This window comes from Nocardia sp. NPDC050630, from assembly GCF_044457245.1.
Lineage (GTDB): Bacteria > Actinomycetota > Actinomycetes > Mycobacteriales > Mycobacteriaceae > Nocardia.
In genome coordinates this window covers 401,723-515,413 of record NZ_JBITGN010000001.1, presented here as the reverse complement: position 1 = coordinate 515,413, position 113,691 = coordinate 401,723, and the positions used below count along the sequence as shown (strand labels likewise).

Annotated in this window: 110 protein-coding genes, 1 tRNA gene and 2 pseudogenes (2 of these 113 only partly in view); 58 read left to right on the top strand and 55 right to left on the bottom strand. The window is 65.6% G+C overall.

The features are described from left to right. From ACIBG0_RS02200 to ACIBG0_RS02185, 4 genes are all read left to right on the top strand, one after another. Positions 1 to 145, top strand: partial view of a peroxiredoxin gene (locus tag ACIBG0_RS02200; RefSeq protein WP_062989062.1) — the 3' end only. Its footprint begins 443 nt before the window's first position; only the last 145 of its 588 coding nucleotides appear in the window; the start codon falls outside the window, past its left edge; it ends in the stop codon at positions 143 to 145. Between the two features lie 50 nt (positions 146 to 195). Then, on the top strand, positions 196 to 735 hold the full coding sequence (locus tag ACIBG0_RS02195; protein ID WP_397028436.1) for a carboxymuconolactone decarboxylase family protein: 540 nt from the start codon (positions 196 to 198) through the stop codon (positions 733 to 735). A gap of 129 nt (positions 736 to 864) precedes the next feature. Beyond that, positions 865 to 4,146, top strand: a complete 3,282-nt coding sequence (locus ACIBG0_RS02190; RefSeq protein WP_397028434.1) for a DUF4132 domain-containing protein — start codon at positions 865 to 867, stop codon at positions 4,144 to 4,146. A 101-nt stretch (positions 4,147 to 4,247) separates the two neighbouring features. Further along, positions 4,248 to 4,949, top strand: coding sequence for a PhzF family phenazine biosynthesis protein (locus tag ACIBG0_RS02185; RefSeq protein ID WP_397028432.1), 702 nt, complete (start codon positions 4,248 to 4,250; stop codon positions 4,947 to 4,949). A 257-nt stretch (positions 4,950 to 5,206) separates the two neighbouring features. Here ACIBG0_RS02185 and ACIBG0_RS02180 read toward each other — a convergent pair whose 3' ends face one another. Together ACIBG0_RS02180 and ACIBG0_RS02175 are read right to left on the bottom strand one after the other, a co-directional pair. Beyond that, positions 5,207 to 5,896, bottom strand: a complete 690-nt coding sequence (locus ACIBG0_RS02180; RefSeq protein WP_397028430.1) for a DUF5134 domain-containing protein — start codon at positions 5,894 to 5,896, stop codon at positions 5,207 to 5,209. 125 nt (positions 5,897 to 6,021) lie between these two features. After that, positions 6,022 to 7,665: an acyl-CoA synthetase gene (locus ACIBG0_RS02175; RefSeq protein ID WP_397028428.1), complete on the bottom strand. Its 1,644-nt coding sequence runs from the start codon at positions 7,663 to 7,665 to the stop codon at positions 6,022 to 6,024. 444 nt (positions 7,666 to 8,109) lie between these two features. Here ACIBG0_RS02175 and ACIBG0_RS02170 point away from each other — a divergent pair, with 444 nt between their 5' ends. Beyond that, positions 8,110 to 8,619 carry a GNAT family N-acetyltransferase gene (locus tag ACIBG0_RS02170; protein ID WP_397028427.1) on the top strand — a complete coding sequence of 170 codons (510 nt, stop codon included), beginning with the start codon at positions 8,110 to 8,112 and terminating at the stop codon, positions 8,617 to 8,619. Positions 8,620 to 8,922: 303 nt separating this feature from the next. Here ACIBG0_RS02170 and ACIBG0_RS02165 read toward each other — a convergent pair whose 3' ends face one another. The 3 genes from ACIBG0_RS02165 to ACIBG0_RS02155 are packed head-to-tail and all read right to left on the bottom strand — an operon-like array spanning position 8,923 to position 11,499. Continuing rightward, positions 8,923 to 9,909: a hypothetical protein gene (locus ACIBG0_RS02165; protein ID WP_397028426.1), complete on the bottom strand. Its 987-nt coding sequence runs from the start codon at positions 9,907 to 9,909 to the stop codon at positions 8,923 to 8,925. After that, on the bottom strand, positions 9,896 to 11,179 hold the full coding sequence (locus ACIBG0_RS02160) for a hypothetical protein (RefSeq protein ID WP_397028424.1): 1,284 nt from the start codon (positions 11,177 to 11,179) through the stop codon (positions 9,896 to 9,898). Before ACIBG0_RS02160 ends, ACIBG0_RS02165 begins: the two co-directional genes overlap by 14 nt. Beyond that, complete coding sequence (locus ACIBG0_RS02155) at positions 11,176 to 11,499, bottom strand: hypothetical protein (protein ID WP_397028422.1); 324 nt, start codon at positions 11,497 to 11,499, stop codon at positions 11,176 to 11,178. The genes ACIBG0_RS02160 and ACIBG0_RS02155 overlap by 4 nt, the downstream gene beginning before the upstream one ends. 325 nt (positions 11,500 to 11,824) lie before the next feature. Between ACIBG0_RS02155 and ACIBG0_RS02150 the strand changes: the two genes are divergently transcribed. Continuing rightward, positions 11,825 to 12,301 (top strand): L,D-transpeptidase, encoded by a 477-nt coding sequence (locus ACIBG0_RS02150; RefSeq protein ID WP_397028420.1) that lies wholly within the window; start codon positions 11,825 to 11,827, stop codon positions 12,299 to 12,301. Positions 12,302 to 12,368: 67 nt separating this feature from the next. Here the strand turns inward: ACIBG0_RS02150 and ACIBG0_RS02145 are convergent, their stop codons facing one another. Then, the gene (locus ACIBG0_RS02145; RefSeq protein ID WP_397028418.1) at positions 12,369 to 13,964 is read right to left on the bottom strand and encodes an MDR family MFS transporter; all 1,596 of its coding nucleotides are present in this window, start codon (positions 13,962 to 13,964) and stop codon (positions 12,369 to 12,371) included. Further along, positions 13,961 to 14,593 (bottom strand): TetR/AcrR family transcriptional regulator, encoded by a 633-nt coding sequence (locus ACIBG0_RS02140; protein WP_397028417.1) that lies wholly within the window; start codon positions 14,591 to 14,593, stop codon positions 13,961 to 13,963. The genes ACIBG0_RS02145 and ACIBG0_RS02140 overlap by 4 nt, the downstream gene beginning before the upstream one ends. A 251-nt stretch (positions 14,594 to 14,844) precedes the next feature. Between ACIBG0_RS02140 and ACIBG0_RS02135 the strand changes: the two genes are divergently transcribed. Further along, positions 14,845 to 15,549, top strand: a complete 705-nt coding sequence (locus ACIBG0_RS02135) for a class I SAM-dependent methyltransferase (protein WP_397028416.1) — start codon at positions 14,845 to 14,847, stop codon at positions 15,547 to 15,549. A 71-nt stretch (positions 15,550 to 15,620) separates the two neighbouring features. On the opposite strand, the gene ACIBG0_RS02130 is transcribed toward ACIBG0_RS02135, so the two are convergent. After that, complete coding sequence (locus ACIBG0_RS02130; RefSeq protein ID WP_397028414.1) at positions 15,621 to 16,844, bottom strand: aspartate aminotransferase family protein; 1,224 nt, start codon at positions 16,842 to 16,844, stop codon at positions 15,621 to 15,623. Positions 16,845 to 16,871: 27 nt separating this feature from the next. Continuing rightward, positions 16,872 to 17,075: pseudogene (locus tag ACIBG0_RS02125) on the bottom strand (hypothetical protein); the annotation flags it as partial. Positions 17,076 to 17,403: 328 nt separating this feature from the next. Between ACIBG0_RS02125 and hrpA the strand changes: the two are divergent. Then, entirely contained in the window at positions 17,404 to 21,636 is a 4,233-nt protein-coding gene (gene hrpA, locus ACIBG0_RS02120; protein WP_397028413.1) for an ATP-dependent RNA helicase HrpA, read from the top strand. Between the two features lie 267 nt (positions 21,637 to 21,903). Then, on the top strand, positions 21,904 to 22,152 hold the full coding sequence (locus tag ACIBG0_RS02115; protein ID WP_397028411.1) for a hypothetical protein: 249 nt from the start codon (positions 21,904 to 21,906) through the stop codon (positions 22,150 to 22,152). Between the two features lie 8 nt (positions 22,153 to 22,160). On the opposite strand, the gene nrdR is transcribed toward ACIBG0_RS02115, so the two are convergent. From nrdR to ACIBG0_RS02100, 3 genes are all read right to left on the bottom strand, one after another. Continuing rightward, positions 22,161 to 22,637: a transcriptional regulator NrdR gene (gene nrdR / locus ACIBG0_RS02110; RefSeq protein ID WP_397028410.1), complete on the bottom strand. Its 477-nt coding sequence runs from the start codon at positions 22,635 to 22,637 to the stop codon at positions 22,161 to 22,163. Between the two features lie 175 nt (positions 22,638 to 22,812). Continuing rightward, positions 22,813 to 24,066 (bottom strand): hypothetical protein, encoded by a 1,254-nt coding sequence (locus ACIBG0_RS02105; protein WP_397028409.1) that lies wholly within the window; start codon positions 24,064 to 24,066, stop codon positions 22,813 to 22,815. A 151-nt stretch (positions 24,067 to 24,217) separates the two neighbouring features. Continuing rightward, positions 24,218 to 24,658 (bottom strand): hypothetical protein, encoded by a 441-nt coding sequence (locus ACIBG0_RS02100; RefSeq protein WP_397028407.1) that lies wholly within the window; start codon positions 24,656 to 24,658, stop codon positions 24,218 to 24,220. 225 nt (positions 24,659 to 24,883) lie between these two features. Here ACIBG0_RS02100 and lexA point away from each other — a divergent pair, with 225 nt between their 5' ends. After that, a complete protein-coding gene (gene lexA, locus ACIBG0_RS02095; protein WP_397028405.1) occupies positions 24,884 to 25,597 on the top strand; it encodes a transcriptional repressor LexA in 714 nt (237 codons plus the stop codon). A 27-nt stretch (positions 25,598 to 25,624) separates the two neighbouring features. Here the strand turns inward: lexA and ACIBG0_RS02090 are convergent, their stop codons facing one another. Beyond that, positions 25,625 to 27,277: a carboxylesterase/lipase family protein gene (locus tag ACIBG0_RS02090; RefSeq protein ID WP_397028403.1), complete on the bottom strand. Its 1,653-nt coding sequence runs from the start codon at positions 27,275 to 27,277 to the stop codon at positions 25,625 to 25,627. Positions 27,278 to 27,400: 123 nt separating this feature from the next. Here ACIBG0_RS02090 and ACIBG0_RS02085 point away from each other — a divergent pair, with 123 nt between their 5' ends. The 5 genes from ACIBG0_RS02085 to ACIBG0_RS02065 are packed head-to-tail and all read left to right on the top strand — an operon-like array spanning position 27,401 to position 32,678. After that, positions 27,401 to 28,744, top strand: coding sequence for a cytochrome P450 (locus ACIBG0_RS02085; protein ID WP_397028401.1), 1,344 nt, complete (start codon positions 27,401 to 27,403; stop codon positions 28,742 to 28,744). Next, positions 28,741 to 29,640 carry an alpha/beta fold hydrolase gene (locus tag ACIBG0_RS02080; protein ID WP_397028399.1) on the top strand — a complete coding sequence of 300 codons (900 nt, stop codon included), beginning with the start codon at positions 28,741 to 28,743 and terminating at the stop codon, positions 29,638 to 29,640. Before ACIBG0_RS02085 ends, ACIBG0_RS02080 begins: the two co-directional genes overlap by 4 nt. Next, complete coding sequence (locus tag ACIBG0_RS02075; protein ID WP_397028397.1) at positions 29,624 to 30,481, top strand: SDR family NAD(P)-dependent oxidoreductase; 858 nt, start codon at positions 29,624 to 29,626, stop codon at positions 30,479 to 30,481. The genes ACIBG0_RS02080 and ACIBG0_RS02075 overlap by 17 nt, the downstream gene beginning before the upstream one ends. After that, positions 30,478 to 32,013, top strand: coding sequence for a flavin-containing monooxygenase (locus ACIBG0_RS02070; RefSeq protein WP_397028396.1), 1,536 nt, complete (start codon positions 30,478 to 30,480; stop codon positions 32,011 to 32,013). The genes ACIBG0_RS02075 and ACIBG0_RS02070 overlap by 4 nt, the downstream gene beginning before the upstream one ends. Positions 32,014 to 32,048: 35 nt before the next feature. Beyond that, positions 32,049 to 32,678 carry a TetR/AcrR family transcriptional regulator gene (locus ACIBG0_RS02065; RefSeq protein ID WP_397028394.1) on the top strand — a complete coding sequence of 210 codons (630 nt, stop codon included), beginning with the start codon at positions 32,049 to 32,051 and terminating at the stop codon, positions 32,676 to 32,678. On the opposite strand, the gene ACIBG0_RS02060 is transcribed toward ACIBG0_RS02065, so the two are convergent. Then, on the bottom strand, positions 32,675 to 33,340 hold the full coding sequence (locus tag ACIBG0_RS02060; RefSeq protein ID WP_397028392.1) for a class I SAM-dependent methyltransferase: 666 nt from the start codon (positions 33,338 to 33,340) through the stop codon (positions 32,675 to 32,677). The genes ACIBG0_RS02065 and ACIBG0_RS02060 overlap by 4 nt on opposite strands. Positions 33,341 to 33,470: 130 nt before the next feature. Then, positions 33,471 to 35,006: an aldehyde dehydrogenase family protein gene (locus ACIBG0_RS02055; protein ID WP_397028390.1), complete on the bottom strand. Its 1,536-nt coding sequence runs from the start codon at positions 35,004 to 35,006 to the stop codon at positions 33,471 to 33,473. Between the two features lie 152 nt (positions 35,007 to 35,158). On the opposite strand from ACIBG0_RS02055, the gene ACIBG0_RS02050 reads away from it, so the two are divergent. Further along, positions 35,159 to 36,187: an AraC family transcriptional regulator gene (locus tag ACIBG0_RS02050; protein ID WP_397028388.1), complete on the top strand. Its 1,029-nt coding sequence runs from the start codon at positions 35,159 to 35,161 to the stop codon at positions 36,185 to 36,187. Positions 36,188 to 36,233: 46 nt separating this feature from the next. Here the strand turns inward: ACIBG0_RS02050 and ACIBG0_RS02045 are convergent, their stop codons facing one another. From ACIBG0_RS02045 to ACIBG0_RS02030, 4 genes are all read right to left on the bottom strand, one after another. After that, complete coding sequence (locus tag ACIBG0_RS02045; RefSeq protein ID WP_397028387.1) at positions 36,234 to 37,013, bottom strand: MerR family transcriptional regulator; 780 nt, start codon at positions 37,011 to 37,013, stop codon at positions 36,234 to 36,236. 23 nt (positions 37,014 to 37,036) lie between these two features. Continuing rightward, entirely contained in the window at positions 37,037 to 37,543 is a 507-nt protein-coding gene (locus tag ACIBG0_RS02040; RefSeq protein WP_397028385.1) for a VOC family protein, read from the bottom strand. An 83-nt stretch (positions 37,544 to 37,626) separates the two neighbouring features. Next, positions 37,627 to 38,295 (bottom strand): TetR/AcrR family transcriptional regulator, encoded by a 669-nt coding sequence (locus ACIBG0_RS02035; RefSeq protein WP_397028383.1) that lies wholly within the window; start codon positions 38,293 to 38,295, stop codon positions 37,627 to 37,629. 2 nt (positions 38,296 to 38,297) lie between these two features. Further along, positions 38,298 to 38,903, bottom strand: coding sequence for a helix-turn-helix domain-containing protein (locus ACIBG0_RS02030; protein ID WP_397028381.1), 606 nt, complete (start codon positions 38,901 to 38,903; stop codon positions 38,298 to 38,300). 421 nt (positions 38,904 to 39,324) lie between these two features. Here ACIBG0_RS02030 and ACIBG0_RS02025 point away from each other — a divergent pair, with 421 nt between their 5' ends. Continuing rightward, the gene (locus ACIBG0_RS02025; protein ID WP_397028379.1) at positions 39,325 to 39,951 is read left to right on the top strand and encodes a histone deacetylase; all 627 of its coding nucleotides are present in this window, start codon (positions 39,325 to 39,327) and stop codon (positions 39,949 to 39,951) included. A 355-nt stretch (positions 39,952 to 40,306) separates the two neighbouring features. After that, entirely contained in the window at positions 40,307 to 41,110 is an 804-nt protein-coding gene (locus ACIBG0_RS02020) for a response regulator (RefSeq protein ID WP_397028377.1), read from the top strand. Between the two features lie 48 nt (positions 41,111 to 41,158). Here ACIBG0_RS02020 and ACIBG0_RS02015 read toward each other — a convergent pair whose 3' ends face one another. From ACIBG0_RS02015 to ACIBG0_RS01980, 8 genes are all read right to left on the bottom strand, one after another. Beyond that, the gene (locus ACIBG0_RS02015; RefSeq protein WP_397028375.1) at positions 41,159 to 42,085 is read right to left on the bottom strand and encodes an alpha/beta fold hydrolase; all 927 of its coding nucleotides are present in this window, start codon (positions 42,083 to 42,085) and stop codon (positions 41,159 to 41,161) included. Between the two features lie 142 nt (positions 42,086 to 42,227). Continuing rightward, the gene (locus ACIBG0_RS02010) at positions 42,228 to 43,373 is read right to left on the bottom strand and encodes an acyl-CoA dehydrogenase family protein (RefSeq protein WP_397028373.1); all 1,146 of its coding nucleotides are present in this window, start codon (positions 43,371 to 43,373) and stop codon (positions 42,228 to 42,230) included. 442 nt (positions 43,374 to 43,815) lie between these two features. Then, positions 43,816 to 44,715, bottom strand: coding sequence for a lysophospholipid acyltransferase family protein (locus tag ACIBG0_RS02005; protein WP_397028371.1), 900 nt, complete (start codon positions 44,713 to 44,715; stop codon positions 43,816 to 43,818). 286 nt (positions 44,716 to 45,001) lie between these two features. Further along, complete coding sequence (gene hflX / locus ACIBG0_RS02000; RefSeq protein WP_397030156.1) at positions 45,002 to 46,465, bottom strand: GTPase HflX; 1,464 nt, start codon at positions 46,463 to 46,465, stop codon at positions 45,002 to 45,004. 215 nt (positions 46,466 to 46,680) lie between these two features. Next, complete coding sequence (gene dapF / locus ACIBG0_RS01995; RefSeq protein WP_397030154.1) at positions 46,681 to 47,568, bottom strand: diaminopimelate epimerase; 888 nt, start codon at positions 47,566 to 47,568, stop codon at positions 46,681 to 46,683. A 27-nt stretch (positions 47,569 to 47,595) separates the two neighbouring features. After that, the gene (locus tag ACIBG0_RS01990; RefSeq protein ID WP_397028369.1) at positions 47,596 to 48,441 is read right to left on the bottom strand and encodes a TrmH family RNA methyltransferase; all 846 of its coding nucleotides are present in this window, start codon (positions 48,439 to 48,441) and stop codon (positions 47,596 to 47,598) included. After that, a complete protein-coding gene (gene miaA / locus ACIBG0_RS01985) occupies positions 48,438 to 49,355 on the bottom strand; it encodes a tRNA (adenosine(37)-N6)-dimethylallyltransferase MiaA (protein ID WP_397028367.1) in 918 nt (305 codons plus the stop codon). Before miaA ends, ACIBG0_RS01990 begins: the two co-directional genes overlap by 4 nt. Continuing rightward, a complete protein-coding gene (locus ACIBG0_RS01980) occupies positions 49,349 to 50,179 on the bottom strand; it encodes a class III extradiol dioxygenase subunit B-like domain-containing protein (protein ID WP_397028365.1) in 831 nt (276 codons plus the stop codon). The genes miaA and ACIBG0_RS01980 overlap by 7 nt, the downstream gene beginning before the upstream one ends. Before the next feature lie 219 nt (positions 50,180 to 50,398). Here ACIBG0_RS01980 and ACIBG0_RS01975 point away from each other — a divergent pair, with 219 nt between their 5' ends. After that, on the top strand, positions 50,399 to 51,829 hold the full coding sequence (locus ACIBG0_RS01975; RefSeq protein ID WP_397028363.1) for a DUF349 domain-containing protein: 1,431 nt from the start codon (positions 50,399 to 50,401) through the stop codon (positions 51,827 to 51,829). 70 nt (positions 51,830 to 51,899) lie between these two features. Here the strand turns inward: ACIBG0_RS01975 and ACIBG0_RS01970 are convergent, their stop codons facing one another. From ACIBG0_RS01970 to ACIBG0_RS01960, 3 genes are read right to left on the bottom strand one after another with little or no spacing between them, the layout of a single operon-like run. Beyond that, positions 51,900 to 53,000: an enolase C-terminal domain-like protein gene (locus tag ACIBG0_RS01970; protein WP_397028361.1), complete on the bottom strand. Its 1,101-nt coding sequence runs from the start codon at positions 52,998 to 53,000 to the stop codon at positions 51,900 to 51,902. Further along, positions 52,997 to 53,350, bottom strand: a complete 354-nt coding sequence (locus ACIBG0_RS01965; RefSeq protein ID WP_397028359.1) for a hypothetical protein — start codon at positions 53,348 to 53,350, stop codon at positions 52,997 to 52,999. Before ACIBG0_RS01965 ends, ACIBG0_RS01970 begins: the two co-directional genes overlap by 4 nt. 25 nt (positions 53,351 to 53,375) lie before the next feature. Continuing rightward, entirely contained in the window at positions 53,376 to 53,861 is a 486-nt protein-coding gene (locus ACIBG0_RS01960) for an SPW repeat protein (RefSeq protein ID WP_397028358.1), read from the bottom strand. 108 nt (positions 53,862 to 53,969) lie between these two features. On the opposite strand from ACIBG0_RS01960, the gene ACIBG0_RS01955 reads away from it, so the two are divergent. Beyond that, positions 53,970 to 54,437, top strand: a complete 468-nt coding sequence (locus ACIBG0_RS01955; RefSeq protein ID WP_397028357.1) for a MarR family winged helix-turn-helix transcriptional regulator — start codon at positions 53,970 to 53,972, stop codon at positions 54,435 to 54,437. A gap of 237 nt (positions 54,438 to 54,674) precedes the next feature. On the opposite strand, the gene ACIBG0_RS01950 is transcribed toward ACIBG0_RS01955, so the two are convergent. Then, positions 54,675 to 55,298, bottom strand: coding sequence for a hypothetical protein (locus ACIBG0_RS01950; RefSeq protein ID WP_397028355.1), 624 nt, complete (start codon positions 55,296 to 55,298; stop codon positions 54,675 to 54,677). A 275-nt stretch (positions 55,299 to 55,573) separates the two neighbouring features. Further along, the gene (miaB, locus tag ACIBG0_RS01945; RefSeq protein ID WP_397028353.1) at positions 55,574 to 57,130 is read right to left on the bottom strand and encodes a tRNA (N6-isopentenyl adenosine(37)-C2)-methylthiotransferase MiaB; all 1,557 of its coding nucleotides are present in this window, start codon (positions 57,128 to 57,130) and stop codon (positions 55,574 to 55,576) included. Between the two features lie 263 nt (positions 57,131 to 57,393). Here miaB and gluA point away from each other — a divergent pair, with 263 nt between their 5' ends. From gluA to ACIBG0_RS01925, 4 genes are all read left to right on the top strand, one after another. Beyond that, positions 57,394 to 58,122, top strand: a complete 729-nt coding sequence (gene gluA, locus ACIBG0_RS01940) for a glutamate ABC transporter ATP-binding protein GluA (protein WP_364352041.1) — start codon at positions 57,394 to 57,396, stop codon at positions 58,120 to 58,122. 64 nt (positions 58,123 to 58,186) lie between these two features. Next, positions 58,187 to 59,020, top strand: coding sequence for a glutamate ABC transporter substrate-binding protein (locus tag ACIBG0_RS01935; RefSeq protein WP_397028351.1), 834 nt, complete (start codon positions 58,187 to 58,189; stop codon positions 59,018 to 59,020). Between the two features lie 121 nt (positions 59,021 to 59,141). Further along, complete coding sequence (locus tag ACIBG0_RS01930) at positions 59,142 to 59,816, top strand: amino acid ABC transporter permease (protein WP_062985899.1); 675 nt, start codon at positions 59,142 to 59,144, stop codon at positions 59,814 to 59,816. Beyond that, entirely contained in the window at positions 59,813 to 60,706 is an 894-nt protein-coding gene (locus ACIBG0_RS01925) for an amino acid ABC transporter permease (protein ID WP_397028348.1), read from the top strand. The genes ACIBG0_RS01930 and ACIBG0_RS01925 overlap by 4 nt, the downstream gene beginning before the upstream one ends. 204 nt (positions 60,707 to 60,910) lie before the next feature. Here the strand turns inward: ACIBG0_RS01925 and ACIBG0_RS01920 are convergent, their stop codons facing one another. Next, positions 60,911 to 61,861, bottom strand: coding sequence for a LysR family transcriptional regulator (locus ACIBG0_RS01920; protein ID WP_397028347.1), 951 nt, complete (start codon positions 61,859 to 61,861; stop codon positions 60,911 to 60,913). Between the two features lie 96 nt (positions 61,862 to 61,957). Here ACIBG0_RS01920 and ACIBG0_RS01915 point away from each other — a divergent pair, with 96 nt between their 5' ends. Continuing rightward, a complete protein-coding gene (locus tag ACIBG0_RS01915) occupies positions 61,958 to 62,848 on the top strand; it encodes an NAD(P)H-binding protein (protein WP_397028346.1) in 891 nt (296 codons plus the stop codon). 95 nt (positions 62,849 to 62,943) lie between these two features. On the opposite strand, the gene recX is transcribed toward ACIBG0_RS01915, so the two are convergent. The 3 genes from recX to ACIBG0_RS01900 form a co-directional block, all read right to left on the bottom strand. Continuing rightward, positions 62,944 to 63,534: a recombination regulator RecX gene (recX, locus tag ACIBG0_RS01910; protein WP_397028344.1), complete on the bottom strand. Its 591-nt coding sequence runs from the start codon at positions 63,532 to 63,534 to the stop codon at positions 62,944 to 62,946. 790 nt (positions 63,535 to 64,324) lie between these two features. After that, positions 64,325 to 65,371 carry a recombinase RecA gene (gene recA, locus ACIBG0_RS01905; RefSeq protein WP_397028342.1) on the bottom strand — a complete coding sequence of 349 codons (1,047 nt, stop codon included), beginning with the start codon at positions 65,369 to 65,371 and terminating at the stop codon, positions 64,325 to 64,327. A gap of 207 nt (positions 65,372 to 65,578) precedes the next feature. Next, positions 65,579 to 66,601: an Lrp/AsnC family transcriptional regulator gene (locus ACIBG0_RS01900; RefSeq protein WP_397028340.1), complete on the bottom strand. Its 1,023-nt coding sequence runs from the start codon at positions 66,599 to 66,601 to the stop codon at positions 65,579 to 65,581. A gap of 96 nt (positions 66,602 to 66,697) precedes the next feature. Here ACIBG0_RS01900 and ACIBG0_RS01895 point away from each other — a divergent pair, with 96 nt between their 5' ends. Continuing rightward, positions 66,698 to 68,104 (top strand): MFS transporter, encoded by a 1,407-nt coding sequence (locus ACIBG0_RS01895; protein WP_397028338.1) that lies wholly within the window; start codon positions 66,698 to 66,700, stop codon positions 68,102 to 68,104. Positions 68,105 to 68,182: 78 nt separating this feature from the next. Here ACIBG0_RS01895 and ACIBG0_RS01890 read toward each other — a convergent pair whose 3' ends face one another. From ACIBG0_RS01890 to ACIBG0_RS01880, 3 genes are read right to left on the bottom strand one after another with little or no spacing between them, the layout of a single operon-like run. Further along, positions 68,183 to 68,632: a nuclear transport factor 2 family protein gene (locus ACIBG0_RS01890; protein ID WP_397028337.1), complete on the bottom strand. Its 450-nt coding sequence runs from the start codon at positions 68,630 to 68,632 to the stop codon at positions 68,183 to 68,185. Between the two features lie 25 nt (positions 68,633 to 68,657). Continuing rightward, positions 68,658 to 69,545, bottom strand: coding sequence for a pyridoxamine 5'-phosphate oxidase family protein (locus ACIBG0_RS01885; protein WP_397028335.1), 888 nt, complete (start codon positions 69,543 to 69,545; stop codon positions 68,658 to 68,660). A gap of 34 nt (positions 69,546 to 69,579) precedes the next feature. Continuing rightward, a complete protein-coding gene (locus ACIBG0_RS01880) occupies positions 69,580 to 70,041 on the bottom strand; it encodes a VOC family protein (RefSeq protein WP_397028334.1) in 462 nt (153 codons plus the stop codon). Between the two features lie 152 nt (positions 70,042 to 70,193). Here ACIBG0_RS01880 and ACIBG0_RS01875 point away from each other — a divergent pair, with 152 nt between their 5' ends. Continuing rightward, positions 70,194 to 70,709 (top strand): CGNR zinc finger domain-containing protein, encoded by a 516-nt coding sequence (locus ACIBG0_RS01875; RefSeq protein WP_397028333.1) that lies wholly within the window; start codon positions 70,194 to 70,196, stop codon positions 70,707 to 70,709. Positions 70,710 to 70,711: 2 nt separating this feature from the next. Here ACIBG0_RS01875 and ACIBG0_RS01870 read toward each other — a convergent pair whose 3' ends face one another. From ACIBG0_RS01870 to ACIBG0_RS01860, 3 genes are all read right to left on the bottom strand, one after another. Continuing rightward, positions 70,712 to 71,908, bottom strand: coding sequence for a phosphotransferase (locus tag ACIBG0_RS01870; RefSeq protein WP_397028331.1), 1,197 nt, complete (start codon positions 71,906 to 71,908; stop codon positions 70,712 to 70,714). A gap of 73 nt (positions 71,909 to 71,981) precedes the next feature. Then, positions 71,982 to 72,176 carry a DUF3046 domain-containing protein gene (locus ACIBG0_RS01865; RefSeq protein ID WP_397028330.1) on the bottom strand — a complete coding sequence of 65 codons (195 nt, stop codon included), beginning with the start codon at positions 72,174 to 72,176 and terminating at the stop codon, positions 71,982 to 71,984. An 82-nt stretch (positions 72,177 to 72,258) separates the two neighbouring features. Then, on the bottom strand, positions 72,259 to 73,419 hold the full coding sequence (locus ACIBG0_RS01860; protein ID WP_397028328.1) for a glycosyltransferase: 1,161 nt from the start codon (positions 73,417 to 73,419) through the stop codon (positions 72,259 to 72,261). A 349-nt stretch (positions 73,420 to 73,768) separates the two neighbouring features. Here ACIBG0_RS01860 and ACIBG0_RS01855 point away from each other — a divergent pair. The 7 genes and pseudogenes from ACIBG0_RS01855 to ACIBG0_RS01825 form a co-directional block, all read left to right on the top strand. Beyond that, positions 73,769 to 73,853: transfer RNA gene (locus ACIBG0_RS01855), tRNA-Leu, on the top strand. Between the two features lie 606 nt (positions 73,854 to 74,459). Next, positions 74,460 to 75,950: a wax ester/triacylglycerol synthase family O-acyltransferase gene (locus ACIBG0_RS01850; RefSeq protein WP_397028327.1), complete on the top strand. Its 1,491-nt coding sequence runs from the start codon at positions 74,460 to 74,462 to the stop codon at positions 75,948 to 75,950. 124 nt (positions 75,951 to 76,074) lie between these two features. Then, a complete protein-coding gene (locus tag ACIBG0_RS01845) occupies positions 76,075 to 76,467 on the top strand; it encodes an SDR family NAD(P)-dependent oxidoreductase (protein ID WP_397028325.1) in 393 nt (130 codons plus the stop codon). Positions 76,468 to 76,627: 160 nt separating this feature from the next. After that, positions 76,628 to 76,873 (top strand): hypothetical protein, encoded by a 246-nt coding sequence (locus tag ACIBG0_RS01840; protein ID WP_397028324.1) that lies wholly within the window; start codon positions 76,628 to 76,630, stop codon positions 76,871 to 76,873. Between the two features lie 86 nt (positions 76,874 to 76,959). Continuing rightward, positions 76,960 to 77,553, top strand: coding sequence for a TetR/AcrR family transcriptional regulator (locus ACIBG0_RS01835; protein ID WP_397028322.1), 594 nt, complete (start codon positions 76,960 to 76,962; stop codon positions 77,551 to 77,553). A gap of 697 nt (positions 77,554 to 78,250) precedes the next feature. Further along, positions 78,251 to 79,600, top strand: a complete 1,350-nt coding sequence (locus ACIBG0_RS01830) for a cytochrome P450 (protein WP_397028320.1) — start codon at positions 78,251 to 78,253, stop codon at positions 79,598 to 79,600. A gap of 49 nt (positions 79,601 to 79,649) precedes the next feature. Beyond that, a pseudogene (locus ACIBG0_RS01825) lies at positions 79,650 to 80,189 on the top strand (steroid C27-monooxygenase); the annotation flags it as partial. 150 nt (positions 80,190 to 80,339) lie between these two features. Here ACIBG0_RS01825 and ACIBG0_RS01820 read toward each other — a convergent pair. Next, positions 80,340 to 80,984 carry a TetR/AcrR family transcriptional regulator gene (locus ACIBG0_RS01820; protein ID WP_397028318.1) on the bottom strand — a complete coding sequence of 215 codons (645 nt, stop codon included), beginning with the start codon at positions 80,982 to 80,984 and terminating at the stop codon, positions 80,340 to 80,342. 88 nt (positions 80,985 to 81,072) lie between these two features. Between ACIBG0_RS01820 and ACIBG0_RS01815 the strand changes: the two genes are divergently transcribed. From ACIBG0_RS01815 to ACIBG0_RS01800, 4 genes are all read left to right on the top strand, one after another. Further along, on the top strand, positions 81,073 to 81,786 hold the full coding sequence (locus ACIBG0_RS01815) for an SDR family oxidoreductase (protein WP_397028317.1): 714 nt from the start codon (positions 81,073 to 81,075) through the stop codon (positions 81,784 to 81,786). 80 nt (positions 81,787 to 81,866) lie between these two features. After that, a complete protein-coding gene (locus ACIBG0_RS01810) occupies positions 81,867 to 82,679 on the top strand; it encodes an oxidoreductase (protein WP_397028315.1) in 813 nt (270 codons plus the stop codon). A gap of 32 nt (positions 82,680 to 82,711) precedes the next feature. Next, entirely contained in the window at positions 82,712 to 83,563 is an 852-nt protein-coding gene (locus tag ACIBG0_RS01805; protein ID WP_397028313.1) for an alpha/beta hydrolase, read from the top strand. Positions 83,564 to 83,652: 89 nt separating this feature from the next. Next, positions 83,653 to 84,144 (top strand): TetR family transcriptional regulator C-terminal domain-containing protein, encoded by a 492-nt coding sequence (locus ACIBG0_RS01800; protein ID WP_397028311.1) that lies wholly within the window; start codon positions 83,653 to 83,655, stop codon positions 84,142 to 84,144. A gap of 738 nt (positions 84,145 to 84,882) precedes the next feature. Here ACIBG0_RS01800 and ACIBG0_RS01795 read toward each other — a convergent pair. Then, entirely contained in the window at positions 84,883 to 85,299 is a 417-nt protein-coding gene (locus tag ACIBG0_RS01795) for a hypothetical protein (protein ID WP_397028309.1), read from the bottom strand. A gap of 934 nt (positions 85,300 to 86,233) precedes the next feature. After that, complete coding sequence (locus ACIBG0_RS01790) at positions 86,234 to 87,532, bottom strand: YbfB/YjiJ family MFS transporter (protein ID WP_397028308.1); 1,299 nt, start codon at positions 87,530 to 87,532, stop codon at positions 86,234 to 86,236. A 316-nt stretch (positions 87,533 to 87,848) separates the two neighbouring features. On the opposite strand from ACIBG0_RS01790, the gene ACIBG0_RS01785 reads away from it, so the two are divergent. The 17 genes from ACIBG0_RS01785 to ACIBG0_RS01705 all read left to right on the top strand — a co-directional run bounded on the left by ACIBG0_RS01785 (position 87,849) and on the right by ACIBG0_RS01705 (position 103,043). Further along, positions 87,849 to 88,223, top strand: coding sequence for a hydrogenase maturation nickel metallochaperone HypA (locus ACIBG0_RS01785; RefSeq protein WP_397028307.1), 375 nt, complete (start codon positions 87,849 to 87,851; stop codon positions 88,221 to 88,223). After that, positions 88,181 to 88,975 (top strand): hydrogenase nickel incorporation protein HypB, encoded by a 795-nt coding sequence (gene hypB / locus ACIBG0_RS01780; protein ID WP_397028305.1) that lies wholly within the window; start codon positions 88,181 to 88,183, stop codon positions 88,973 to 88,975. Before ACIBG0_RS01785 ends, hypB begins: the two co-directional genes overlap by 43 nt. Positions 88,976 to 89,088: 113 nt before the next feature. Next, a complete protein-coding gene (locus tag ACIBG0_RS01775) occupies positions 89,089 to 90,144 on the top strand; it encodes a hydrogenase expression protein HypE (protein ID WP_397028303.1) in 1,056 nt (351 codons plus the stop codon). Between the two features lie 12 nt (positions 90,145 to 90,156). Then, positions 90,157 to 91,953: a nickel-dependent hydrogenase large subunit gene (locus ACIBG0_RS01770; protein WP_397028302.1), complete on the top strand. Its 1,797-nt coding sequence runs from the start codon at positions 90,157 to 90,159 to the stop codon at positions 91,951 to 91,953. Between the two features lie 29 nt (positions 91,954 to 91,982). Then, a complete protein-coding gene (locus tag ACIBG0_RS01765) occupies positions 91,983 to 92,891 on the top strand; it encodes a NifU family protein (protein WP_397028300.1) in 909 nt (302 codons plus the stop codon). Beyond that, on the top strand, positions 92,888 to 93,517 hold the full coding sequence (locus ACIBG0_RS01760) for a DUF5947 family protein (protein WP_397028298.1): 630 nt from the start codon (positions 92,888 to 92,890) through the stop codon (positions 93,515 to 93,517). The genes ACIBG0_RS01765 and ACIBG0_RS01760 overlap by 4 nt, the downstream gene beginning before the upstream one ends. Next, the gene (locus tag ACIBG0_RS01755; protein ID WP_397028296.1) at positions 93,517 to 94,161 is read left to right on the top strand and encodes a DUF6084 family protein; all 645 of its coding nucleotides are present in this window, start codon (positions 93,517 to 93,519) and stop codon (positions 94,159 to 94,161) included. Before ACIBG0_RS01760 ends, ACIBG0_RS01755 begins: the two co-directional genes overlap by 1 nt. Beyond that, positions 94,158 to 95,459, top strand: coding sequence for a hypothetical protein (locus tag ACIBG0_RS01750; protein WP_397028294.1), 1,302 nt, complete (start codon positions 94,158 to 94,160; stop codon positions 95,457 to 95,459). The genes ACIBG0_RS01755 and ACIBG0_RS01750 overlap by 4 nt, the downstream gene beginning before the upstream one ends. Positions 95,460 to 95,472: 13 nt before the next feature. Next, the gene (locus ACIBG0_RS01745) at positions 95,473 to 95,592 is read left to right on the top strand and encodes a DUF6893 family small protein (protein ID WP_387291949.1); all 120 of its coding nucleotides are present in this window, start codon (positions 95,473 to 95,475) and stop codon (positions 95,590 to 95,592) included. Between the two features lies 1 nt (position 95,593). Continuing rightward, the gene (locus ACIBG0_RS01740; RefSeq protein ID WP_397028293.1) at positions 95,594 to 96,067 is read left to right on the top strand and encodes a hydrogenase maturation protease; all 474 of its coding nucleotides are present in this window, start codon (positions 95,594 to 95,596) and stop codon (positions 96,065 to 96,067) included. Between the two features lie 2 nt (positions 96,068 to 96,069). Next, positions 96,070 to 96,315, top strand: a complete 246-nt coding sequence (locus ACIBG0_RS01735; RefSeq protein ID WP_397028291.1) for a HypC/HybG/HupF family hydrogenase formation chaperone — start codon at positions 96,070 to 96,072, stop codon at positions 96,313 to 96,315. Further along, entirely contained in the window at positions 96,312 to 98,585 is a 2,274-nt protein-coding gene (gene hypF / locus ACIBG0_RS01730; protein ID WP_397028289.1) for a carbamoyltransferase HypF, read from the top strand. Before ACIBG0_RS01735 ends, hypF begins: the two co-directional genes overlap by 4 nt. A gap of 16 nt (positions 98,586 to 98,601) precedes the next feature. After that, entirely contained in the window at positions 98,602 to 98,967 is a 366-nt protein-coding gene (locus tag ACIBG0_RS01725; RefSeq protein ID WP_397028287.1) for a HypC/HybG/HupF family hydrogenase formation chaperone, read from the top strand. After that, positions 98,964 to 100,076, top strand: coding sequence for a hydrogenase formation protein HypD (gene hypD / locus ACIBG0_RS01720; RefSeq protein WP_397028285.1), 1,113 nt, complete (start codon positions 98,964 to 98,966; stop codon positions 100,074 to 100,076). The genes ACIBG0_RS01725 and hypD overlap by 4 nt, the downstream gene beginning before the upstream one ends. Continuing rightward, complete coding sequence (gene hypE, locus ACIBG0_RS01715; protein WP_397028283.1) at positions 100,069 to 101,157, top strand: hydrogenase expression/formation protein HypE; 1,089 nt, start codon at positions 100,069 to 100,071, stop codon at positions 101,155 to 101,157. The genes hypD and hypE overlap by 8 nt, the downstream gene beginning before the upstream one ends. A 48-nt stretch (positions 101,158 to 101,205) precedes the next feature. Then, positions 101,206 to 102,312 carry a HoxN/HupN/NixA family nickel/cobalt transporter gene (locus tag ACIBG0_RS01710; protein WP_397028282.1) on the top strand — a complete coding sequence of 369 codons (1,107 nt, stop codon included), beginning with the start codon at positions 101,206 to 101,208 and terminating at the stop codon, positions 102,310 to 102,312. Then, entirely contained in the window at positions 102,312 to 103,043 is a 732-nt protein-coding gene (locus tag ACIBG0_RS01705; RefSeq protein ID WP_397028280.1) for a DUF6390 family protein, read from the top strand. Before ACIBG0_RS01710 ends, ACIBG0_RS01705 begins: the two co-directional genes overlap by 1 nt. Positions 103,044 to 103,173: 130 nt before the next feature. On the opposite strand, the gene ACIBG0_RS01700 is transcribed toward ACIBG0_RS01705, so the two are convergent. Continuing rightward, positions 103,174 to 103,629, bottom strand: coding sequence for an NUDIX hydrolase (locus tag ACIBG0_RS01700; RefSeq protein ID WP_397028278.1), 456 nt, complete (start codon positions 103,627 to 103,629; stop codon positions 103,174 to 103,176). A gap of 650 nt (positions 103,630 to 104,279) precedes the next feature. On the opposite strand from ACIBG0_RS01700, the gene ACIBG0_RS01695 reads away from it, so the two are divergent. Further along, positions 104,280 to 104,774, top strand: a complete 495-nt coding sequence (locus ACIBG0_RS01695) for a hypothetical protein (protein WP_397028276.1) — start codon at positions 104,280 to 104,282, stop codon at positions 104,772 to 104,774. Between the two features lie 64 nt (positions 104,775 to 104,838). Here ACIBG0_RS01695 and bfr read toward each other — a convergent pair whose 3' ends face one another. From bfr to ACIBG0_RS01675, 4 genes are all read right to left on the bottom strand, one after another. Next, positions 104,839 to 105,321 carry a bacterioferritin gene (gene bfr / locus ACIBG0_RS01690; protein ID WP_397028275.1) on the bottom strand — a complete coding sequence of 161 codons (483 nt, stop codon included), beginning with the start codon at positions 105,319 to 105,321 and terminating at the stop codon, positions 104,839 to 104,841. Between the two features lie 61 nt (positions 105,322 to 105,382). After that, positions 105,383 to 105,607, bottom strand: coding sequence for a bacterioferritin-associated ferredoxin (locus tag ACIBG0_RS01685; RefSeq protein ID WP_397028274.1), 225 nt, complete (start codon positions 105,605 to 105,607; stop codon positions 105,383 to 105,385). Positions 105,608 to 106,091: 484 nt separating this feature from the next. After that, positions 106,092 to 107,069, bottom strand: coding sequence for an NAD(P)H-dependent flavin oxidoreductase (locus ACIBG0_RS01680; protein ID WP_397028273.1), 978 nt, complete (start codon positions 107,067 to 107,069; stop codon positions 106,092 to 106,094). A 170-nt stretch (positions 107,070 to 107,239) separates the two neighbouring features. Beyond that, a complete protein-coding gene (locus ACIBG0_RS01675; RefSeq protein ID WP_397028271.1) occupies positions 107,240 to 107,992 on the bottom strand; it encodes an SDR family NAD(P)-dependent oxidoreductase in 753 nt (250 codons plus the stop codon). Between the two features lie 88 nt (positions 107,993 to 108,080). On the opposite strand from ACIBG0_RS01675, the gene ACIBG0_RS01670 reads away from it, so the two are divergent. Next, the gene (locus ACIBG0_RS01670; protein WP_397028269.1) at positions 108,081 to 108,878 is read left to right on the top strand and encodes an enoyl-CoA hydratase/isomerase family protein; all 798 of its coding nucleotides are present in this window, start codon (positions 108,081 to 108,083) and stop codon (positions 108,876 to 108,878) included. 84 nt (positions 108,879 to 108,962) lie between these two features. Then, entirely contained in the window at positions 108,963 to 109,892 is a 930-nt protein-coding gene (locus ACIBG0_RS01665; protein WP_397028267.1) for an SDR family NAD(P)-dependent oxidoreductase, read from the top strand. A gap of 51 nt (positions 109,893 to 109,943) precedes the next feature. Here ACIBG0_RS01665 and ACIBG0_RS01660 read toward each other — a convergent pair whose 3' ends face one another. From ACIBG0_RS01660 to ACIBG0_RS01640, 5 genes are all read right to left on the bottom strand, one after another. Beyond that, entirely contained in the window at positions 109,944 to 110,636 is a 693-nt protein-coding gene (locus ACIBG0_RS01660; protein ID WP_397028265.1) for a TetR/AcrR family transcriptional regulator, read from the bottom strand. Between the two features lie 97 nt (positions 110,637 to 110,733). Continuing rightward, complete coding sequence (locus ACIBG0_RS01655; protein ID WP_397028264.1) at positions 110,734 to 111,771, bottom strand: cyclase family protein; 1,038 nt, start codon at positions 111,769 to 111,771, stop codon at positions 110,734 to 110,736. Positions 111,772 to 111,787: 16 nt separating this feature from the next. Next, the gene (locus ACIBG0_RS01650) at positions 111,788 to 112,186 is read right to left on the bottom strand and encodes a nuclear transport factor 2 family protein (protein WP_397028262.1); all 399 of its coding nucleotides are present in this window, start codon (positions 112,184 to 112,186) and stop codon (positions 111,788 to 111,790) included. 42 nt (positions 112,187 to 112,228) lie between these two features. Beyond that, positions 112,229 to 112,627: a nuclear transport factor 2 family protein gene (locus ACIBG0_RS01645; protein ID WP_397028260.1), complete on the bottom strand. Its 399-nt coding sequence runs from the start codon at positions 112,625 to 112,627 to the stop codon at positions 112,229 to 112,231. A gap of 42 nt (positions 112,628 to 112,669) precedes the next feature. Next, a protein-coding gene (locus ACIBG0_RS01640; protein ID WP_397028258.1) for a flavin-containing monooxygenase crosses the window boundary here: on the bottom strand, positions 112,670 to 113,691 show its 3' portion. The gene runs 610 nt beyond the window's last position; only the last 1,022 of its 1,632 coding nucleotides appear in the window; its start codon lies beyond the right edge, outside the window; it ends in the stop codon at positions 112,670 to 112,672.

Genomic DNA, 113,691 nt, shown 5'->3' with positions numbered 1-113,691 from the left:
GGTGACCGCGGGTTCAGTCGGCCGCAATGTCGACGAGGTGCTGCGCGTGCTGGACGCGCTGCAGTCCGACGAGCTGTGCGCCTGCAACTGGAAGAAGGGCGACCCGACCATCAACGCGGGCGAACTGCTCGCCGCGAGTGTCTGAGCACTCTCCGCGCTATCTGAAAACCCCCGAACGAGAAGAGGATTCGCCGAATGAGCATTGAGACCCTGAAGAACTCCCTTCCCGAGTACGCAAAGGACCTCAAGCTCAATCTGTCGTCCATCGCACGCACCACCGTGCTGAACGAACAGCAGCTGTGGGGCACGCTGCTCGCGTCGGCGGCCGCGACCCGGTCCGCGACGACGCTGCGCGAAATCGCCGAGGAAGCCGCGGACAATCTATCGGCGCAGGCATACAACGCCGCACTCGGCGCCGCCTCGATCATGGGCATGAATAATGTGTTCTATCGGGGCAAAGCGTTTCTGGAGGGACGCTACGACGATCTGCGGGCGGGTCTGCGGATGAATATCATCGGCAACCCGGGTGTCGACAAGGTCGATTTCGAGCTGTGGTCGTTCGCGGTCTCCTCGATCAACGGCTGCGCGCACTGCCTGGAGGCACACGAGAAGACGCTGCGTGAGGCGGGCGTGTCGCGTGAGGTGATCTTCGAATCGCTGCGTGCGGCCGCGATCGTCGCCGGTGTCGGCCAGGCAGTGCAATCCACGGAGGCGCTGGCCACCGCCGCGGTCTGACATTTCGCCGTAACGATAACGGCCCCGCCCTCGGACGGGGCCGTTATCGTTTCCGCGCCGACCGGCACGTGTCGGAGCGCCTCGCTAGCCTGTCCGCGATACGCACCTCGCGAACAAGGGAGCAGGCCGATGGCTGTACGCACGCCGCCGACCGATGAGGACAGCTGGGTGGTACCCACCGCCTGGTGGTCGAAAACCGATCCATTCCGCGGCCGGTGGCCCGCGCGCGAGGTCGCCGCCAACGTGGCTGCGGCACAGCGGATCTCCGACAAGTTGGCGCAGTCCACGGATCGGATCCGCGCCATCCTGAGCCATTCCGGCTCGAACAAGGTACTCGCCGAACGGGGTGCGCGATATCTGGGCGATCGGCAGGCCGACCCGCTCGGCGCAGCCGTGTGCGCCGCGATCGGCATGGATACCAAGCTGTGGGATGACAACGCACTCGGCCGCTACTACGACAACCACGCGGATCTCGCCGATTATCTGGTCGCCACCCACGGTTTCGGATGTGCCGTGGCGACCGTGGCCGCGCTCAGCGGCATCTGCGCTGAAGCATCGGATACCTGGGGCGGGCAATCGAATCGCTTGCTGGTTTCACGTCCCTGCGATCCGCCTGCCACGCTGGTCCGCCGAATGCGCACGCTGCTGGCCGCCGCCGGGGAGATGGATTACGCCGACGCCCTGGACCAGGCACGGCAGCTGCGCCGCGGCCCGCTCTCGATCCGATTGCTCACCTCGTATCTGTTTCCCACCGAACAGGATTGGGTCAGCACCGATCTCGCCGATCCGACACTCGACGACGGCTTCGGATCAATCTTCCTGCTCGCCTCGGTGACCGATTCCGCGCACGCGCACCGCATCCTCGATCTACTCGGCTGGCATTGGCACCTGTTGCGTGACAACAAATCGCTGATCTACAGTGTCGCGGCACATCTCGGTGCCGATGCCACCTCGGTACTCATTCGTCTGTGGGAGGCGGGTGAGGGCAATAGCTGCGCGCCGGGACCGGAAACCCTGTCGCGCATTCTGGCCCACATTCCCGCTGACGAAGCGATGGACTTCCTCGCCGGACATTCGTGGCGCAATGTGACCGCTAGGGCGCTGCTCGCCTCGACAGAACGGTTTCCAGCACGTGCCATGCGCGTGCTCGGCGCGCGAACCTGCCAGCAGGACAACGTCACCGACTTCTGCCAGCATGTCCGCCGCCACCCCGACCTCGCCGTTACCATGTGCGAAGAACTGCCCGAATCCGCTCGCCGGTTGATCGCCGAGAGTCTGCCCGTGGAGCCGACGATCCATACGACTCCCGCCGATCTGATTCCCGCGATCCTGCGCACACCGCCATGGCAGCGACCGCGCCGTAAGCCGATCGCCGCCATAGCGCTGGAAGTTCCTGCGGACATTGGTATTTCGTGGCGAGATGGCGAACGGGAGAAATGGCTCGACAGCATCGGCACGCTGTCGGAGGAGGAGATTCGCGAGCGGCTCGAGCGCATTCGGCCGGGCAATGACTTTCTCAACGACTGGATGCTGGACGCGCTCGCCCAGGTCGACTTCGCGATCGCGGAACCATATCTGCGCACAAGTACCGTGGGTTGGGGACTGTGGTCCGCCACTCCCCTGCTCGCACTCACAGCCAAACATGGCGCCGCAACGCATGATCTGGTCCTCGACACTGTCACGAAGCGCCCGCGCGAGCACGCCGCGGCCATCGCTCCTCTCGAAAGCCCAGTCGTCGCCGAACTGGTCGCGGATTGGCTGCGCCTGCGCTCGCGCCGCCGCATCGCACTGGACTGGTTGCGCCGCCATCCAGCCTACGCCGCGACCGCGTTTATTCCGGGCGCGCTCGGCAAGGCGCGCAAGGCGAGACGCACGCATGCCGCGGCATTGCGCACTCTGGTCACACTCGGTCACACCGATGCCATCATCGCCGCCGCGGCCGCATATGACGCCACCGCGACGGTGCGCGAGTTGCTCGATACCGATCCTGCCGAGATCGTGCTCGCCCGGATTCCCCTTCTCCCGCAATGGTTGTCGATTTCCGATCTGCCCGCGATCGGGTTGCGCGACGGCCATGTGCTGCCGCCCGATGCGGTCGCCAATCTTGTTACTTTCATGATGATGTCGGAACCCGGCACGCCACATGCCGCGCTGACACAGGTACGCCAAGAGTGCGACCCGGCTAGTTCGGCCGCAGCCGCCGCTGGGATCCACAGCCAGTGGACCAGGGCGGGCGCGCCGTCGAAGGACGCCTGGGTCTGGGAAGCGTTGGCCGCCTTCGGAAATGACGAGACCGTCGAGGAGCTGCTGCGGAATATTCTCTGGAGCGGGGCCAAAGACAATGCGCTCGACACTCTCGCCGCCATCGGTACCGACCACGCACTGTCGGCGTTGATCATGTTGAGCGAGAAGGGCCCAAACGCGGCTGTCCGGGATGCGGCGCGGATCCGGGTCACCGATGTCGCGGACGAATTGGGTTTGAGCGAGGATCAACTCGCCGATCGCATGGTCCCGGATCTCGGCCTGCGCCCCGACGGCACGGCGCTGCTCGACTTCGGGCCGCGTCAGTTCGTGCTCGGCTTCGATGAACAGCTACGCCCCACCATTACCGGTACCGACGGCACCCGCTACCAGGCACTGCCCAAGGCCGGAGTTCGCGACGACGATTACAAGGCCGCGGCGGCGACCGCGACGTATCGCTCGATCCGCAAGTCGGTCAAGAAGTTCGCTGCCGACCAGATCCGGCGACTCGAACGCGCCATGGTCACCGAACGCCGCTTCACCCTCGATGAACTGCGCACTCGATACATCGCACATCCGGTGCGCATCAACCTGACTCGCCGACTGATCTGGGCGACCTATCGCGACGACCAAGTGCTCGACTCATTCCGCATAGCCGAGGACAACTTCTTTGCCGACACCGACGACACCGCACTCGAAATCGCCGAGGACGCCGTCATCGGCATCGCCCATCCGCTCCACCTCGGGACCGAACTGACCGCTGCCTGGGCCGATGTGCTAGCCGATTACCAACTCCTGCAACCATTTCCACAGCTCAGGCGGGAGGTGCATCATCTGGATCCGAAGTTGCTCGCCGGTTCCTCCGTACCGATTCCGCCGAACGCCACCGTGCCCCTCGGCCGCATCCACGGCTTGACCGATCGGGGTTGGAATCCACCCGAACGCGGCGACGGCGTTCGCATCGATACCTTCGACAAGCGGTTGCCGAACGATGGAGTTTTCAGCATTGGGATCGCTGCGGGCATGGAGCCGTTCGAAGCGGTCGCTCCCGTGCACGAGCTCAGGTACGCCGCGCTCGCGGGCCGCAATTCCGCCACCTTCGCCGACCTCAGCCAGGTCACCGTATCGGAAATCCTGCGCGATCTCGCGTGGCTGTGCGGCCCGCATTGACCGACGTAACCGGCAATCGGGACATCGGAGAGGGACTCCTCCAGACGGAACTTCTGCGGCGGCGCATTAACCACTTCTCATCGGCCGGTAGGCTCGCGAACATGGGCACACAGGGTGAACCAGAGGGCATCGGTACGCGGGTCGAGGTCGTGCGCGTTTTCACGGACCCGACCGGGCGGGGTGGCAACGAGCTCGGTATCGCTCGCGCCGCGGACGTCGCCGAGGCCGACCACCAAGCGCTGGCGGCGAAGGCGGGATTCAGCGAAACCGTCATCGTCGAGGACCCGGTCGACGAGATCGCCAAGGTGCGGATCTACACCCCCGCGGTGGAGCTGCCGTTCGCCGGGCATCCGTCGGTGGGTACCGCCTGGTGGTTCGCGGAGCAGGGCCAACCGGTGCGAATTCTGCAGGTGTCGGCGGGGCCCGTCGCCGTCGAACTCACCGATGGCATGGTCTGGATAACCGCACGCGGCGAATGGGCCCCGGACTTCACCTTTCATCAACTCGACGACCTCGACGAGCTGGCGAATCTGCGCCCCGACGATTTCGACAGTGGCTCGCACTACCTCTGGACCTGGACCGACGAGCACCGCGGCGCCCTGCGCTCGCGCATGTTCGCTCCCGCCATGGGCGTCACCGAGGACGAAGCCACCGGAGCCGCCGCCGTCGCCCTCACCGCATTACTGCGCCGCGGCCTGATCATCACCCAAGGCAAGGGCTCACAGCTCTTCACCGAATGGGACTCCGATGGCTGGGTTCGACTCGGCGGCCGCGTCGTCGCGGACTCGGTCGTCGACCTGTAGACCGCGAGTACCCGACGGGAAGTCCTCGGGCAGCTGACCAGGGCATCGAAACTCTTTTCGGATTGGGGGCGGCAACCCACCCCGGCGGCTGCGGATGGCGGTTGGAATCGGGGACGACTTCGGCGAGGCGGCGCAGCGGGCGACGAGCTGGTTGCGTTCGGTGGGCGTGAAAGCCTCACCAACTCGATGCGATCAATCACGATAGCGCCGAGGCCCTGTTCCCACGTCTCACAGCCTGATCGGACAACGACCCGAGCTTATTCGGAGGCAGCGGCGATCAGCATGTAGGCCGTGCCGAGGTCCATCACGATGTGCGGCACGAGCGCCGTTGTCAGTGCGCGGCCGATGAAAGAAGTCGACTGCTGCGAGTCGGTTCGGATGCCGATCGGGTGACCGAGCCAGCGTCGGCAACGGCCGGTACTCGCCGCGACGATCAACGCGAGTGCGTCGACGGCGAAGAACGCGGCCAGTGTCAGCGCCGGTCCCGGGGCTGGCCCATCAATGTGCATGCCCCCGCTATGTCCCGTCATCGAGTACAGCATGGTTGCCGCGACGGCGATATGATAGCCGAGGGCGAGCATCCGATCATCGGGTAGCGCACGAGTCGTATTGCGCCACTGCACAATTCGATCTGTCAGCAAGGCTGCGAATACGATGATGAGCGCGATCAGCACACCGCGCAACACGACCGGATCGGCTCCCATCGGAAAGACCAGCATCGCGAGCATGACCATGCACATGATCAGATGAGCGGCATCGGATTCGTGACATGCACCCGCATCAGGCGAACTCACTTGCAGCCGAACTGGTTCGACCCCGCTGACGTCAGCGGGCACCGCCAACCGCCCAACCACCACCGCAGCCGCGAACACAAACGCCACCACCACCGACCACCGCAAGGCGGCATACTCCTGCGCGAACTCCACCACACCCACCTCCCGACCCAAATCCTCGCCTCCATACTCGCACCCCTCCACCCCGTCCGCCCGCCCTTTCCCCACCAAGTGAACGAATGATCACGTGGCAACACAGGCGGCCCGAGCGCCCGGTTATGCGCCCGATCCGGAGGCCGTCAGGCCGGGAGCTCGCGTAGAACCCGTTTGAGTACCTTTCCGGTGGGGTTGCGCGGGAGTTCGTCGACGAACAGCACGTCGCGCGGGACCTTGAAGCGGGCCAGGTGCGTTTTCACGTGCTCACGCACCTCGTCTGCGGTGAGCGAATAGCCTTCGCGAACAACCACTACCGCACGAAGGCGCTGACCGTGGCGATCGTCCGGCACTCCGAATGCGCTGACCTCCGCCACTGCTGGATGCGCGGCGAGCAGTTCCTCCACCTCGCCCGGAAAGACGTTCTCGCCGCCGGAGACGATCATGTCATCGTCGCGTCCGTCGATGAAAAGCCTTCCAGCACTGTCGAAATGGCCGACATCACCGGTGGACATCAATCCTGCGATGCGCGCCTTGTCACCACCTCCGGTATAGCCCTCGAATTGGTAGTTGTTGCCGACGAAAATGCGTCCGGTAGTGCCGGTGCCTACTTCTCGATCGTTGTCGTCGAAGATCTTGACCGTGGTGCTGGGCACCGGCGAGCCGACACAGCCCGGCTCGACCGCCAAATCCGCTGGCGTGGCGATGGTCGCGTAGGCGACCTCGGTGGACCCGTACACGTTGTACACCACCGGCCCGAATGCCTCGGTCACCCGGACGCACAGGTCGGCGCCGAGCTGGGAGCCCGCGACGACGATGATCCGCAACCGCGAAAGGTCACGCCCGGCAAAGGCTTTCGGTCCGGCATCGACGAGCCGCCGCAACATCACCGGCACCGCGATCATCGCCGTGGCCCCGTGCCGGTCCAGGCTGTCCAGCACTGCTTCAGGATCGAAACGCCGACGGATCACCAGCGTGGACCCGAACCCGATGGCGAGTACCGCGTGTGCGAAGCCGAGCGTATGGAAAAGCGGCGCAGGGCATTCGGTGATTTCGCGGGCACGGAAGGGCACCTTTCCGAGAATGGCACCCAGCGGCGAGAGCGAGGTCGGCTCGCTGCCGCGCGGCGCACCTTTCGGGGTGCCGGTCGTCCCGCTGGTCAACAGGATGATGCGGGCTGGGGTGCGGGGCTTGCGCGGTGGCGTGCGGGCCGCGCCCGCGATGAGATTATCGATAGTGTCTACGCCTGGTTTATCGGCCCAGGCGCGGTAGCGGCCGCGGCGCGGTGTGAAATCGCCGAGCATACTGGCGTATTCGTCGTCGAAGATCAGCAGATCGGCGCCCTCGCGGGTCATTACTTCGCGCAGTTGCGGTGCCGCGAAGTCGGTATTGAGCAGGATGATTCGAGCACCGCATTTCGCGGCGGCGAAGACCGCGTAATGGAAGCCGCGATGGTTGCGTGCCAGGATCGCAACCCCCTCCCCGTCGCGCAGTCCGCGCGCCCGCCAAGCATGCGCGAGCGCGGTGCTGCGCTCGTCGAGTTCACGAAAGCTGACGCGACCGAGTTCATCGACGATGGCGGTGCGGTCGCGATAGCGCAGGGCGGCAACGGTTGTCAGGCCGCCGAGCAGCCCGGACCGCAGCACTGCGGCACCCATGAGGGCGAGTCGATCCGGCCGTTCAGGGGTCGCGAGCCCGGCACGAACCGTCAGGGCGGCGTAATAGGTCTCATCGGCAGCCCGACGCGCCGCCGCTGCGGCCAGCGCCCCGACCTTGTTCGCAAACTTCATGATTCGATCCTGACGCCTAATCCACCCAACCGCTCGCCGACCTGACCCCCTTCGGTCACAGCCGATTCGACCGCCGAGGCACAGCGTTCGACTCGTCCGCGCCTCTCGGCGATCAACACCGCGCCCGCTCGGCCAGCGACGGGGACAGGGCACCAGTGGAAGACGCGGATGTCGGATCGGAGCGGGTACTGCGCTGGGCAGCAGTCCCGACAAGCCGCCGAGCGCATCCTCGGGTACATCAATGAGTTCGTACGCTCCCGATATCCGCATTCGGCGCAGGCCTTCGGCTCGATCAGCGCACCACGCGACGCGAACTTCTCGAATATCGGCATCGTTGTCCACCTAGGTGAGGGCGAGTGCCCTCACAGTAAAGCGTCACCGGCGGGTTCGTCGAGTACCGACCCAGACAGCAGTGCCCACGCAGGCACCATCCATGATGGACGGATGTCCAGCGATATCGGCGAATGCCTTCCGCAGCCGACCGCACCGGCCGCCGGGCTCCGGATCGCCCTCGATGATCTGTCCGGTCCCGAGGTCGCTGCCCTGCTCGCCCAGCATCTGGCCGAGATGTATGAGAACTCGCCCGAAGACAGCGTGCACGCCCTGGACCTGGAGGCGCTCCGTCGAACCGACGTCACCTTCTGGAGCGCCTGGGAGGACGACGAACTCGCTGGTTGCGGCGCACTCAAACAACTCGACCCCACCCACGGCGAGATCAAGTCGATGCGCACCGCCACCGATCGCACCGGCCGCGGCATCGCCTCTGTCCTGCTCGACCACCTGATCACCGAGGCCCGCGCACGCAACTACCAGCGCCTGAGCCTGGAGACCGGGGCATCGGAGTACTTCGCCCCCGCGCAACGGCTCTACGCTCGCCACCGCTTCGAGATCTGCGCCCCCTTCGCCGACTACGTCGAGGATCCGCACAGCGTCTTCATGACGCGCACCCTCTGACGCCGCAAAAGCGACGAGCATTGTCGACCTTCGGCGCATGACTGGTCGGAGTACTTCGCCCCCGCGCAACGGCTCTACGCCCGCCACCGCTTCGAGATCTGCGCGCCGTTCGCCGACTACGTCGAGGATCCGCACAGCGTCTTCATGACGCGCACCCTCTGACGCCGCATACCCGACGAGCGTTGTCGACCTTCGGCGCATGGTTGCTCGGATTGGTGACGCGCATCCTCTGATGGCACGCATCAACGGACCTCGCTGACTTCGGTGCGCAGTCATGCGGATAGGCGACGTTCGGCGGACCGGTCACGCCGCGTTGATCGCGGTGATCAGCGTGCGATTGCCCGCCGTTCGCGTCGTGATGATCTGTGTGAAGGTCTGTGGCTGCTCGCCCGGCCGCTGCTGAGTCAGCTGGACCTCCCAATGTGCCTGCCCCGCATCGCTGCCCGCCCGAGTGATCTGCACGCAGTAGAGGGTGCCGATCGGTAGCTGGTTGATCCCGCGCTGGATCTGGTCGGCGGCAGGCACATTCGCGTCATTGTCGACTACGCCGCGCGCGGCGAATCCGGAACGCTGTACATAGTAGGCACGCTCGAATGCGAGGATCGCCGATGGCCCATCGCTGGTGCCGCCGGGATCGGTGCCGGAGATGACATCACCGGTGCGCCGCTGTTCGCAGCCCGGGGTGGCGATCGCCGACGGTTGGTCGCTCGGCGCCGTCGTTGCCTGGGCACGCCCGGCTGTTCCACCCAGGACGGCTTGGGTCGTCGCCGCGGCCGGTCGCTTGTGATCGCCGGAACCGCCGAAAACGAACATCAGCACCGAGACGACCGCCAACACCACACCGAGCACGATCAGCACTGCGACAACTCGGTTGCCGCCGCCGTTCGATTGGGGATCGCGACGACGCGGCGGATGCCGCAGTGCCGGACCGGGATTGCCACCGGACCGATCGATGATCGTCGGCACGACGGAATTGGTCTCGGCCGGTAGCTCAGCATCGGCGACTATCGCACGCGTGCGCGGCCGACTGCGCTCCGCCTCCGGAGGCGCCGTCGCGGGACGGCGCGGTTCGAGCCACTCCTGCCAATCCCCGGCCGGGCGAGGGCGGCGCGGCCGCTCGGCTGGATCGAGCGCATCGGCCAGCGGTGTCCGGCGTTGGCCCGAACCGCGGCGTCCGTTGGGGCGGCGGCGCCGCTTCGGGGTCGCAGCGGCGGGCCGGACCATGGGCAGCCCGGTATCGAACGGATTGCCCTGGTTCTGGCTCGATGAGCCGGAATCAGAGCTCGTCATCGTCGAATTCGCCGATCACCGCAGGCGGGACGGTCGCCAATACGGTCGGCACAGTGACACCGAGTTGACCGTCACGCGGTCGGCGGTCCTCATCGGATTGCGACGACGGCGGCATGGCCAGACCACCGGTGGTGCCGGGCTGATTCGTTGGTTCCGGACCAGACGGGCGCGATGGCGGCGTGTCCGCGCTCGTGGCCGGTGCCTGTGGCGCGGGAGCGGGTTTGGTCGCGGTCGGACCGTCCAGGCTCGGCGGGATCACCGAGTTGGTTCCGATATTCGGCGCGGGCTTGGACGACTGACCCGATCCACCGCCGAAGTCGATGACATTCGTTGGCTTGCTCGCGCTGTCACCGCCGGTGGGCGAATTCGTGGTGCTCCCAGGATGGATGAGTTCGGGAATCGCCTTGTCGATGGCCTTGTCAGCTGAGGCGGCCACAGTGTCCATGGCGTGCGTGCCGACTTCGGCGATCTTGTCGATGAGGTGGGTGCCGATATTGACCCCGGCATCGATGGCTGCGGTGCCGACCGAAACGCCCGCGTTGATCAGATACTGCTGCAACTGGAGCTGGGCCGCCTGCACCGGATCCAGTGGCGTCGTTGTCGTCACGCCCGCGGTGGTCGTGCCGTTCGTGATACCCGGCGCGACCGTCTGCTGGGCGGTGCCGACACCCTGCGGTGTGGTGACCGTGAGCGGTCCCATCGCATCCAGCCGCGCGGTGTGGCCGTCCATTTCCGACTGCGCCGTGCTGACCGCGGTGACCGCATCGCGCAGCGCCTGGGTCGCCCGCGCGATCACCGCATCGGTATCCGAGGATGCGCTGGCGGTACTCATGATCTGCTTGGCGTCGCGACGGAAGTCCGCGATGATCTGGTCCACCTTCCGCGCGGCGCGGGCGCTGGTGGCATGGGCATCGCCGAGCACCGACAGGTACTCGGGTCCGCGGTCGGTGATATCACCGATCTGAGTTTGCGTGGTGCGCAATGCCGGAACGGCATCGTCGGCGGCGCGGGAGGTCCAGGTCGATTCGAGGGCGTGCAGGCCCTCGCGGTGCGGGCCCTCGGCATCGGCGGCCTGTGTGGACGCGGCGGACAGCGCGTTGACGACGGACTGGTCCGGAGTCGCGACGCCGCTGCCGAGCGAGGCGCGCAATTGCAGCATCGGTTCGACCAGGGCCGCCACGATCGGCGGATCCACATTCGGATCGACAGACGTGCTCGCGGGAGCATCGGAGGCGTTGTTCGCCGGCCGCCGTCGAAGCAGTCGTCTCATGGCAGCGCCTCTCCTTGCCGGGCCAGAGCGCCCGCGGAATCGACATCGATACCCTGCATGTCCGCGCTGTAATCGCGCAGCACCTGCCCGTACGCGGCAACCAATTGTCCCGCGGTCGAGAGCGCCTGCACGTGTTCGTTCACCTTCTCGGTGAACCTGGCCACGAATCCGGCGCCGACCTGACCGAGGTCGGCGGCCAGCCGCTCGGGGTTCACCGCACCACCCGCGACCGCCGACGCCGAGGCAAGCTGTTGCGACACCGTATTCGCGATCGTGGTGTAGGCGGCCATCGCCGCCGGGTCGAGCTTCAGCGCGTCCACTGTTCCCCCTTAATACGGAAACCAATCTGTCGCGTCATATTTCGACACTCCGAGCGTACTTGGGACCCGAGCAATGCGCGCGTGGATCCTTTCGTTCCGCTGGAAGTCTATGCCGCCGGATCGATCGCTTATGCGGCGCCGGCCCGCTTCCATGGGCACCGAGGTAGAAAACGAAAATGATCACTTTCACCTAGTGCCGGTTCTATGCTTATCGGACGAAGTTGGTCCCATCACCACCCTGGCGATCCACGCCCAGGGTGCCGGCATCAGAGGGGTCAGAAGCGTGAAGAACAGCAGACGTTTTCGAAAGTTGTCGGTAAGATCCGTGGCGCTCATCGGTGCCGTTTCCGCTGGGCTGCTGATGGCGGGAACGGCACAGGCCGAACCATTGTGGCCCGGTGGTCCGGATATCGGTACACCGGCGATCATCCCACCGATTCCGCCGGCTCCCGTCTACGCACCGTGTGGCGAGACCGCGCGCATGTGCATGCGGCTATCGACGAACGAGGCCTGGCTGATGGACAACGGCAAGGTCACCTACGGTCCGACGCCGATCTCGCACGGACGACCCGGATATGAGACGCCGCCGGGCGTCTTCAAGGTCGCCTTCAAGCGGGAAGACTTCTGGAGCACCATGCACAACGCTCCGATGAAGTGGGCGGTCTTCTTCAACGGCGATATCGCCACCCACATCGGCCCCATCGAGGAGCAGTCGCACGGCTGCATCCGCATGACCCCGGAGGGCGCCGAAGCGACCTACCGCTATCTCAACCCTGGTGACGTGGTCGAAGTCGTACGCTGACACCGGATTTGCGCACGCGACGGGCCCGGGTGGATTCCGCCCGGGCCCGTCGCATACCTCGCGTGCCTCAATGTTCGCCGACGAGTTGCCGATCCGCGTCTTCGGCCATGACCGCCTCGCCGCGAGCGACCATGCCTGCCTCATCGGCGAGTTTCATATGGGGAATGAACAGGGCGAGTACGAAGGCGATTACCGCGCCCGGGATCAGGTACCAGAAGCCGGGGACCAACGCATCCACGTAGGCGCCGACGATGGCGTCGTGTAGCCCGTCCGGCAGATGCTTGACCACCGAGGGCACCAGTGCGCCCGGATCCAGTTTCGCGGCCGCGGCTTCAGGTCCGTGCGAGACGAAGACATCGGTGAGGCCCTCGGTCAGACGGTTGGTGAAGATGGAGCCGAAAATCGCTACACCCAGCGCGCCGCCCATTTCACGGAAGTAGTTGTTGGCGCTGGTGGCGGTGCCGATCTGGTCCGGGGCGACGGCATTCTGGACGACCAGCACGATGATTTGCATGATCAGGCCGAGGCCAGCACCCATGACGAACAGCATGGCGGAGACGACCCACATCGGGGTGTCCGCGTCCAAGCGGGTCAACCAGAGCATGTCCGCGAACATCAGGACCGCGCCGAGGGGTGGATAGAGTTTGTAGCGGCCGGTTTTGGTGATCATCGTCATCGAGGCGATCAGCGTGATCATCAGACCGACCATCATCGGAATCAGCAGCAGGCCCGAAACCGAAGCCGAAGCGCCCGTTGCCATTTGGAGATAGGTCGGGATGAAGGCGAGGGCGGCGAACATCACCAGGCCGACCACGAAGCCGATGGCGGAGGTCAGCACGAAAGTGCGATTGCGGAACAACCACAGCGGCAGCATCGGCTCCTCGGCGCGCGCCTCCACGAGCACGAAGGCCGCGACCACCACAACGAACGCCACCATCATGGTGACCATAACCGTTGAGTCCCAAGCATATTGCTTACCGCCCCAGTCGGTGATCAAGATCAGCAGCGTGGTCGCGGCCGACATCAACACCACACCGAGATAGTCCGGCCGGGTCTTGGGCCGGTGGCTGGGGATGCTCAGGTAGCGAAAGGCGATGAACAACGCGGCAACTCCGATCGGCACATTGATCCAGAAGCACCAGCGCCAGCCGAGATGATCGGCGAAGAAACCACCGAGCAGCGGCCCCGCGACCGAGGTGATGCCGAAGACCGCACCCATCGGGGCCATGTACTTGCCGCGATCCTTGGCGGGCACCACATCGGCGATGATGGCCTGCGCCAGAATCATCAGACCACCACCACCGACGCCCTGCAGGCCGCGGAAGGTGATGAACTCCCAGAAACTCGTCGACGCCGCGGCGCCGATGGAGGCTACGGTGAAGATGGTGATGGCGAACAGGAACGGCCAGCGCCGTCCGAAAAGATCGCCGAATTTGCCGTAGATCGGCATCATGATGGTGGTCGCGAGCAGATACGACGTTGCGGTCCAAGCCATATGGGAGATGCCGCCCAGATCGCCGACAATGGTCGGCATCGCGGTGCCGACGATGGTCTGGTCCAGGCTGGCCAGGAACATCCCCGCGATCAACGCGCCGAAGATGAGCCAGATCCGCTTCTGGGTCAGGATAATCGGCGCAGGTGGCGATTCGGCCGTGATGGTCATCTCTTCCGTCTCTCTTTCTTGCCGTCGTGCTGTTCGAACAGCCGCGCGGCCATTGCGCAGTGTTCGCGTACTGCCGCCGCCAGCGATACGGTCGGATCTCCGACCGTGGTCATCGCCGCCAGCGAGGTGATGTTCGTCACGAATCCCGCTGCCAGACCGGCGAATTCGGGAGAAACCACACTGCCGAGCCGAGCAGTGAGAAGGTCTGCGATAACGCTCTGCAAGCGAGCGCCCGAGGCGACGAAGGCCGCGAGTACCCGCGGCTCGGTCTTGATGATCTCGGTAACCAGCGCGATACCCTCGCGCACCTCGCTTTCGGATTCGAAGCCGTGCATGAACAACCAAGCGAGGTCGTCCATCAGCACGCCGCTCGGACCACCCGCGATGAACTGCTCGCGCAACCGCGGAGTGCCGATCTCGCCGATCGGCCCAACGACCGCATCCATTTTCGTCTCGTAGTAGTTGAAGAACGTGCGGGGCGAGACGCCGACCGCTCTGGCGATGTCCTCGACGGTCGTCGCGTCCAGTCCGCGCTCGACCGCAAGCCGTCGCGCGGCTAGACAGAGATCGAGCTCGGTCTGGCGTTTCTTCTGCTCCCGCAACCCGATCGGGCGCTCGTCCTTGGACATGTTCGCCAAAGTAGCACAAACTGCAATTTTTCAGAAACTGCAAGTTAAGGACATGGCTTGCGGCTGCTCCGGCCCCGCCCGGACACCTCGGGGCGAGACCTACTCGGAAGCGAATCACCAGCTACGCGCAACCTGAGCGACTCGTTTCCACGCGTCGGCCTCGATAATCGAGCCGGCCACAAGCTGATAGCATCCGCCTTCTGGCCGCGTGGCTGACGCGAAGTTCAACGCCAACGTGATACCCATACGCTATGACAGCGTCGGATGATTTCGATTTCGAAGCCATCTATCGAGGCACGGCCGGTCCTTTCGGGCCGGGCGTCAAACCGCCGTGGAGCATCGGGGAACCCCAACCCGAACTCGCCACGCTGATCGAGCAGGGCAGATTCCATGGCGATGTCCTCGATGTCGGATGCGGGGAGGCGGCGATCTCGCTGTATCTGGCCGAGCGGGGATACACCACGGTGGGGCTGGATCTATCGGCGACCGCGATCGAGCTGGCCCGCGCCGAGGCGTCCAGGCGTGGCCTGGCCAACGCCTCCTTCGAGGTCGCCGACATCACCTCCTTCACCGGCTACGACGGCCGCTTCGGCACCATCGTCGACAGCACGCTGTTCCATTCGATCCCGGTCGAGTCGCGCGAGGGATACCAGCAGTCGATCGTGCGCGCCGCCGCACCGGGTGCGTCGTATTTCGCGCTGGTGTTCGACCGGGCCGCCCTGCCCGAAGTGCCCGGACCCGGCCCGGCGCCGGTCACCGCCGACGAGCTCCGGGCGGCGGTGCAGAAGTACTGGACGATCGATGAGATCAGGCCCGCACGAATCCATGGCAACCTGCCCACGGGCGACGTCGAGTCGCCCACGGGCGGCCCGACGTTCCGGTTCGAGGGCATCCGCGACGAACCCAGTGGCCTCAAGTCGGTTCCGGCCTGGCTGCTGTGCGCTCGGCTGGACTGATCCGCCACAAGCCATGTCGCGGGCTGCTTTGTCCGGCGCGACCCACGCGTCATTGCATCGACATCGAGGGCTCAGCCCAGGGCACGGGTGAAGCCCTCGACGAGTTCATCGACTTGGGTGTCGGTCATGACAAATGACGGGGAGATCTGCATGGCACCCTGACCCGCCGCGCGTCCGGAAATGCCATGGGCGCGTATAGTTTTCACGAACAGCAGAGCTTCGGCGGGGTCGGCGAGTTGGATGGCGGCGACGGCGCCGAGACCGCTGCGGACCTCGGCGACGCGGGGATGCTCCGCGAGGGGTGCGAGCTTCTCGTCGAGGGCAGACTCCAGGCGCTTCGCTGCGTCGAGGAGGTTTTCGCGTTCGATGATGGCGAGGTTCGCCAGGGCTGCTGCGGCGGCGCCGGCGTGGCCGCCGTAGGTGTAGCCGTGGCGCCACCAGACGCCGCCGCGGAAAAAGGGGTCGGCGATGTGTGGGGCGATGAAGACCGCACCCATCGGGATATAGCCGGATGTGAGGCCCTTGGCGGTGGTCATGAGGTCGGGTTCGAGCTCGAAACGTGTTGCGGCGAACCAGGATCCGCCGATGCGGCCGAAACCGGTGACGACCTCGTCGATGACGAAGAGGATATCGTGATCGCGGCAGATGCGACGGACCTCGGTGAGGTAGCCGTCCGGCGGCAGGTAGATTCCGCCCGCGCCGATAATGGGTTCGCAGAAAAAGGCCGCGATGCGCTCCGCGCCGATCTCCTCGATGAGCGCGAGCAACGCTTTCGCATCGTCGCATTCGACGGTGCGGGCATCGGCCATCAGCTCGCCGTAGCCCTCGCGGTTGACCGCAATCCCCGCCAGAGCCGTTCCCGCGATATGCATTCCGTGATACGCGCGCTGTCTTCCGACCACGATGGTCTTATCCGGCCGCCCCAGCTCGTGCCAGTAGCGACGGGCGAGCTTGGCCGCGGTATCCACCGAATCCGAGCCGCCGGAGGTGAAGAAGATCTTGCTGCCCGGCACCGGTGCGATGCTCGCCAACTTCTCCGCCAACTCCTGGGTGGCGGGTTCGGCGAAATCACCGAAATTCGAATAGTGCGCGACCGTGCGCAGTTGTGCGGCGACGGCATCGGCGATCTCGGCGCGTCCGTGCCCGACATTGGTGAACCACAGCCCGGCCGTCGCGTCCAGATACCTGGTGCCCGCCTGGTCGTAGATGTAGGCCCCCTCGCCACGCGCCACGACGAATGCGCCGTCGCGTTCCACGGCACCCATGTCGGCGAAACCATGCCATAGCGCGCCCATATCAACCACCTCTATTCGACAACTATCTCACTTCGCTCCCCCGGCTGGCCCGGCACCGTGCCGACGGCTGCACGGCGCACCGAGCCCGGCCACCGCGACGGCGAGCAGCGCGAATCCGATGACCAGGACCACCAGGCCCATCGTCGTCGACACATAATCCTGATGCCGTGGATCGAGGAACGGATACCAGTCGACGATCCGGCCACGAATGAGGATGTATGCACCGTAGCCGAGCGGGTAGACCCGCTAGCCCGCGATCAGTCGCCCGGAAATAGCTCAGCGCGACCGGCGCCAGCACCTAGTCCACGATCATCACCATAGGCATGATGCGCTGCACCACCGTAGCCACCCACCCCGGTCCGTCTCGCACGCAGATGTGCGCCAGCAGTACCGCGTAAGGTCAGGGAGCACGCGATCAGCGACACTGTGACGCCGAGCACAGAGGATTCGATGGCCGCACGTCAGCAACAGTGTCGGCGGCCGCACCGCCGGTGTGCTCACCGGATGCCCACGCCCGAGTCGGATTCGACGCGCCGGTTTCGCTACCCTGGTGAACGCAATGACCAGGACAGCCAACGCGAATCTCCGCGAGCTTCGGACCCGCCTGGCCGCCGTAACCCTCCGCGATGAACACCGGTTGCGCCGCAACCTGGACCGGGCCCGCGGCGGCGATCTCACCGGTATCACGGCCGAGATCGCGGCGGCCGAGCAGCGCGTCGAGGCCCGCCGTGCCGCGGTACCCGTAATCCGCTATCCGGAGCAGCTACCCGTCTCCGCACGCCGCGACGATATCGCCAAGGCGATCCTGGACAACCAAGTCGTCATCGTCGCCGGTGAGACCGGATCGGGTAAGACCACCCAGATTCCGAAGATCTGCCTGGAACTGGGCCGTGGCATCCGCGGCACGATCGGGCACACCCAGCCACGCCGGCTGGCCGCGCGCACCGTCGCCGAGCGCATCGCCGAGGAGTTGGGCACCGAACTGGGCGATGTCGTCGGCTACACCGTGCGTTTCACCGATCAGGCCTCCGATCGCACCCTGGTCAAGCTGATGACCGACGGCATTCTGCTCGCCGAAATCCAGCGCGACCGGCTGCTGCGCCGCTACGACACGATCATCATCGACGAGGCGCACGAACGCAGCCTCAATATCGACTTCCTGCTCGGCTACCTGAAGCAATTGCTGCCGCGCCGACCGGACCTCAAGGTGATCATCACCTCCGCGACCATCGATCCGGAATTGTTCGCCCGCCACTTCGCTGACGAATCGGGCACTCCCGCACCGATTGTCGAAGTGTCCGGCCGCTCCTATCCGGTCGAAATCCGATACCGGCCGCTATCGCTCGAGCTACCCGTCGCCGCCGATGACGATGATGAGGACACCCGGATCGCGGACCGCGACCCGGTGGACGCCATCGGTGAGGCGGTGCGCGAACTCTTCGCCGAGGGCGACGGCGACGTGCTGGTCTTCCTATCCGGCGAACGCGAGATCCGCGATGCCGCGGATGCGTTGCGCGACTTGCGGATTCCACGCACCGAGATCCTGCCGCTCTACGCGCGCCTGTCCACCGCCGAACAGCATCGTGTCTTCGCGCCGCATCCGGGGCGACGAGTCGTGCTGGCCACCAATGTCGCCGAGACCTCGCTGACCGTCCCCGGCATCCGCTACGTCATCGATCCCGGCACCGCCCGCATCTCCCGCTATTCGATGCGCACCAAGGTGCAGCGCCTGCCTATCGAAGAGGTCTCGCAGGCCTCGGCCCGCCAGCGCGCTGGCCGCTGCGGCCGCGTCGCCGATGGCATCTGCATTCGCCTGTACTCCGAGCAAGACTTCGAAGCCCGCCCTGCCTTCACCGAACCGGAGATCCTGCGGACCAATCTGGCCGCCGTCATCCTGCAGATGACCGCGCTCGGACTCGGCGATATCGAGAAGTTCCCCTTCGTGGAGGCGCCCGACCGCAGGGCCATTCGCGACGGTGTCGCGCTGCTGGAGGAATTGGGTGCGCTCGCTCCGCGCGCGACGGCGAAACCGGCTCGGCAGCAGGCTGATTCGACAATCCCCTCGGACCAGCCGACCGACGGCACCGCGCCCGAAAGAGGCCGAGCGGAAAAGGTGTCCGACGCGACGCTGACGCTCACCCCCACCGGGCGTGAAATGGCGCAGATACCGGTGGATCCGCGAATGGCGCGCATGCTGGTCGAAGCCCACCGCAACGGCGTGCTCGCCGATGTGCTGATCATCGTCGCGGCGCTGTCCATTCAGGATGTACGCGAACGTCCAGCGGAGCATCAGCAAGCCGCGGACACCAAACACGCCCGCTTCGTGGTCGAGGGTTCGGATTTCCTGGCCTACCTGCGGTTGTGGGAGTATCTGACCGAACAGCGCAAGTCGCTGTCGTCCAATCAGTTCCGACGTATGTGCCGCGACGAGTTCCTGCACTATCTGCGGATCCGGGAGTGGCAGGATCTGCACGGGCAGTTGCGGACCATCACTCGTGGGCTCGGCTGGACGGTGCAGGGCGACGGCTCGGAAAGCGATTCGCGCCGTGGGCGATCCGCTGCGGACAGTCGCAATTCGGATGGTGGACAGCGCAAGAGGCATGACGCCGATTCGGCGCGCGCGGACTCGGGCGGCGCGGACTCGTCTCGCACGAAGGCGAACCGCCGTGGCCGCGCGCGCGACAACACCACCGCTTCGCAACTCCAGGCCGCCGAGGCACTCGAAAACGATGGCACCCCGTGGGATTCGACCGCCATACACCAGGCACTGCTGGCGGGCATGCTGTCCCACATCGGTGTCCGCGAGGCAGAGACCCGCGAATTCCTCGGTGCACGCAATGCCAAATTCATGATCTTCCCCGGGTCCTCGCTGGCGAAGAAGCCGCCCCGCTGGGTAATGGCGGCCGAACTGGTCGAGACCTCCCGGCTCTGGGGCCGGATGGCAGCCCGAGTGGAGCCGGAGTGGGCCGAGCGGCTGGCCGGAGATCTGGTGAAACGCACCTACTCCGAACCACATTGGTCGTCCAAACGTGGCGCAGCACGCGCGTACGAGCGGGTCACGCTGTACGGCGTACCGCTAGTGGTCAGCCGCGCGGTGGACTACGGCCGGATCGATCCAGAACTGTCGCGCGAGCTGTTCATCCGGCATGCCCTCGTACAGGGCGAGTGGCAGACCCGCCACGAGTTCTTCCACCGCAATCGCGAACTGCTCGATGATGTCGCCGATTTGGAGCACCGCGCACGTCGCCGCGACATCCTCGTCGACGACGAGGTGCTGTTCGAGTTCTACGACAAGCGCGTCCCCGCCGATATCGTTTCGGTGCGTCACTTCGACAGTTGGTGGCGCACCGCGAAGCGCAAAGATCCCGCGCTGCTCGACTTCTCGACCGATACCGTGGTCAATGAAGCCGCGGCGACGCTCGACCCGACCGACTTTCCGGACGCCTGGCGCCAAGGCGAGTTGAGCTTCCCACTCACCTACCAATTCGAGCCCGGCAACGATGATGACGGCGTCACCGTGCGGATCCCGGTCGAGCAGTTGGCGCATGTGCGCGCCGTCGGCTTCGACTGGCTGGTGCCCGGTATGCGTGACGAGCTGGCCACCGCGCTGATCAAGACGCTGCCGAAGGCCCTGCGCCGCACCGTCGTTCCCGCACCGGACTTCGCCGCCGCCGCACTCGCCGCGCTCACTCCACGCGCCGAACCCCTGCGCATCGGCCTTGCCAGGGAACTGTCGCGACTCGGTGCGGTCAGCATCGCGCCGAGCGATCTCGACCCCGCCGCGCTGCCGGACCATCTGCGCATAACCTTCGCTGCTATTGATGCCGAAGGCCGAGTGCTGGCGCGTGGGAAGAACCTCGCCCAGTTGAAAACCAAGCTTTCCGAGCAGGTGTCGGCCTCGGTCGCCCGTGCCACCGCGGGTGCGGAACGTGCGCCCGCCACCGTGTGGACCTCGGAATCGCTGGGAACGGTCGAGCCGACGGTACGCAGCGAAGTGGCCGGACAGACGGTCACCGGTTACCCGGCGCTGGTCCCTGAGGGTGATGGTGTCGCGGTGCGCGTGCTGAGCTCCCCCGCGGCGCAGGCCGCCGCTATGCGGGTCGGCACGCGCACACTGGTGTTGAGCGCGATTCCCACCTCGGTCCGCACCGTCACCGCCAGCCTGCCACCGCGGGAACGGCTTGCGCTGAGCCAGAATCCGTACGGTTCGCTCGACGCGCTCATCGAGGATTGCCGCGCCGCGGCCGCGGACGAATTGATCGCCGCCGCCGGTGGGCCGGTGCGCAGTCCGCAGCAGTTCGAAGCCTTGGTCTCGAAGATCCGCCCCGACTTCGTCTCCGCTGTGGCCCGCATCGTGCGGTTGGTGGTGCCGGTGTTGGCCGGGGCGCACCAGGTTGCGTCCGCACTCGCCGATACCTCCGAACGCGATATCGCCGACGATGTCCGCCACCAACTCGACGAACTGATCTTCGCCGGTTTCATCTCGGAGTGGGGCGGCGCTCGCCTGCGCGAACTACCCCGCTACCTGGAGGCCGCCCGAATCCGCCTGGAGTCGCTACCCGGCTCCGCGGTGCGCGACCGACAGGGCATGATCGAAATCGACCGCGCCCTCGCCGCATACGACCGCCTCGTCAATGCCCTGCCCGACGCACGCAAGCACGCGCCCGATGTCACCGAAATCTGGTGGATGATCGAGGAATTGCGCGTCAGCCTGTTCGCCCAGAGACTCGGCACCCCGTACCCGGTCTCCACCAAGCGCATCGAAAAGGCCATCGCCGCCATCCGCCGCTGATGCCACGGCTGCTACCAGCGTGCCCGATCGACAAGGTTGCCCATTGCGATGCCGTCGATCTCGGCGCCGACACGCACCACGGTGCCGACCGGGCGCAGCCTGCACCCGATTTACACCGTCTCTTTCCGAGGCACCGGCTGCGCTCGCAACGGTAGTTCTGGGGGCGCGACCGAGCCCAGATCCGGCGATACAGTCGCCGGACATGGTGGCGCGCAAGAACATTGCGGCCGCCGACAGTACCGCACCGCGTCGGTTCGGCAGTCCGACGTGAATTCTGGAAAGAGGTATTCGCCCATACGGAAATTCCTCGCGCCGATCCTCGCCGCCGGTGCGGTCGCGCTCGCACCGGTGGCGACCGCTTCGGCAGACATACCGATACAGCCCACACCGGTGCACGCCGATACCGACGTGTTGCGGCAGTTGGTTCGGCTGCTCGATACCGGTTCGGTCAGCATCTGCCCCGGGCAGGCGATGGGCAGCTTCGGCTGCTCGTGTCCGCCGGGGATCTGTCTCTGACAGCCCGATCAGTCGGCGGAGGCCGCGACCGTCGCTTCCTCGCGATGCTTGCGCAGGTGGGCGATTTCGCGTTCGAAGTCGTCGGCGGAGGTGAAGGAGCGGTAGACCGAGGCGAAACGCAGGTAGGCCACCTCGTCCAGATCCCGCAGCGGGCCGAGGATGGCCAGGCCGACCTCATGGCTGGGCACCTCGGGCGAACCCTTCGCACGCACCGCGTCCTCCACCTGCTGGGCCAGCAGGTTCAGCGCGTCTTCGGCGACCTCGCGACCCTGGCAGGCGCGCCGCACGCCGCGAATCACCTTTTCCCGGGAGAACGGCTCGGTGACGCCGCTGCGCTTGACCACGGATAGGATCGCGGTCTCTACGGTGGTGAATCGTCTCCCACACTGCGGGCAGGAGCGCCGACGGCGGATGGCCGCGCCTTCCTCGGCCTCACGCGAGTCGACGACCCGCGAGTCGGGGTGTCGGCAGTAGGGACAATGCATCCGAGAGATCCTTCGTCGATGCGCGCGCCCGCGTCCGAATCGGCTCCGGTTCGCCAGTCCCGATCCGGCGAGCACGTGTACAGGGGTCTAGACCGATACGTCCATATCAGGTCCAGGATACCCGGGAGGGGTCACCAACCGTCTCATACGTCCCAACTACCCCGTCGATCGACACTCAGCCGAGTTGCCATTGCGTCGTCAGATCGGCGATCAGATCCGGAATGCGCGCGATCATCCGGCCGTGTGCGAGCTTGCTCCAGAAGGATTCACCGAGCACCACCTCGGCGAACGGCCGATTGCTCTCCATATCGATATGGCGCAGCACCAGATCGCCGGTGATGTAGGTCCAGCGGGCATCGCGATCGGCCCAGTTGAAGTCCGGCAGCGGGGTGCGCAGTGAAACGGTGTGTCCCGCGATATCCGCGCTGACGGTGGCGGGGGCGAAAACACCGGGTGCGCGGACGCCGGGGACGGCGGGCTTACCCGCCACCGTGCTCACGTAGGTCATGACCCGCCCCATCGAGCCGCGCCCCGCCGAGGTGAGGTCCCACTGGTCGGCGATGACGCGGTTCTGCTCACGATCGGTCATGCGGATGAGCGCGTCCACATATCCGTCGCGGGTATGCGAATCGATCGATTGCCAGGCGGTGCGGATATCGGCATCGATTACCCCGGCCGCATACATTTCGTCGATTCCGGCCATCCTGAGCGCGGCATACGCCTCGTGCATCGGGACCAGATCGGTGAATATGTGCTTCTGCATGATCATCAGCCGAGTCTGATACCAGGCGACATCTTCGGCGCTCAACCGCGAACCCTCGGTGGCGAGCAGCCGGATATCGGCGGGCACCCTGGCCACCAATTCCGGTGGGGTGCCGCGCAACAGGTCGGCGACCGCATCGCCGAGCTGATGGATTCCGGGCACGTCGAGCACCATGCCGACATCGCTGAGATCGAAGAAACCCGAGGCGAAGGAGCCGCCCGCGATTCCGGCCAGGCCCGCCCACCAGTACTCCTGATGCTGATTCGCCAGCCGGAAGTAGTTGACGTACACCTGACTGAAGGTGCGCTGGTTGGCACGCACGCCGAGCGCCGGATCCCAGGCCGCGAGATCAATATCGGCATTGCGGGTCGAGACCACCAGCCAATACTGGTGCAGCAGTGTGGCGTAGCGGTTCGGTGCCACCCCGTCGCCTCTGGCTTCGTCGAGCGCCGCACGCAACGTCGACTCATCCAGGGGCAGCGCGGGATTCAATCCGCCTCCACCGGCACCGTCCCCGTTGAGGGCGGGTAGATCTAGATACGCCTCGTACGCGGGTGCCGCCTGGGCGGCCGGAATCATGGTGAGCGCGAAGATAAGACAGGCCAGCAGCCCGGCGATCCGGGCGAGTAGACGGACAGCGTGTGCAGCGGTGGAGCGATGCGTCATTGCGGGTGTCCCGAAATCGTTCGTCGGCGAGAGTTGCCTAGGTCACGTTTTCAGGCACAGTAGCAACATGTTCTAGTTTGTAATCGACAATTTCGGCCACGCTTCGTGGCGGATCAGCCGGTCGCCGTCCGTCACACCGGCTTTCGACGAGCTACCTCGGCGCACCCACACCGACACCATCCGGAACCGACTGCTGCTCGACCACGGCGGGCACCGTCGTCGGGGTCTCGCCGCCGAAAGTTCCAGCACGCCAATGCGCCAAGCCGATCAAAGCTGTCACCACCAGCGCGCTCAACAGTGCGGACACCGCGAGCACCGCGAAACCGACCTGCGCCTGTTCGACCCGCTCCATCGGATGCGGACCCTGCGCCTGACGTAGCGCGGGAGTTCGAATGAAACCTCGGCCGTACGGCACCACAGCACCACCGGGCCGACTGTCGCGCGGCCGCCGATCCGTCGCGGCACGCGCGGCCTCGAGGGCACGAACGCCGCCGCGATGCTGGCGCTGCACGCGCGGAACGGATTCGAAGCCGAGATCGACGTCGACCTCACCCTGGAGGTCGGTGCTCGTGGCGCGGATCGCTGTGCTCATCGGACAAACCTCCATGAAGGGGTGTTAGGGCGTGCTCAGGTATGTCGCGAGACGGAGGGGTAGCTGTTCGATCATGTGTTCGAAGAACTTGTGTTCGATTTCTACCACGCCTCGCCGGCAAAGTCAGCAGAAAACGCCGACATGCCTCGAACAGATGTTTGATACATCGGCGTTACCGGACTAGATTCGATAGACGAAATCAATAGACACAGAAGGGCGGTTGCGGTGAGCCATACAGACGACACGGGCGACGAGAGCGGAGTTGGCACCGACCCATCCGTTACCGGGGCGGATCTCACCGTGCGTCAGCGCAAAGTTCTGGAGGTCATCCGCACCTCGGTGAGCGAGCGCGGCTACCCGCCGAGCATCCGCGAGATCGGCGATGCGGTCGGACTCACCTCCACATCGTCGGTCGCACACCAGCTGCGCACTCTCGAACGCAAGGGCTATCTGCGCCGCGACCCGAATCGCCCACGCGCCGTTGACGTTCGCGGTCTCGACGAGGCGGTGCGCGCGGTGACCAGCCTGCCGTCCACCACCGAGGATGTCGACACCGGGCGGCCCGTCCCGACCTTCGTGCCCGTGCTTGGTCGGATCGCCGCCGGTGGCCCGATCCTGGCGGAGCAGGCGGTGGAGGATGTCTTCCCACTGCCGCGGGAACTGGTCGGTGACGGCTCGCTGTTCCTGCTCAAGGTCGTCGGTGAATCGATGGTCGACGCCGCGATCTGCGATGGCGACTGGGTAGTCGTGCGCCAGCAGAACGTCGCCGACAACGGCGATATCGTCGCCGCGATGATCGAGGGCGAGGCGACGGTGAAGACATTCAAGCGCACCGGTAAGGATGTCTGGCTCATGCCGCACAATCCGCTGTTCGAACCGATTCCGGGCAATGACGCGCAGATCCTCGGCAAGGTGGTCACGGTTATCCGCAAAATCTGACACCAGTTCAGGGCGATCCGACCCAGCTCAGCGCGGCAGCATGGGCGCCCAGAAATCGGCTCGATGGTCTGCGGCGTAGGAGTCGATGAGCCGGTTTCCGCTGGGCCGCAAGGACATGACGAGGGGTGCAGCGGGATCATAGGCCGGGATCGGTTCGAGACCGGCCGGATCCGGGCGGGCATCAATGGCGAATCGGACCCAGTACCTTCGCATTTCGGCGGCGAGGCGCTGCTGGTCCGGCGTCAGGGCGGTGCCGTAGAGCCAGCCGAGGTCGCGCAGGCTCCACAGCGATGCCAGTTCGCTGGCGTGGTACGCGCCCAGCGGGAAGATATTCGGTGGGCCGAGCGGCGCCGGGTCGTCGAAGGAGTAGGTGTAGGTGGGCGTGCGCGGGCCGAGCCCTTCGTATTCGACAACCAGCATGGTGAGGATGCGATCGGTCCAGGCGCGCGACAGTGCGAGTGCGGGCTGCGGGTAGGCGGCGACCGGATAGGTCTGTTCGACGCGGTCGAGTTGCTCCGGCGTCAGGTCGGGCATGGCGGCGGCCAGTGCGTCGCGGTATCCGGCGGCGGTCAGCGGCTTGCCAAGGGGCACACCATATTTCATGTACACCCACAGCGACATCTCGTCGTTGTTCGCACCGACGAGGGTGGGTACATCGGCGAAGGCGCCGTTGCGCACGGCCGCCTGCGGCGCAGACGGTAGGAACTGACCGCCGTATACCGTCGGGGTGATGGAATCGCTCACCAACGTATCGACCGGCAGCGCGCGCAGGCACGCCGCGGTTCCGGGTCCGGCGCATCCGAGACGTGCGGCGTACGCGTCGCCGTCTGCCACCGCCGTCGCGGCGGGCACACCGGGGCTGCACGGCCCGCTCTCCATGATCGCGGCCCGGAACAGCCCACGCGAGCTCGGCGCGACCATCTGAGTGCATACCGATGTCGCACCGGCCGACTCGCCCGCCAGCGTCACGCGCTCCGGATTACCACCGAATGCCGCGATATTGCGCCGCACCCAGCGCAATGCGGCCTGCTGGTCCAGGTATCCGTAATTGCCGGGCCCGGTACCGTCGTCGAGCGCCGAGGCGGCGAGGTAGCCGAGCGTGCCGAGACGATAGTTGATCGTGACCACGATCAGGTCACCGTCACCGTGCGCGATCAGCGGCTCGGCACCGTAAACGTCGCCGGAGCCGGTGACAAAACTGCCGCCGTGGATCCAGACCAGTACCGGGAGCCCACCACCGTCGATGGGCAGGTTGCGCGGTGTCGAAACATTCAGAGAGAGACAGTCTTCTGATTTCGTCGGGTTCGCACCGACTATCCCGTAGAAGTCGTTGTCCTTCGGGCAGCTCGGCCCGGCCACGGTGGCATCTCGAATGCCGGGCCACGGTGCGGCTGGAGCCGGTGGCCGCCAGCGCAGTTCGCCGACCGGCGGGGCGGCGTAGGGGATGCCCGCGAACAGCCGATGCTCCGCGGCCACGATGCCGCGCAACTGACCGGTCTCGACGGTGACGAGATCGGCGGCGGCCGGCTGGGCCGGAGCGGGTCCGGCGACGCCGATCAGCACGAGGACGGAGGCCAGGATGGCGACCCAGCCTCGCACCGCCAGCCGATCAGGCAATCCGCGCAGCTCATCCATGCCGCGAACCCAGCCTCCCGTGGTAAACCAACGATGCTTGCGCACGCGCTCACGCTAACCACCTGCACCGAGGAAGCGGGCCGCAATTCCGAAAGTGACCCTTGCCACACCATGGTACGTGAGCGTACCGTGCTGTTGGTACACAGATGTACCACTGGGAGGTGTCGCATGACCACGGTGAAATTGCCCGACGGGCCTACCACCCCGGCCTTGGTACAGGCCGCAGAGGTGTTGGCGGGCCGCACCCGCGCATGGCGCAGATTGCATCGGCGGTACGGCTCGGCGTTCACGGTCTACCTACCGCGCTTCGGGCGGGTCATGGTGCTATCCGAACCGGCCGAGGTGAAGGCGCTGTTCACCGCGAGCTCCGAGGTGGCCGATAACGTCGATGTCAATCTCGGCCAGTTCCTCGGCCCCGGCTCACTGTTCTCGCTGCGGGGGGCCGAACACCGCAAACAGCGAAAATTGCTCACCCCGCCGTTCCACGGTCGTCGCCTCTCGGTGTACGAGACGCTGATCGAGGAGGAGACGGTGCGCGAGCTGGCCACCTGGCCGCAGGGCCGGGAGTTCGCGACGATGGATTCGATGATGCGGATCACCCTGAACGTGATCCTGCGTGCCGTATTCGGCGCCGAAGGTAAGGAATTCGACGAACTGCGCGAGCTGCTGCCCAGGCTGGTGCTGGTCGGTTCGGCGCTTGCGGCACTGCCGGTGCCGCAAAAGTTCTTGGGGCGGTACGGTCCGTGGGCCCGCTTCGCCGCGCACCGCCGTCATTACGACGAGATCGTCGGCAGGCTCATCGACCGCGCCGCCGACGACGGTCATCTCGCCGACCGCGACGACGTGCTCGCGATGATGCTGCAGGCCCGCTACGACGACGGCAGCGCGATGACCAGCAGCGAGATCTCCGACGAACTGCTCACCCTGCTCACCGCTGGGCACGAGACCACAGCGACCACACTGTCGTGGACCATCGAGCGGTTGCGCAGGCATCCGGAAGTGTTGCGACGCTTGGTCACCGAGGTCGACGAAGGCGGTTCGGAACTGCGTGAGGCTACCCTGCTCGAGGTGCAACGGGTGCGCCCGGTCATCGACTCGACGTTCCGCAAGGTGCGCGCGGAGTCGATGCAACTTGGTCGGTGGACCCTACCCAAGGGGCAGAATGTGCTAGTCAGCATTCGGCTCATGCACGACAACGAGGAGCTGTTCCCGAACGCCCGCGCCTTCGATCCGGATCGTTTCGTCGGTGTCCGGCCGGGCACCTTCAGCTGGATTCCCTTCGGCGGCGGCGCCCGGCGCTGCATCGGTGCGGCCTTCGCCACCATGGAGATGAATGTCGTATTGCGCACGCTGCTAAGGGACTTCACGCTGGAGCCGACCGACGCACCCGATGAGCGCACGCACTTCCGCGGTGTCGCGCTGGTGCCCGCCAAGAAGGGCCGCGCCGTGGTCTATCGCCGCGCACCACAGCCCAGCACCGCCGAGGCCAGAGCAGAACAGGTCACGGCATGACAGAGCAATTCGCCGATGTCGGCCACGGCGTCACACTCGCCTACGAGCGCCTCGGTGACGGCGACACCGCGCTGCTGCTCGTCGCCGGTCTGGGACAGCAACTGCACGACTGGCCCGATGGTCTCTGCGAACTCCTCGTCGCACGCGGCTACCAGGTCATCCGCTTCGACAATCGCGATGTCGGCAGATCGACGCACTTCGGCTTCCCACCGCCGAGTCCGCTCGATTTCCTGCGAAAGCGGTGGCACACAGCGCAATACGATCTCTCTGATATGGCCGCCGACACCGTCGGTCTCCTCGACGCGCTGGAACTGAGCTCCGCGCATCTGGTCGGGATGTCGCTCGGCGGGATGATCGCACAGACCGTGGCCGCCCGCTATCCGGCCCGGGTCGCCTCGCTCACCTCGATCATGTCGACGACCGGTGCGGCACGGGTCGGGCGACCGGCCCTGTCGACGTGGCGGTTGATGTTCGGCCGACCGGCCCGGACCCGCACCGAACACATCGAACGCTCGGTGCGTATGTTCCGCCACATAGGCTCGCACGGTTACCCGTTCGACGAACACGCGGTGCGCGCCGCCGCGGCGACGACCTGGGACCGCGATCCCCATCCGGCACCGGGCGTCGGCCGTCAGCTCGCCGGCATCCTCAAATCCGGTGATCGCACCGCGGAACTCAGCGCCGTCATCGCCCCGACGCTGATCCTGCACGGTGACCGCGACCTGATGGTGAATCCCACTGGCGGCACCGTCACGGCGAGCGCCATCACCGGTGCGCGCCTGCACACCCTGCCCGGTATGGGCCACGACCTGCCCATCGGCGTCCGGCCGACGCTCGCCGATCTCATCGACACCCACATCCGCACTGCCAGGAGCACCGATGCCACGCACCGCTAGGCCGTTGTCCGGCCATCCCGCCATGATCACCGGCGCCGCCTCCGGCATCGGTCGCAGTCTGGCCCAATTGCTTTCGCGCCGTGGGTCACCCGTGGCCATTGCCGATATCGACGAGGTCGGCTTGAAACAGACGGCCGCCACGCTGACCGGTCCGGTACTCGTCCGCGTGCTCGATGTACGCGATGCCGCCGACCAACTCGCCTTCGCAGCCGAGGTCGAGGACTGGCTTACCGAGCCATTGGCGGCGGTATTCAACAATGCCGGTGTGGCGGTGGGCTCGTCGGTGCTCGACGCGGTTCCCGAAGACGATGAATGGCTGCGGCAGATCAACTTCGACGGCGTGGTCAATGGCACCCGCGCATTCCTGCCCATCCTGGTCGAACAGGACAAGGGTGTCATCGTGAATACGTCCAGCGTATTCGGACTGCTCGGCATGCCGAATCAAAGCGCCTACTGCGCGGCGAAATTCGCGGTGCGCGGCTTCACCGACGCACTGCGCCAGGAACTTCGGGGCACGGGAGTGTCCGCGGTGAATGTGCATCCGGGTGGTATCACCACCAACATCGCGCGAAATGCCCGGGTGCGCAAGGATCCCGAGGGACGCGGTCGCTCGCGCGAGCAGATAGCGGCGGAGTTCGAGGCGATGACGTTGACCTCACCGGACAAGGCGGCCGAAATCATCTGTCGTGGAGTCGAACGCGGGAAGTCACGGATTCTGGTCGGGCCGGATGCCTACGTTTTCGACGCACTCGCACGCGTAGCGCCCACGCACTACTACGACATATTCGCGGTACTGGAGCGGCGTCTGCGGGCCCGCGCGAAGGCGGAGGTGACAGCATGAGCGCATCGCGCGGCGATTCCCCGGTGGGTGGTGTCCGCGAGACGGGTGGGCCCGAGCACTTCGATGTGCTGATCGTCGGGGCCGGTCTGTCCGGCATCGGCGCGGCGCACCATCTCCAGACGGCCTTCCCGACGCGCACCTACGCAATTCTGGAAGCGCGCACGGTAATCGGCGGCACCTGGGATCTGTTCCGCTATCCGGGGGTGCGTTCGGATTCCGATATGCACACCCTCGGTTACCGTTTCCGCCCATGGACACAGGCCGCGGCCATCGCCAACGGGCCGTCGATCCTCGACTACATCCGTGACACCGCCGCCGAAGCCGGTATCGATCGCCGAATCCGATTCGGGCACAAGGTTATCGGGGCGTCCTGGTCGACCGAAGGGGCGCAGTGGACGGTGACCGTCGAACACGACAGCACCACCTCGACATTCACCTGCGGCTTCCTGTATGTGTGCAGCGGCTACTACCACTACGACCACGGCTACACCCCCGAATTCGCCGGAATCGAGGATTTCCGTGGGCAACTCGTGCACCCACAGCAGTGGCCCACCGACCTGGACTATGCCGGTAAGCGGGTCGTCGTGATCGGCAGCGGAGCCACCGCGGTGACCCTGGTTCCGGCCATGGCCGAGACGGCGGCGCAGGTGACCATGCTGCAGCGCTCCCCCACGTACATCATGTCCGTGCCTACCGAGGACGCGGTGGCGATCCGCCTGCGCGAACGGCTCGGACCCCGCCGGGCCTATACGATCACCCGCTGGAAGAACGTGCTGATCGGCACGCTCATCTACCAACTCAGCCAGCGCCGTCCGCATATGATGCGCAACTTCATCCGGAAACAGACGGCCGCGCAATTGCCGAGCGGATACGAGGTGGACGTCCACTTCAAACCGACCTACAACCCATGGGATCAACGGCTCTGCCTGGTGCCGGACGGGGATCTGTTCCAGGCGATCCGGGCCGGACGCGCCGCCGTGGTGACCGACCGCATCGAGAAGTTCACCGCCGACGGCCTGCGTCTGGCCTCGGGCGCCGAGCTGCCCGCCGATATCGTGGTGACGGCGACCGGTCTGCAATTGCTCGCCTTCGGCGGGATCGAATTGAGCGTCGACGGCAGGGCCATCCCACTGCCCGACACCATGGCCTATAAGGGAATGATGCTGAGCGGCGTCCCCAACTTCGCCTTCACCATCGGCTACACCAACGCGTCGTGGACATTGAAGGCGGATCTGGTGGGCGAATTCGTGTGCCGATTACTGCGCCATATGGACGACAACGGCTACGACCAGTGCACGCCGTGGCCGGATCCGAGTGTCGCCGCAGAGCCACTGCTCAATTTCCAATCCGGCTACGTCCAGCGTTCCATCGACCACTTCCCCCGGGCCGGCTCGCGACGGCCCTGGCGCTTGGGGATGAACTACGCCCACGATGTGCTCGCACTACGTCACGGGCGCATCGAGGACGGCACCATCCGCTTCGCGAGCCGGGCCGGCGCACCCGGCCGTATCCCGGTGCGTGTGAGGTCATGATCGCCGCGGCGGCGGGGCGAACTAACCTGATTCTCGTGACCCGTGCCGAGCCCGCCGCCAGTATCGCCACCGAGGACGCGCCGGAATCAGCATTCCGGCGTCGGCTCCTCGATGCGATGGCCGAGGCCGTGCGCGATCGCGGTTATCGCGAAACAACCGTGGCCGATGTGGTCCGCAACGCGCGCACGTCCCGTCGTACGTTCTACGAACATTTCGATAGCAAACAGGACTGTTTCATCGCGCTGCTCGCCGAGCGCAACAATGAGACGATCCAGCAGATCTACGATGCCGTCGATCCGGCCGCGCCATGGCGCACTCAGGTCCGGCAGGCTATCGAAGCCTGGATCCACGCATCCAATCAGGACACGACGATCACCCTGGCCTGGATTCGGGACACACCCGCGCTCGGCGAGGCCGCGCGCCAGGTCTACCACGACGCGGCCGAGGCCTTCATCAATCTGATCCAAAGCCTCACCACCACACCGGAGTTCGAAGCCCCCGGACTGCATCCGCCGACCCGTCAGATGGCCACCATCCTCTACGGTGGGTTCCGCGAGCTGATCGCCTCCACGGTCGAAGCGGGCAAGGATATCAGCGACATCATCGACGTCGCCGTCGATACCGCCATCGCGCTGGTCGGACCGCGCTACGAGCAGGGAGGCTAGTCCTTCACGGCCGTGAACTGCGCCAGCGCGCCATTGCACACCAGCTCGACCTCGCGCAGCCCCGCCGCGGCGATCCAATCCGACAGCTCGGCCGCGGTACCGGACGGACCGAATACGCCCAGCGCCCGCATCACCCGCATGTGCAGGTCGAAGCGTGGCCGGACCCCGCGCACTACACAACTGCCGACCAAACGTCCACCCGGCGCGAGCACGCGGGCCAGCGAGGCCACCGCGGCGGCCGGATCCGGCATACAGTGCAGGCCCGCGAAACTCACCACCAGATCGAATTCGCCGGTGGCGAAGGGCAGCTCGACCACATCCGCTCGCACATAGTCGATATCGGAAAGCCCGGCACGCGCGGCCGCGCGACGCGCCGCCGCCAGCTGGTCATCGGAAATATCGGCGGCCACATAGCGGAGCTTGTGACCTGGTTCGAGTCGACGCAGGGTCACGCCGCCGCCAACCGGCAGATCGAGCAGCGCGCAACCCTCCGGCAGCTGGTTGACGACATCCATCGCCGCATACATCCGACGGGTATCACAGCCCCACATCACCCGTCCGGCGGGCCGGGCCAGCTGCGGATGGTCGAGCACGAAGTCGTATACCGGAGCCCCGAGATTCCCCCAGACTCGGCTCTGCCACACTTCCCGGACGTCGGGCACGGTCGTCTCCTCTTCGCGCGGTGGGAGTCCAGGCTAGGTCGGAGGCCATCGGCGCGCCAAGACCGCGTTACCAGTCGAGGGTGTTTCGTGGTTCGAATGGTGAGGTATGCGATTGGTGCCAGTGGCAGCCTTACCGCTTGCCGCCCAAGAACTTCGGCAGCTTGCGCCTGCCACGCCCATCGAACGCCCGCATCAATCCGGCGACAACGCGCACCCGCGCACGAGAGGCCGGATACCACATCAACTCACGCTTCATCGCCGGTCCGCGCGGCACGGTAATCGCTTGCTGGCGACAGTATTTCCGGATTCCGGCGGCACCACCCCACCGCGTGCCGACCCCGGAATCCTTCCAACCGCCCATCGGCAGCGCGAAGCTGAACAGATTCGCGAAGGCATCGTTGATATTGACCGCACCGGCTTCCAACCGACGCGCCACCCGCTCGCCACGCTTGCGGTCTCCGGTCCACACCGTCGCCGAGAGTCCGTAGACCGAATCATTGGCCAGGCGCACCGCCTCGTCCTCGTCGGCGACCTTCAGCACCGGAATGGTCGGGCCGAATGTCTCCTCGCTGATGCACGCCATCGAATGATCCACATCCACCAGCACCGTCGGTTCGAAGAAGGTGCCGACCCCGGTCGCCTTGCCGCCGACGGTGACCCGCGCACCCGCGGCCACGGCCTGTTCGACGTGACGGGCCACGATATCGCGCTGCGCCTCGGTTGCCATCGCGCCGATATCGAAGCCGAATCCGCGCCCGTCGTGCCCCTGCCGCAGCGTGCGCACCTGTTCGGTCAGACTGGTCACGAACTCCTCGTACACCGGCGCCTCGACATACACCCGCTCGATCGACACACAGACCTGCCCAGAATTGAACAACCCGCCGTAGGCGATGCCCGCCGCCGCCCGCTCGATATCGGCATCCGCGAGCACGATCGCCGGATCCTTACCGCCGAGTTCCAGGCTATACGGGGTCAGGGTCGCGCCACAGGCGGCGGCGATCGCCTTACCGGTCTTGGTCGAGCCGGTGAACTGCACATAATCGACCGCCTCGACGACCGCGCGTCCGGTGTCCGCCCGCCCGGTCGCGACCGCGAAGATCGGCGGCGCACCGATCTGGGCCCATCCGCGCGCCAGCGCGACGGCACTCAACGGCGTGGCCTCCGACGGCTTGACCAGCGCCGCGGCACCGGCCATCAGCGCGGGCAGCGCATCGAAGCACACATTGAGCAGCGGAAAGTTCCACGGCGTAATGATCCCGACGACCGGATGCGGTCGATAGGTCTTGACCAGGCGCTTGGTCCGGCCGAGCGGACTGTGCGGAGCCGGATGCTCGTCGCGCAGGAATTTCGCGGCATTGCGCGCCCAGTATTTGATCAGATTGACCGCAGCGGGCACTTCGATCTCCGCGTCGTAGCGGGTCTTGCCGGTTTCGGACTGAACCACGTCGGTGAGCTCGTCGGAATTATCGAGTAGCCAATCCTGCAGCCGGAACAACCATTCGGCGCGCTCTTCCGGACCGATCGCTTCCCATTCCGGCTGGAACAGGCGCAATTCGCGCACCGTCGCGGCCACCGCCGCACTCGATTCATCGGGCACCCGGCCGGTGACGCTGCCGTCGGCGGGATTGCGTACCTCGATCTCGACCTGCTGTTGCGCCGTGCTCATCCGGCTCACCTCCTACGCTGTGCCCCACCCTCCAGCGTGGCATTTCCGTCGGCGTGGTGCCGGGTGTTCCGATTTTCCTGCGATGGAGAAGAAAGGGTTGATACGTTCCGCCAAGAGCAAGACGGGATCGGCTTCGACGAGGATGCAGTTCAGTGTTCGATCGGGATCTACTGCGTAGTACCTCCAGCGTGCATGTGCTGATGCGATTGGCGCAGGAACGCGGCATGTCGCCGCAGGACTGTCTCGAGGGCACGAAACTGGTGCCCGAGGTGGTGCGCGATCCCGATGCCGAGATCACGGCCCGCCAAGAGGTGCGCGTAGTGCGGAATCTGCTCGCGCGATTCGGCGCTGAACCCGGATTGGGTGTCGAGGCCGGGGACCGCTATCACTTATCGCTGTACGGGCCGTGGGGGCTGGCGCTGCTGAGCAGTCGCACGGTGCGTGAGGTGATCGAGGTTTCGTTGCGTTATGTCGATCTGGCCTTCGCATTCGGCCGGTTGACCTTCGAAGAGGGGCCGACCGAGTCGCGGCTCATCTTCGACGATTCGCAGATTCCGGAGGATGTGCGCACCTTCCTGACCGAGCGCGTCATCGCCGGCATCCAGTCCATCGGCCGGGAGCGGTTCTCCGCCGGGGTGCCCGCCACCCGGATCAGCTTCCGCCATCGGGCTCCGGCGGATACGACGCGATACCGCGCCGTCTTCGGTGTCGAGCCGGAATTCGGCGCGGAGGTCAACGAATTGGCCTTCGACAGTGCTTACCTCGATGCCATGCTGCCCCAAGCCAACGAATGGGCGCGCGAGACATGCGAGCAGCTGTGCCGCGATCTACTCACCGCGCGCCGAGCCCGCACCGGCGTCGCCGGTTCGGTGCGTGATCTGCTGGTTCACAACCCGGGCGAGATTCCGGACCAACTCGCCATCGCCGCAGCACTTTTCATGAGTCCGCGCACACTGTCTCGCCGCCTGCGCGAAGAGGGCACCTCCTTCCGCAGCCTCCTCGACGAAGTCCGGCAGATGATGTCGGAGGAACTGCTCAGCCACACCGACATGACCACCGAACAGGTCGCCGCCCGCCTCGGCTACGCCGAGGCCGCATCCTTCATCCGCGCCTTCCGCCGCTGGCAGGGCTGCCCACCCCAGGAATTCCGAGCCCGCGGCACCCTCGTCGGAACCAGGTGAACCCTCGCCCATGCCACTGGTGGCAAATGTCGAGAGAGCACTTGCGTCAGGGCATTCTCGGCTGACCGGCGTTGGTTTGGATGATGGCGGCTAGCCAGGGGGTCAGGCCGGGGGCGAGGGTGTCGTAGAAGGTGGTGTAGCCCGGGTCGGTCAGGTAGGTACTGGCGATGCAGATGTGCATGGCGGGGGTGCAGTCGAAGTAGATGTCGATGGAGGCGCGGTGGCGTTCGGCGAGGGCGTTGGCTTCGTCGCTGCCGGGAAGCACACCCGCTCGGTAGGCCGCGGCCAGATCGGCGTTGAGTGCGTCGACGGAATCGGCGATCTGCTGCCAGTCCTCGGCGGTTCGGTCCGCGGCGCGTTCGGCGTACTGGGCCCACTGCTCGGTGTCACCCCAGCGGTCGTGGGCCTGCGCGGTCCAGTCGGGTTGCCAGTGTTCGCCGAAGATCGCTACCTGCTCCTCGGCGGAGAGCAGGATTCCGGACTCTCTGGCTTCGATGATGCGGTCCATGCCATCCACCATCTGTTGCAGGCGGACGGCGCGCTCGCGGAGTTCGTCGCGCTGCCGGCGCAGCGATGACGTCGCATCGGTGGCAGGCGCATCCAGGACCGTTTTGATCTCATCGAGAGGTACGCCCAGCTCACGGTAGATGAGTACGCGATGGATGCGGGCGAGGTCCGCGCTCGTGTAGAGCCGGTATCCGGCGTCGGTCCGCTCGGTCGGACACACGAGCTCGATCGCATCCCAGTGGTGGAGCGTCCGGATCGTGATGCCCATTCGCGCCGCGGCCGCACCGACGGTGAGACCGGCATCAGCCTGATCAGTCACACCGTCCAGTTTGACAGGAACGCTCATGCCGGCGGCTCTCCGATCCCGATGGACCGCAAATTCTCGGCCTCGGCACTGTTCGGATCGTAGGGTCGCGCCGCCGTCATGATCACCCGGGTGTTGTCCGGCGTGCGGATCTCGAGATCGACGGTATTCCACGGCATCGGACGTGGCCCCGACGTGCAACCGGGCAGCAGCTGCTCGCATGCGGCCGCGATCTCGTCGAGCTGGCTCAGCACGCAGGCGAAGCTCACGCTCAGCTCGGTTGCCGCCGCGGACTGGTCAGCGGATATGAGCAGGACATCTTGGAATGCCCAGCGCCGCAGATGGGTGAGTCGGCCGGGAATGGAGAACAGGTCGAAGAAGCCGAGTCCGCGCGTCCAGAAGTCCACCGACACGGCCAGATCGGCCGTCGGCACCGTGACGAACATCGGCATACCGTAGATGCCGCGGAAAAGGTCCGGAGCCACGGCATCGAGGGCGGGTACGGGAACCGGACTGATATCGAATGCTGGGTAGGTTTCGCTCACCGCCACATCGTCGAGCCTGACGTAACGTCAGGGTCAAATCGCAGTCCGCTACAGTTGGCGCGGAAGCTATTCAGTGAAAGTCGCTACGCCACACGGAAGAACAGGTAATCGAACAGGGCCAGTATCCGGTCGATGCCGAACTCGTCGGGTTGGTCGAGCACCAGGCGCGCCGCGGTGTGGATGGTGCCCTGTACGACCTGGGCCAACACATCCGGATCCACGCCATCGGCGTCGGGCTGCTCCGCCAGCCACAGTCCCAGTGCCTGCCGCAGCGGTGCGCGCAATTCGTCGCGAGCCGCGGCGACCCGTTCCCGCAGTCCCGGCGGCACACCGTCGATCGGGAAATACACCAGCCGCCAGGTGTCGGGCATCGCGCAGACCTCGGTGAGAAGGTGCCCGAGCATCGCGGGCAGCTGTTCCGGTGCGGCGGAACCGAAGTCGGGTGTCGGGGCCGTATCGGCGACCGAGCGGGCGACCGCCGCCGCCATACGGGCGGTCTCGCGTTCGATCAGCGCCTCGAGCAGTTCGTCACGGCTGCCGAAGGAGTCGTAGACGACCGGTCTGGTCACCCCGCCGCGCTCGGCAACGGCGGCAATACTGACGCTGGTGAACCCTGCTTCCACCACAAGGCGCAATGCCGCGTCGAGTAGTTGCTCGCGTCGGTCCGCGGGCTGTAGCCGCTTGGCATACTTGCGTTTAGGTGGTGGAGGTGTCGATTGCTCATGGGGCGCTGCTTGTTTCGCGTCGACCATCGCTACTGCTCCCCGACTCCGGCGGCCGCGACTGCCCGGCGTGCCACCCAGCGCAATGTCTTGGATACTGCCGCACGCCGATGCGCGCCGTCCGCGGCGAGCACCAGCCGGGCGCCGGTCTCGCTCGCACTGATCACCGCGTGGCTCAACAACTCCTCGTCCATCTCCTGCTCGGTGCGCGCGGCGATCAGCGCGAGCACCGCTCGACCACGCGCCCGCAAGGCCGCACGGCCGCGGTCGACTCGCTCGTGCGCGGTGTCGGGCAGCCCCTCGCCGGACATGAGCACGAAACGCCAGCTCTGCGGTGCGGCCGAGACGAGATCGAGAAAGATATCGACGGCATCGGCCGAGATGTCCGCCGCGACCGAGGCCAGGTCCGCGCCCTCCTGGAAGACCGGAGTCGCCTCGGCCGCCATAGCCAGTACCCGCTCTTCCTCGCGAACGAGCAGTGCCTCGAATAGTTCGTCCCGATTACTGAATTCGGCGTACAAGCCGGGGCGCGTGACGCCCGCCGCTCGCGCGATCGCGTGCATACTGGCCCCGGCGTAGCCCTCGCGCACGATCAGATCCCGTGCCGCATCGAGAATGTCGTCGCGTCGTGTTGACAATTACCCTCCAACGTCGGCTGACGGACGCCTGTTTCAGATTGCTTCCGGCGGGGTCAGTGTACGCATTCCACTCGCGCCCGCCGCGGATTCGACTTTCCGAACTCACGCGAATCTCGTACCGCCGCAAGGGTGTGCGTTGAATTTTGTTCCGTAGTATTCGGTGCGGCCCTGTGGCAGCGGCTACCGATGGCGTCGAGCACACAGGCTGATTGCGTTCACAGCCGCCGCCGGGTAACACCCCACCGTGTCGACGAATGTCACCTCCACCCCGCCGTCAGTGACAGCATCCCGAGACAGTCGAATAGCGGCCGAATGCGCCGCGCGTACTCGCGGCCGCAAGGCACTGACACCGCCACCCGTGGCATGCTCGTCTTATAGGCGATTCCGACCGGAAGGCGGGTGCGATGCCCGGACCTGTGCCATGACCGAGACCGTGTGGTACGCGTCGTACGGCTCGAATATGCATCTGAGCCGCCTACGCTGCTACCTCGCCGGCGGTACGCCCAACGGCGGCGCGATCACGCTGCCCGGCTGCCGTCACGGGGCCGAACCGCTGCGTTCAGTACCGCTCATGCTCCCCGGCCTGCAATATTTCGCCACTGAATCCCTGACCTGGACCGGCGGCCGAGCCTTCTATGATCCCGACGCCGCCGGCGCAACCGCCGCCCGCGCCCACCTGGTCACCATCGATCAGTTCTGCGATATCGCCGCCCAGGAGATGTACCGAACCCCCGGCACGGATTTGGACCTGTGCGAGGCAATCACCCACGGCCGCTCGACGCTCGGTCCCGGCCGATACGAAACCCTGGTCTGTAGCGGCACTTTCGACGGACGTCCGGTCCTCACGATGACCGCGCCTTGGCGCTATACCGACCTTCCCGGCAACCCGCCCTCGGCCGCCTACATACGCCACCTCGCCGCAGGCCTCACCGAATCCCACGCCTGGACGATCGGAGAGATCGCCACCTATATCGCCACCCGCCCCGGAGCGGACCTCGCCTGGTCCGCCGACACCATCGCCACACTGCTGGATCCTCAGTCCATGTGAATGGCTGGCGCGTCCCGAGGCACGCGGCCCAGCCGCCGAGGATCCAGGCGGCAGTGGCCTCCAGGGCCGTCACCACCCAGCCGATGCCGACCACCGACCTGGCGTTGGCATACAAGAGTCCGACCAGCAATGCCGGTTCGGGCGGTCCCGATCGGCCTCGGCGCGAGCCTTTTCGATGACGGCGACGATATCGATCATGCGCCGAGCGGAAATCCATGCCTGAGGAACGGCTGATATCCGTGGTCCAACACTCACACCTGTAGCCGAACATTTCGCAGGGATTGGTTCGGCGGAAATTCATGTGCCATACCGCACTTCGCCTGCACACGAGTACGGCGGGTGTAAGAATCACCCGATGAGCCTGGGTGCGGGCAATACGTTGCTCGAACGGGATATGGGGCACCTGCGAATACTGGTGGCCTCGCCGCTTGGTCGGGTCATCGAGCCGGTACTGAAACAAGCATTCGCTGGTTCGACTATCGCGGTGGCCCTGGATCGCCAGTCCGTGCGCCGCGAGGTCGCGCACCAAGTCCGCTTCGATGTGGTGATCACCGACCTGATCTGGAACGATCCGGCACTGGAGTACGGTTTCGATGGGCTGGATGTGCTGGACATGCTTGGTTCGGCGCAACACCACGCCGCAGTACTGATGGCGGCGCAGGAGCACAGCATGGAGCGCGACCATCTGGACGAAGCACTGCTGAGGTCTTCGGAATTGGCCGGTTTCTACTCGAAATCCTCTGGCATCCCGGCCCTGTTGGAGGCGATTCGCCCGGCGGCGACCGGACGACGGCCCCATCTCGAGCCGCCGCCGGCCGCGCCGCCACCGCTGTATCGGCTTTTCCAGGGACAGCGCGGTGAGACCGCCGCACGGCTGGCCGGAGCCATTGCCGCGGGCCGCGCCGCCGACGCCGTCTCACTGGCCAAGGCCGCGCGGGTCGGTCTCAATACCGCCAATAAGGTGGCCAGCGTCTATATCGGGCCGATCGTGCTCGAACGCTGCGAGCACGATCCCGACTTACCGCTGACCGCCAATGCGATCTACCGGTGGTGCGGCGTGCACGCCCATTACCTGCTCAGCTGGTGCCGCCGCAACGGTCATGCGGACGTGCTCACGACTGACGCACCGAGCAACAGTTCGTCCAGATCCACCCGATAGCGACCAGACCGGTCCGACCCTGCTTTCGCAGCAGCTCGATCCGGCCGGTCATCCGTTCTGCCCGACAGCGCATATTCCGTTGCTGCCCTTGGGATCCCGGCCCTTGCGCATGTTGTCCGCGATGCGCAGGATTTCGTCGACGATCAGGTCGGGTTCGGTGAACATGATGAGGTGACCCGAGCGCTCGGCCTCGACCAGTCGGCCGTTGGGGAAGGCGGCGGCGGTGCGGCGGTGGGCGGCGGTCAGTGCGATTCGGGTGGACTTGTCGAGTCGCGGAAGTTTCGTGCCGGTGATGACGCTGACATCCAGGGCACCGAGTGCGTGCGGCTGGTCGCGCAGGGTTCGCAGGCCTGCGCTGAATTGGTCCTGTTCGGCGATCATGGTGCGCGCGGCGCGCGGAGTGAAATCCTCGGCGCGGTGGTCAGCGGCGATATCGGCGGGCTGTTTGCCGCCGATCCGGCTGCCGAGCAGACGGTAGAGGCCGGAGCGGGCGAGCTTGGGCAATAGAACGCGGGTCATCGCGTACCGCTTTTGCGCCGACGGCAGAAAATACAGTTCGCAGTTCTCGTCACTCTGATCGACCAGCACGATGCCCTGGATTCGGGCCGGAACCGCGGTCGCGGCGACCCGGACCACGGGGCCGCCCCAGCTGTGACCGACCAGAATAAAGGGACCACCCCCCAATTCCGCCAGCACGGCGGCGAGGTCGTCGGCCATCCGGGTGAGGGTACGTGGGTTCGGATCGTCATCGCTGCGGCCGGTCCCGGCGCGGTCGTAGACAACGGCGCGCATGCGCTCGGCGACCACTGGCTGCACCAAGCCCCAGATCGAGCGGGAAAAACCCATACCCGATTCGAAAACAACGGTCGGCCCACCAGTTCCGCGCACCATATAGTGCAGTCGACGGCCATCGGATGTGGTCGCGAATGCGCTCGTACCGAAGGTGTGCTCCTGCCCGAGGGCCTGCTCTGTCACTGTGCCCAACCTACCTTCTCGCTCGCCCGTCGAGCCGCGGTGGCCCGATAACAGGACTAGACAACTTCGGTCGGCGGCGCAACAGGCTCGATTTCTCCGCCGCAGACCGGAGCCTGCGGCGGAGGTGCGAAAACGGTTGGTATCAGCTCAGTTTCAGCGAACGACCGATGATTTCCTTCATGATCTCGGTGGTGCCGCCGTAGATGGTCTGCACGCGAGCATCCATGTAAGCCTTGGCGATCGGGTATTCCTTCATGTAGCCGTAGCCGCCGTGCAGCTGCAGGCAACGGTCGATGAGATCGAGCTGCTCCTCGGTGCTCCACCACTTGGCCATGGCGGCGTCCTCGACCGACAGCTTGTCCGCGTTGAGGTCCTCGATGAAACGGTCGACCAGGACACGGACGGCGGTGGTCTTGGTGGCCAATTCGGCCAGCACGAACCGAGTGTTCTGTAGGGCGCCGATCGGCTTGCCGAAGGCCTTGCGATCGCGCACGTACTGGATGGTCATCTCCAGGCAGGCTTCCATGGCCGCGGCCGCCATGACGGCGATCGACATGCGTTCCTGCGGCAGGTTGTTCATCAGATGGATGAAGCCCATGCCCTCGGTGCCGAGCAGATTCTTACCAGGGACGCGAACATCGGTGAAGCTCAACTCGGCGGTGTCCTGCGCCTTGAGACCGAGCTTGTCGAGGTTGCGACCGCGTTCGAAGCCGGGCATGCCGCGCTCCACGACAAGCAGGCTGAAGCCCATCGCGCCCTTGTCCGGATCGGTCTGGGCGACCACGATGACGATATCGGAGTTGATGCCGTTGGTGATAAAGGTCTTGGCGCCGTTGAGGATCCAGTCGTCGCCGTCGCGGACCGCACGAGTCTTGATGCCCTGGAGGTCGGAGCCGGTGCCCGGTTCGGTCATCGCAATGGCGGTGATGATCTCGCCGGAACAGAAACCGGGCAGCCAGCGCTGTTTCTGCTCATCGTTGGCGAGTTCGAGCAGATAAGGCGCGATCACATCGTTGTGCAGGGCGAAGCCGAGGCCGGAGTACTGGCCACGCACCGACTCCTCGGCCACGATCGCGTTGTAGCGGAAGTCCTTGACCCCACCGCCGCCGTACTCCTCCGGCATAGCCATGCCGAGGAATCCCTGTTTACCGGCCTCGAGCCAGACCTCGCGGTCGACAATGCCCTGCTCTTCCCACTTCGCGTGATTCGGCGCGACGTGCTGATCGAGAAACTTGCGGAACGACTCCCGGAACAGCTCGTGTTCGGGCTCGAACAGTGTGCGCTCCACGCCAACCTCCTAGTAACCCCACGGCCGGTCCACACCGACCCGTCGTTCCCCCATACGTTACCCGCAACAAGAACCCCCGTTCACTTCCCACCCCAAAACCCCACCACCAAGCACACGCGCAGCGGCAAGCATGCGCTCATGGAGATTCGCTCTCCACCGCTGCGTCCAGTCGGGCGGGCATGTCGAGTCCCTGCGCGAGGACGGGCCAGGAGGGGCCTTCAGCGCGTCCTCCCAGTAGCCCTAGGAGTGGTGCCGGTGGGTTGGAAATCGTAGGCGGCAGGGATGCCGAGTTGGTTCAGGCGGGAAATCTGCGCGCAACCGCTGTCGGCGGCCACCGTTTCCTCGAGGCCGGGCACGGCGATGGGCAGTTGCGGTACGGAGGTGCCGTGCCAGCCATTCGGCCAAGCTATGGAGAGTTACTGGCAAATGAAAGAGAGCGGACTCAGAACAGACTGCGCAGTCGACCGAACAGGGTGCGACCGGGATCACGATCGCGCTCGCTGAACAGGAACTTCAGTTCCTCCTCCAGCTCCTTGCGCACTACGTCACGCAATTCCACTGCGGCGGCGTGCTTATCGGTCGCATCGCGCCACGGCGTCGGGTCGATGGGCGCACCGGCGGAGAAATAGAAGCGCTCGGGGCGCGGGATGCCGGTCGGGCCGACGCCGCGAATCAGTGGCGGGGTCAGGTCCCGGTTCAAGCCCAGCGCCTCGACGGCCCAGCGCAGCGGACGCATAACCGGATGGTCGCCGTCGAAAACGATGTCGTAGGCGTCATCGACGCCGATCATCGCCACCGGCACGATCGGCGCACCCGCCTCGATCGCCATATGCGCGAAGCCGGAGCGTCCCTCCCACTTGAGGACGTACTTCTCGTTCTTGCGGCGCACCGCTTCTCGACCGCCACCCGGAAATACGATGACGGCCTCGCCGCGGGCCAACAGCGCCAAGCAGTTGCGACGGTTGCCGCGTACCGTGCCGAAGTGGTGCAGCAGCTGACGGATGCCGGGCACATTGATGAGCACATTCTCGGCCAGGCCGCGGATCAGTCGCCCACGCCTGCGCAGCACCTCGGGCAGCAACAGTGGAGCGTCGATACCGCCCATCAGATTATGGTTGCCGACAAGCAGCACCGGCCCCTGCGCCGGAATGTTCTCCAGACCGTAGAACCGGGGACTCGTCCACGCACGCAACGGCGCGAGCAGGGTGTCGAGCACCCGAATATCGGTATCCGTGAGCGAAACCGACAGTGGCGCGCCGTCACTCAGCACGGGGGCGGCAAGGGACGAATCACCGGACTGCCGATCACCCGAATCGGCCGCACCGGAGTGGTCATGCGACATTTAACCCTCCTGATGTCGATTCGATGACGATAGCGCAACGAATTCGCCTGTGCCGCACCGGATGTGCCGAGTGTCGGCTACCGACCGCCCGGTTCGCGAATGCATCGGACCGCCTCCGGCGCGCGGTAACCGCGACCAGCGATTGCCCGCCGGTTCTTACGGCCCACGAGTCGAGGACACATCGGCGCACACCCCGATCAACGGCATCGGGTGCGGCGGCGGACGCCCTCGTTCGCTCGAAGCGACCGTCGATAACGACTCGACGGCCGCGCGTAACCTCAGCCCATTATGCGGACCCATCGGCCTCGGGCGAACCGGTGCCGCTAGTCTCGGACGATCCGCCGGCATGCGCGTACTGCGACAGCGCCGCCGCCAGCGCGTGCGGGACGCGGGCATGCACCCGAGTGCCGCCCTCTTCGTGCTCGGAGCTGGTAATGCGACCGTCCGCATGGATGCGGGCGAGCAGATCGCCACGGGTGTAGGGCAGCAGCACACTGATTTCGACATCGAGACCGCCGAGCACCTCGGCGAGACGCTCGCGCAGTTCGGTGATGCCGGTGCCGCTGTGCGCCGAGACATAGGAGGCGTCGGGCAGCATCCCACGCAGTCGAGTGAGCTCGACCGGGTCGACCGCATCGATCTTGTTGACCACCAACAGCTCCGGCGGCGCCGATGCCCCCGATTGCTTGATCACATCGGTGATCACCTCGCGGACCGCCTTGATCTGCTCGGCGGGCAGCGCGTCCGAACCGTCGACGACGTGCAGCAACAGGTCCGCGCCGGTCACCTCCTCCAGGGTGGACCGGAAGGCTTCGACCAACTGGGTCGGCAAATGCCGCACGAATCCGACGGTGTCGGTGAAGACGACCTCGCGGCCATCGTCCAGTTCAGCGCGGCGGGTGGTCGGATCGAGGGTCGCGAACAGTGCGTCCTGGACCAGCAGACCCGCACCGGTCAGCGCGTTCATCAGGCTGGATTTGCCCGCATTGGTGTATCCGACGATGGCGACCGACGGGATACCGCTGGAGGTGCGACGCGCCCGTTTGGTATCGCGTGCGGTCTTCATTTCGCGAATCTCACGGCGCAACTTGGCCATTCGCTCGCGAATGCGACGACGGTCGGTTTCGATCTTGGTCTCACCGGGACCACGCAAACCCACACCGCCGCCGTTGCCGCCCGCGCGACCACCGGCCTGCCGCGACATGGACTCACCCCAACCGCGCAGTCGCGGCAGCATATATTCCATCTGGGCCAGCGATACCTGAGCCTTACCCTCGCTGGAGGTGGCGTGCTGGGCGAAGATATCCAGGATCAGTGCGGTTCGGTCGATCACCTTGACCTTGACGACCTTCTCCAGCGCGGTCAGCTGCGCCGGGGTCAGTTCACCGTCGCAGATCACGGTATCGGCGCCGGTTTCCAGTACCACGGCGCGCAGCTCGTCGGCCTTGCCGGAACCGATATAGGTGGCCGGATCCGGCTTGTCACGACGCTGGATCAGGCCCTCGAGCACCTCAGAACCCGCGGTTTCGGCGAGTGCGGCCAGTTCGGCCATGCTCGCCTCGGCCTGTGTTGCGGTGCCAGTGGTCCAGACCCCGACCAGCACGACCCGCTCCAGTCGCAGCTGCCGGTACTCGACCTCGGTGATATCGGTGAGCTCGGTGGATAGACCCGCGACACGCCGCAGCGAGGAACGCTCGACCAGCTGCATCTCGCCGACTGTCGGGTCGGCGGTCCACCCGGACCGCCGCATCCGCGCGGCGTGCTCGGCGACTACATCGCCGGTGTCTTCCGTCGTGTCCTCGACGGCCTCGACGGGGTCGTTGTCGTCGGCGGCCGGAGTGAATTCATAAGTCTTCGATTTCGTCATACACCATCCATGCTGCCACGAGTGCCGACCGATGCGCATTCGGTTATTCCTGGACACGGCCGAGCCGGGTCATCATGTCGTCGCGCCGACGACGGCTCTCAGCTCCCTGAAAGCGACAACCACCAGTCTTCGGCGATCCGCCCGGTCGCGACGAGCACCGACGGCCCGCGCAACCAGGCCACACCCTCGGCGAGGCGGACGCTGACCTCACCCCCGAGCACACGCACACGAACCTCGCCGGTATCGGTGGCGATGTGGAAACCATCTGCGGCCAAGGCGGCCGCCGCAGCGGCGACGGTTCCGGTTCCGCAGGAACGGGTTTCGCCGACGCCGCGTTCGTAGACGCGCATATCGACCGCGCCCTCTTCCAGTCCGGTCAGAATCTCGACATTCACGCCCTGTGGGAACAGGTCCGGGTCGAAACCGGGTGCGACGCTGAGATCGAGTTTGGCGAGCGCGTCTGCCGACATACTGGCATCGACGCAGGCCAGGTGGGGATTACCGACATCGATGCCGATGCCGGGTAGCGCCCAGCCACCGATGGTCGCGGTCGAGGAACCGAGCTCCCGAACAATGCCCATCCCCACGGTGACCTCGCCATTGGCGGGGCCTCCGGAATGCACCGTGACCGGACGCGCCCCTGCGCGACTGCCGACGACGTACTCCGTTCTCGATTCGAGCCCCTTCGCCGCCAGGTAGTGCGCGAAAACCCGCACCCCGTTGCCGCACATCTCGGCGATCGAGCCGTCGGCATTGCGGTAGTCCATGAACCAGTCGGTTTCGGCGATGTCCTGGGGAATCTCGGTGAGCACACCCGCGTCCCGCAGCGCACCCGCGCGCGCCACCCGCAGCACGCCGTCCGCGCCGAGTCCGCGGCGACGATCACACAGCGCGGCGACCCGGTCCGGCGTCAGTTCCAGCCGAACCTCAGGATCGGACAGCACCACGAAATCGTTCTCGGTGCCGTGGCCCTTGGTGAATTCGATATCCGACACGTCGCGCATTCTCCCTGCTTATCGTCCTCGAACCAACGTACGGCGCTGCCGCGAAATTTCGTACAACGCGACCGCGGCGGCCGAGGGCGCACCGAGCGAGCTGGCGGTTCCACCCATCGGGATATAGACCATATCGTCACAGGCCGCCTGCCAGGCCGCGCTCATGCCGCTGGTCTCATTACCGACGACGAGAATCGTCGCCTCGGCGAAGTCGTAGTCGAAGACCGCGTCCGCGCCGTTCTCATCGGTGCCGACAATGCGGGTCGAGATGCCGCGCTGGATCTGCCGGTCACGGAATTCGAGCACCTGCGCGGGCCCGGCCGCACGGAAGACCGGCATGGCGAACAGCGAACCCGTGGATGCGCGCACCGCCTGCGGGTCGTATTGGTCGGCACCGTGACCGGTCACGATGATTCCACTGGCACCGAACGCGTCGGCGGAACGGATGAGCGTACCGAGATTGCCCGGCGAGTTGGGCCGATCGAAAACCACCACGACAGGGGGTGCGCCATCACCGGGTTCGCCGGGTTCGAAGGTGTCGAGTTCGGGTTGTCTGGAAATCGCGACGGCCACCAATTCCGGTATGGCGCTGGACTTTTCGCCGAGTTCGGCCATCAGCTCCGGCACCAGACCGACCTGGGGCACGCCGCTGGTCGCCAGCAGTTCGCGGGCCCAACCCGACAGCTCCGGCGCGCCGAGACGATAGAGCATCGTCTCCAACGGCCAGTCGTTGGCGATCGCCTGGGTGATCGGGCGCACGCCCTGCACGAGGAAGCGGCCATCGCGGTGGCGCTTTGTCCGGTTGTTCAGGTACGCCTGCCACACCTGGACCGAGGCATTGCGGGTACTCACACGACGTGTCACTGCGGGATCCGTTCCTTCTCGAGCAGGGACAACGCGGTCGCGACCAGATCGGGATCGGCGCCGTCCACCCACCGCACCCTGGGATCGCGGCGGAACCACGAGCGCTGCCGGCGGACATAGCGTCGGGTGCCGATCAGGGTGCGTTCCTGCGCGTGGTTCAGGTCGTATTCGTTGTCCAGATAGGACAGGACTTGTGCGTAGCCGATCGCCCGGCGCGCCGTAACACCCTCGCGCAGACCCATATCGATCAGTCCGCGCACCTCGTCGACCAAACCGCCCTCGAACATCAGCGCGGTGCGGCGTTCGATGCGCTCATCGAGTTCGGCGGTATCGCGGTCCACACCGATGATCACGGTGTTCCAGCGCGGTTTTCCGATAACGGGTGCCGAGGCCGCGAACGGGCGGCCGGTGAGTTCGACGACCTCGAGCGCGCGCACCATGCGACGGCCATCGGTTGCCAGGATGGTCGCCGCGGCAGCCGGATCGGCCGCTTTCAATGCCTCGTGCACCGCACCCACACCGCGCTCGGCAAGCAATGCCTCCCAGCGCGCGCGCACCGTCGGATCGGTGGCCGGAAATTCCCAATCATCGAGTAGCGCTTGGACATACATCATCGAACCGCCGACGATGATCGGCGTGCGGCCACGCGCCATGATCTCGCGCACATCCACGCTGGCCGCGGCCTGATACGCGGCAACGGTAGCGGTTTCGGTCACCGCGAGGACATCGAGCTGGTGGTGCGGGATATCCCGGCGTTCGGCCGGCCGGAGTTTCGCGGTGCCGACATCCATACCGCGATAGAGCTGCATCGCGTCGATATTCACGATTTCGCCGCCGAGTCGCTCGGCAAGGTCGAGAGCGAGATCGGATTTGCCGGTGGCGGTGGGACCGACGACGGCGATCGGTGTCAGCACCGATCACCTCCCGATGCGCGCCAGACGCTCACCTGATATCCGACGCCGAAAGGGGCGTCGCGGTATAGGGTTTCGACAGATGGTGCGACCGGATCGGCGGCGAACAGTCCGGCAAGCACTTGAAAGGCCGCGCGACCGGACAGCACCAGTTCGGCGCACAAGCCCGGATCCAGGGCGAGCAGTCCCGCAGTATCGCCTTCGGCCAGTGCCCGGTCCAATTCGCGCTGTACGTCGGCGGCGCGCTCGTCGAGGTATCCCGGAGCCTTCAGTGTCAGCGTCGCCGCGCCGTCCGCGACGACGAGCACGCCGGCCTGCTCGGGCGAATCGTCCAGGGCGGTGCGCAACTGCGCGCCGATCTTGGCGCACTCATCAGCGGGGGTGTCGGCGGCGACGAGGGTTGTCGCGGCCACCGCATCCGGTGCGACCTGACCACGCAACCACCCGGCGATCAGGACGGGCAGCGGCTGCCGCGGATCCGCCGCGGCGGGGGTGTGCCGCGATCGCGACAGTGCGTCCGCCGAAAGCCCGACCTGCACGTCCGCGCCGAAACCGCGGAAGGTGCCGGCCGCATCCGGTCCGAGGACCTGCGCTGCCGAGCCCACACCGACGACGGTCCAGTGCCGAGTCGTCGCAGCCAACGCGCCGACAGCGGTGAGCGCGGCCGCCCGCAACATCGCACTCGCGTCATCGGAATCCGACCCGGCCGCGTGCGCGAGGGTGCCGCAGAGCTCGGGCACCAGTATCGGCGGCGACGGGACCAGAGCCGCAATGGAGAACACGCCGTAACCGTAGTCGTTCGCCGAATGCGCGATCGACAGCACCACCGCGGCGTCCGCAACGTCGGGGTTCGAGTGTCTCTGCCGCAAACTCGGCCGAGATTGATAGTGTTCGAGGTGCTACAACCCAGGTCATCACGGGTTGATTTCCCTGGGAATCATCAGTCGGAGGGCATTGATCGATGGTTTACAGGGCTCGGACCGGGTTCAATGGAGTGAGCTAGGGCGTAACCAGGCAGCCGTGACGCGCGGCAGGGACGAGGAGCAATGAGCGAGAGCAACGGAACGGCGAAAGCGACCCCCGGCAGCGCGCCGCGCCCCTCGGATTCCCCGAAGGCCGCCGTGCCTAAACCATCCGCCGCCCCGAAACCAGCCGCGACCCCCAAACCGGGCGGGTCGGCGGCCCATCCCAAGCCACATGCGGTCAAACCGGCGCCGGGTCCGGCCGCACAGCAGCATCCGCATCCCGTCGTCGTCCCGACCGTCAGCGATCCGAGTGCGTGGGGTCGCGTCGATGACGACGGCACCGCGTGGGTGAAGACCGCCGAGGGCGAGCGCATCGTCGGCTCCTGGCAGGCCGGTGACGCCGCCGAGGGCTTGGCGCATTTCGGCCGTCGGTTCGACGATCTGGCCACCGAGGTGGCACTGCTCGAGGCGCGTCTGGCCGCCGGGGCGGATGCCCGCAAGACCAAAGCGGCCGCGGTCGCCATTGCCGAATCGCTGCCCACTGCGGCGGTCATCGGCGATGTCGAGGGACTGGCGCGGCGACTACAGGCCATCGCCGAACACTCCGAAGAGGCGGCCGCGCACGCCAAGGAGGAGAAGGAAAAGGCCAGGCACGAGCACACCGAGCGCAAGGAAGCGCTGTGTGCCGAGGCGGAGAAGATCGCCACCGAATCCACGCAGTGGAAGGCCGCTGGCGATCGGCTGCGCCAAATTCTGGACGAATGGAAGTCCATCCGCGGGGTGGACCGCAAGGTCGACGACGCACTGTGGAAGCGCTACTCCAAGGCACGCGAGGCGTTCAACCGTCGCCGCGGCGCACATTTCGCCGAACTCGATCGCGAGCGCGCGGCCGCCAAGTCGCGCAAGGAAGAACTCTGCGTGCGCGCCGAGGAATTGTCCGGCTCCACCGACTGGGTCGGCACGGCCGGTGTGTTCCGCGATCTGCTCGCCGAATGGAAGGCGGCGGGGCGGGCGCCACGCGAGGCGGACGAGGCCCTGTGGCGGCGTTTCAAGAGCGCCCAGGATGTCTTCTTCGCCGCACGCAATGCCGCCGTCTCCGAGCGCGACGCCGAATTCGAGCACAACGCGGCCGCCAAGGAAGAACTGCTGCGTGCCTACGAGCACATCGATCCGGCCACCGGTCTGGACGCCGCCCGCGCCGCGCTGCGCGAACTCCAGGACAAATGGGACACGATCGGCAAGGTCCCGCGCGAACGCATCCAGGAACTCGAAGGCAAACTCCGCACCATCGAAAAGCGCGTTCGTGACGCGGTCGACGCTCAATGGCGCCGCACCGATCCAGAGGCCATGGCCCGCGCCGCCCAATTCCGTGAACGCGTCGCTCAATTCGAGGAGCAAGCCGCCAAAGCAACCGCCGCAGGCAATAAGCGCGATGCGGAGAAGGCGCTCGAGCAGGCCAAACAGTGGCGCGAGTGGGCCGAGGCCGCGGAAGGTGCGGTCAGCAACCGCTGAGCCGGTAGCGCCAGGCGCGCTGATGCGAACGGCATCGGCGCGAGCGATTCGTCGTCGCACAAGGTTTTCGTCATGAAATCCGGTAGGGATCAGCCGTTTCGGCTAGGGACATGCCGTGGCCAGTCCGCCCGCTGGGCGGTGGCAGGACACCGTCGGCGACCCCAGGTCCGCCGTCGACCAGGATGGGTTCCAGGCGGGCGTGGTCGATGAACCATTCCAGGTGTCGCAGGTTGGGCACCGCTGCGGTGATCGGTGCGTGCAGCGCCGGTGCACAGTGTGCCGAGACGTCCAAGCCATGGGCGGCGGCGAGGGCGGCGCATTCGAAGAATCCGCTGTAGCCGCCGCATCGGGTCACGTCGAGTTGCAGGCAATCCACGGCACCAATGAGCTGCGCGGCGTCATAGCGGGTGTAGATGTATTCACCGGCGGCCACATCGCAGCGCACCGCGTCGCGCACTCGCCGCATCCCGGCTGGGTCGTCGCTGGTGACCGGTTCCTCGAACCAGATCACACCGAGCCGGTCGAGCTCGGCGCCGACACTGCGCGCCTGCCCGACCGTATACCCACCATTGGCGTCGACCATCAGGCGAGCGCGCCCGCCCAGCAGGTCGGTGGCCTTCGCGACACGTGCGAGATCGCGGTCGGTCGCGCAGCCCCGATCCTGACCGATCTTGATCTTCACGAGAGAACACCCCGCCGCGAGCCAATCCGCGATCTGCTCGGCGAGTTCGCCGTCCGTGAGACTGGTGAAGCCGCCCGACCCGTACACCGGGGTGGCCGGCCGCGCGGAACCGAAGAGTTCCGACAGCGGCACTCGCAGCAGTCTGGCCTCGAGATCCCACAGCGCGATGTCGACCGCGCTCAACGCATGAGCGACCACCGCCGTTGTGCCGATATTGCGGCAAGCGCGCTGCAGGGCCGTGCGGCAGCCGGGAATGTCCAACGGTGAGCGTCCTCGCAGAACCGGCGCCAGATCGTGCGTGATGACCGCGGCGGCCGCGGGGCTGCTGTAGGTCCAGCCGAGCCCGTGTTCGCCGCTCGCGGTCAGGTCGACCGCGACGGCTGTCGTAGCGTCCCAAGTCAGAGTGCCGTCCGCCTCGGGCTCGGGTGTCGGGAACTTGTACGCGGTGACCGTCACCGGTTCCTCGATCCGCACATCCCCGGCGATCATGCGAGACCGCCGGCGGTGGCGCCTGAGACCAGTTCGGCAGCGGGTCGTGGTAGGGCGGCGGGGACGAGGTGGCGGATCCGGATGCGGCGGCTTGCGTATTTCGCCATGGCCACACGCGGTGCCGGGGCAGGCCGCGCAGTATTTCCGCTGGGGTGAGCGGGTACGCCGTCACGGGCGGCCGACAGCCGCAGCCTCACCAACCGTCCAGCGGCGGCGAGGCCGGGCTGGTCTGCGTAGCGGTTGAGCGCGCCGACGAGATCGGGCTGGATCCGATGCTCGGTCGGCGCGTGCAACATCCTCGCTCGGCTGGCCCCCGGAATATCCGTACCCCACACGACGAATGCTGTCATTGCCTCTGGGAGTACCCGGGCGGTCCTAGCTCTGAACCGCGCCCGTACCAGGCGCCCGGCCTGGCATTCGGCCGGTTCGGCTCATTCGGCTCATTCCGAGGAACATCGAGCCCAGGCCGAGCAGTACCGCGACCGCGCCGGCGACGACGTTGCTCCAGATCGTCGATGCGGTATCGACGTTCCCGCTCACCACCCAGGGAGCGATGATCGTCCATACACCGATCAGTGGAGCGGCCCAGACGATCCCGTGGGTCCGGCCGTACACCGAAGCGAATCCGACGGCCAGCATAGCCAGGGCGATCCCGACGATGAGGTTGTTCCCGGTCAAGGTCGTGAACCCGTTGAATCCGACAACCCAGGGCGAGATAGCGATATAGAGCCCGGTCAGGAACATCAGGCCGGCGACCGCTTGGGCGGCCGGCGCCTCCGAGGCGAGCTCATATTTCTCATGCTTGGCCCGCAACTCCAGGATGTCGGGATGCTGGCTCATGCTCATGGCCTCACTGGTCATGTCCTTCACCACCCTTCAGACGCAGTGCGTGAATAGAGACTGTCGAGCGGAGACGGCCCACAGCCATGACCGCCCGGCCTATGCTGCGTTATGTGATAATATCATGACATGATATATGAGTCCATGTCGGCGGCTGAGCACCTCAGTGACGAGGAGTATTCGAGGCTGCTGGCGTTCCGGGCCGGGCTCCGCCGCTTCCTGCATTGGAGCGAACGGCGGGCAGCCGATGTGGGACTCACTGCCACCCAGCATCAACTGCTACTGGCAATTCGAGGCCATTCCCATCCAGCGGGCCCCAGCATCGGAGAAATCGCCGAGTATTTGTGCACCCGGCACCACAGTGTGGTGCAACTCATCGATCGGACCGAGCAACTCGGCCTCGTCGCGCGCAATCGGGAGGAGGGCAAGGACCGCCGCGTCGTCCGTCTCGCATTGACCGAAGCGGGTCGGACACTCCTCGCACGACTCAGCGCGACCCATCTGGAAGAACTTCGGCGACTGGCTCCGCTCGTCGACGCGCTGGTCGACCCCACCGCCATGCCAGCCTCGGATGAAGCCTGTCCGGTTCGGTCGTAGTCTCGGCGCCCTGTTGAGGTCGAACGAACAGGGGCATGTCCGCCCATGATCGACCGGTACCGCCCGCCACCCAGCGGGTGTCTTCCCAATTCCAGCAGCATGGATCCGGCTCACGCTGTCGCGCAGCCGCGGTGACCGATCAGAGACCCGCGGAAAATGGTCGATCGCCAAATGCCCATTCGCACTTCGGTTTCGGTGACGTCGTCGCGAAAGTGCGGGCTCAGGGTAGGCCCGGGGTCAGGAGTCGCCGGTGAGGCGGCGGCGGTCGCGTTCCTCGGCGGCGGCTGCGGCGGTGCGGCGCTGTTCCTCCGCGGCGAGTTGCAGCGCGGTGCGGCTCCAGACGACGCGGATCCAGTGGAAGGTCAGCACGACGATGGCGATGACGCCGAGGATGAGGCCGACACCGGGGCCTGCGCCGTGGTAGTTACCGAGGCCTGGGGTCTGGCGGTGCCAGATCGAGAAGACGCCGAACACGCTGCCGATCGCGGAACCGGCGACCGCGACCCAGGCGAGCACCCAGCGACGGGTCATCAGCGCGAGCAGCGAGAAGCCGATGCCGAAGACGACGGCGAACCAGACGAAGATCCGCGACGGCAGACCGATGTGCTCGGCACGTGCGGCATCGGTACCGAGCAACACATCGAACCCGCGCGCGCCGCCCGCATGCGACAGTACGAGTGAAAACAGCAGCAGGAAAACGGCACCGGCGACCACCATCGCGCGCACCCCCGGATCGATCTCCCCCGCAATGCGCCGCTCGACGGCATCGAGATCGTCCTTGAACTGCTCGAAGCCATTACTGCTCTCGACCGAGTTCACTGCGCCCTCGTCTCCTTCGGCTGATCCCTGCCCGGCTGCCATACCCGCATCCACTGTGCCATCACCGCCCTCATTCCCCGCAACCGCCCCACTACGTTCGGTAGTACTTGCGGCTCCTGCCCCCGAATCCGGTTCAGGCGCACTGCCGACAGACGCATCGGACGCACGACCGGACTCGAGATCCGCCCCCTCGGCAGCACGCACCGAACGATCCGCTTCGGCACCGATCGAACCCGACTCGGACGACGCTCCAGACGCACCGGGTGGGAGACCCGCTCCCCCAGCACGCGTCAGGTCATCGTCACCCGGCCGAGTGTTCATGCGCCGCAGCCGGTTGAGCAGCCAGAGGCGACCGGCTCGGTGCTGGGGGCGCCGATGCGCGGAAGGCCGAGGCCGACCCCGATGGGGTCGGTTTTGGGTGTGATGCCACGTTCGTGGGCGTCCCCGGCACGGGTGCGGCGGTGGCTTTTGATGGTCGCATCAGCGATCAGATGGTGCGGGGCCGCATCGGTGATGTCGACGGTGATGATGTCGCCGGGGCGGATCTTTTCCGCAGCGCCCTCGGGACGGAAGTGCACGAGTCGGCCGTCGCGGGCGCGGCCGCTCATCCGGGCGGTCGCCGCGTTCTTCTTGCCAGCACCCTCGGCGACCAGCAATTCGACCTCGGTGCCGATGAGGGCCTTGTTCGCGTCGAGGGAGATCTCCTCCTGCAGCGCGATCAGCCGTTCGTAGCGCTCCTGCACTACCGCCTTCGGCAACTGATCGGGCATCTCCGCGGCGGGCGTGCCGGGCCGCTTGGAGTACTGGAAGGTGTAGGCGCTGGTGAACCGCGCCTGCCGGACCACATCCAGGGTCTCCTGGAAGTCTTCCTCGGTCTCGCCAGGGAAGCCGACAATGATGTCGGTGGTGATCGCGGCGTGCGGCATCGCGGCCCGCACCTTCTCGATGATGCCGAGGTAGCGCGCCTTGCGGTAGGACCGGCGCATCGCCTTCAGCACCCGATCCGAACCGGACTGCAGCGGCATATGCAGTTGCGGGCAGATATTCGACGTCTCGGCCATCGCCTCGATCACGTCGTCGGTGAATTCGGCCGGATGTGGCGAGGTGAAGCGCACCCGCTCCAGCCCATCGATGCGACCGGCCGCGCGCAGCAGTTTCGCGAAGGCACCTCGATCGCGTGCCTCGTCGGGATCGGCGAAGGACGCACCGTAGGAGTTCACGTTCTGCCCGAGCAGCGTGACTTCCAGCACGCCCTGATCGACCAGCGCCTGCACCTCGGCGAGCACGTCACCCGGACGGCGATCGACCTCTTTGCCGCGCAGCGACGGCACGATGCAGAACGTGCAGGTGTTATTGCAGCCGACCGAGATCGAAACCCAACCGGCATAAGCGGATTCACGCTTGGCGGGCAGACTCGACGGAAACGCCTCTAGCGATTCCAGAATCTCCACCTGTGCCTCGGCATTGTGTCGCGCGCGCTCGAGCAGCACCGGCAGCGATCCGATGTTGTGTGTGCCGAACACCACATCCACCCAGGGCGCCTTGCGCACGACGGTATCGCGGTCCTTCTGCGCCAGACAACCGCCGACGGCGATCTGCATGCCCGGCCGGTCGGCCTTGATCGGGGCGAGGTGGCCGAGGGTGCCGTAGAGCTTGTTGTCGGCGTTCTCGCGCACCGCGCAGGTATTGAAGACGACGAGGTCGGCCGTCGCGCCGGGCGCAACCTTCACATAACCCGCATCCTCGAGCAGGCCCGACAAGCGTTCGGAATCGTGCACGTTCATCTGGCAACCGAAGGTGCGGACCTCGTAACTGCGTGCACCGTCCGCGGCCGCAGGGGCGGGAGACAGCACTGCCTGTCCGATCGAGTCCACCCGTCCAGGGTACGGGGGTGGGCAATGCGGGTTTTCAGCGCATCGGCGCAGGCTCCGGGCCCAGGCCGGGGGCATCGGAAGAGTTACGGCGCTGTGTCGTATCGGCGCGGCGTCACGGTGTGTCGCCGAAACCCGGGCAAATCGCCGTTTTCCGCTTAAGGTCTTGGACCATGACCGACGACGCCACCGCACCCGACACAATCGGGTTGGCCAAAACCGGGGCAGCTAGTTCTGATGAGGGCAGTACCGCCACAAGCGCGCCGATGATTTCGATGCGCGATGTGCAAAAGCACTTCGGTGACCTGCATGTACTGCGCGATATCAACCTCGAAGTCCCCAAGGGGCAGGTTGTTATCGTGCTGGGCCCCTCGGGGTCCGGGAAGTCGACGCTGTGCCGCACCATCAACCGACTCGAGCCGATCGACTCCGGCGATATCGCCATCGACGGGGTGCCACTGCCCGCCGAGGGCCGCGCGCTTGCCGCACTGCGCGCCGATGTCGGCATGGTGTTCCAATCATTCAACCTCTTCGCGCACAAGACGATCGTCGAGAACGTGATGCTCGCGCCGCTGAAGGTTCGCAAGGTGAAAAAGGAGAACGCCCGCAAGCGCGCGATGGAGTTGCTCGAGCGCGTCGGGATCGCCAATCAGGCCGATAAGTATCCGGCGCAACTGTCCGGCGGCCAGCAGCAGCGCGTCGCGATCGCCCGCGCGCTGGCGATGAGCCCGAAGGTGATGCTATTCGACGAGCCGACTTCGGCGCTGGACCCGGAGATGGTCAACGAGGTGCTCGACGTCATGGTGTCGTTGGCCAAGGAGGGGATGACGATGCTGGTCGTCACCCACGAGATGGGCTTCGCGCGCAAGGCGGGTAATCGGGTGCTGTTCATGGCGGACGGGTCGATCGTCGAGGACGACACACCCGAGGTGTTCTTCACCGCGCCGAAGTCCGACCGTGCCAAGGATTTCCTCGGCAAGATTCTGAGCCACTGAACCGAGTAATCACCGCAGCCGTAAGACCTCGGCCACCGAAATCACCAGAGGGAGAAGGAACACGATGAGGATCAACCGTTCGCTTCGACTCGGCATCGGGGCGCTCGCCCTGACGCTGGCCGCAACAACCGCCGCCTGTGGCGGTGGTAGCGACAAGTCCGCACTCGACAACGCCAAGGACGGAAAGCTCACCGTCGGAATCAAATTCGACCAGCCGGGCCTGGGCCTGCGCAATAAGGACGGCTCCTACAGCGGCTTCGACGTGGAGGTCGCCAAGTACGTCGCGGGCAAGCTCGGTGTGAAGCCGGAGAACATCACGTTCAAGGAGTCCCCGTCCGGTCAGCGCGAGACCCTGATCGAGAACGGTCAGGTCGACTACATCGTCGCCACCTACTCGATCAACGACGCGCGTAAGCAGAAGGTCGATTTCGCCGGACCGTATTACGTTGCGGGCCAGTCGCTTTTGGTGAAGGCCGACAACAACGGCATCAACGGGCCCGATGATCTGAAGGGTAAGAAGGTCTGCTCGGTCAAGGGCTCCACCCCGGCCCAGAACATCGAGAAGAACTACCCCGCCACGCAGCTGCAGACCAACGACACCTACTCGCTGTGCCTCGAGGGCCTGCAGGCCGGTTCGTACGACGCGGTGACCACCGACGACATCATCCTGGCCGGTTACGCCGCGCAGAGCACGGGCACGTTCAAGGTGGTCGGCAAGCCGTTCACCACGGAGAACTACGGCATCGGCCTGAAGAAGGGCGATAAAGAGCTGCGCGACAAGGTCAATGACGCGATCGAGGCGATGATCGCCGATGGGTCCTGGAAGAAGGCCTTCGACTCCACGGTCGGCGCCTCCGGCTACCAGGCGCCCACACCGCCGACGGTGAACCGGTACTGAGATTCGCGATCGGGTGGTCCGCACGGGCCACCCGATCACTTGGCTACGAGCAACCCGTACATCGCGCGCGGAAGGATGATCTCCGGCCGCCGCACAATCCGATCGGAGGGACGCGACCACCGTGTTCGACCTGATCTCGAGGTATGACGTCCTCGGCGCCTTCTGGGTGACCATCAAACTGACCGCGTCGTCGGCGGTCCTGGCCCTGATCCTGGGCACATTCGTCGCCGCGATGCGCGTGTCCCCCGTGCCGGTCGCCCGTTTTCTCGGCGCCGCCTACGTCACCATCTTCCGCAATACCCCACTGACGCTCATCATCGTGTTCTGCTCGCTCGGCCTCTACTCCACCATGGGCTGGAAGCTCGCACCGGAGGGTCCGAACTCACTGGCGCAGAACAACTTCCGCTACGCAGTACTCGGACTCAGCATCTACACGGCGGCATTCGTGTGCGAGTCGTTGCGTTCCGGTATCAACACCGTGCCGATGGGCCAGTCCGAGGCGGGCCGCTCACTGGGCTTCACCTTCACCCAGAACCTACGAATCGTGGTATTGCCGCAGGCATTCCGTTCGGTTATCGCCCCGCTGGGCAGCGTGCTGATCGCGCTTACCAAGAACTCCACGATCGCCTCGGCGATCGGTGTCGCCGAGGCCGCGACCCTGATGGCCAAGATGAACGAGAACGAGGCCGCGCTGATCACCATCGGCTTCATATTCGCACTCGGCTTCGTGATCCTGACCCTGCCGACCGGCCTGCTGTTCGGCTGGCTGGCCAAGCGATTCGAGGTGGCTCGGTGAGTGCTTCGGTTCTTTTCGATGCGCCGGGGCCCCGCGCGCGCATTCGAAACCAAATCTATTCCGTCATTGCGATTATCGCGGTGCTGGCACTCGGCTGGGTGTTCTATCGCGGATTCGCCGATAAGGGACAATTCACCGCCGAGAAGTGGAAGCCGTTCATCGAGGCAGACGTCTGGAAGACCTATCTGCTGCCCGGTCTGCGCGGCACCCTCGTCGCGGCGCTGATGTCCATCGTCTTCGCGCTCGTGATCGGCATGGTCTTCGGCATCCTGCGGCTGTCGGATCATCGGGTGGTGCGCTGGGTGGCCGGCGCGATCGTCGAGGTGGCCCGGGCCATTCCGGTGCTGATCCTGATGATCTTCCTGTTCTACGTCTTCTCCGACTACAAGGTGTTCAAGGTCGATCAGCTCGCGCTATGGGCCGTGGTGATCGCGTTGACCGTCTACAACGGTTCGGTCATTGCCGAAATCGTGCGCGCGGGCATCAAATCGCTGCCGAAGGGACAGACCGAGGCCGCGGTGGCGCTGGGTCTACGCAAGGGACAGCTGATGCGGTTGATCCTGCTGCCGCAGGCGATTACCGCGATGCTGCCCGCATTGATCTCGCAAATGGTTGTGGCGCTGAAGGATTCGGCGCTCGGTTACCAGATCACCTACCTCGAGATCGTGCGTCAGGGCTCGCAACTCGGTGCGGCCGAACGCAATACGGTGCCCGCACTGATGGTCGTCGCCGTGGTGATGATTCTGCTGAACAGCACGTTGACTTTCGTGGCCAATAAGCTGGAGCAGCGGTTGCGCTCGCGCAAGCGGACCAAGGGTGCGGCTGTCGTGGCGGCCGACTCGATTCTGACCGATGCGACTCCAGGGATGGATATCACGCAGAAGTCCTGAGTCCGGCCGAGTCCGAGCGCTGCACTTCTCGAATCCGGCCATTGCCAGATTCCGCGGAAAGTGCACGCTCGGACCCCATTTTCTGGCCGACTCGGTTTTCGTTGCTGCTTGTCACGACCACAATTCGGTCATCGGGCTGTGCGGCCGCCAAGGGGTTGGGCATGTGCGCGAAGTTGTCGATGCGCGTCGATGAGTGGCTGATGATCAGGACAACGGCACGGTGCTACCGAGTTCTTCGCTCTCGGAGTGGAGCGCGGAGGTGAAAGTTTCCGCGCGCGGGGCGGATTCGGGGCAGTAGGTGGCCGCTGCCACCGCGGTGGCTGCGCGGACGAACGCGGCCACGGCGGGTGAGTGGCAGTTTTGCGGCCAGGCTATCGCGAGGGTGGTTGGTTTCAGGTCGGTGACGGGGCGATAGGCGATGCCGGGGCGAGGGTGGCGGCGGGCGACCGAGGAGGGCGGGAACCAGATGCTGTTGCCGAGTTCGACCAGGTTGAAGATCTGCGCCAGATCCCGGATGAGACGCGGGGTTTCCGAAGGTGGCACGAGGCCGTCGCGGTCGGCCGGAATTCCGTCTGGCAGCGTTCGACCGGCCAGGTCGGCCAGGCACAGGGTTGCCCGGGCTGCGAGCGGATCGGATGCGGCCAGCGCGACCAGGCGGGGTTCGGTGAGCAGCGGTTCGACGTCCAGACCCCGGTCGTCGTACGGGGTGGACACGAGGGCGACATCCGCACGGCCCTGTAGCAGGGCCGGGACTTGCTCGCCCCGACCACCCAATATCAACTCGACCGGAACTGCGACTTCCTCGAGGTGGTATGTCTCGAGAATCTTCGGCAGGAGTCCGGCGTCGTAGTCGGCTTTGAGCGCGAGCCGTAGACCCGGCGCGGCCCGGCCGACGTGGCGGACGCGCTGAGCGGCCGCCGCGACGGCATCGAGTGCGGTCCGTGCGTCGCGGAGCAAGGTCGCGCCGGGCGGGGTGAGCACGACATGTCGGGTGGTGCGCTCGAAAAGTTGAACGCCCAGTTGACGTTCCAGCTCCCGGATCGCCCGGGACAGGGGTGGTTGCGCCATCCCCAGTCGCTCGGCCGCGCGTCCGAAGTGCAGTTCCTCCGCGACGGCCACGAAGTATCGGAGTTGCCGAACCTCCAGATCACTCATATCCCCACGGTATCAACGCTTATCCAATCGGTCCTTCAGGTTCGGTGCCATGCCGACTTGACTGGCCAGTGCCACATCACTCGAGCAGAGGTCGTCATGATCGTTGTTACCGCCCCTACCGGCAATATCGGCCGTCAGGTCCTCCCGCATCTCCTCGCCAGCGAGGTCCCGGTCCGCGTCATCGCGCGTGATCCCGCACGCCTGCCCACCGAAATCCGCGAACGCGTCGAAGTCGTCATAGGTTCGCACGGGGATATCGATGTCGTCACCAAGGCATTCGCCGGTGCCGATGCCGTATTCTGGCTGCTTCCGCCGAATCGGCAGACCACCAGTCTCGACGCGGCCTTTCTGGATTTCACCCGGCCCGCGTGCGAGGCATTCACAAGCCAGGGCATCCAGCGCGTCGTCGGAGTTTCCGGCCTTGGGCGCGGGGCCGCGTCGGTTGGAAACGCCGGACTGGTCACGGCATCACTGGCGATGGATGATCTGATTGCGAGCACCGGCGTGAACTACCGCGCGCTGACGATGCCATCGTTCATGGACAACTTTCTCTGGCAGGTCGAGGTGATCAAGAGCCAGGGCATGTTCTTCGCACCGCTGTCCCCCGATCTGAAACGCCCCACCTGCGCGACCCGCGATATCGCCGCCGTGGCCGCCGAACTGCTGCTCGACGACTCGTGGAGCGGATACGACAGCGTCCCCGTACTCGGCCCGGAAGACCTGTCCAACAACGACATGGCGCGAATCATGTCCGAAGTGCTGGGCCGCCCGATCCGGTTCCAACAAGTCTCCGGCGAAGCCTACAAAGCCACAATGCTCGAATCCGGAATGTCCGAGGCAATGGCCCAGGGCATGTACGACATGCTGGAGGCAAAGGAGAACGGCCTCGACAACGCCGAACCGCGCACCCCGCGATCCACAACCCCCACCACCTTCCGCCAATGGTGCGAAGAAGTTCTCGCCCCGGCCTTCACCTCTAACAACTGAGGCCAGTCCGCAGCCCTACCTGCCGCCTGTTCACCACGGCATACGCGCGCGGTCGCACGCGTGTCTCGAGCAAGAGCGGGGCGGGCTACCAGAGCTCAGTCGGGATCCGGCAGGTCGGACTGGGCCTGTGCGAGTTCGGCTTTCACGACGGTGAAGGCGGTGGATTGGTTGTAGCCGCGGCGCGCGAGCATGGCGACGAGGCGGCGGATTGTTTTATCGCGATCCAGGTTTGTGGGCATGGTGCGTAGTTTGCGGCGGACCAGTTCGGTCGCGCGTTGTTCCTCGTCGTCGTGGGTGATGGCGTCGAGGGCGGAGGCTGCGTCGGACTGGGATACGCCTTTGCGGCGAAGTTCTTGGGCGAGGGCTTGTTTGCCCTTGCCGGAGAAGGTGTGACGCGAGTGAACCCACTGTTCGGCGAAGGCTGCGTCGTCGATCAGGCCGACCTCGGTGAAGCGGTCAAGGGCGCGTTCGGTGATCTCGGGGGTAAAGCCCTTGGCGGCGAGACGCTGCGCTAGTTCGGCACGGCTGCGGGCGCGGACGGCGAGCAGGCGAAGACACGCCTCCTTTGCCTGCTCGACCGTCCCGCCTTGGGGACTGCGCTCCGCACGGGACCGCGGATCATCCCCGCCTACACGGGGGACCGCGGTACCTGTTTGTCGCGCACCCTCCTCGGATCCGGCCGCCACCGGATCCGCCCATCGGCCTTCAGAACTCTGGAAGTCAGCCGAGTGGGAGTCGTTGCGCCGGAACTCGTTCCGACGCCCGCGACCGCGCCGGGACCCGGTCGAACGCGCCCGCTGCGGATCGGGTGCGTTCGACCGAGTTCCCATGATGTCCGAATCGGCCAAACCACCGTCGGCCGACCGGACCCGCCTATCCCCCTGCCCTCTCCCCCGAAAACCCACTCCCCTCGAATCTCCCTCAGACCATCGCCCTGGCCCCGCACCGAACTCATCCGACCGGAAATCCACAGCCTCCGAACCGAACTCGGACAACCGAGGACCAGCATCCACCGAGTCACCCTCGGACTTCCTGGCCCGACCTACTTCGGACTCACCCGAACGAAATTGGTCGGCGTCTGAGCCACCGTCGGACCATCCGCCGCGTCCGAGCTCCGGCGCCGTCGATTGAAAACCATTGGCCTCCAAGTCGATCTCGGACCGCCGACCACGGCTCCACTCGAAACCACCGTTCCGCGGCCCAGCGCCCGCTGAATCAACCGCGGACTGCCGGACACGTCCGGACTCGGACTCGCTCGGCCGGAGACCGGCGGTCTCCGAATCGTTCTGAGACCATCGCACCCGATCCGGTTCGGACTCCTCTGAGCCGGAACCGGTGGAGGTTGGGATGGGTGGGCGGCCTGAGGCGGACAGTAGTTCGTTCAGGCGGCGACGGGCCTCGGTTACCGGGTCCGGGCGCGTTGTATCGGGCGCGGGCCGGGTGGGATGCGGGGCTGAGCGCCGAGGGGTCATCGGATCAGAAGTCGGCGGGGACCTCAGTGGCCGCGCCCTCGGCGGTCACATCGGCGCCGATGCCGAGCTTCTCCTTGATCTTCTTCTCGATCTCGTCGCGGACGTCGGTGTTCTCCAGCAGGAACTTGCGGGCGTTCTCTTTGCCTTGGCCGAGCTGGTCACCCTCGTAGGTGTACCAGGAGCCGGACTTGCGGATGAAGCCCTGCTCGACACCCATATCGATGAGCGAGCCCTCCTTAGAGATGCCCTGGCCGTAGAGGATGTCGAATTCGGCCTGCTTGAACGGCGGCGAGACCTTGTTCTTCACGACCTTCACGCGGGTACGGTTGCCGACCGCATCGCTGCCGTCCTTGAGCGTCTCGATGCGGCGCACATCCAAGCGCACCGAGGCATAGAACTTCAGCGCCTTACCACCGGTCGTGGTCTCGGGCGAACCGAACATCACGCCGATCTTCTCCCGCAGCTGGTTGATGAAGATGGCGGTGGTGCCGGAGTTGTTCAGCGCACCGGTCATCTTGCGCAGCGCCTGGCTCATCAAGCGCGCCTGCAGACCGACGTGGCTGTCACCCATCTCACCCTCGATTTCGGCACGCGGTACCAGCGCGGCGACCGAGTCGATGACGATGATGTCGATAGCGCCCGAACGCACCAGCATGTCGGCGATTTCCAGCGCCTGCTCACCGGTATCGGGCTGGGAGACGAGCAGTGCGTCGGTGTCGACGCCCAGCTTGCGCGCATAATCGGGATCGAGCGCGTGCTCGGCGTCGATGAAGGCAGCCACGCCGCCCGCGGCTTGGGCATTGGCCACCGCGTGCAGTGCGACGGTCGTCTTACCCGAGGACTCCGGACCGTAGACCTCGATGATGCGGCCGCGCGGCAGACCGCCGATGCCGAGCGCCACGTCCAGGGCGATGGATCCGGTCGGGATCACCGAAATGGGCTGGCGCGCCTCCTCACCGAGACGCATGACCGCGCCCTTGCCGAAGCTCTTCTCGACCTGAGCCAGCGCCAGCTCGAGCGCCTTATCACGGTCGTACGCCTGTGGTGCCATATCCTGATCCCCTTTTCGCCGGGTAAGTCTCGTTCGTGGTTGGCGCCCACATTAGAGGGCGGCACCGACAAGTTCTGATGACCAGCCTAGACGAACAGGTGTTCGAGTCAAGCGACGCGCCCGACAACACGCGCCCCGAACTTTCCGACCTGGCAACCGCCGCGCTACGGCCGATCGCAGCCCCTTTTCCGAGCGCTGACCCCCTCCTCATCGCACCAGCGAAATCCGATCGCTGTCCAGCAACGTCTGCGCCTGCTTGTACACCCGCAATGCGGGCGTCACCTCTACATCCGTGATCCCATCGAGCGCACCGAGCCGCTGCGTGACATACCGGTAGAGGTGCGCGGTATCGCGACACATCAGCGAGGCCATCAGATTGGTCGGCCCGGTGGTCGCGGCGATGAAGACGATCTCGGGGTGGGTTGCCATCGCGGTGCCCACCGCCTCGAGATCCGCCGGCCGTGTGCGCAGCCATAGCGCCGCTCGCACCGCGTACCCCATCCGTTCGATCGCGAAATCGAGATCGAAGTACAGCACCCGGGATTCGACGAGTTCGGCCATGCGACGCGCTACTCTCGTTGCGGTCCAACCGATTTCGGCGGCGATCTGGGCGTAGGGTGCGCGGCCGTCACGGCCGAGCAGCGCCAGCATCGCCTCGTCCTGCGCCGAAAGTTCCACCGGCGCTTCCGGTCCCGTATCGGCCCGCCACGGCGGCCGCGGACCGAGTTCGCGCAGTTGCGCCGCGGTGAACAGGTGACCGAAATGCGGCCACTCCTCATCGAGCGGGAAGCGGTGGATCACCTCGTGTGCGGTCAGCCCGATCACCTGACTGGCCTGGGGCAAGGTCTGCATCAGCAGCTTGTCGCGCCGCTCGACCGAGCGCGGCCTGCTCACGCACGTCACCTCGGATCCGGTGGACAGCAGGGTGACCCAGCTCAGATCCGGAAAGCGAGCCAGCGATTCGGCCAGCCGCGCCGCCTTGTCCGGGGTCGATCGAAGCCGGATCACCCAGCGCGCATGCCCGAGCGGCACCGCGTTGACCTGCCCCGATACATGCAGAATGCCGCGCTGCCGCAACGATCGGTAGCGCCGCGCCACCGTCTGCTCCGACACCCCCAGGATCGCGCCGAGCTTGGCGAACGGGATGCGCGCATCGGTCACCAGCGCGTGCAGGATCTGCTTGTCGAGGACATCGAGCATGGAGGAATCCACGCCATCTTCGGATTGCACAGGAGGAATCTAACGCATATCGCCGCGCGACTATGTGGATATCAACGCCTGTCCCACTCTGAGTGTCGATATTTTTCGAATCGCCTCGGAGGCTCCGTGAGGAAATGGCTGCCCTTATTCGCCGCGTGCCTTGGCACGCTGATGCTGCTCATCGACGTCACCATCGTCAATGTCGCGCTTCCCGACATCGCCGCCGATCTCGGCACCGGTCTGTCCGGACTGCAGTGGGTGATGGATGGATATGCGCTCGCGCTGGCCGCGCTGCTGCTGGTGCTCGGTTCGTTGGCCGACCGGGTCGGTGCGAAACGCGCCTATCTCGCCGGACTCGTCGTCTTCGCGCTCGCCTCGCTGATCTGCGGGATCGCCGACACCTCGGCGAGTCTCATTGCGGCGCGGGCACTACAGGGTATCGGCGGGGCCGCGATGTTCGCGACCACCCTATCGCTGCTGCACTCCACCTACACCGGCCGTGATCGCGGTGTCGCCTTCGGCGTCTGGGGCGCGGTATCAGGTGCCGCGGCTGGAATCGGTGTCGTGCTAGGCGGTGTGCTCACCGAGGCGCTGTCATGGCGTTGGATCTTCTTCGTAAATCTGCCGATCGCGGTATTGGCGATCGTATTGACCGCCGTTGTTTTCCAGCCGTCGGTGCGGCAGGCGGATCGGGCCATCGATGTGCCGGGCATGCTCGCGTTCGCGACTGCGGCGACATCGGTCACCTACGGTGTCATCCGCGGCGGTGAACACGGCTGGTCCGATGGGCCTACACTGCTCGCCCTGGCACTCGGTGCGGTCGCACTGTTGGCCTTCGCATTCATCGAATCCCGCAGTGCCGCGGCGATGTTCCCGCTGACCCTGCTCGGCAATCGCAACTTCGGCGCCACCCTTGTCTCCGCGTCGGGGCAGACGTTCGCGGCCTTCGCCGCCACGCCCCTTATTTCGCTCTGGCTGCAGCAGCAGTTGCATATGTCGCCCATGCGCGCCGGATTGGCCATGCTGCCGATGGCCGCGACGGCATTCGTGGTCGCCGGTGCATTCGGCAAACTGCTGCACGATGTTTCACCGAAATGGACGATCGGCGCCGGTCTGGTGCTGGTCGGTATCGGCACCGGACTGATGACCATTATCGATACCGAATCATCGTGGGCAGCATTGGTTCCCGGATTCGTGGTGATCGGCGCCGGAATCGGCATCAACGCGCCCGCCCTTGTCGCGGTGGGGATGGCCGCGGTGCCGCCGCACCAGGGCGGGATCGCCGCGGGCGCGGTGAATACCGCGCGGCAGCTCGGCCTCGCACTCGGAGTCGCAGTGCTGGGCACCGTATTCCGCGAAGTCGCCGATGACACACGACCAATGACATTGTCGCGGTTCGTGGACGGGTTGGACGCGGCGTTCAGTATCGCGGCCGCAATCGGAATCGTATTCGGCATGATCGCATTCGGCCTGTTCCATCGTCAGCGCCAACTTGCCGACGTCCCAACCCAGCCCGAGACTGTCGTCGCCTGAGCATCGCCCCCGCACACCAACCGGGCACCGCGTACACGCGATGCCCGGTCAGGAGTCGGATTGCCCCGGTACTACCGATTATCGCTGCGGCAGAACAGATTCGTCGCCCTGCGGGCGCGGGCCGAGGATGCGGCGGTCGGATTCGTCGATGCGGACATCGTTGATGCTCGCTTCGCGTCGCGACATCAGACCGTCCGGGGTGAACTCCCACTGCTCGTTGCCGTAACTGCGCCACCACTGGCCGGATTCATCATGCCATTCGTACTGAAAGCGGACCGCGATGCGGTTGTCTTCGAAGGCCCAGAGATCCTTGCGGAGTGCGTACCCGTTTTCGATGGACCACTTTCGGGTGAGGAATTCGACGATGGCTGCACGTCCGGTGAAGAACTCGGCGCGGTTGCGCCACACCGAATCCTCGGTGTACGCGGCGGCGACGCGCTCGGGATCCCTGGTGTTCCAGGCATTCTCGGCGGCGCGCACCTTGGCCTTGGCGGATTCCAGGTCGAACGGCGGCAGCGGAGGTCGCATGGCAATTCCCTTCTCGGGTGTGAGGTCATGGGTTGACTGGGGAGAGTTCGGCCGGGCCCCAGCGGAGCGGGCCCGGGCCGGGGAGCTCGACCACTTCCGTAATGGTGAAGTCGATCGAGCACTGAGCTCCGGCAGTGAAGGTTTCGGGTGCCCAGGACAATTCGGCGGTTCCGGTGAGGTGAAGGGTTGCGCCCGTGGCCCAGTCCGGGATCAGGATGCCGCAGCGTGGGTTCACCGCGATATTTCCGAGTGTCATGAACATCGAATTGCCCTGATAGTCCGGCCATCTCAGCCGAGTCGGCGAAAGCACCTGCAAGAATCCGGGATTTCCGCCGCGATGGGAGGCATCGGCATTGCCGTCGGTATCCGCTGTGGCGACGAAGAAGGCGTCCGCCGCAGCGATCAGTCCAAGCTGTCGCGCATCGAGTTCCGTGCCATGCAGGGCCGCCGGTAGGTCTATATCAGGGCAATACGATTCGATCTGCCTGCGCGAGATGTACTTCGGACAGTTCGAATACACCTGATCGACGGTAATCAGCAGGCCCGCCTGTTTTGGCGTCGCAGATCCGTTGACGCGCATTCGCCTTCGCCGCTGCGGCTGCAGCGCGATCATGCCGATCCGGGCAGGACGAGTAAGCGCTTCGTGCAGTGGATCTCCGGCAACCGGAAAAGCATCGATCGCGATCGTCTCGCCATCGATGACACGCACGAACCCCGGCGATCCGACCAACGACCCTGCCCACACCCGTCCCGCGAGGTCCGCAGCCCCGATCACAACCATTGGCTGCTCCGCCAGAAACCCGGCTGCGATATCCGGGATGTCGGCGCGAATCATCCGCCCCACCCGGTCGGCGATATGCGCCTGGCCCATTCGCCGCTGCACGGCGACCTCGCCCGAATGGAAATGGCTCATCAGGATCCTCCTGACGTGTTCGACGTGTTCCGGCTCAGAAGAATCCACAGGTCGGAGCGGCACCGCTGGGCGCGGGAGCGTGTTCGGCGCCCGTGGGTGCGTACACCTCGAGGCGGATGCCGTCGGGATCGGTGAAGAAGATGCCGCCCGAGGCGACGCCCTCGCCGTGCGCGACCACGCCACTGTGGGCAAAACTCACCGCGAGTTCCCGCAGCAGCGCCTCGATCGAGCGCACCTGTTCGACGGTGTCGACCTGAAACGAAAGATGATGCAGGCCAGGGGTTTCGGTGGAGAACGCGCCATTGGACTGCTGCCAGAGGGTCAGCACGAGCTTGCCATTGGCACCCAGGAAAGCCCAACGCTTGTCGTCGTCGGTACTGGCAGCGAGCTGCTCGAACCCGAATGCGCGCCGGTAGAAGTCCACTGATCGGTTCAGGTCGGAGACATTCAGGCCGATGTGTCCGGTGACCAACTCGGGCGCGATAGCTGTCGTCATCTGATCCTCCTGGAATACTTAACTGGTCAAGTTAATTTGACTAGTTAGAACATATGCGGTGGCACTGCGTCTGTCAACCTTTAAAATCTTCTTAGCTAGTTAGAACGGTGGTGGTTGCCCTGGAGACGACGGGGAGATCGTTACTCTCAGGTATGCCCGATCCACGCCCCCACCTCGGTGAACCGCTGGCACTCGACCTGCTGAACACTCGGTGGAACCAGGACGGACCGCAGGATCTGCTCACCGATGTCACCGGTCTGGGCATCTGGCTCGCCACGGCGGGACTCGATGATCGCGCGAAGACGGATGAGCGGACCCTGCAAGCGGTACTCACCGCTCGCACCGCCATCTACGACGTGGTGAAACATGCCTCGCACACCGCGCTCAACGAAGTACTCGGCCACGGCCGGATCCGACGCCTCCTGACCGATACCGGACCCGCCGACATCGTCGACGTACCCGAAACCGCTTGGCTCCCAGCCTGGCTCGCCGCCGATAACCTGCTGCGGCTACTGGCCGAGGCACCCGACCGGATCCGCCAGTGCGCCCATCCGGACTGTGTGCTGTTCTTCTACGACACCTCGAAAAACGGCACCCGCCGATGGCATTCGATGGCGACCTGCGGCAATCGAACCAAGGCCGCGCGCCACTACGCGAAAAAGGGCTGAATTCAGAAGAGTTCGTCCAGCAGTCGGTAGTAGTCCAGTCGCCGTCGGTCCGGCTCGGCGAGCCCGTAGGTAGCGTAGAACGCGCGCAATTCGTCGGAACCGAAATCCTCGAGCAGATCGCGCCGAGCCAGGGCCAGGTCGCGGTATCGATCCGCGACACCCAAGCCGCCGACGTCGATCAGCAGACCACCGGCAAGCACATTGGTCGGGGTGAAATCACCGTGCGCGACAACGAGATCCTCCGCCAGCGGACGTTCGGCGAGCAGTCGTTGGTAGACCTGTTCCGGCGTCAACTCTCGGTTGTCGTCGTCGAAGTCGTCGACATCGACCAAACCCTCCAGCACCCGGCGCCGCGCCTGCGCCAGCATCACATCCAACCGGCCGTCGAATGGGCACTCGGCGATGGGAATGTCATGCAGACGTCGCAGCAGTGCGCCCATGACCGCGCCCACCGATTCCGTCGGCTCGGCGGCCAGACTCGGCAGACCCGCGTCGGTGAGCACCAAGACGTCCTCTTCGAACACGGCAATGTCCGGTAGTTGAATCCCCTTGCCCCGCAACCAATTCAGTCGCACAAATTCAGCGGCGGCCTGCGGGCCCCGCTTGACCCAGTACGCACCATCGACGTGCGCGACACCGCCGCTCATCCCCTCGTGTTCCCGCGACCACGCGGGATCGTCACCCAGCACTGCGGCAACCTTCGGCGGCAAGGTCGTGGGCAGGTCGTCGAGAAGGTCGAGGGTGGTACGCGTGGATTCGATCAGCTCGGTATCCCCCTCGACGACGCGCAGTTTCAACGCCTCGGTGAGCCGAGCCCTGGCCTCGGACAGTCTGCCCTGTTCGGCGAGGGCCTTGCCCAGGTGCTGCAGCGCGAACGAAAGCACCTCGGAATCGGTGGCTCGGTCCACGGCTCGGCGATACAGCGTTTCGGCGGTGACGGTGTCACCCCAGTAGTGGTAGACATCGCCGAGGTTGATCCAGACCGACATCCGGCGATAGTCACTATCGGCGAGTTCGAGAGCGCGATCGAGGTGATCGAGGGCCTCGGCGTAGCGGCCGAGCAGCATCAGCTCGATGCCGAGCTTGCGGAATTCGGCGAAGTCGACCGGCCGCGCCGCGGCAACGCGCGCGGCCAGCTCCTCATGATCGGTGGGGATCATGCGCAGCCGCTCGTCGAAGCGGTAACCGTGGTCGGTCACCGCCACGCCTCGCCAGCGTTCGGCTCCGCCGCGACCGGCGGTGCGGTGTATATCGCGGCCTCCCTGCGCTCGGTCACCAGCGTGATCTCGGCACGTCGAAGTCGGCGCAGAGCGCACGCCACACATCACGCGGGTCGATACCCGCTTCGATGGCGGCGGCCCCCGTCCGTCCACCCAGCGCCGGGATCGTGTAGTCCTCGAGCAGCGCATCGCCGCGGGCCACACCGAACTCGGTGTGCAACAGCTCCTGGAACTCGGTCAACCGCACCGTATTCAAGATACTCGCGCCCATGCCGCCGTTTACTCGGGCCGCTCGATCTGCGCACGGTGTCGGCTCGGAAATGGCGCCACTAGTGGGTCCGCACGCTGAGCACGCCGTGACAGATTCGAATGGGGTCGGCGACGTCCGCGATGCCCGCGGCGGCCCGTTGCGCCGCGGCCCGGTAATCGGGCGTGTTGAGCAGGTCGAGCACTGCCGAGCGCACCGCGTCGGCGGTCAGCGGGCGAACCAGGATCGAACTGCCTTGGCGGGCAGCACGATTGGCCAGTTCCCACTGGTCGCCGCCGCCGGGAACCGTCACTATCGGCACACCCGCGAGCAGAGATTTCGCCAGCAGACCGTGGCCGCCGCCACCGACCACGACCGAAGCATGAGTAAGCAGTTCGTCTTGGCGGCCGAGTCCGGCGGTTGCCCATGGCGGCAGATCGGCGGGCGGGGTGTCGAGCATGGAAACGGCCACCCGGACACCCGCTCCATCCAGTGCGGTCAGCACGGTTTCGACCATGCCCGCGACACCGGTGTGCGCGGTCGACGGCGCCACCATCACCAGCGGCTCGTCGCCGGGCGGTGGTTGCAGGATTTTCGGAGTGGGCTCCCACAGCAGCGGGCCGACGACGTGGGTGTGCTCGGGCCAGTCGGGGCGCGACACCTCGAGCGCGGGCAGGGTAGCGATCAGGCGGGCCGCCGGCCCCGGGTCGGTGGCGGGCAGTCCGACGCTTTCACGGGCCTGCTCGCGTTGACGCACACCATTGCGAATGGCGCGGGCGGTCATAGTGCGCAACATGCCGTCACGCAGGCGGCCACGCACCCCCTCCCCCGGCGCGAGGCCACTGCCGATGGGCGGCAACGCCTTCGACGGTAGATACAGCGGATGCGGCGATAGTTCGACCCACGGCACACCGAGTCGCTCGGCAGCCATCCCACCACCGGCGGTCAGCACATCCGACACCACGAGCTCGGGCAGCATCGCGCTCAAATCGGGCAGGATTTCGGTCGAAATATGCGCCGCGCGTTCATGTATGCGCTGTCCGGCATCACTGTCGTCGTCGACCGTGCGGGGCGCGAGCCCCTTGAGTCTGCGCACCGCGATACCCGCCCGCTTGGCGGCGTCGAACCAACGCGGTCCGGTGAACAGCACCGGATCGTCACCGGCGGCCCGGAACCGTTCGCACAGCGCCAGCGCCGGAAACGCATGGCCGGGATCCGGCCCGGCAACAACGGCAACACGCATGCGGCCAGCCTGCCACATCGATCTCGGAACTCGGTGCGACGCCGATCGGATTTCGGCCAGCACCCAATGCGCCCCGTGGAAGGTTCATTGAAAGCCCATCGAAGCCAACCCGCGGACGACATGCTGATCAGACCATTCACCTGGAGAGATGGGCGCAGTATCCGTCGCCACCGTCGACGAATTGCCGAACCTGCTGAGCGGATGCGCCGACATCGGGAATATGCCCGACGCAGCGGCGACCCCGTCGAGACCTGGCGCCCAGTGAGGCAAACAATCACCGGCACCCACTGAACCCAACACCGATTTCAACACTTCCCCACCCATCCGTTACCCTTGCCCAGCAACACCGGTCCGGGTGGCGGAATGGCAGACGCGCTAGCTTGAGGTGCTAGTGCCCTTTATCGGGCGTGGGGGTTCAAGTCCCCCTCCGGACACAGACAGCGACCATCGCCGGGTCCGCACCGACCTCTAGAGCGGCGCGATGTCTGGTGAGTTTGCGGTCGCATTCGGTGATCGATCGGCGTAGTGGGTCCGAGATCGCCATCGCATCGGGTTGAGCAGCCTTCAACTGAGTCGGCGTGTATTCGACCCTTTCGGGTTCGAACACCCCTGCTCGAGGTCGCCAGCGAAGGCATCGGCACCGTGCGGGACAACGCCGTGACAGACGCACGAATTCCGCAGCAGTCGCATATCTTTCGCGGAAATCCGAGACCGCCGATTGCATCTGGTTGGACTCCGGCGGCCACTGCGGTGGTTCGCCAAAGCTGACGTAGTACCGGCAGGTAATGAGCAGAGGTCCCACGTTTGCACAGAATTAACGTGTAGTGCACACGATCGCGGCCGACGGCGCCGCGCCGACCACTAGGCTCAATGACACGTCTTCGACACGGAGGTCGGCGTCACCGCAAGAGCGGAGCGGCTCGAACGGTTCCCATCGCCCACAGATATCGACAGACCGTAAATGTGGCGCGGCACCATCGCCGCCGATTGAGCTGAATCGGCAGTCTGTCCTGAAACCCAGCGATAACGCGGAGACCCCCATGTCCCATGCCGACCTGAAACCCGCCCGCCACCTCGACGTCCGCATCATGACACCGGGCCAAATCGCCTCCGGCACATCCGCTGAACCAGCGATACCGTCGCAAAGAATTCCGCTATCGGGTGAGAACGGACCATCCCGGCAACTCAGTTCGCTCGACGTCCTACTGCTCGATGCCGAGTCACCCACCATGCTGCTCCACGTCGGGTCGGTCACACTGCTGGAACCACCCACCGCAGGTCGCGCATTGGACGTCACCGTACTGCGGCGGTTGATTGCGAGCCGATTACACCTGGTCGCACCCCTGAGGTGGCGACTGCGCACCGTCCCGCTCGGGCTGGATCTCCCCTATTGGGAAGACAGCGACACCATCGACCTCGGATATCACGTACGCGATACACGCCTCCCCGAAGGCTCGACCGATACGGCGCTGGCCGATCTCGCCGCACGTCTGCATGCGCAGCCGCTCGACCGAAATCGTCCACTGTGGGAATGCCACCTGATCTCGGGATTGACCGACGGCCGCCAAGCCATCTACACCAAGGTCCACCACGCCCTGATCGATGGCGTGTCGGGGGCCGAGGTCGTGGCCGCGCTCTTCGATATCGTGCCCGACTCCCAGCCCGCACCGCCACCGCCCGACGGTCTGCGTTTGGGTCGAACGCCCAATCCGGCCGAAATAATCGGCCGGGGCATCGCACACACGATGACCCGCCAAACTGATCGGATGCGCCTGCCCCTGCGCCTGGGACCGATGCTGCCGAACGCACTCGCCGACATGCGCAAAGCCAATCCCACGCTGGCGAGCAACCGCCCCAACGGCACCGACCGGTCCTTCGCCTTCGTCTCGCTCTCACTCGATACTGTCAAACAGGTCAAGAACAGCTTCGGCGGCACCGTCAATGACGTGGTAATGACTTTGTGTACCACCGCATTTCGCCGCTGGCTACACGACCACGACACGCTGGCCGCCGACCCGGCCGTGGCCGCGATCCCGGTATCGGTGCGCACCCCGGAGCAACTCGGCACCGCGGGCAACCAGTTCTCCATCATGCTGTGCGAACTACCGATCGGCGAACCCGACCCACAACACCGCATGAAACTCACCCATGCCGCCATGCTGGCTGCCAAGGACCACTTCCACGCCACCCCACCGGCCCTGCTGCACTACGCCACCGCGGCCCTGCCGCAGATCCTGCACGGCCTGGCCACCCGCCTACTGCTGCGCGTCGCCGCCCCCGCACTGCCCCTGGCCAACATGGTCATTTCCAACGTGCCCGGACCGCAGATACCGTTGTACGCCGCAGGAATTCGGGTGGCCGGGAGCTACCCCATCTCCGTACTCACCGACCTGTCCGGCCCACTCAACATCACCGTCATGTCCTACAACGGCCACCTCGACTTCGGCATCCTCGCCAGCACCGACACCATCCCGGACGTCTGGAACATCGCCACCTACCTGCAAGAGGCACTCACCGAACTAGCTCAATAGTCGCCCACCCGCACAGTGAAAACGCCGCTAGGCGTGACAGTCCCGGCTTCGCTGCGCGGTCGCCCGGTTCCGCTCCAGCGCGGTGTGCAGCAGGTCGAGCGCGTGGTCGACGTCGGTCGCGGCGATGGCCCCGTATCCGCCGGGCTTGGCGACCTACTGCGCGAGCAAGCAGGCGGTGCTCGGATTCACCGAGGCGATGCGACTCGAACACCGGGACAGCGGGATTCGATTCTCGGCGGTCCTGCCGACCTTCACCCGCACCGAGCTCATCGCGGGGACACGGGCTCCGCTGGGCTTGCTGGCCGATCCAGAGGACGTCGCCGCGGCTGTGGCCGCGCTCATCGCACGTCCGCGACGACGCGTCACGGTGACCCGCGCAGCAGGTGTCCTGGCTACCTTCAACAAACTCACCCCCCACCCCCTCGGCGAGTACATCGCCAGGCGGCTCGGCGTGCACACCACCTTCGTCGACCGCGAGGCCCGCCGCGTCTACGACGACCGGCTGCGTAATCCATGATCCCGAAACCCGCTCTCCCGGTTCCTGTCTGAAAGGCCCACCGCCATGGCGGATTTCGACCGGGCCGACCTCGACGCCCGGGCCAATCGGCTGGCCGATGACCTCGCTTCGATCGGTGTCGCACCGACGCCTGAAATTCCCATGATTCGGTGTTCGAGCCGTGGTTGTCGGCATCGCGCACGAGCGCTGGGGCCAGCAGGTCGCCGCTATGGTCTCCATCGCAGGCGATGAGCCGCTGGACTTCGGCGCGCTGACCGCCCACGTGCGTAGCCACCTCGCCGGCTACAAGATGCCTCGCGCCATCTGGGTTGCCGAAACCATCACCCGCTCCCCCAGCGGCAAACCCGACTACCGGTGGGCCAAAGACTATGCCGCCAACCACATCCCGGACCACCGGGGCGGATGAAGAGATGATCGGTAGCGAATCGCCCGACAGGGCATCAGGCCCACGTCAATTGTCCTGGTCACGAGACTACAGTAGTATCCAGACACATGTCCGAACTCGCATCTACCGGCATCGAAGCAACTCGGCGGCGTCTCACGGAGAAGCAGGCCGACACCGTCGAGCGCCTGACCGCGGCGGCAGTCGATGTGTTGTCCCGGGAAGGATACTCCGGCACAACGATACGACTGGTCGCCGCCGCCGCGGGTGTCGGTACAGCCACCGCCTACACGTATTTCTCCTCGAAGGAACATCTGGTCTCCGAGGTGTACTGGCGCCGCCTGATCGCCGCTCCACCACTGGAGACCCATGACGAGGACCCGGCCACACGCGTTGTCGCGGTCCTGCGTCAGATTTCCATGTTGGTGGCCAATGAACCAGCATTGGCGAGCGCGGTCAGCAATGCCCTGCTCGGCGACGATCCCGACGTACAGCACCTGCGGGTACGCATCGGCAGGGAGATTCGCAGCCGCCTCGCCGATGCGCTCGGATCGAAAGACCCCGAACGTCTCTCGATGCTGGAATTGCTCTACGCCGGCGCACTGTTGCAGGCAGGCATGGGACTACTCTCTTACGAAGAGGTCGCCGACCTCCTGGAAATCTCCACGCGGCGCCTGCTGACCGATCCGGGCGCTGGCATCTGATCGTCGACGACGGCCGGTCCTTCGCGCATCCGGCTCGTCGTGTTCGAGTGCTCCACGCGACGATGTTGCGAGCGGGCAAGTGTTGCCCGGGCGTAGAGAATGATCCGCTCATCTCAGCAGGGCCAACACCTCCAGCGTCCTCCACGCGACCCGCCGGTCGACACTACCCGCGGCAGCGGAAACTTCCCGATACGGTCGACGGCCGGGAGAAGCCAGGTGATCGAGACAGCACAATGGATCTTTGCTCCGGCCATGTATGCCCGGCCGAACCGCTGTCCGGTGCGGTCGCCGGTGTCAGGTCTCGATGCCTTACTCGCGCCTGGCGGCGGAGGCTCGAGCAACGCGCCGCCTGAAACACGCTGCGGCGCAAGCCGACCTAGTCCTCCTCTCCGTGCGTCGTGGGACATGCGCAATGCAACGGCACAACCCGCGACGATGTGGCCGTCGTACGCGGTGCGAATCGCACAGGTACTGGCGGCCCGCAGCATTCGCAGCTGCGCAGTGGGCGGACTTCGCGAACACCTGCCCATCGCTTCCCCCGACCTACGAGATCAGCGCGCTGGCAGTCGTCAGCGAGCTTCAGTGGTGGCACCGGCCTGGCAAAACACCGGAAGCCTTGTCGCACCGCGCTAACCATAGTACTGTCCGGACACATGTCCACCATCTGTCTGGACAGGTATCCCGGGAAGGATTTCCAATGACGCTGGTCAAGCCGCAGCGAGTGTCCGGAGGCGAGGACGAGCACGGGCACCTCGAGGAGTTCCGCACCGATCCGATCGCGCTGATGCGGCGAGTTCGCGCCGAATGCGGAGATGTCGGCTCATTCGTGCTCGCCGGGCGCGATGTGATCCTGCTGTCCGGCGCCGAGGCCAACGAATTCTTCTTCCGCTCCAGCGACGAGGACCTCGATCAGGGCGCGGCATACCCGTTCATGAAGCCGATCTTCGGCGAGGGCGTCGTCTTCGACGCTCCACCCGAACGACGCAAAGAGATGCTGCACAATTCGGCCCTGCGTGCCGACCACATGCGCGGGCACGCCGTCACCATCGCGCGCGAAGTGGACCAGATGCTGGCTCAGTGGGACGACGAGGGCGAGATCGATCTGCTCGAATTCTTCGCCGAGCTGACCATCTACACCTCCTCGTCCTGCCTGATCGGGGTGAAGTTCCGCAATCAGCTCGACTCCCGCTTCGCGCATCTGTATCACGAACTCGAGCAGGGCACCGATGCCTTGGCCTACGTCGATCCCTACGCGCCGATCGAGAGCTTCCGCCGCCGCGACGAAGCCCGCGTCAAGCTCGTCGAACTCGTGCAGGCGATCATGAACGACCGCGAAGCCAATCCGGCGAGCAAGGACGATCGCGACATGCTCGACGTCCTGATCTCGGTGCAGGACGAGAACGGGTCGCCTCGGTTCTCCGCCAGCGAAATCACCGGCATCTTCATCTCCATGATGTTCGCCGGCCACCACACCACCTCCGGCACCGCGGCCTGGACGATCATCGAGCTATTGCGCCACCCGGAAACATTGGCGAGCGTCGTCACCGAGCTCGACGAGCTGTACTCGGACGGTTCGGAGGTCAGCCACAATGCGCTGCGCCAGATTCCGAACCTCGAGGCGGCGCTGAAGGAGGCGCTGCGCCTGCATCCGCCGCTGATCATCCTGATGCGCATCGCCCGCGACGAATTCGAGGTATGCGGCAACCGGATCGCGCCGGGCGATATGGTGGCCGCGACTCCGGCGATCTCCAACCGGATTCCGGAGGACTTCCCGGATCCGGACACCTTCGATCCGAGCCGCTACCTCGATCCTCGGCAAGAGGACACCATCAATCGCTGGACCTGGATCCCTTTCGGCGCGGGTCGTCATCGCTGCGTCGGGGCGCCGTTCGCGCTCATGCAGCTCAAGGCGATCTTCTCGATTTTGTTGCGGGACTGGGAGTTCGAACTGGCACAGCCATCGGACACCTATCGCAATGATCACTCCAAGATGGTGGTGCAGCTGCAGCAGCCATGCCGTGTCCGCTACCGCCGCCGGCGGCGGTGAGTCCCGCGCATTTCGGTCCACGAAGACGTCGGCCTTTCAGGAGGAAGCTGTGTCAGCGCCGTCCATTCCCCCCGGATTCGATTTCACCGATCCAGCGCTCTGGGAAACCCGCAATCCCGTCCAGGAATTCGCCGAGTTGCGCCGCACCGCGCCGGTGTGGTGGAACCCGCAGACCGATGCGCAGTCCGGAGGATTCCGCGACGGCGGCTACTGGGTGGTCACCAAACACGAGGACATCAAAGAGATCTCGCGCAATCCGGAGCTGTTCTCCTCACAGCGGAAAGGCTCCATCATCCGGCTGCCCGGGCAGATCACCATCGAGCAGATCGAACTCACCAGCGCCCTGCTGGTCAACATGGATCCGCCGAAGCATTCCAAGATCCGGCGCATCATCTCCAAAGGCTTCAGTCCGCGCGCCGTCGAGGGGTTGCGCGCCGCGTTGACCGAACGAGCGGCCGCCATCGTGCACGCGGCCCAGCAGGAGGGCGGCGGCGACTTCGTCGAACAGGTCGCGTGTGAACTTCCCCTGCAGGCCATCGCGGAACTTCTCGGCGTACCGCAGGAAGACCGCCGCAAACTGTTCGGCTGGGTCAGCTGACCGTCCGTGGCCGCGAAACGCTTCATGTATCGCTCGATGACGGCGCGCGGAGCGCCTGGTGGTGACGCCGAGCGCCTGTTCGATCACCAACACCAGGCCGGCCCGCGGCAAGCAGCAGCGAGGCCGCCTCCGGTGCGGGTGTCACTCCTGCGCGCCGGTGTTAGTGCCTGTCGCGTTCTGGGCGAAACCATTGAGCGGGAGGGAATTACCGACACCGGCGGCGTCGAGGAGTGTGGTGGCGGTGGCTACGGCAAGGCCGTCGAGGTGGTGGGCCTGGACGACCGATCGGGCGCTGGCCCCGTCGAAAACGAGGGTAAGTTGCCGGGCGAGCAGGACGGGGTCGGGTGCGCCGCCGCGCTCGGCCTCGTATTGGAAGAACGAGGTGAGGCCGTCCTTGTGTCGGCGAGCGACCAGACTGCCCGGATGTTCGGGGGACTTGAGTTGCACCGCCGCCGCGACGTAGGGGCAGCCGCGAAAATCTTGCGCCGGTTCCAGGTATTCCAACCGTTCGAAGACGTGCAAGATCCGCTCGCGCGGCGACCCGACATCGTCGGCCGGTAGCAGGGCGGCCTGATAGTCGGGCGCGATCCGTTCCAGACTCGCGGCCACCAGCTCGTCTTTGCTGTTGAACAGCTGGTACATCGAGCGCTTGGACACCCCCGCCGCTTTACACAGCGCGTCGACGCCGATGTGGACGCCCTGTTGCTGGAATAGCTGCGCGGCGGCGTCGAGCAACCGGTCGCGGGTGGAGGCGGTAGGTGCCGCCGGTGGTGTCGGGTCGGGCATAGATCTCAGATTAGCCTTCCGCTTGCATTTTGGAAACCGATCTGTTTTTCTTGAGGAAACAGATCGGTTTCCACAGGGAGTTCAACCTATGACCAGCATCAAAAATTCGGTAGCACTCGTCACCGGCGGCAGCCGCGGCATCGGCAAGGCACTGGTGGAGCAGCTCTACGCACGCGGCGCCACCAAGGTCTACGCCGCCGCCCGCGACCCGCGGACCATCACCCATCCGGATGCGGTCCCCCTCGCGTTGGAGCTCACCGATCCGGATGCCGCCGCGGCGCTGGCCGAGCAGGCACCCGACGTGACGATCCTGATCAACAATGCCGGGACCGCGCTCGGCTCGTCGTTCCTCGACTCCCCGATCACCGATATCCGCCGCGAGTTCGACATCAACTTCTTCGGAACGCTCCACGTCACCCGCGCCCTTGCCCCGATTCTGGAAAGCAACGGCGGCGGCCACATCCTCACCATTCACTCGGCGTTGTCGTGGATCGCGGTTCCGGGCACCGATGCCTACGGCGCGTCCAAGGCGGCACTGTGGTCACAGACCAACGCGCTGCGCCTCGCGCTTCGGCCGCGCGGTATCGGGGTCACCGGGCTGCATGTCGGCTACGTCGACACCGATCTGGCCGCAGGGGTCGACGCCCCCAAGACCTCCCCGCACAGCGTCGCGACCCAAGCCCTCGACGGCATCGAAACCGACGCCCTCGAAGTCATCGCCGACGACCTCACACGACACGTCAAGGCCGGGCTCGCCGCCGACCCGGCGATCCTCTACCCCCAAGTCGTCGCGAACAGCTAGTCGGCTCGGAGCCCCGCCGTCTCCGGTGGCGCACGAATCTCGTGACAGCACAGCGAAACCCCCACATGCAGGAGCTCACAATGATCTCATCACGCCCCATAGCCCTCGTCACCGGCGCATCCTCAGGTATCGGAAAGTCAGCCGCCCTTGCGCTGGTCGACGCGGGATTCCAGGTAATCGGAACCGGCCGCGACACCAGCGCATTGACCCCGCCCGACGGTGTGATCTTCCTCGACCTCGACGTCACCAGTGACGAATCGGTCGCCACCCTCGTCGCGAAGGTGATCGCGCAATTCGGCCGGATCGACATCCTGGTCAACAATGCGGGCATCGGCTCGGCGGGCGCGGCCGAGGAAAGCTCGGTGGCGCAGGCCCGAAAGGTCTTCGATATCAACGTCTTCGGCGTCATTCGAATGACGAACGCGGTCCTTCCGCATATGCGCGCCCACGGCAGCGGGCGCATTGTCAACATCTCCTCCATCGTCGGATTCATGCCGCAGCCCTATATGGCCGTCTATGCCGCGTCCAAGCACGCGATCGAGGGCTATACCGAATCACTCGACCATGAGGTACGGGAATACGGCGTCCGGGCGTTGCTCATCGAACCGGCGTGGACCAGTACCGCTTTCGACGCGAACAGTGTGCTGCACGACCAGCCCTTGGACGCTTATGCCACGCACCGACTGGTCTTCGAGGAATACATGGCCGAGGCGGTCAAGGCGGGCGACGATCCCGCCCTTGTCGCCAAGGCGATCGTCACCGCGGCCACCGACACCAAGCCGAAACTGCGCTACCCCGTCGGCCAGAGCGCTCGCGTCGCCACCATGCGCCGCCTGGTGCCCGCCCGCATGTTCGACCAACAGCTGCGCAAGCTCAACCGGCTCCCCGCCTGACACTTCCACCACAACAGAAAGCGACGCTTGCCATGAGCACCTATCTGTCGGACACCGCCGAGAACCTGACCGTGAACGCCGCGTCCGCCACATTCACCTATCGGCGCATCGGCGCCCGCGGCGGTATCCCCCTGATCCTGCTGAACCGCGTCCGCGCGACCATCGACTGGTGGGACCCCCAGCTACTGGACTACCTGGCCGCCGAGCATGACGTGATCGTCTTCGACGACATCGGCGTCGGCTACACCACCGGTGAACCCCGTGACTCCGTCGCCGGATTCGCCGACGGCGCAATCGAATTCATCGAAGCACTCGGCCTGACCCAGGTCGATCTGCTCGGCTGGACCCTGGGCGGCACCGTGGCCCAGCAGGTGGCACTGCGGCGGCCCGACCTGGTCCGCAAGCTGGTGCTGGCGGCAAGCAATCCCGGCGGTCAGGTGCCGGGCGCACCCGCTCCGAACCAGAATGTGATGGCCACCATGACCAAGCCGGAGGTCACCGGCGACGACTTGGTGTACCTGTTCTTCCCCGAGACCGACACGGGGCGCGTCGCCGGGCACGAATACCTCGCCAGAGTCGCCACCCGGGTAGCCACCGGCGGGCCCGCCGTGTCCGAGGCAGCGGGCAACGGCCAGATCACCGCGATCGTAAAAAACATGTCGATCCCGTTCGAGCAGGTGGCTACCGACCTGCAACGCCTCGACCGGCCAGTCCTGTACGCCACCGGCCTGCGCGACATCATGACACCGGCCGTGGTGTCCTACACCGCCGCCGAACACACCAGCAACGCCACCCTGCTCGGATACAGCGACGCCGGTCACGCCTTCCTGTTCCAGCACGCCGAAGCCTTCGCTATCCAGGTAGCCAACTTCCTCGATGACTGAAGAACACTCCTCGGAAACAGATCTCCCCGCACGAATCCATCGACCTCAGCAACGGGGCACACCATGACAGAGCAGTTCAGCATCGCGGAATGACCAAGGGCTCGGTCTACTTTCATTTCGAGAGCAAGGAAGCCCTCGCCGTTGCGGTGCTCACGGAGAAGCACGCGCAATGGCTCGATCGGGTAGAAACACGACTTGTCACGACACCCCCCGGCCTGCGGCGACTGGAAGCACTGCTGCCGGCCATGCTGGACCTGGACCGCGACGATCCCGACGCCTGGGTCATCTCGCGCCTTGCCCAGAACCTGGCCGAGGTGCCCGCGACCCGAGCCCTCGCCACGGAGCTGACTCGCCGATGGATCGACCGCGTCGCCGACCTCATTCGCGACGCCCAGCGCATCGGCGAGGTGTCGGGCGGAGTCGACCCGGAACTGCTTGCCACAGTTCTCGTCGGCGCCTTCGACGGCCTCGAGACGACCGTCGAAACAGTAAGCGAGGACAACCGCACCGCCGATCAACGGCTCGCGGCCGGCGGCGCCCTTCTGCTGGCGATGATGCAGTCGGCTGTCCTGTCACGCTGATCGGCTTCGACAGTCCGCTGGAATGGCTTCTTCCCTTCGGTGCCCGATTGTCCGACAAGGCATCCAGCTGGACGGCATGACGCCACATGCCGATGCGCGTGATCGGCGCGCCGATCGGCGTGGAAGGTCCCTTGACAGGCCTATTGTCATTGCACTGTTTGGTGATAGTTTTTCTGTATGGTCGGCTAGATCTCATACTTGCTGCGCATCGAGGGAGATGTCGTGTTAAGGGCCGGAAACATCGCCGCTGCAAGGGTTTGCGGGGGAATTCTCGGTACTCTCGCGTGTCTGGTCGGAGTGAGCACCGCGCACGCCGACGATGGAACTGGCCCGTTATTGGTCGGTGACACAGCGTATTTCGCTATGGGCGGTTGGAACTGCTCGATCGGTGCGGACGGCACAGTGGGCTGCGACCTCGCAGTCCCGGCGCCGTCCATGAATGTGTTGTATGCCGGAATGCAGGTTTCGGTACCGAATGCGGGGGCCATCATCATCGACTCGACCATGTGGCCGGCACATCCTCAGTGGAACTCCAACGGCAGCCACACTGTGCCAGGCGGAAACCCGCCGCTACCGCGCATCGCATCCGCGAATTATCGCGACCCGCAGTATTCGATCACATATGCCGGCGCGAATTGCCAAATCACCTATCAAGGTGCGGCAGTGTGCACATCGATGGGACATGGGTTCAGCCAATGGGGACCAGTGCCGCAAGGCTACTGATCCCCACGAATCAGGCTACCGATACCAGATACCGGAATCCCAAGCACCGTAGTCCCACACGTTGAAATCGTAGCGACCATGCGCACCACCGAACAGATAGCCCCACCATCCAGCCGAGGTGTCGCAGATCTGGTCGTCGTGGTTGCACACCGTCAGCACCGGAAAGTCACCGAACCAGTCGTCGACACCGGCCAGTGGATAACCGACGATACCGCTGCCGGGCGTCGACGACAGCCCACCCCAACCAGGCCCGGGGGCGCGCTTGGGATCCGACAGCAGAATAGCGTTGGCATTACCGACATCCTGATGGGCGGTGACCCACGCGTGAACGATGCCCGCGCCCTCACTGTGCCCGATCAACCTGATGTGGTCGTACGGACATTCGCTGCGATGCAGCCAGAACAAGCGGTCGAGTTCGTTCAATCCCGACATCGGGTCGAGCGAATTGTAGCCGACAGGTTGATCCACAAAGGGGACGAACACCGACGAGGTGTTGTCGCCGAGACCCCCGATACCAATAGCCCAGTCGCCAATACAGTTGTCGGCGTGCGCCTTCGGTCCCATCTCGTTTGTGAAGGAAAGGATGATAGCCAACAGTAATGCGGCGAAGAGCGCCGTTGCTCTACGCATGGTCGTACTTCTTAATTTATCGTGCCTCCGGGTCCAGCCCGGCTTGTATCTGGGGTACCCAGAAGTTGCTCGCGTTCTTGGTTTCTGGCGAAATAGTTATGCAGACCATCGATATATTGGCCGTAACGCAATGTCGGAGGCCATGATCCGCAAAGGAGATCCGCTGCCCGAGCGATACATTCCCCGTTACCCGAGCTTTTCGATGGTCGAGCATCGCGAGGCAGGACCGCGGGGAACCATTGTCGCGGTGGACTTTTGCGATGAAGTATCCCCGAGGTGGCCGCTGACCAGATTTCCGGCAACTCATCCAGGCAGGCGAATCCGGGACAGCGCGGACGAAAAATTCAACGCCGCCGTCCGCGACCGCAAACCTGGACACCTCACGATCCCCGACTTCGACGACAGACGGTCCGGACGCCGGGCGGTTACCAGAGGGTCCGCGATCAGCTGGTTGGGGTTTCGATGAAACTCAGCGGCTGCGTCGCGGTTCCAGACGGCCTTGCCTACCTCCACGCACCGCCGACGCTGTGTCAACTGCGGCCGGAACCGCACTGCTGGCGATCTTTGCCGTTCAATTACGCTCCGTCGCAGGCAAATTGGAGAATCTCAGCGATGCCGTCCAACCCATCGCGCGCCGGAGCATTTTCGATACCCCCTATTCCGCACCGGCACCCGATGACTGGCGCCACGATGTTGGTCCGCATCCGCCACGACATGGTCTACGGCTGATCCGGGTTCACGCATGATCGCCATCGTGTCGGTTACCGCGGCGGTCGCCCCCTCCGCGAATACTCGGTGCCGAAGCGCGGTGGTGATCGCCTCGTCCGGAATTGTGGTGCAGGAGTGTCGCGGCGAGCGCGAGCGTGGCAGCGACCGCGATGATCACCGCGGCGAGGGTGAACGCGGTGGCGAAGGAATCCCCGATGACCGGCACAACGATCAGCGGACCGATCACTTGGCCGACGGCGTACACCGCGGTAAGCGACGCTGCCGCGCGTGTCACCGAGAGTTGATGCCCGAAATCGATGGCAAGCACCACCGCACCCAGGAACGTCGCGCCGAAGGCCAGCGCCGCGACCGCTGCCGCGGCAAGACTGCCCGATATCGCCGCGCTGGCGGTGCCCACAGCTTGCACCATCAGGGCGGCCGTGAGCGCAGGCCCGGTGCCGATCCGGCGCGCGATCGCATGCCAGCCCACAGTCGCAGGAACCGCCGCCAACCCGACTATCGTCCACACAACCGCCCCAGCCACCGAAGACCCGCGATGGCCCGCCACCGCGGCGACGAGGAACGTTCCTACGATGATGTAGCCGACGCCCTCGACGAAGTAGCAGGCGAGCAAGAACCGCCATACCCGTCGTACAGCTGGCGCGGTTTCGGCACGGCTTTGTGCGAGGGCGGCGTTGGAGTCGATGCCGAGTTCGGTGCCGGTGTCGCCCTTTTCGCCGCGGATGTCCAGTAACCACGCTGGTACCAGCAGCAGCGCGGTCAACAGTGCCGAGCCGAGCCATAAGCCCTGCCATGTCAGGTGGGGCGCGGCGAGCAGGGTGTACACACCGGTGGTGGCGATTCCGGCGCCGACCCCGGCGAATGCCACGCCTAGGGAGGCGCCCTCGTCTCGATGGTGGGCCACCGTGGCCGCGCACGCGATGAAGATCGCCGCGCTGGCCGCGCCGGCGACGCACCGTAGCCCAGTTTGCGCCGTGACCTGTGCGGTAGTCGCCATGGCCGCCTCGCTGGCGATCAGTACGACCGACCACACCAGGAAGGTGCTGCGCCGGCTCAGGTGCGGCATCCGCGTCAGCAGCAGCGCTCCTGCCAGGTAGCCGGCGTAATTGCCGGTCGCGATCACCGCGCCGTCGCCGGCGCTCAGGCCCGCCGAGGCGGTCATGATCGGGAGTAACGGGGTGAACACGAACCGGCCCACACCCATCGCCGCGGCGAGTCCGGCCGCAGCCGCCACACTCACGCGCCGACCACGCAGCGGCGAAATCCGGGCGCTCGGCACGCGCTCACTGATCAGCTGATCATTCACACGAGGAACGGTACGAGCCGAACAGATCAGTGTGAAATGCCCGCTTGGCATGATGTATACGCTGAACGCATGGATCTGTAGGTGCGCCACCCGACCGCGTTCGTCACGTGGGGCGAGTACCACGATCGAACCGGCACTTTCCTCGACACCAGCGGGTCCTGAAGGCGAACAATGCCGGTCCGCGACCCGGACCGGCATCGCCGCGTACGCATTCGAGATCTCCTCAGCCCGGCGGCCGCACCTGAACGATCACCCCGGCCATGAGGAGTGCGCGGCGTAGGATCCATCTCAGGGCTTGTCGAAAGGCGAGGTCGGGATGCATGAAATGGCTATTACCCAGTACCTTGTCGACGCCGTCTGTGCGCATGCGCAAGGACGCTCGGTGCACAACGTGACGGTCGAGGTCGGCGCGCTGAGCGCTGTCGTGCCCGAGTCCATGCAGTTCTGTTTCGAGCTTGCCACCGAGGGGACGATCGCCCAGGGAGCGCGACTGGATCTGCGCGTTGTCGAGGGGACGGCGCATTGTCGGAGCTGCGGGGCGGAGTTTCTGCTGCCGAACCTCATAGTGCTGTGCCGTTGCGGCAGCGCCGATGTCGAGATCACTGCGGGGCGGGAACTTCGAATCGTATCGATGGAGGTGAGTGAGCGATGTGCGCAACCTGCGGATGCGAGGGCGACGGGGTCGCTGTGATCACCGTCGGACACCAGGACCACGATCACCCGCACAACCACGGCGGCCATGAACATGGTTCCGGGCACGAGCATTCCCACGAGCACCCTCTGACCACACTGACCCTCGAACAGAAGGTGCTCGCCAAGAACGACGAGCTCGCCGCGGCGAACCGTGCGCGATTGCGGGAACGCGGGATTTTGGCACTGAATATGACCAGTTCGCCGGGGGCGGGGAAAACGACCCTGATCGAGCGAACCATTCGCGAGCTCGAATCCGTTCCGGTGGCCGTCATCGAGGGCGATCAGGCCACCGTGCTCGATGCGCGGCGCATCGAGGCAACCGGATGCAAAGTCGTACAGGTGAATACCGGCGCGGGCTGCCATCTCGACGCGGACATGATGCGGCGGGCCCTCGACGCACTGGAACCGGCGCCGGGCAGCCTGCTGTTCGTGGAGAATGTGGGCAATCTGGTCTGTCCGGCATTGTTCGATCTCGGCGAGGCGGGCAAGGTCGTGATCATCTCGGTCACCGAGGGCACCGACAAACCGTTGAAATACCCGCACATGTTTGCCGCGGCGGAACTCGTGCTGATCAATAAGACCGATCTGCTGCCCTATGTTGACTTCGATTCCGCGCGATGCGTGGAATACGCGCTGTCGGTGAATCCGAACGTAACCATTCTTCCGGTATCGGCGACCACCGGCGATGGACTGGCCCTCTGGTACGACTGGCTCAATGCCCAGCTAACCGTCGGCACCCCGATACCTTGAAAGCAGTCGGCTACCAGACCTAGACTCATGTGATCAGAGTCACACGCGGACCAGTCGGCGTAGCTGACCGATAGCGGTATCCGCGTGCCCCCGCTGCGGAAGGTGGCAGTCCGATGCCAACTCAGGAAGCAGTAAAAGCCGAAGACACCCTGATCCACGTCCTCTGGATCAACGCCGGACTCAGCTGTGACGGCGATTCGGTGGCCCTCACCGCCGCCACCCAGCCGAGCATCGAAGAGATCGCACTCGGATCACTCCCCGGATTACCGAAGATTGCCGTGCATTGGCCGCTGATCGATTTCGAATGCGGTCCCAACGGCGGCGCGGACGATTTTCTGGAGTGGTTCTTCAAAGGAGAGCGGGGCGAATTGGATCCGTTCGTTCTGGTCGTCGAGGGGTCGATTCCCAATGAGCAGTTGCACGACGAGGGTTACTGGTGCGGCTTCGGCAATAATCCTGCGACCGGTCAGCCGATAACGACGAGCGAATGGCTCGATCGACTGGCGCCCAAGGCGACCGCGGTGATCGCCGCAGGCACTTGCGCTACGTACGGCGGTATCCACGCCATGGCGGGAAATCCGACCGGCGCGATGGGTGTCCCGGACTATCTCGGCTGGGATTGGCAGAGCAAAGCGGGCATACCGATCGTGTGCGTGCCCGGCTGCCCGATCCAGCCGGACAATCTGTCCGAGACCATTACCTACCTGCTCTACATGGCCACCGGCCAAGCCCCGATGATCCCGCTCGACGATGCGTTGCGCCCGAAATGGTTGTTCGGCGCCACCGTGCACGAAGGGTGCGACCGAGCGGGCTACTACGAACAGGGCGATTTCGCCGAAGAGTACGGGTCGCCGAAATGCATTGTGAAACTGGGCTGTTGGGGTCCGGTCGTCAAGTGCAACGTGCCCAAGCGCGGTTGGGTCAATGGCGTTGGCGGGTGCCCGAACGTTGGTGGCATCTGCATCGGCTGCACGATGCCGGGCTTCCCGGACAAGTTCATGCCGTTCATGGACGAACCACCGGGCGGCAAGATCTCCTCGACCGCTTCCGGGCTGTACGGGTCGGTGATCCGCAGTCTTCGCCACATCACCGGCCGCACCGTCGACAAGGAACCGCGCTGGCGGCACAAGGGCGGGAAGCTCGAAACCGGCGCGACCCGTACCTGGTAGGGAGACATTTCGATGACAGAGATCATTCCCGATCCGTCGCTTCGCAAGATCGAACCCGACTCCCTGGTGGAGATGGCCTGGGATCCGATCACACGCATCGTCGGCAGCCTGGGCATCTACACCAAGATCGACTTCGACCAGCGGCAGGTCGTCGAGTGCCACAGCACTTCGTCGATCTTCCGGGGCTATTCGATTTTCATGAAGGGCAAGGACCCCCGCGACGCGCACTTCATCACCAGCCGCATCTGCGGCATCTGCGGCGACAACCACGCGACCTGTTCGTGTTACTGCCAGAACATGGCCTACGGGGTCAAACCACCACCCATCGCCGAGTGGATCGTCAACCTCGGCGAGGCCGCCGAGTACATGTTCGACCACAACATTTTCCAGGAGAACCTGGTCGGGGTGGACTTCTGCGAGAAGATGGTCGCCGAGACCAATCCGGGTGTGCTCGAACGCGCCGAGCGCTCCGAGGCGCCGCACGCCGGTGACCACGGCTATCGCACAGTCGCCGACATCATGCGAGCGCTCAATCCGTTCACCGGCGAGTTCTACCGAGAGGCGCTACAGGTCAGCCGGTACACCCGCGAAATGTTCTCCCTGATGGAGGGCAGGCACGTGCACCCGTCGACGCTGTATCCCGGTGGGGTCGGCACGGTCGCGACGATTCAGCTGATGACCGACTACATGTCGCGGCTGATGCGGTATGTGGAGTTCATGAAGAAGGTCGTGCCGATGCACGACGACCTGTTCGACTTCTTCTACGAGGCGCTGCCGGGTTACGAGCAGGTGGGTATGCGCCGCACACTGCTCGGCTGCTGGGGATCGTTCCAGGATCCCGAGGTATGCAACTTCGACTACAAGGATATGGAGCAGTGGGGTCGGCGGATGTTCGTCAGCCCCGGCATCGTGGTGGACGGGAAGCTGATCACCACCTCGCTGGTCGATATCAACCTCGGCATCCGAATCCTGTTGGGCAGTTCGTATTACGAGGACTGGACCGATCAGGAAATGTTCGTCACGACCGACCCGCTCGGAAATCCGGTCGACCGGCGCCACCCGTGGAATCAGCACACCAACCCGAAACCGCAGAAACGCGACCTGGACGACAAGTACAGCTGGGTGATGTCCCCGCGCTGGTTCGATGGCAAAGACCATCTCGCACTCGACACCGGCGGCGGCCCGCTCGCTCGCCTGTGGGTAACGGCGCTGGCCGGGCTGGTGGACATCGGTTACGTCAAATCCACCGGATCCAGCGTGCAGATCAACCTGCCCAAGACCGCATTGAAGGGGCCGGCCACCCTGGAATGGAAGATTCCGACGCACGGCAGCAACACGATCGAACGCGACCGTGCGCGAACCTACTTCCAGGCCTATGCGGCAGCGTGCGCATTGCACTTCGCCGAGCAGGCCCTCCAGGAAATCCGGGCGGGTCATACCAAGACCTGGGAACACTTCGAGGTGCCCGACGAGGGCATCGGGTGTGGTTTCACCGAGGCGGTGCGCGGGGTGCTGTCGCACCACATGGTCATCCGGGACGGCAAGATCGCCAACTACCACCCGTATCCGCCGACGCCGTGGAACGCCAATCCGCGTGATTCCTTCGGTACGCCGGGGCCATACGAGGACGCGGTACAGGGGCAGCCGATCTTCGAGGAGAACGACCGGGAGCACTTCAAAGGCATCGACATCATGCGCACGGTGCGCAGCTTCGATCCGTGCCTGCCCTGTGGGGTGCACATGTATCTGGGCAATGGCCTAACCCTGGACAAGGTGCATTCACCCACGCAGACGCTCATCGCGGAATGACAGGTCGGGTCGACGACGGGAGGCACAGCGTGGATGGTCGCCGGCAGCAGCGAGCCGGACCAACCGAGGACAACCAGTGGCGGGGCGCGGGTGATCGGATCGACACCCTGCTGGATGCCTGTTCGGCAGGCGGCCCGGTGGCGCGCGAGCGCGCCGAGCGTCTCCTGCGCGAGGTTGTCGACCTCTATGGCGCGGCACTCGGCCGGATAACGGCCGCACTCGACGACCGGATCGTCGAGGAGTTGACCCGCGACGATCTGGTCGCGAGCCTGCTGCTCGTGCACGGCCTGCACCCACACGACGTTCGAACGAGGGTGGCGGCGGCGCTGGACAGCGTCCGCCCCTATCTGGGTTCGCATGGCGGCGATGTGACGCTCATCGATGTCGCCGACGGTGTCGTGCGGCTCGAACTGTCGGGTAGCTGCCGCACCTGCCCTTCGTCGTCGGTGACATTGGAGCTGGCGGTAGAGGACGCGGTGCGCGCGGCCGCACCGGAAGTCGATGCGATCGAGGTGGTCGCCGCGGCGGCGCAACCAGGGGTGATACCGACCGAAGCGCTGTTCGCGCGGGTGCACACCGGTGATCCGCCCGCGGGCAGCTGGATCTCGGTACCGGAGCTCGCGGACTTGGCGGCAGGCGAGGTCGGCGGATTCACGGTGGCCGACGTGCCGGTGTTGGCCTGCAGGGTCGGCGCGGACCTGTTCGCCTATCGCGACCGCTGCGCGGCCTGTGGGCGTTCGATGGCAGGCGCCGCGCTGCACCGCAGAATGGGGGCTCCGGCCGACTCCGCCGTACTGCGCTGTCCGGGGTGCCTGGCCCATTTCGACGTGGTGCACGCCGGGACGCGACTGGACGGCGAGGGACATCTGGAGCCGCTGCCAGTGCTGGTGCGGTCCGGTGAGATCTCGGTGGCGGTGCCCGCGGAGGTCCGCGGATGAACCCGGGCCTGGGCGCATTGCGTCGTATCGCGACCGATCCGCCGCCGCCCGCGGCGGTCGGAGAGCGATGTGAAATGTGCGCCGAACCCGTCGGTGCACAGCACCGGCATGTGGTGGACATCGAAGGCAGGCAGCTGATGTGCGTATGCGTGGGCTGCTATCTGCTGTTCACCGATCAGCATGCCGCGATGCGCTACCGGGCGGTGCCCGACCACTACGTCTGCTTCCCCGACTGTGTGATCGGTCAGAGTGAATGGGACGCGCTCGACATCCCGGTCGGCCTGGCGTTCTTCTTCGTCAATTCGGCGCTCGGACGCACCGTCGCGTTCTATCCGGGACCGGCAGGTGCCACCGAATCCGAACTGCCGCTGCGGGATTGGCGGGCGATGCTGGATCGTCATCCCGAGCTCGACCGGCTCGCGCCCGATGTCGAGGCTCTGCTCATCCGGATGCCCGAGCGCGGCGGTCCCGGCGCGGTCCTGCTGCTGCCGATCGATGCGTGCTACGAGTTCGTCGGACGGATGCGGATGCTGTGGCGCGGATTCGACGGCGGCCAGGAGGCCAGGGACTACATCGCGGAATTCTTCACCACGATGTCGGCTCGGGCCCGGCCGGAGGTGGCGTGATGAGTCCGGCCTATGCGATGACCTTCGCGGTGCTCGAGGTGCGGCCCGAACCGTACGCGGTCACCCCGAATCTGTCGGCGCGCATCGGCATCGCCGCGCTGGCCGAGGAGCCGGTGCACGCGATCGCGCTGCGCGCCCAGGTGCGCATCGAACCCTTCCGGCGCGGCTACTCCGATGCCGAGGGCACGGGACTGCTGGACCTTTTCGGCCCGCGCGAACGCTGGCACGAAACACAGAAGTCGTTCACCTGGATGCACTGCGCCACCATGGTGCCCGGCTTTTCCGGCGGCGTCGAAGTGGAACTGCCGATGCCGTGCACCTACGACTTCGAGGTCACCGGATCGAAGTACCTGCACGCCTTGCGCGAGGGCACCGTGCCCCTGATCTTCCTCTTCAGCGGCACCGTATTCATCAGAGGGGAAACGGGTTTCGCGGTGCAGCAGGTGCCGTGGGACCGCGAGGACAAATTCGACATGCCGGTCGCCGTATGGCGCGATCTCATGGACACCCATTATCCGAACTCGGGCTGGGTGCGGTTGTGCAGGGAGAATGTGGAAGCACTTGCTGCCTACAAGTCCTCGCACGGACTGCTCGGATTCGACGACGCCATCGCGAAACTTCTCACCGAGGAGTCCGCGCCGTGAACGCCGCCATGACCCGCGCCCGCGCCGTCGCCGACGCCGTGCTGTACGAGGGGTACCTGCTGTATCCGTACCGGTCGGACGCCCGAAAGAACCAGTCCCGCTGGCAGTTCGGTGTGCTCGGCCCGCCCGGCGCGGCCGCGGCCGGATACGGTGAGGACGACTCACTTGCCGCCGAATGTCTCGTCCGCGCGTCCCGTACCGCGCAGATCACGCTCACCGCGCGATTCCTGCAATTGCAGCGCCGAACTGTCGAACTGGACGGGACCGCGCGCGCCGAACTGATCGTCGACGGTCACCGATGGGTCAGCTGGGACGAGGCCACCGAATGCGAAATCCCCTGCGGGCCTTGGGCGTTAGCGGATGCCATGCTGCCGATCGAAGTACCGGGCCGGCAGGCGGTCGACCCGATTCCGGGATCGACGGCGGGCACGGTGGTGCGCACCCGAGCACCGATCGAGGGCACACTCGAATTGACCGTCGCCCCCGAGGGCGACTATCGACGCCTCGGAATACGGCTGCGCAACACCGGTGGTGCGGCCACCAGCTCGGACGACGCCACCGCCCGCTCGATGCTCGGCGCCCACGTGATCGCCGAACTCGACGGCGCAGAATTCATCTCGCTCCTCGATCCCGAACCCGGCGCCGAGACGGCGGTCGCACACTGCACCCAGCACCGCTGTTTCCCGGTGTTGGCCGGTCCCCCCGGCCACCACGGCGTTGTCCTGGTGTCGCCGATCATCCTCTACGACCATCCCGAAATCGCCGAGCAGAGCGCGGGTCAACTGTACGACTCCACCGAGATCGACGAAATCCTCACCCTGCGCGTGATGACGCTCACCGATGACGAGAAGGAACGGGCCCGCGCCACCGACCCGAGAGCCGCCGAAATCATCGACCGCTGCGATCGCATGACCCCCGAGGCCATGCACGACCTGCATGGGCTGTGGCGCGAGCCGGCGCCGCGCCTGGTGCCCGAGGTGCCGGAAGGCATGAGCTGGTGGGATCCCGCGGCCGATGGTGCGGTGCGGCCGGACTCCGACGCGGTTCCGATCGCCGGGGTACTGGTACGCAAGGGCAGCCGGGTTCGGCTGCGCCCGACGCGACGCGCCGACGCACACGACCTGTTCTACGAGGGCAGGGCGGCGCGCGTCACCTCGGTGCACGCCGACGTCGACGGCGAAACGCATATCGGCGTGGTCATCGACGACGATCCGGCGGCCGATCTGCACGAATGGTACGGGCGCTACCTGTATTTCGCTCCCGATGAGCTCGAACCGATTGTCAACGGCGATGAGTGAAAGGAATACGGTCATGCAAGCAGTCGGCGTGGTCTCCACCGCGGTGGTGGGCGTCATTGTCGTGGTCGGCGCGTATCTCGGCATACGGTCGATCCCCGACCTCCGGCGTTATCTGAAGATTCGTCACATGTGAGATGGGCACGCGCGTGCTCGTTGCCGGGATCGGCAATATCTTCCTCGGCGACGATGGATTCGGCCCCGAGGTGGTCCGTCGGCTACCCACGGCGTCGGCGCAGGACCAGCGGATCGTCGACTACGGCATCCGCGGACTGCACTTGGCCTTCGACCTGCTCGACGGGTGGGATGCGCTGGTACTGGTGGACGCCCTGCCGAATACCGGAGAGCCCGGCCGCGTGCAGATCATGCGCGCCGAACCCGAGTCGGATGCGACGACGCCCATGGACGCGCACGCGATGAATCCGGAAGCGGTCTTCGCCGCGGTGCGCGCACTCGGGGGTGTCGTGCCACCGACCGTCGTCGTCGGTTGTCAGGTCGATTCGGTGGCCGAGGGGATCGGTCTCAGCGCCGCCGTCGCCGCGGCCGTCGACCCTGCCGCAGCCGCGGTCGCGCGCGTCGCGGCGCAATTGTGCGCTGGACAGGAGGTGTGACCATGTGCCTTGGCATACCAGGGCGGGTCGTGGAGATTCCGGACGGCTACCACGGGCAGATCGCGGTGGTCGAGGTGTCCGGTGCGAAGCGCAAGGTCAATATCGGTCTGCTCGACGCGGATCAGCCCGCCGCGCCAGGTGATTGGGTGATCATCCACATGGGATTCGTCATCGAGAAGACCGACGCGGCTGGCGCGGAGCGGGCGATGGCCGGGCTGCGCCTGCTGGGCAGTGGAGAACAGCCATGAGCGTCGACCGCGTTCGCAGGCGCCTACTCGTGCGCGGCGTGGTGCAGGGCGTCGGATTCCGGCCGTTCGTCTACACCACGGCCGTCGAGCTCGCACTGACCGGCCGTGTCGCCAACGACAGCGACGGCGTCGTCATCGAGATCGAGGGCGCCGAGGCATCGGTGCGGGAGTTTATTCGCCGGCTGCACGACTCCCCGCCGCCGCTGGCCGCCGTCGCCTCGGTCGAGCAGTCCGCGGTCGAAATCCGCGGCGGCACCGGGTTCCTGATCGGCGACACCCTGCGCGGCGGCGCCGGACGCACCCTGGTCTCACCCGATGTGGCGATCTGTACCGACTGCGCGCGCGAACTGCGCGATCCCGCCGACCGCCGCTACCGTCACCCCTTCGTCAACTGCACCAATTGCGGTCCTCGATTCACCATCATCGCCGGGCTGCCCTACGACCGCGAGCGCACGTCCATGGCCGATTTCGCCATGTGCGCGCGCTGCGCCCGCGAATACGCCGACCCCGCCGATCGCAGGTTCCACGCCCAGCCCGTCGCCTGTCCGGACTGCGGGCCCACCCTGTCCTACACCGGGCCGGGCGATCCCGCCTCGCCGATCATCGCGGCGCGCGAATTACTTTGTGCCGGAGGCATTCTCGCGGTCAAAGGCATCGGCGGCTACCACCTCGCCTGCGACGCGGGCAACGCAATGGCCGTGGCCGAATTGCGTCGCCGTAAGCGGCGCGGCGACAAGCCGTTCGCGGTCATGGTCGCCGACTTGGACACCGCAGCGCGGATCGTGACCATCGATCCCACCGGCGCGGCCCTGCTGAGCGGTCCGCAGCGGCCGATCGTCCTGCTGCCGCGCGGCGGACGGCCAGTTGCCGATGCGGTCGCCCCCGGCAACCCCGACCTCGGAGTCATGCTCGCCTACACCCCCTTACATCTGCTGTTGTTCGGCCTGCCCGGCGACCCGCCCGGCCCGGACGTGCTGGTGATGACTTCCGGCAATCTCGGCGGTGAACCGATCTGCTACGACGACGCCGATGCCCGCACCCGCCTCGTCGGGCTTGCCGACGCCTGGCTCAGCCATAACCGGCGCATTCTCGTCCCGTGCGACGATTCGGTGGTGCGCGTCGTGGACGGCGCCGAGCTGCCGGTGCGCCGCTCCCGCGGCTACGCGCCGCTGCCCCTGGCACTGCCGATCCCGGTTCCTCCGACGCTGGCGGTCGGCGCCGACCTGAAGAACACCTGCGCCGTCGCCGACGGGCGCTACGCCTGGCTCAGTCAGCACATCGGCGATATGGACGATCTGGCCACTCTGCAGGCATTCGATACAGCGCGAGCACATCTGGAGGAACTCACCTGCGTGCACCCGACCCAACTCGCCGCCGACGCCCACCCCGGCTACCGTTCGACCGCGTGGGCCCGTGCGCACGCGGCCGACCGACCGGTGCACACGGTGCAACACCATCACGCGCATCTGGCCGCGGTGATGGGCGAGCACGGCCTCGATGCGAACCAGACGGTCCTCGGCATCGCCTTCGACGGCACCGGCTATGGACCCGACGGCGCGGTCTGGGGCGGTGAGGTGCTCGTCGCCGGATACAAGGGCTACCGGCGCATGGCGCACCTGTCCTATGTGCCCTTGGCGGGCGGCGACCTCAGCGTCCGCAAGCCCTATCGGATGGCGCTGTCGCATTTGCGCGCCGCGGGCATCGAATGGTCCCCCGGCATCGCCTCGGTCGACACCTGCCCCGACGCCGAACGGGCCGTGCTCGCACATCAATTCGACACCGGACTCGGCTGCGCGCCGACCTCGAGCATGGGCAGGCTGTTCGACGCGGTCGCCTCCCTGACCGGAGTGCGGCACATCGTCGACTACGAGGCGCAGGCCGCGATCGAACTCGAAGGTCTGGCCCGCGGCGCCGATGCCGCGGCGGGGCGGTACCGGTTCGCCTGGCACGACGGCGATCCCGCTCGGATCGATCCTGCCCCCGTACTCGCCGAGGTCGTCGCCGACGCCGAGGTAGGCATACCGCCCGCGGTCATCGGCGCCCGATTCCATGCCGCGGTCGCCGACCTCGTGCACGACGCGGCACGGCGATTCGCCGCGCCCGAGTCGGTGATCGCACTGTCGGGCGGCGTGTTCCAGAACGCGCTGTTGTTGTCGAGCTGTACCCGTCTGCTTCGGCACGACGGATTCCGTGTCATCAGTCATCGCAGACTGCCACCGAACGACGGCGGGATCGCGTTCGGTCAGCTCCTGGTAGCCGGTGCGGTGTGAGTGAAGGAGACGAGCGATGTGTCTTGCGGTTCCAGGAAAGGTGCTCAGCGTCAACGAACGCGACGGCACGCTGATGTCGGAGGTCGACTTCGGCGGCGTCCACAAAGACGTGTGCCTGCAATACATCCCGGACGTGGCGGTCGGCGATTACGTCGTGGTGCACGTCGGGTTCGCGATCCAACGACTGGATGAAGAATCCGCATTGCGGACGCTGGCCGAGTTCGAACATCTCGGCGTACTGAAGGAGGAGTTCGGCGACGGTTTCGCGATCGCGGCGAAGCAGGCCGGACTCGACAACCCCGAAGCCCCGCAGCCCGGGGCGAGCAATTCCGACGCATCCGCAGCGGGCGCGACCGTCGACGACCAGGAGGCGAAGTCATGAAATACCTGGACGAATTCAGCAATCCCGAGCTTGCACGGCACCTGCTCGACCGTATCCGCGCCACCACGAGCCAGCGGTGGTCGATCATGGAAGTGTGTGGCGGACAGACACATTCGATCATCCGCCACGGCATCGACCAGCTGTTACCGGATCAGATCGAGATGATCCACGGGCCGGGTTGCCCGGTATGCGTCACACCGCTGGAAGTAATCGACAAGGCACTCGAGATCGCCGCACGGCCGGGTGTGATCTTCTGCTCCTTCGGCGACATGCTGCGGGTACCCGGCAGCCACAAGGATCTGTTCCGGGTCAAGAGCGAAGGCGGGGACGTGCGGGTGGTCTACTCGCCACTGGACGCGCTGGAACTGGCCAAGAACAATCCGGATCGGCAGGTGGTGTTCTTCGGCATCGGATTCGAGACCACAGCACCAGCCAACGCGATGACGGTGTACCAGGCCCGACGGCTCGGCATCGAGAATTTCTCCCTGCTGGTCTCCCATGTCCTCGTCCCGCCCGCCATCGCGGCGATCATGGAGTCGCCCAGCTGCCGGGTCCAGGGATTCCTGGCCGCCGGACATGTCTGCACGGTGATGGGCACCGGCGAATACCCGCCGCTGGCCGAGAAATACAAGGTTCCGATGGTGGTCACCGGATTCGAACCGCTGGATATCCTCGAGGGCATCCGGCGCACCGTGCTCCAGCTCGAACAGGGACGCCACGAGGTCGAGAACGCCTATCCACGCGCGGTGGCCGCAGCCGGGAATCCAGCGGCCAAGGCGATGCTCGAGGACGTCTTCGAAGTCACCGACCGGGCGTGGCGCGGCATCGGCGTAATCCCCCGCAGCGGGTGGCGGCTGTCGCCGCGCTATCGGGAGTATGACGCCGAACATCGTTTCTCTGTCGGGGATGTGCACACCGCGGAGTCTTCGGTATGTCGTTCCGGTGAGGTGCTCCAAGGTTTGATCAAACCGCACGAGTGCGCCGCGTTCGGCACGACGTGCACTCCGCGAAACCCGTTGGGGGCCACTATGGTTTCCTCCGAAGGCGCGTGTGCCGCGTATTACCTGTACCGGCGCCTCGATCTTCCCGCGGAGGCCGCCCATGCCTGAAACCAACGGCAGCGGGGCAGCCGCATCGCCCCCGGTCGACATCGATGGCTGGGTCTGCCCCATGCCGCTGCGCGACGCCCCCAATATCGTGATGGGGCACGGCGGCGGCGGTGCGATGTCGGGCGAGCTGATCGAGCACCTGTTCCTGCCCGCGTTCGGCGCGGCCGCCGACACCGAACTCGGCGATTCGGCGGTGCTGACCCTCGACAATGTGCGGCTGGCGTTCTCCACCGATTCGTTCGTGGTCAAGCCGCTGGTGTTCCCCGGCGGCTCGATCGGTGACCTCGCCGTGAACGGCACCGTGAACGATCTGGCGATGTCCGGTGCCCGACCGATGGCGCTGTCCACCGCGTTCATCCTCGAAGAGGGCACCGCGCTGGCCGAGATCGCCCACATAGCCGAAGCCGTCGGCACCGCCGCGCTCGCGGCCGAGGTCCGGCTTGTCACCGGCGATACCAAGGTCGTCGACGCCGGGCACGGCGATGGCATCTTCATCAATACCGCGGGCATCGGACTGGTGCCAGCAGGCGTCGACATCCGTCCCCAGCGGGCGAGACCCGGCGATATCGTGCTGGTCAGCGGTGAGATCGGACTGCACGGTATCGCGGTGCTGAGCTGCCGGGAGGGCCTCGAGTTCGGCACGACTCTGTGCAGCGATACCGCACCGCTGCACGGCTTGGTCGCGGCGATGCTCGCCACCGGAGCGGATGTGCATGTGATGCGCGATCCCACGCGCGGCGGAATGGCCGCCTCACTCAACGAGATCGCCCGCGCCGCTAGCGTCGGCGTCGAACTCGACGAACGGGCGATTCCGGTACCCGTCGGGGTGCGCGATGCCTGCGGGTTGCTCGGTCTCGACCCGCTGTATGTCGCCAATGAAGGCAAACTCGTCGCATTCGTACCCGCCGCGGACGCCGACCGTGTCCTCGACGCCATGCGTGCGCATCCGCTCGGTGCCCGCGCGACGATCGTGGGTCATTGCGTTGCCGAGCATCCGGGAATGGTGGTGGCCCGCACCGCCCTCGGCGGTACCCGTGTCGTCGACCTACCCGCAGGAGAACAACTTCCGCGAATATGTTGAACACGGCGGGTAGTCCGCCGAACGAGTGGAAAAGATGGGACCGTGGGGATGGCGACAATCACCACGAGGCTGCGAGATACCTGGGCCGGACTCGACGGCGGACAGCGTCGCAGCATCCTCGGCATGGCAGCAACGATCGTCACACTGCACATCGTGGGATGGGGGACGCTGCTATCGCTGGTCGTACCGGACGGCTACGAGGTGGACGGCGCGATATTCGGCGTCGGGCTCGGCGTCACCGCCTACACGCTGGGTATGAGACACGCCTTCGACGCCGACCATATCGCGGCGATCGACAACACCACCCGAAAACTCGTGGCGGACAAGCAGAAACCGCTCGCGGTCGGCTTCTGGTTCTCCTTGGGCCACTCCACCGTCGTCTTCGTTCTCGTCGGGCTGCTGGCCCTCGGAGTTACCGCGCTGGCGCGGAACCTGCAAGACGAGGACTCGCGATTGCAGCGGTGGACCGGAGTATTCGGGACATCGGTCTCGGGCACCTTCCTGATCCTCATCGGACTGCTGAACCTGACCGCGCTGATCGGGATTTGGCAAGTCTTGCGCGCTATGCGACGCGGCGGCTACAGCGAAGAACAACTCGAGCGCGCACTGGACTCCCGTGGCCTACTCAACCGGGTCCTGGCGCCGGTCGTGCGCGCGGTGCGCAAGCCGTGGCAGATGTATCCGGTAGGGGTGTTGTTCGGGCTCGGATTCGACACCGTCACCGAGGTGGGTCTGCTGGTGATCGCCGCAGGCGCGGCCGCCACCGGGCTGCCCTGGTACGCGATTCTCGTTCTGCCCGTTCTGTTCTCGGCGGGCATGTCGCTGTTCGACGCGCTGGACGGCGCGTTCATGAACTACGCCTACGGCTGGGCTTTCGCCGGACCGATCCGCAAGATCTACTACAACATCGTGGTCACCGGGCTCTCGGTCGCGGTGGCGCTGCTGATCGGTGTCCAGGAGCTCATCTCCATCCTCACCGAGAAACTCGATGTCACCAATGGGGTGCTCGCCTGGATCGGCGGCCTGGACCTCGCCACGATGGGCTTCATCATCGTTGGCCTCTTCGCATTCACCTGGGCCACCGCATTCGCGATCTGGCATTACGGCGACATCGAAAGCCGGTGGAGCGCAACGCTATCGGAGGAATCGACCTGATGGACGGTGTGGAGATGTTCGCGCGCTACGCGTACGCGCCCAACCACCTCGGCTACTGCGGGCCCGAGCACACCGCGGCCCTGCGTGAACGCGATGGCGAGCGGGTGCGCATCCTGGCGCGCGGCTTCTCCGGCGCATGGCCCTACCTGCGGGCCATGTCGCGCATGACCGGCATTGCCGACCCGCTCGATGAGCGACTGGTCGCATCCTATTGGCTGGGTGGAGGCATCGGCGCCGAGCTGGACGGCCCCGAATTCCTTGCCGAATTGCTGCGACTGATCGCCCCGATCGCGGGTGTGTACTGGTCCCATCTGGGACCCGACCTCGCCCCGGAAGCGGCCGCGAACCACAGCTTCCACGTCTTCGGTGTCTACCCGTGGACCAGGCTGCTGGCCGCCATCGGCGGCGACCAGCCCTTGGAAATCCTCGACAACTGCCGCATCACCGCCGCGACGGTACTCGATCGCCACCGCGACGACCTCACTGTCGCGACCCGCCGGTTGCGCTGGGACGGCGCACACCTGGCACTGTCGGAGACGATACGGCGCACCATCCCGGTGTGGACCGACGGCTACGCCGCGCTACCGGATGCGGCGCCAGGGGACGATATCGCGCTGCACTGGGGACAGCCGTGCGGGCAGTTGACGGCCCAGCAAGTCGACGATCTGATCGACAGCACACAACGGCAACTGCGCGTGACGAATCGACGTTTGGCGGCAGTCCCCCACTGATGTTCGTAGCGCCGTGAGTATGCGAGCTCTCGGATCAGGCTCTTGTTCAGTGTGGTACGAGGAGTTCGACCGATCGGCCACCGCATGAGAACCCCACTGGCACAACCCAGATCGAGTATCGAAAGACCGCTCAGTGGAGCAGGAGATCCTTGTAGGCCTCGAGGATGCCGCGGATGGATGGCGTCACGAGCAGCTCTCCGTCCAGGGGTGCCCACACGTAATCCGCGTGGGCGGACAAGACGATCGGGCTCGTGGCCGCCACTTCAACGGCGAAATGCAAGCGCCGCACCGGCTTTCCGGCCGGCGACAGGTAGTCGAAATCGCCGATGTGGTGGCCGATGCCGGTGACGGTCAGACCGGTCTCTTCGCGGACGCCGCGAATCAGTGCGGCGGAGACCGATTCGCCCGGTTCCACGGTGGCACCCGGAAGCTTGCGGGTGAGTGGGAGCGGCCCTGTGCTGTGGGCCTCCAGTAGCAGAACTTCCCCACCTCGGTCGATGATCGCACCGACGCGCAGGCCGACCCCATCACGTTCGCCGCGCGGAAGCGCCTCATCGAACATCGACACCGACATCGGCGGACTCACCAGCCTTCGGTCGTGCGGACGCGCCGCATTCGGGTGAAAGCAATCATCCCAATATTAACCTGCAGGCCTGCCGCACGACAGCAGGCATCAGAGGTGCGTTCGCGCAATTGATTTCGCCCGGTTGCACGCCGAGGAAGCGAACCGCCCCGGTTTTCAACCAGATCGGTTTCAAGTGTTGAACGCCCTGGTTTCACTCCGACCTGACGCCATGCTGGGGTTCGCACTACCACTGTGCGGAACCTCGGCCCACGACGATGTCCCGCTTCGCCTCGACCGCCGCGCCAGGCCTGTGCGTCGGCGACCGGTCCTCGCCCCCGCGCGCTGCGGACGACGAATCCGGTCGAACACAACGCTGGCCGATCCAGCGGTTGTGGGCGATCCCAAGCCGGTGCGGCGGCCCCTCGATCTCGCCCGGTCCGGAACCCACACTCACTTCGATCGGGTACAGCGAATATTGGCTACCGCTTGTCGGTAGCTCGATATTGTCTGCTTCTGTATCGTCATGGCTGCACTTACCGTCGGGTGAGGGGCGTTTCGACGCGAACGGCCGCGCAGCGAATGGTGCCGGGAGGGTTCGAAGTAGTTCGTTTGGGTCCACGAAGTGTTGTCGCACAACGGTAGCTCGGAATGAACGACGGAGAGGGGCGTAGGTGGCAACAGCTGCGCAATTACGAGCAGTGCTGGCGGTATTGCAGGCCGACGTAGAGCACACCGCTTCCGGCTGGTCGGCCGATCCGCCAGTCGACCGCGCCGAACTAGCGGGTCGGCTACACGGCTTGATCAGTAGTGAGCTGCGGGACTTGGTAATCCAGGCGCCTCTCGGGCAGTACATGGGCCCCTGGTCGATGGCCGCGACCGCGGAGCAAGACGCCGTGGGCGATGTATCGGCGCAGGCACAGTTCGACGCGCGGTGGCTGCGTCACAACATCGCCACACTCGCCTCCCGAAATGCCCCGACTCCCGTGCCAGCGCTATTGGCTGCCGCGGTTCAGGCCGTGGATGCCGCGACGACTTTGCTCGCGCTGGCCCGCGATCCCCGCGGGGAGGGCAGCCAGGCGGCGTGGCAGGCGGTCATCGATGACCTCGCGATCGCATTCCACCTGGTCAACGACGAACACACGGCCGTCACGCAGCCGATCCGCTGACCGGTGGCATCGGATAAGCACCGGTTCCGGGCGCACGATCGACCGACCGGAACCGGTGACGATGTCAGTCGCCGTCGGGGATGTCGGTATAACGCTGCAGGTACAGTTGCTCGCCCAGCTTCTCGATCAGGTCGAGTTCGGTCTCCAGGTAGTCGACGTGCGATTCCTCATCCTCGAGGATGGACTCGAAGATGCGCGCGGAGGTGACATCACCGCGCGAGCGCATCAGCTCGATACCGCCGCGCAGCCGATCCACCGCCTCCATCTCGATCTTCAGATCCGCCCGCAGTTGTTCGGGGACGGTCTGGCCGATGCGCAGCGGGTTCAGCTTCTGATAGTTGGGCAGACCCTCCAGAAAGAGGATGCGATCAGTCAGCACCTCCGCATGCTTCATCTCATCGATGGACTCGTGGCGGGTGTGCTTGGCAAGTTTTGTGAAACCCCAGTTCTCCTGCATTTTGGCGTGCAGGAAGTACTGATTGATGGCCGTCAGTTCGGCTGTCAGCTGCTCATTGAGCACTGAGATGATTTCCTTATCGCCTTCCATGAATGTGATCGTGTCACAGCTCACAACCGGCGAATCGGTAAGGACGGCCTATCGTGTCGGGCTATGCCGCGGGCGCCTCGATGGCTTGGGCAGGGGCCGCGCAGGCCCGGCCGACCAGCTCCGAAAGGCGACGGGTGCAGCTACCGCAGCCGGGCTTCCAACCGCACGCCTTTTTGACCTGCGCGGTCGAGCTGGCGCCTGCGGCGACACAGCTGTGCACATCCGACTCGGAGACGGCGTTGCAGATACAGACGTACACGGATGCCTCATTGTGCGAGCGGGACACTTCACGAGGTTAGCCTCATCTAAAGAGGTAAGCCTCCCCTAATGTATAGCACCCTCATGCCGATTCTTGTCAATAGCCTCTCGGCACTATTCGAGGCCCGTCATGAGCCACCCTTACCTGATGCCGCGGACGAGTCGGGCTGTCCGAAGAGGACGCGCAGTTGCTGTATCGCCGCATCGAACAGTTCTGGCGCCATGCTCATCGGCGGCATCGGACGCGGAATCGAGGAGATCTTTCACCCTGCGGCCGAGGAAGGATAGGAGTCGGCCGGCCCTTGCTGCGGCAGGAACCGGCCTTGGATGTGGCGCGGGACTACATGCCCATCATGGACCGCAGAAAGTTCACGGCCATCCAGAACATATCCATCATCATGACGATCTCACCTTCTTCGCTACCAGCCCTCATAACCCGCCATACCCAGCGACATGACAGTTACGCAAAGACTCACCAGTCGACCGGCGCGCGGAGTCCCCTGCGCACGCCGTCACGAAGGGACGGGCACGGCCGAAAGCCGGGTCCGGGCCGTCTCGTACTCCTCGATGAGGCGTTCGATGACGGCAGCCGCCGGGCGCACCGCGTCGACGCAGCCGATGCCATGACCGGCACCCCAAACATCACGCCATGCCTTCGCATCCTTCGCACTGCCACCGGCGAAATTCATTGCCGCGGAGTCGGATCCGGGAAGCGCGTCGGGGTCGAGTCCGGCGGCGATGATGCTGCCACGCAGGTAGTTGCCGTGCACACCGGTGAAGAGGTTGCTGTAAACGATGTCCGAGGCGGTCGAATCGACGATCATCTGTTTGTAGTCGGGCGCCGCGTTCGCCTCGTCGGTGGCGATGAACGTCGACCCGATATAAGCGAAGTCGGCTCCCGCCGCCTGGGCTGCCAATACCGAGTTGCCGTGTGCGATCGATCCGGACAGCACCAGCGGTCCATCGAACCAACTCCGGATCTCCTGGATCAGGGCGAACGGCGACTGGGTTCCGGCATGACCGCCCGCGCCCGCTGCCACGGCGATGAGTCCGTCCGCGCCTTTGTCGACGGCCTTGCGGGCGAAGACATTGTTGATCACATCGTGCAGCACGATGCCGCCGTAGGCGTGGATGCGGTCATTGACCTCGGGCCGAGCACCGAGCGAGGTGATCACGATGGGGACGCGGAATTCCTCGACCACTGCCAGATCGTGGTCGAGCCGGTCGTTGGTCTTGTGCACGATCAGGTTCACGGCATACGGCGCACTCGGGGTGTCCGGATGTTCGGCATCGAATTCGGCGAGTGCCTCGGTGATCCGGGTGAGCCAGTGCCGGAGTTCGGATTCCGGCCGCGCATTGAGTGAGGGGAACGATCCGACTATGCCCGCGGTCGACTGGGCGATCACCAATTCCGGATTCGACACGATGAACATCGGGGACGCGATTACGGGCAGACGCAGTCGGTCACACAGAACGGGCGGCACGCTCATGGAATCTCCTCGAACACGGCCGGTAGTCGGGAATGCACTGCTCGGGGCGGCCGCGATAGAAATCAGGATACTTTATTACACCCGGGAACCGCGGATGCTGTACCGAATCCCCGAATATCCGCAGGTTCCAGCACCGCGCCAGTGCTGCGGTGTAGCGCGCTGGGCAATGCTCACATCAGTGAATATCCGCCGTCGACCGTAATCGTGGCGCCCGTGACGTAGGCCGAGGATTCGGCGGCCAGGAACAGATAGATGCCGGGCAAGTCGGCGGGAGTTCCCCAACGCCGGAGGGCGGTATGGCCGACGATATCGTTCTCGCGCTCGGCATCGCGGTGCCAGTGCGCTCCCATCCCGGTGTCGAACCAGCCGAGCGCCACCGCATTGACGGTGATCGCACGTGGTCCGAGTTCCTGTGCCAATGCCTGGACAAGTGCATGGGAACCGCTCTTGGAGGCCGCGTATGCGGACAGTCCGGCACGCGGCCGCTGACCGATGACCGAACCCGTGACGATGATCCGGCCGCCCTCCCCCATCACCGCCGCCGCCGCACGCGCGCCGAGGAAGGTCCCGGTCAGGTTCACGTCGATGATGTCGCGCCAGACGGCGGGCTTGGTCTGCGTCACCTCCGAAACCTCTGGTGACACACCGGCATTGCAGATCCACACGTCGACGCCGCCGAAGCGTTCGACCATGCGTTCGGCGACGGTGTCGTTGAACTCGTCGTCACGGACATCGCCGGCGCACACCAACGGGTCACCCCGCAGGGAGTCGGCCACTTCGCGCAGCGCGTTTTCCGATCGCGCGACCACTCCCAGCTGCGCCCCCGCGGCATCGAAGGCGGTCGCGAGCACCTGCCCCAGGCCGCGTCCGGCGCCGGTAATGACTACACGTCGCCCCGATACGTCGGCATGCCCCATACCCATTGCATCTCACCGTCCATCCACCGATAAATTCTTCGACCGGTCGGTACACTCAACCGTGAACGTAGCACATCAACGGAGGCATCGAATAGTGAGCAGCAATCCAGCACCCGCAAAGGTCGGGCTCGAGCCACACCCCGTCGACGAGCGACTGGCCATCCTGCGCATCGAGCGCCATCCGGTGAACGCACTCGACCAGGAGATGTGGGATCTGCTCGAAACCGCCGCGGCGGAACTGCACAGCAGCACCATCTATCGGGCGGTCGTGATCACCGGCGGCGAACACTTCGCGGCCGGTGCCGACGTGAAGGAGATGCGCGGCCTGTCCTCAGCGGCGTTCGGTCGACGAAACCGCGTGCTGCAACACGCATTCCATGCCCTGGCGACGGCTCCGCAGATCACGATCGCGGCGATCAACGGCTACGCGCTGGGCGGCGGCTGCGAGCTCGCACTGGCCGCCGACTTCCGCATCGGCGGTCGCGGCGCGGTCCTCGGCCTACCCGAGATCACGCTCGGGATCATGCCCGGCTCCGGTGGGACGCAACGCCTTTCGCGGATTATCGGAATAGCCGGCGCGAAGGATCTGATCCTCACCGGACGCCTGGTGCGCGCGGAGGAGGCCTTGCGCATCGGCCTCATCGACCAACTACTCGACGACGCCGATGCGTTCGACGCCGCCGTAGCGCGAGGCCTCTCCTACGCCCGCGGCCCGCTCGCACTCAGATACGCCAAACAGGCGATCGATGACGGCTTCGGCATGTCGATCGAGGACGGGCTGGCACTGGAGGCCGACCTGATCACCCGATGCTTCGCCAGTGCGGACGGACAGCACGGCCTGCGCAGCTTCGTCGAGGACGGCCCGCGCAAGGCCACCTTCCAGGGCCGCTGACTTTCATTGTATGTACTGACCGATTGGTCTAAAATACGGTGACCGGGGCCACCGATCGACAATGGAGTACGACAGGAGTCGCGAATGAGTGAGTTGAGTTTCGAGGGCCGCGTTGCGGTGGTTACCGGCGCGGGTCGCGGCATCGGGCGAGCCCACGCCCGGCTCCTGGCCGAACGCGGAGCCAGTGTCGTCGTGAACGACCTCGGCGGATCGATCGAGGGCGAGGGCGCCGACACCACAACGGCCCAGGCGGTTGTCGACGGCATCATCGCGGCGGGCGGTTCGGCCGTGGCCGACGGCAACGACGTCTCGACACCGGCCGGAGCCCAGGCGATCATCGACACTGCGGTGGACCGGTTCGGCCGCATCGATATTCTGATCAATAACGCGGGGATCGTCAGGTACGCGGGGCTGCCCGATGTCGACCTGGACAATGTCGAGCGGCACCTTGCCGTACATCTGCTCGGCTCGTTCAACACCATGAAGGCCGCGTGGCCGCATTTCCTGAACCAGAGCTACGGCCGGGTCGTGCTGACCACCTCTAGCGGCATCTTCGGCATGGACGTCAACCTGCCGTACGCGACGGCGAAGGCGGGCCTCATCGGCCTGGCGCGCAGCGCGAAGCTGGCGGGTGAACCGCACGGGATCAAGGTGAATCTGCTTGCGCCCGCGGCCTATACCCGCATGGCCGGTGGCGATCCCGATAGCGACGAGAATGCCGCGGCTGCCGCCGCGGTCATGCCATCGGAGTCGGTGGCTCCGATGGCCGCCTTCCTGGCGCACGAAAACTGTCCGGTCAACGGCGAGATCTACACTGCGGGGGCGGGCCGCTTCGCGCGGCTGTTCCTCGCTTCAACCGAAGGGTATCTGGCCCCGGGCCCGGCCACGATCGAGGAAGTCGCCGCGCACTGGGCGACGATCAATGACGAGACCGACTACTACGTGCCGACGGACCTGATGAATTGGTCCGCCACATTCCTGAAGCATCAGTTCGCTCAGATGACACAGAGTTAGGCAGCGGCCCGTCGCTTGCCGCACCCTGTAGGCAAGCGACGGGCTTGCTCGCTAGTGATCGAGCCCCTTCGCGAGCAGCACACCGAGCACGGAACGGCCATGCGCCAGTTCGGCTTCGGCCGCCGACTCGTCGACCCGCTCGACCAGGATTCCATTCAAAAAGATCTCGCAATAGAAGCGAGCGAGCTCGTCCACCTTCAGATCCGCGCGTCGCCCCACCCACTGATACGTGTAGTTGTGCAGGTTCAGGTACGCGAGTGTGGTCAGCTCCAGATCCCGAACCCGCAGCTGGCCTTGCCGATGCCCGTCGGCGAGCACATCGCGGATCTGCGATTCGAAACGCTGGCGCTTGGCCCGGAATCGAGTGCGGTATTCACCCTGCAGTTGGTGGTGCTCGTGCAGAAAGACCCACACATGATCTTGTCGGTGCACGATCTGGCGCAGTAGCGATTCCGAGAGCAATCGCAGCCGGGTCCGGAAACCGATATCCAGCCGGACGATCGCCGAAGCCTCGGTGAGCAGCGGATCCATTACGCGGTCGTGGATCTCGGCCAGCAACTCTTCCTTGGAACCGATGTAGTAGTACAGCGCGCCGCGGGCCAATCCGGCGGCGGTGCCGATATCGGCGACCCCGGTGCTCGCATAGCCGTTCTTCGAGAAGAGCTCGACTGCCACATCCACCACTTGCTCCCGCTTGCGGTGGTAGCGGGCGGTTTTCGCGCGTTCGGTACGCGTGGTAGGCATCGCCGCGCTCCCTTCCATCGAACGACAACAGTTCGGTGCAGGTCAGGCTTCGCGCCTCACCTGCACCGAACCGAACCCTGGATTCCGGCGGCCCGCGTCAGACGGTCGCGACCGGGGTCAGCGGGCTGCCCATCGTGCCGGGCAGGCGCAATGGCGGCGCAGTCAGCAAGAAGCGGCTGCGCTGATGTTCGCGCAGCCAGGTCGCCAATTCCTCGGTGTACCACAGTTCACCGAGCGGGATGCCGAGCTTGAACAGGCACAGGTTGTGGATCGGCAGCAGCGTGTGCGGGGTCTCGCTGTCCGGTGCCCAGCCCTCGACCGCGTAGTTGTCCGAGACGAGCGCCGAGATCTGCGATTCGGCGATCCACTCCAACAGCGACTCATCCGTCGCATCGAGGTAGGGATACATGGCCTGGACCTCTGGGCCCGGATTCTTCTCCCAGGCGAGAACCTGGGTGGCGAACCCGGTGTGCAGCAGCAACATGTCGCCCGGTTCCACGACGACATTGTCCTTCGCCATGATGTCTTCGAGCATCTTCAAATCGACCGGCTGCCAGTCGCTCCCGAGGTGCGACACGTCGATCAGGACGCCGCGGCCCTGCATGCCGTGCGCGGCCATGTGCTCGCAGCCGAGGTGCTTGGCGAAGGAGACACTTCCGCTGCCGTCACCCTTGGCGTCCTGCTGCGGACCGACGATATCGGTCCCGGGGCGAAAACCGTTGTAGTACACCGGTTCCGCGACACCGTCACCGTCCGCGTCGAACAATGCGCCCTGATGCGCCAGCGAGTCCCACTGCGTCGAATACTGCAGCCAGAGCGTCACCACGTCGTCGCTCCACAGATCGATGAAGCTCGGGGCGATCTTGTCACGCGCGACGACGTTGTAGAAGGTGTCCTGGTTGTGCGCCAGATCCTCGGTGGGTCGCAGGATCGGCGGATACCGCCGCTGGTTCAGCGCGGTACCGCCCGGATAGTCCAGCGGTAGGCTCAGGCTGAAGGTGATGCCGTGTTCGACCTCGCGCACCCCCTGCAAAACCTTCTCCGGGGTGAGCAGGTTGACCCGCCCCAACTCATCGTCGTCGCCGAAATCGCCCCAGTTCGAGCCGGGCGGGCGTTGCTTCCACCGTTTGGTCACGGGTTGCTCCTATCTCTCACATCACGTAGGTGGTCTTGCGGTGCTGGAACCGCCACGCGCCGTCATCGCGACGCAGGGTGTCCTCATAGCGGCCCGCGATCAGCACGGCCCAACCCGATTCGCCGCGCTGCAGGAAGACCAGGTCGCTGCTGGCGGTCGCCGCATCCTCGGACCAGGAGGTGATGACGGTGTTGGCCACCAGGTGCCGCTGCGGTTGGGTCGGCAGCAATCCGGCATAGACCTGACGGATGGCTTCGTGGCCCTCGAAGGTGCCGACGCCCATGATCTCGCTGACACCATCCGGGCTGAACAGCGCGACGATATCGTCGGTTCGCCCGTCATCGAGCGCATGCGCGTATGCGGCGATGGCGGTGTGGACCCCGTGCGCGACCTGCGCCTGGGTGGACTCGCTCATTGATTCTCCAAAGATGTTCTGCTTCTGGTGGATTCAGCGCTGCTAGGTCAGGTATGTCGTCTTGCGGTGCTGGAACAGCCAGGCGCCGTCGCTGTGGCGCAGCGTGTCCTCATATCGACCGACGACCTGCACCGCCCACCCCGTGTCACCGCGCTGGAAGAACGCCACGTCACTGACGGCCGTCGCCTCGTCCGCGCTCACCGCGGTGATCAAGGTGTTGGCCACGAGGTGGCGCTGCGGTGCCGTCGGTGCCCAGCCTTCGAATGCCGCCCGCAATGCGTCGTGACCGCTGATCGGGTCCATGCCCGGAATCTCTAGCACCCCGTCGGACGCGTACAGGGCCACGATTTCATCGGCCTGCCCCGCATCCTGGGCCTGGGTATGGGCGCCGATCGCCGCACGGACACCGGCCGCGATCCCGGCTTCGTTGGATTCGCTCATTTTCTCTCCATCGTTGAACGCGAATTGTCTGCTCGATCGCTATTACGCGGCCGCTTCCTCGACCTTGGACAAGATGAATGCCGAGTAATCGTTCGCGGCGAGTTCGGCGATCAGCCGCTGCAGGTTGGGCCGCCCGGTCGGATTCAGCAGCTGCTTGACCGCCTTGCCGGGAATGTTCGACCCGAAGAAGTAGCTGCTCTCCAAGAACAGCGATCCGCTGCCGTTCACCGTTTCGGTCCACTCCGCCTCCGCGGCGGGGTCCACCTCGATCACTTCGTAACCGTTGTCGCGCGCGTGGACCAGCGCCCCGATGACGCAGTCCACCTGGTCACCGGCGTAGCGCGGATTGTTGCCGAGTGCGCCGTGCGGTCCGCCGGGGAAGAAGAAGTTCGGGAAACCCGCCGTCGCGACGCCCAGGTAGGTATTGGGCCCTTCCGCCCAATAGTCCTCGAGCGCAAGACCATTGCGGCCGCGGACGCCGAGCCGATTGAGCGCACCGGTACCGAAGTCGTAGCCGGTCGCCCAGATGATGATGTCGAACTCACGTAGGCCTTCGGCCGTCTCGATTCCGGTCTCGGTAATACGGATGATCGGAGTCTGTTTGAGCGCGACGAGCGAAACGTTCGGTTTGTTGTAGGCCTCGAAGTAGCCGGTCACGAAGGGTGGACGCCGACCGGCGTAGATGTGGTCCTGCGGGATGAGCTTCTCGGCGGTCTCGGGATCGGTGACGATGCCGCGAATCTTGTTCGCGATGAATTCGCAGAATTCCTTATTCACTTCGGGGTTGGTCGTGAAGTCGATGTAGTTTTCGGTCAACTTCGTGAAGCCTGGGCTGTTCCACATCTTTTCGAAGAAGGCCTGCCGCTGTTCGGCCGTATCGTCGGTGGAAAAGCGGCTGGGCAGGTCATGCAGGAATCCGCTCGGCGAGGTGTTCAGCGTCTCGCGGATGCGTTCGAAGTCGGCCTTGATCTCGGCCCGTTCCCGCGGGGTGAGCGGCGCGTTGTTCAGCGGCGTGCACCAGTCCGGAGTCCGCTGGTACACCGTCAACGCGGCGACCTGGTCGG

Coding starts and splice junctions, on each gene's coding strand:
- ACIBG0_RS01675 (WP_397028271.1), bottom strand. CDS start 107,992: ATGGGTATGGGGCATGCCGACGTATCGGGGCGACGTGTAGTCATTACC.
- hypD (WP_397028285.1), top strand. CDS start 98,964: ATGAAATACCTGGACGAATTCAGCAATCCCGAGCTTGCACGGCACCTG.
- ACIBG0_RS01965 (WP_397028359.1), bottom strand. CDS start 53,350: ATGACAGCATTCGTCGTGTGGGGTACGGATATTCCGGGGGCCAGCCGA.
- ACIBG0_RS02080 (WP_397028399.1), top strand. CDS start 28,741: ATGACAGAGCAATTCGCCGATGTCGGCCACGGCGTCACACTCGCCTAC.
- ACIBG0_RS02025 (WP_397028379.1), top strand. CDS start 39,325: ATGACCGAGACCGTGTGGTACGCGTCGTACGGCTCGAATATGCATCTG.
- ACIBG0_RS01650 (WP_397028262.1), bottom strand. CDS start 112,186: ATGAGCGAGTCCACCCAGGCGCAGGTCGCGCACGGGGTCCACACCGCC.
- ACIBG0_RS01955 (WP_397028357.1), top strand. CDS start 53,970: ATGATATATGAGTCCATGTCGGCGGCTGAGCACCTCAGTGACGAGGAG.
- ACIBG0_RS01935 (WP_397028351.1), top strand. CDS start 58,187: ATGAGGATCAACCGTTCGCTTCGACTCGGCATCGGGGCGCTCGCCCTG.
- hypB (WP_397028305.1), top strand. CDS start 88,181: ATGTGCGCAACCTGCGGATGCGAGGGCGACGGGGTCGCTGTGATCACC.
- ACIBG0_RS01915 (WP_397028346.1), top strand. CDS start 61,958: ATGATCGTTGTTACCGCCCCTACCGGCAATATCGGCCGTCAGGTCCTC.
- ACIBG0_RS01835 (WP_397028322.1), top strand. CDS start 76,960: ATGTCCGAACTCGCATCTACCGGCATCGAAGCAACTCGGCGGCGTCTC.
- ACIBG0_RS02055 (WP_397028390.1), bottom strand. CDS start 35,006: ATGAGCACGGCGCAACAGCAGGTCGAGATCGAGGTACGCAATCCCGCC.
- ACIBG0_RS01745 (WP_387291949.1), top strand. CDS start 95,473: ATGCAAGCAGTCGGCGTGGTCTCCACCGCGGTGGTGGGCGTCATTGTC.
- bfr (WP_397028275.1), bottom strand. CDS start 105,321: ATGGAAGGCGATAAGGAAATCATCTCAGTGCTCAATGAGCAGCTGACA.
- ACIBG0_RS02185 (WP_397028432.1), top strand. CDS start 4,248: ATGGGCACACAGGGTGAACCAGAGGGCATCGGTACGCGGGTCGAGGTC.
- ACIBG0_RS02135 (WP_397028416.1), top strand. CDS start 14,845: ATGACAGCGTCGGATGATTTCGATTTCGAAGCCATCTATCGAGGCACG.
- ACIBG0_RS01875 (WP_397028333.1), top strand. CDS start 70,194: ATGCCCGATCCACGCCCCCACCTCGGTGAACCGCTGGCACTCGACCTG.
- ACIBG0_RS01815 (WP_397028317.1), top strand. CDS start 81,073: ATGACCAGCATCAAAAATTCGGTAGCACTCGTCACCGGCGGCAGCCGC.
- ACIBG0_RS01785 (WP_397028307.1), top strand. CDS start 87,849: ATGCATGAAATGGCTATTACCCAGTACCTTGTCGACGCCGTCTGTGCG.
- hypE (WP_397028283.1), top strand. CDS start 100,069: ATGCCTGAAACCAACGGCAGCGGGGCAGCCGCATCGCCCCCGGTCGAC.
- ACIBG0_RS02020 (WP_397028377.1), top strand. CDS start 40,307: ATGAGCCTGGGTGCGGGCAATACGTTGCTCGAACGGGATATGGGGCAC.
- ACIBG0_RS01710 (WP_397028282.1), top strand. CDS start 101,206: ATGGCGACAATCACCACGAGGCTGCGAGATACCTGGGCCGGACTCGAC.
- ACIBG0_RS01775 (WP_397028303.1), top strand. CDS start 89,089: ATGCCAACTCAGGAAGCAGTAAAAGCCGAAGACACCCTGATCCACGTC.
- ACIBG0_RS01850 (WP_397028327.1), top strand. CDS start 74,460: ATGTCCCATGCCGACCTGAAACCCGCCCGCCACCTCGACGTCCGCATC.
- ACIBG0_RS01970 (WP_397028361.1), bottom strand. CDS start 53,000: ATGATCGCCGGGGATGTGCGGATCGAGGAACCGGTGACGGTCACCGCG.
- ACIBG0_RS02035 (WP_397028383.1), bottom strand. CDS start 38,295: ATGGTCGACGCGAAACAAGCAGCGCCCCATGAGCAATCGACACCTCCA.
- ACIBG0_RS02075 (WP_397028397.1), top strand. CDS start 29,624: ATGCCACGCACCGCTAGGCCGTTGTCCGGCCATCCCGCCATGATCACC.
- ACIBG0_RS02105 (WP_397028409.1), bottom strand. CDS start 24,066: ATGACGCATCGCTCCACCGCTGCACACGCTGTCCGTCTACTCGCCCGG.
- ACIBG0_RS02170 (WP_397028427.1), top strand. CDS start 8,110: ATGTCCAGCGATATCGGCGAATGCCTTCCGCAGCCGACCGCACCGGCC.
- ACIBG0_RS02100 (WP_397028407.1), bottom strand. CDS start 24,658: ATGAGCACAGCGATCCGCGCCACGAGCACCGACCTCCAGGGTGAGGTC.
- ACIBG0_RS01660 (WP_397028265.1), bottom strand. CDS start 110,636: ATGCCTACCACGCGTACCGAACGCGCGAAAACCGCCCGCTACCACCGC.
- ACIBG0_RS01880 (WP_397028334.1), bottom strand. CDS start 70,041: ATGACGACAGCTATCGCGCCCGAGTTGGTCACCGGACACATCGGCCTG.
- ACIBG0_RS02130 (WP_397028414.1), bottom strand. CDS start 16,844: ATGGGCGCGCTATGGCATGGTTTCGCCGACATGGGTGCCGTGGAACGC.
- ACIBG0_RS01680 (WP_397028273.1), bottom strand. CDS start 107,069: ATGAGCGTGCCGCCCGTTCTGTGTGACCGACTGCGTCTGCCCGTAATC.
- ACIBG0_RS02085 (WP_397028401.1), top strand. CDS start 27,401: ATGACCACGGTGAAATTGCCCGACGGGCCTACCACCCCGGCCTTGGTA.
- ACIBG0_RS01975 (WP_397028363.1), top strand. CDS start 50,399: ATGAGCGAGAGCAACGGAACGGCGAAAGCGACCCCCGGCAGCGCGCCG.
- hypF (WP_397028289.1), top strand. CDS start 96,312: ATGAGCGTCGACCGCGTTCGCAGGCGCCTACTCGTGCGCGGCGTGGTG.
- ACIBG0_RS01860 (WP_397028328.1), bottom strand. CDS start 73,419: ATGCGTGTTGCCGTTGTTGCCGGGCCGGATCCCGGCCATGCGTTTCCG.
- ACIBG0_RS01950 (WP_397028355.1), bottom strand. CDS start 55,298: ATGGCAGCCGGGCAGGGATCAGCCGAAGGAGACGAGGGCGCAGTGAAC.
- hrpA (WP_397028413.1), top strand. CDS start 17,404: ATGACCAGGACAGCCAACGCGAATCTCCGCGAGCTTCGGACCCGCCTG.
- ACIBG0_RS01805 (WP_397028313.1), top strand. CDS start 82,712: ATGAGCACCTATCTGTCGGACACCGCCGAGAACCTGACCGTGAACGCC.
- ACIBG0_RS01885 (WP_397028335.1), bottom strand. CDS start 69,545: ATGAGCCATTTCCATTCGGGCGAGGTCGCCGTGCAGCGGCGAATGGGC.
- ACIBG0_RS02005 (WP_397028371.1), bottom strand. CDS start 44,715: ATGTCGCATGACCACTCCGGTGCGGCCGATTCGGGTGATCGGCAGTCC.
- ACIBG0_RS02175 (WP_397028428.1), bottom strand. CDS start 7,665: ATGAAGTTTGCGAACAAGGTCGGGGCGCTGGCCGCAGCGGCGGCGCGT.
- ACIBG0_RS01890 (WP_397028337.1), bottom strand. CDS start 68,632: ATGCGACCTCCGCTGCCGCCGTTCGACCTGGAATCCGCCAAGGCCAAG.
- ACIBG0_RS01725 (WP_397028287.1), top strand. CDS start 98,602: ATGTGTCTTGCGGTTCCAGGAAAGGTGCTCAGCGTCAACGAACGCGAC.
- ACIBG0_RS02160 (WP_397028424.1), bottom strand. CDS start 11,179: ATGAGACGACTGCTTCGACGGCGGCCGGCGAACAACGCCTCCGATGCT.
- ACIBG0_RS02070 (WP_397028396.1), top strand. CDS start 30,478: ATGAGCGCATCGCGCGGCGATTCCCCGGTGGGTGGTGTCCGCGAGACG.
- ACIBG0_RS02190 (WP_397028434.1), top strand. CDS start 865: ATGGCTGTACGCACGCCGCCGACCGATGAGGACAGCTGGGTGGTACCC.
- ACIBG0_RS01800 (WP_397028311.1), top strand. CDS start 83,653: ATGACCAAGGGCTCGGTCTACTTTCATTTCGAGAGCAAGGAAGCCCTC.
- ACIBG0_RS01755 (WP_397028296.1), top strand. CDS start 93,517: ATGAGTCCGGCCTATGCGATGACCTTCGCGGTGCTCGAGGTGCGGCCC.
- ACIBG0_RS01960 (WP_397028358.1), bottom strand. CDS start 53,861: ATGACCAGTGAGGCCATGAGCATGAGCCAGCATCCCGACATCCTGGAG.
- recA (WP_397028342.1), bottom strand. CDS start 65,371: ATGGCACCACAGGCGTACGACCGTGATAAGGCGCTCGAGCTGGCGCTG.
- hflX (WP_397030156.1), bottom strand. CDS start 46,465: ATGCGGCGGTCCGGGTGGACCGCCGACCCGACAGTCGGCGAGATGCAG.
- ACIBG0_RS02195 (WP_397028436.1), top strand. CDS start 196: ATGAGCATTGAGACCCTGAAGAACTCCCTTCCCGAGTACGCAAAGGAC.
- ACIBG0_RS01665 (WP_397028267.1), top strand. CDS start 108,963: ATGAGTGAGTTGAGTTTCGAGGGCCGCGTTGCGGTGGTTACCGGCGCG.
- ACIBG0_RS01795 (WP_397028309.1), bottom strand. CDS start 85,299: ATGTCGGGATTGAACGAACTCGACCGCTTGTTCTGGCTGCATCGCAGC.
- nrdR (WP_397028410.1), bottom strand. CDS start 22,637: ATGCATTGTCCCTACTGCCGACACCCCGACTCGCGGGTCGTCGACTCG.
- ACIBG0_RS01810 (WP_397028315.1), top strand. CDS start 81,867: ATGATCTCATCACGCCCCATAGCCCTCGTCACCGGCGCATCCTCAGGT.
- ACIBG0_RS01820 (WP_397028318.1), bottom strand. CDS start 80,984: ATGCCCGACCCGACACCACCGGCGGCACCTACCGCCTCCACCCGCGAC.
- gluA (WP_364352041.1), top strand. CDS start 57,394: ATGATTTCGATGCGCGATGTGCAAAAGCACTTCGGTGACCTGCATGTA.
- ACIBG0_RS01830 (WP_397028320.1), top strand. CDS start 78,251: ATGACGCTGGTCAAGCCGCAGCGAGTGTCCGGAGGCGAGGACGAGCAC.
- ACIBG0_RS01920 (WP_397028347.1), bottom strand. CDS start 61,861: ATGAGTGATCTGGAGGTTCGGCAACTCCGATACTTCGTGGCCGTCGCG.
- ACIBG0_RS01760 (WP_397028298.1), top strand. CDS start 92,888: ATGAACCCGGGCCTGGGCGCATTGCGTCGTATCGCGACCGATCCGCCG.
- ACIBG0_RS01735 (WP_397028291.1), top strand. CDS start 96,070: ATGTGCCTTGGCATACCAGGGCGGGTCGTGGAGATTCCGGACGGCTAC.
- ACIBG0_RS02140 (WP_397028417.1), bottom strand. CDS start 14,593: ATGTCCAAGGACGAGCGCCCGATCGGGTTGCGGGAGCAGAAGAAACGC.
- ACIBG0_RS01845 (WP_397028325.1), top strand. CDS start 76,075: ATGGCCCCGTATCCGCCGGGCTTGGCGACCTACTGCGCGAGCAAGCAG.
- ACIBG0_RS01645 (WP_397028260.1), bottom strand. CDS start 112,627: ATGAGCGAATCCAACGAAGCCGGGATCGCGGCCGGTGTCCGTGCGGCG.
- ACIBG0_RS02145 (WP_397028418.1), bottom strand. CDS start 13,964: ATGACCATCACGGCCGAATCGCCACCTGCGCCGATTATCCTGACCCAG.
- ACIBG0_RS01770 (WP_397028302.1), top strand. CDS start 90,157: ATGACAGAGATCATTCCCGATCCGTCGCTTCGCAAGATCGAACCCGAC.
- ACIBG0_RS02165 (WP_397028426.1), bottom strand. CDS start 9,909: ATGACGAGCTCTGATTCCGGCTCATCGAGCCAGAACCAGGGCAATCCG.
- ACIBG0_RS01705 (WP_397028280.1), top strand. CDS start 102,312: ATGGACGGTGTGGAGATGTTCGCGCGCTACGCGTACGCGCCCAACCAC.
- ACIBG0_RS01740 (WP_397028293.1), top strand. CDS start 95,594: ATGGGCACGCGCGTGCTCGTTGCCGGGATCGGCAATATCTTCCTCGGC.